Genomic DNA, 115,059 nt, shown 5'->3' with positions numbered 1-115,059 from the left:
CAGGGCCGGTATGGCGATGCAAGCGACAGCCATAGTGCCGCGCCAGAGTTTTTTCCACTTGTTCATGTCGATCGAGCCGTTTTTGTTAGAACCGGTAACTATTCTGGGCCGGCTGCCCCGACGGCGACAAGGGATGTATGCGCATGCGCCATTCCGTTATGGAATAGCGGTGGGCCGCTAGCCGCCCAGGTAGGCCTGCACCGCCTGATTGAGGGCCTGGGCGCGCTCCAGGGTCCAGGCACAGAAGGCATCGGTATAGGGGCCGCCCACATTGGGCCGCGGCCGCATCAAGTAGTAGCCAAACCGCCCTTGGACCGCATCGCCCAGCGGGCGGCACAGCGTGCCGTCGCGCAGCGGCTGCAGCACCATGCACAAGGGCACGATGGCCGCGCCCAGGCCGTGCATGACCGCCGGCAGCAGGACCGAAAACCCTTCGTATTCCGGCGCCGTAACGGACGGCCCCGGCCACAATGGCGCCACATCGGCGCGCCATTCATCCCAGCCGTAGCCGCGCTGCGCGCGCTTGAGCAAAGGCAGGCCGTCCAGATCGTCGACACAGCGCACCGGATGCCGCCGCAGCAGGGCCGGCGCGGCTACCAGAGCCATCTCGCGGCCGCACAAATACTGCGTCGACATGCCCGACACATAGCCCGCATGCAATTGGATCTCGGCATCGAAGCGCTCGGCTTCGCCGCGGCCGTACAGCAGGCGCGGCCTGACATTGACCCGTATGCCCGGATGTTGCTCGAAGAACTCGGCCAGCCCCGGCAGCAGGCAGAACTGCGCGAACGAGGGCGATACGGCCACGTTCAGCGCCACCCGTGAACCCGGCTGCGCCACCAGCGTGTCGGCTTCGTCGATAAGCCGCAGCGCGGCGCCGATGCGCTCGAAGTACAGCGCGCCGGCATAGGTCAGGCGCAGGCCGGTGGGCAGGCGCTGGAACAGGGCCACGCCCAGGCGGCCTTCCAGGGCGCTGATGTGCTTGCTGACCGCGCTCTGGGTCAGGCTGAGTTCCTCGGCGCTGCGGCTGAAATTCAGGCTGCGGGCCGCTGCCAGGAAAATGCGCAGCGAGGTGACGGAATTGCGGGAACCTTTCATCGTGGGCGGGCAAGGCGGCCTGAAAGCCAGGGAGTGGGACATTATCCGCCCCCCCGGCGGCACGGAAAAACATTGCATGCCCTACTTCCCGTCTGGATAATACGACAAATTCTTATTTTCAATTCTTTCCGTGCCAGCCATGCCAGACCACGCCCTGCCCCTTTTGTGCCCCCTTGCCCTTCGCGCCCGCCGCAGCCCCCTGTCGCTGGCGCTGCACGCAGCCCTTTCGGCCGGCGCGCTGGCCTGCACGCCGGCGCTGGCGCAAACCGTGCAAGGCGGCGTCACGACGCTGGAAGCCACCACGGTGACGGGAGAAGCCAGCGTCTCGAACCCCACGCCCATCGAGTTTGCCGGAGGCCAGGTCGCGCGCGGCGGCCAGCTGGGCGTACTGGGCAATATCGACAACATGGACGCGCCCTTCGTGGTGACCAGTTATACGTCCAAGTTGATCGAGGACCAGCAGGCCCGCACGCTGGGCGATGTGGTGAAGAACGACGCATCGGTGGTGGTGGGTAATGGTTTCGGGAACTCGGCCGAGACTTTTTCCATTCGAGGCTTCGCGCTGAACAATGACGACTTGTCGTTCAACGGCCTGTACGGCATCTTGCCGCGCCAGGTGCTGCCCACGCAGATGATCGAACGCGTCGAGATCCTGAAGGGTGCCAATGCCTTCCTGAATGGCGCGGCGCCGGGCGGCTCGGGCTTGGGAGGTTCGATCAATATCCAGCCCAAGCGGGCTGGCGTCGATCCGCTCACGCGCGCCACGGTGGACTACACCAGTGATTCTCAGGTGGGCGGCAGCGTCGACATCGGACGGCGCTGGGGCGACAGCCAGCAATTCGGCATACGCGTGAACGCGGCCCATCGCGATGGCGATACGGTCGTGGATGATGCCGGCCAGCGCATGACCGTAGGCACCGTGGGGCTGGACTATCTGGGCGAGCAATTGCGCGTGTCGCTGGACGTGGGTTATCAGAAATTCCGTTATTCGCAGCCGCGCCCCACCATCGGGCTTACTGGCACCGATGTGCCCTCTCCGCCATCGAACAGCACGAATTATGGGCAACCGTGGACGTATAGCGAACTCGAGAGCACGTTCGGCGTACTGCGAGCGGAATACGACTTCTCTAGCAATTGGATGGGGTACGCGGCTATCGGAGCCAGCCATGACCATGAATCGGGCGATTATGGGCAACCGTCGGTCAATGGAGAAGGCATAGGGACGGTGAATCGACTGACAGTGCCTTACGAAAGGGATGCCGTCAGTGGAGAAATCGGTGTCCGGGGAAAATTTCATACCGGTCCGGTCGGACACACCGTCAATGTCGGCGTGTCGGCACTGCGGGCCGATTCTCGTCAAGCGTTCGAATACGTGACAGGCGGACCGGTCGACATCTCCAATCCCACCGCAATGCCTCGCCCATCCGGTGGCGTGCCAGTAGGAGACATGAGCAATCCCGGCGTTACCGATCGCACGCGCCTGCACAGCGTCGCCCTATCGGACCAATTGGCATTTCTGGATGGCAAGGTGCTGTTCACCGCGGGAGTGCGCCATCAGAGCCTCAGGAACAAAACCTACACACCCACCGGCGAGCAAACCGGTGACTATGACGACTCGGTATGGACGCCCGCGTACGGTCTGGTGGTACGCCCCTGGGAACCGGTGGCTTTTTACGTCAACCATATCGAAGGCCTGACCAAAGGCGACGCGGCGCCGGCCGACGCTGCCAACCCGAGCGCATCATTGGCGCCTTACCGTACCAAGCAGACCGAAGCAGGCGTAAAGCTGGACTTCGGCAACATCGGTGGCAACATCGGCGTCTTTCAAATTGAAAAGCCTCAAGCGTATGTCGACTCCGACAATGTCTTCGGATTGGCAGGCGCGCAGCGCAATCGCGGCCTTGAGCTGAATGTCTACGGCGAACCTGTGCGTGGCGTGCGCCTTCTGGGAGGCGTCACCTTCATGGATCCCGAACTGCGCGGCACCAAAGGGGCCCTTCAGGACGGCAACGATGCCATCGGTGTTCCGCGCTACCAGGTCGTGCTGGGTGCCGAGTGGGACGTGCCTGCGGTAACGGGACTGACACTGCAGGCCTATGCGCAGCGCCGCGGCTCTCAATATGTGAATATCGACAACAGCGCCAAGATTCCCGCCTGGACTCGCATTGACCTGGGTGCGCGCTACGCCACCAAGATCAATGGGCGCAACGTAGTATGGCGCGCCGGCGTGGACAACGTGGCCGACAAAGACTATTGGGCCACGGTGGGCAACGATTTCGGCCAGATCACCCAGGGGTTGGGGCGCGTCTACAAGCTGTCGATGTCTGTGGATTTCTGATCCATGGCCGGGCGGCACATGCCGCCCGCGCCATCCCGGCAATCGTTCTACCCTGCAAAGCGATTTTCCGGCACCCCGCGCACGCCCAGCCCATGCAAGGCAAACAGGCTGCCGCGCGCCACGCCGTCGCCGGGAAAGCGCGGCAGCGGCGGCCGGGCCATCGAGGTGACATACAGCACGTCCAGGTCGGGCCCACCGAACATGACGCTGGTGACTTTCTTCACCGGCATTTCGATCACCCGGTCGACCGAACCATCCGGGGCGTAGCGGACCAGTTTGCCGTCGTACACCAGCGCATTCCACAAATAGCCCTCGGCATCGACGGTGGACCCGTCGGCGCCGCCGCCGCCGCTCATGTCCACGCGTGCATGAGTGCGGCGATTGGAGACCTTGCCGGTTTGCTGGTCGTAGTCGTAGGCCCATACTTCACCCGACCAGGTGTCGTTGAAGTAGAAGGTATTGCCATCGGGGCTCCAGCATGGCCCGTTGGACACCACGATGCCGCGCTCCAGCGTGTGCAGCGACAGGTCCGGGTCCAGCCGGTACAGGGCACCGTTGGGACCGTCTTCATTGGTGTCCATGCTGCCGGCCAGGAAACGCCCCTGGCGATCGACCTTGCCATCATTCAGGCGGTTGGCCGGCTTGTCGGGTTCCGGGTCGACGATGAGGTCCACCTCGCCGGTGCCGAAGTCCAGGAAATGGAAGCCGCGCTCCAGCGACAGCACTGCCCCGCCCTGTTTGCGCAGCGCCATCGAACCGATCTTCTGGGGCAAGTCCCAGGCGCGGACTTCGCGGCCGTCGGCGGTGCAGCGGAAAATGCGGCCATCGGCACTGTCGATCCAGTACAGCCGCTGCTCGTCGACGTCCCACAGCGGGCCTTCGCCCAGGGTGGTCTTCACGTCGACCAGGATTTCGATGTGCATGGATGTCTCCTTCAGAATGCGACCTGGTCGCCACCTTTCAATTGCAGGATGCGGCGGGCGTCGTCGGGCGTGGCGACCTGCATGCCCAGGCCTTCGATCATCTGGCGCACCGAACGCACCTGCTCGGCATTGGACTGGGCCAGCCGGCCCTTGCCGGCCCACAGGCTGTCTTCCAGGCCGACGCGCACATTGCCGCCCATGGCCACCGACTGGGCGGCAATGCGGAACTGGCTGGCGCCGGCGCCCAGCACCGACCAGCGATAGTCGGCCCCGAACAGGCGATCGGCGGTGCGGCGCATGTGGATGACGTCTTCCGGATGGGTGCCGATGCCGCCCAGCAAGCCGAACACCGACTGCACGAAGAACGGCGCCTTGACCAGGCCGCGGTCGGCAAAATGCGCCAGGTTGTACAGGTGCGCGATGTCGTAGCATTCGAACTCGAACCGCGTGCCGTTGTCGTAGCAAGTGGACAGGATGTATTCGATATCCTTGAAGCTGTTGCGAAACACCAGGTCGCGCGTGGCTTCCAGGTGTTCGCGTTCCCAGTCGAACTTGAATTCCTTGTACTTGTTCAGCAAGTGGTACAGGCCGAAGTTGATCGAGCCCATGTTCAGCGACGCCACTTCGGGCTTGAACTGCGCGGCCGGCTTGACGCGTTCTTCTACCCGCATATAGGGGCTGCCGCCCGAGGTGATATTGATCACCGCGTTGGTGCTGCGCTTGACCTCGGGCAGGAAGCGCGCAAAGGCTTCGGGGGTCTGGTCGGGCTTGCCGTTGTCGGGGTCGCGCGCATGCAAATGCAGGATGGCGGCGCCGGCCTCGGCCGCGGCCACCGCTTCGCGCGTGATGTGCTCGGGCGTGATGGGCAGGTGCGGCGACATCGATGGCGTATGGATGGCACCGGTGATCGCGCAGGTAATGATGACTTTGTCTTGGGACATGCTGGGCTCCGGATGGAAGGCGCGTCGGGCGGGCGCGCTCAGGGGGTTTCGTCTGTGCCGCCGGCCTGCTTATGGGCGGCCAGCGCCATCAGTCGGCGGTCGCGCCACAACTGGCGCGCGGCCAGCGCATCGGCGGGCAGATGCTCGCGGCGCTCGGCCTCGATGCGGTCCATCAGCTCGCCGCCCCACGGCACGCGCCGCTGCATCTGCTCGAACAGGCCGGCATACATGGTTTCATAGCGTTCGGCGTAGTCGCGCACGCCGGCCGGCGCATTCAGGTCGATGGTCTCGAACGGCCCCATGAACGACCAGCGCAGCGCCAGGCCTTCGCGCAGGCCGATGTCCACGTCCTCGACGCCCGCATAGCCGTCGGCCACCAGCCGGAAGGCTTCTTGCAGCAGCGCGCCCTGCAAGCGGTTCATGACGAAGCCATCGATCTCGCGGCGCATCATGATGGGCACCTGCCCGGCGTCGGACAGTATCTGGCGCGCCTGTTCCATGGCCTGCGGCGCGGTCCAGGGAGCCGGCACCACTTCGACGGCCGGTACCAGATAAGGCGGATTGATCGGATGCGCCACCAGGCAGCGCTCGCGACCCTGCAAATGGTCGGTAAAGCGCGAAGGCAGCAAGGCAGAGGTGGAACTGGCCAGGATGGCCTCGCGGGGTGCCAGGCGGTCGAGTTCGGCATAGACGCCGCGCTTGCTTTCCAGCACTTCGGGCGTGCTTTCCTGTACGTAGTGGGCGCCAGCCAGCGCCGCCGCGATGTCGGACTCGACCCGCAGGCGGTCCAGCACCTGGGCCGGCGACTGGCCGCGCAACAGGCCCTGGCTGGCCAGGTCGGGCAGCACGGCGGCGGCAAACTCGCGCGCCCGCGCGGCCTGGCCCGGCTGGCTGTCCCACAGGGCGACCTGGTGGCCGCCGCGCGCAAAAACGATGGCCCAGGCGCGGCCGATAAGGCCGGCACCGATGATGGCGATATTCGACATGGCGGCTCCTTTTGGTGAACAGACCTTAGAGCGTTTCGACGTTGCCGTCGACACTGAGCGACTGGCCCGAGATATTGCGGCCGGCCGTGGACAACAGGAAAGCGGTAGACAGCGCCACGTCGTGCGGCGTGACCATGCGGCGCAGCGAAATGCGTTCCAGGTAAGTGGCTTCCATGGTCTCGTAGGGTACGCCCACTTGTTCGGCGCGTGCGCGGATCACGCCTTCCATGCGCGGGCCTTCGACGATGCCGGGCAGGATCGCGTTGACGCGTATGCCCGCCGGGCCGAGTTCCTTGGCCAGGCTTTGGGTCAGGCCGATGACGCCGAACTTGGCCGACGAGTACGGCGTGCGGAACGCATAGCCGTGCCGGCCCGCCGACGAAGACATGTTGACGATGGCGCCGCCCCCGGCCGCCTTCAGCATGGGCACGGCCAGGCGCGTGCACAGGAATTGCCCGGTCAGGCAGATATCGATGCAACGGCGCCATTCCTGCGGGTCCAGCTCTTCCACCGCGCCGGTGGGCCCGGCGATGCCGGCATTGTTGACCAGGGCATCCAGCCCCCCCAGGTGCCGCCCGGCTGCCTGGAACAGGCCCGCCACGTCGTCTTCGCGGGACACGTCGGCACGCGCCGCGCCGACCTGGGGATGGGTTTGCGCCAGTTGCGCCAGCGCGGGCTCGGACACGTCGCAGGTAAACACCCGCGCGCCGCGCGCGGCCAGGTGCGACACAATGGCCAGCCCGATGCCGCCCGCCCCCGCCGTCACCACCACGCGCAACCCTTCCAGCCCGTCCTCTTGACTGCTCATGCTGCCTCCTTGCGCGGCCGCGGGCCGCATACTGTGTTCATTTTTCACGCAAGGCGATGACCGCGCCCAGCACCACCGCGCCATACAGGATGGCCCGCGTGGCGTAAGGCAGGTTGCTGCCCGCCAACAAGGTCTGCAGGGCCGTCAGCAGCAGCACGCCGGCCAGCATGCCCAGATAATGGCCGCGCCCGCCCGTGATCAGGCCGCCGCCCACCACCACCACGGCGATCGAGGGCAACAGGTAATCGTCGCCCATGCCCAGGCTGGCCTGGCCCGAGAAACCGGTCAGCAAGATGCCTACCAGCGCGGCGCACACGCCGGACAGCACGTACACGCCGATCAGCGTGCGGCCGACCGGCACGCCGGCCAGGCGGGCCGCCAGCGGACTGTTGCCCACCGCGTACACGCGCCGGCCGAATGCCGTATGCGACAGCAGCAACACCGCCGCCACTGCGAACGCGGCCACGAACAGCACCACGGGCGTGACGCCGGCCATCTGGCCCGTCATGAAACTGCGCAAGAGCGGCGGCGCGAAACCGGCCGGCGTGCCGCCTGAATACAGCAGGGCCAGGCCCTGCAAGATGCCGTTGACGGCCAGGGTGGCCACGATGGGAGACAGGCCCAGCGCCACGACGGCCAGGCCGTTCACCAGGCCCACCAGGCAACCCAGCAGCAGCACCGCCAGCATGGCGTAGGGCAACGCGACATCGGCCCCCTGGGCAATGCCCGCGAACACAATGCCCGACAAGCCGATGGTCCAGGGTAGCGACAGGTCGAGCCCGCCCGTCAGGATGACCGCGCCCTGCCCCAGCGCCAGGATGGCCAGGAAGCTGGCCAGCACGATCAGTGAATTCCAGTAGCCCCAATGCGCCAGCGACCGGCCCAGCGTCAGTTCGGTGGCCGCCAGCACCAGCACCAGGCACGCCACCGCCGGCAGCGAATAGCGCAGGGTCTGGGCATGGCGCACGGCAAACGACGGCGCAGCGGCCGATGCGGAAGGCGCCGCCGTGGCCACGGCCAGGCGCCGGTCGGCACCGCCGAGCTGGTGCGGCAGCGTGCCGGCCCGCCAGGCCCGCCAGCGCGCAATGGCGGCGCGCAGTTGCCGCACCGGCACCGAATCGCGATTGGCGGCGGCCGCCAGCGCGGCAAGGATCAGGATCACGCCCTCTACCACCGTGGAGTAGTACGCCGACACATTGAGCACCAGCAGGATGTTCACCACGATCATCAATATATAGGCGCCGAACACCGAGCCCATCGGCCCGCCCTTGCCACCGCCCAGGCGCGTGCCGCCCACCACCACGGCGGCAAAGATCGACAGCAGCAGCGGATTGCCTACCAGGGGGTCGCCGGCACCGGTCTGCGCGCTGAGAAACACGCCGGCCAGGCCGTACAGCGCCCCGGCCAGCACATAGGCCAGGAAGCGCACCGCATCGACCCGCACGCCGGCGGCGCGGGCCGAATCGGCGTCGCCGCCCACGGCATACAGCGCCGTGCCGAACGGGGTGCGCTTGAGCCATAGCCACAACAGCGCCAGCACGGCCAGCAGGGCCAGCGGCATGGGCAGCAGCTCGGGCCAGGCATCGCCCATGTAGAACTCGCCCAGCGCTGGCGGCACCAGGCCGCCGGGCTTGTCCATGACCAGCAGCGTCACCCCTTGCAAGATGAACATGGTCGACAGCGTCACCACGATGGGTTGCAGGCGCAGCACCGCAACGAAGAAGCCGTTGAACGCGCCGGCCGCCATGCCGATCGCCACGCCCGTGGCCGTGGCCTGCCATACCGAAGCCTGCGGGCCGCCCAGCACCAGGCCAGCCGCCAGCGCCACGTTGACCAGCGATATCACCGCGCCCACCGACAGGTCGAAACCGCCTGTCAGGATGACGACGGTGGCGCCGATGGCCGCGATGGCCAGCGTGGCGCCGCCGCTGCTCAGGAACGTGATGTCGAAGTAGCTCAGCGTACCGCTGCCCAGCATCACCACCGCGCACAGCATGACGGCGAACACTGCCATGGCCGTGAGCAGGCCGCGATGGGCCGCCAGCGGCGCCGCGCCGGCGCGGCGTGCAAACCTGGCCGCCAGCGGCCGTTCGAGAGGAGGTCGCGCGATCATGCCGCCCTCCGTTGCGCATCGCCGCCCAGCGCGATGCGCATGATGCCCTGCTCGGTCAGCGCCGGCCCGGCCAGTTCGCCCCGTACCTGGCCGCCATAGAGCACCAGCGCGCGATCGCACAGATGGACGATCTCGGGGATTTCGGTGGAATGGAACAGAATGGCGCCTCCCTCGGCCACGTACTGGCGCATCAGGACATACAGCTCGTGCTTGGTGCCGACGTCGATACCGCGCGTGGGGTCGAACAGCAGCAGGATGCGGCTTTGCGCCAGCAGCCATTTGGCGATGGCGATCTTCTGCTGGTTGCCGCCCGAAAACGCGCCGGCCGGCGTCCAGGCGGCGCGGCGATCGACCTGCACGCGTGCGAAGGCGCGTTCGACGGCGGCGTTCTCGGCGGCGGCGCTGATCACGCCGCCGCGCGTGTAGCGCTGCACCACCGGCAGGGTCGCGTTGGCCCGCCCGTCCAGCTTCAGGAACAGCCCTTCTGTCTTGCGGTCTTCCGGCACCATGCCTATGCCGATATTGGGCCGGATGGCGTCCGCCGGCGAACCCAACGCCACGGTGCGCCCGTCGACCTGTATCTGCCCCTGCCTGGGCGGCAGCATGCCGAAGCAGGCATGGAACAGGTCCAGCTGGCCCATGCCTTGCAGCCCCGCCACGCCCAGTATCTCGCCGCGCCGCAAGCTGAAGTCCACGCCTCGCACTTTGCCGGCGTCCAGCCCGCGCGCACCGAGCACTTCGGGGCCGAAGGCGGGCGCGTCGGCCGGACGCGGCGGAAACACGCGCGACACACTGCGGCCCACGATACGCTCGATGACGGCGTCGTCGTCCAGTTCGCCGGCCGGCCCGGTAGAAATATGGCGGCCGTTGCGCAAGATGGTCAGGCGGTCGCAGAAGGCCCGCACTTCGCGCATGCGATGCGAAATGAACACCACCGTGGTGCCCTGCGCTTTCAGGCGCGCGATCAGGCTGCCCAGCCAGTCGACGTCGCGGCCGGCCAGCGTGGACGTGGGCTCGTCCAGCAACAGAATGCGCGGCGCACGCAACACCGCGCGGGCGATCTCGATTTTCTGGCGCACCGCCAGGTCCAATGTGCCGGCTTCGGCATACAGGTCCACGTCGAAATCCAGCTCGTGCAGGTGCTGCGCCACGCGCTCGGCCGCCGCGCGGCGCCGGACCATGCCCAGCAGACCGCGTGGCGCATAGGGCATCAACATATTGTCGAGCACCGGCAGGTCGGCCACCAGGGTCATTTCCTGGAACGCCGTCTGGATGCCCAGGGCATGCGCCGCGCGCGGCGAACGCAGGCGCACCGGCTGGCCATCGACTTCGATATGGCCGCCGCTGGGCTCGATCAGGCCCGACAGCAGTTTGACCACGGTGGACTTGCCCGCGCCGTTCTCGCCCAGCAGGGCATGCACGGTGCCTGGCTGGATCTCGAACGACACGTCGTCCACCGCCACGGTAGGGCCAAAGACCTTGCGCAGGCCGACAGCCCGCACCGCCGCGGCGGCATGATCGGCGATATTCATGGTCATGGCAACTTCCTTGCGGAACGACGACGCGTCAAGGTTCGGGCTGCGACGCCAGCGCCGCGTTCAGGCCCACTTCGGGGGTGTCGGCCGAGAAAATCGAAGCGAACCAGCCGGGATTCTTGACTGCCGAGGGCTTGAACACATTGCAGCCGGCCTTCATCTCGGCCCAACTGCCGGTGTCGCACAGCTTGATGGTCTCGTTGGTGACCAGCGGCAAGGGCAGCGTGACATGCTTGGGCACCTGCTTGCCTTCCAACGCCTGCACGGCCAGCTTCAAGGCCAGCGCCCCCGAATACGGCGGCGACGCATACGACACGCGTGGCGCGCCCATCGGCACGTACGTGCCAGAAGCGCCGTCGGCCTGCGTGCCGGGCGGCAGCATCTGTACCCGCCCGCCATTGGAGCCCTCGCCCGCGCAGGGCAGCAGGTCTTGCGGCTTGCGGCCTGCCTCGACCTGCATGGAATTCGCGGTATAGCAGCCCACCTGCATCCACAGGCCGTCGATGCTATCCCAGCCGCGCGTGGCCAGCAGCTTGGACAGCTCGGTGCGGGCCACCGCCTGGCTCCACATGCCCACGGCCTCGCCCACGACCTTGATATCCGGATATTTGGCGAAGACCTTCTTGGCCGCTGCGGTACGCTGCGTATCGACCGAGGTGCCGGGCACGCCGGTAACCAGCACCACATTGCCCTTGCCGCCCAGCCTGTCGGCCAGCCACTGGGCCGTGACGCGGCCGGCTTCGTCCTGGTCGATGGTGACGTTGTGGGCGCAGGGTTCGGTCACTTCGGCATCGTACGCAAACACCAGCACGTTCTTGGCGCAAGCGTTCTTGATGACGTGGTTCAAGGCCGTGGGCGAGATCGGATACACCACGATGGCCTTGGCACCGGCCTGCACCATGGCATTGATCTGCTGGATCTGCTTTTGCGCGTTCGGGCCGGCCACCTGCACCTGCAGGTCGATCTTGCCGGCCATCGATGGGTGGGCGGCCATGGCCTTGACCATATTGGATGCCTCGGCCTGCCAGTCGTTGCCGACATAGCTCATGCTGAGGAACACTTTGGCTTTCTGCTGTGCCAGGGCCGGCGCGCCATACAGCGCCGGGGCGAGGCCCGCGGCGGCCAGGACGGCGGCCGCAAATCTTCTGTTGCACCGATTCATGCCTGTCTCCGTATCCGTTGAAGGATGGTCTTGTGGATTTTTTGCCGCGCCAGGGTTCTTGTGCCCCGGGTCGGGTTAAGCTTATTGGTGAATCAGATGTATCTGTGATCACAGATCATGAAATGCATAATACGATGGGAATTCCAGCCATGCAACCACCCGCCCTGCCCGCCGCCGCCGACGTAGACGATCGCCTGCCTCCGGCTACCGAACTGCAAGGCAAGATGGAAAAAATCGTCCGGCATACGCTGTCGGACCGGGTCTATGCCGATTTGAAGGAACTGCTGCAATCGGGCGAGATGGAACCCGGGCAACGCTTCACATTGCGCGGTCTGGCCGCCACGGTAGGCACCAGCGCCATGCCGGTGCGCGAAGCCGTGGGCCGCCTGGCCGCCGAGCAGGCGCTGGAAGTGCTGCCCAACCGTGCCATCCGCGTGCCCATCATGACGCGCGGCCGCTTCCTGGAACTGCGCACCATCCGCATCCAGCTCGAGGGCCTGGCCATCGTGCAGGCCGCTCAACACCGCAGTGACGCCGAACTGGCCGAGATCCAGGCCTACGAGCAGGAATTCCGCCTGGCGCGCGAACAAGCGGTGCCCGACGGCCGCCAGGCCGTGCGCGCCAACAAGGGCCTGCACTTCGCCATCTACCGGGCGGCCCGCATGCCCGTGCTGCTGCAGATCATCGAAGGCTTGTGGCTGCAGGTCGGCCCGGTGCTGAACTATGACCTGGCCAGCAGCCCGCGCCGCCTGACGCATGGCGAAGCGCACGCGCATCATGCCAACATGGTTGCTGCCATTGCGCGGCAAGACGGCGAGACCGCCCGCGAGGCGCTGGTGGCCGACCTGACGAGCGCCAGCGAATTCATTCTGGCGCGCGACGTGTTGCCCTGAATCGGCGGGCCGGATTCCGCATGACAGGACGGCGGCGCGCCACTGCGCTTAGAATGCCGCCATCCCTTTACAAGGAATCCAGCAATGAGACTGGGGCCACCGCTGCTGACCCTGCTGATGGTATTGACCGGCTGCGCCACCACGCCGCCTTCGAACCCTGACGATCTCTGCGCCATCTTCCGCGAGAAACCCGATTGGCACGACGCCGCGCTGGACGTGCGCAATAAATGGGGCGTGCCCGTGCAAGTGCCGTTCGCCATGATGTACCAGGAATCCAGCTTCCGGCATGATGCCCTGCCGCCGCGCTATTACTTCCTGGGCTTCATTCCCTGGGGCCGCGTCAGTTCGGCCTATGGCTACGCGCAAGCCAAGGACGAGACCTGGGCGGACTACAAGCGCGAAGCGGGCGGCTGGACCGCCAGCCGCGACAACCTGGCGGATGCGCTGGACTTCATGGGCTGGTACATCAGCAAGACCCAGCGCATCAACGGCGTCTCGAAATGGGATGCCTATGGCCAGTACCTGAACTACCACGAAGGCTGGACGGGCTACCGTAACCGCAGCTACGACCGCAAGGCATGGCTGAAGCGGGTGGCGCAGCAGGTGCAGGGGCGGGCCGAGCGGTTCGGGACGCAGTATCGGGGGTGTGAAAAGGAGCTTACCCGGGGTGGGTTGTTCGGATTGTTTTGAATGACTGCGGGGGTTTGCCAGGTGTCAGGCTCCCGCAGGGTGCCTGACACTATACGACTGAGACAGCTGTGGCACACCATGGTGTCAGGCACCTTCGGAGCCTGACACCTGGCAACAGCCCGGGTAATCACGGCGCATGCTGCGCTATCCTGTTGGCTACGGGAGAGAGGCACCATGTATTTTGATTCGACGCTCTGGGCGATGACGCGCGGTGTGCGGCTGCGCATGCTGGTTTGCGGGCTGCTGGGCTTGCTGGGACTGGCGGCGGGTATCGCGCGCTTTGTCTTGCTGGCCCAGTTCCTGGCACGGCTGTTCGCGGGCGCGGGCGGCAGCGCCTTGTGGTGGCCGCTGGCCGGCGCGGCCGTGGCCATCTTGCTGCGCGGTGCCTTCGAACATGCGCTGAACCTGCTGGCCAACCGCAATGCGGCCCGCATCCAGAACAATCTGCGCGCCCAGCTATACGACAAGATCGTCGAGCTGGGGCCGGCCTGGTTTGGCGGGCAGCGCACCGGCGGCGTGATGCTGGCCGTGATCGACGGCGTCGAGCAACTGCAGAGCTTCTTCGGACGCTATCTGCCGCAGTTGTTCATTGCGGCCTGCGCGCCGCTTGTCATCTTTGCCTTCATCGCCTGGTGGGACTGGCCGGTTGCACTGGTCTTGATGGCGGCCGCGCTGGTCACGCTGATCCTGCCGCTGGTGGCGCATCGCAGCCATCGCGATGCATCGCGGCAGCGTGCCCAGGCCTTCAAGGCTTTCGGCGAAGAGTTCCTGGATGCGATGCAGGGCCTGCCTACGCTGAAGGCGTTCGGCCAAAGCCGCGCATGGGGCGACCGCCTTGCCGATCGCGCGCGGGCACTGTCCGACAATACATTCAAGGTACTGGGCCGCGAAGTATCGGCCCGCTTTGCCACCGACATCGGCATTACGGTGGGTGCGGCGGCCGCGCTGGCGCTGGGTGCGTGGCGCGTATCGCAAGGTGAAATGACCCTGGCCGCGCTGCTGGTCGTACTGATGGCCGGCACCGAGATCTTCCGGCCCCTGCGCGATATGCGGGCCGTACTGCACCAAGGCCTGATGGGTCAATCGGCCGCGGCCAGCGTGCGCGCCCTGCTCGACGCCACCAGTTCCGCGCCACAAGGCGGCAGCCACGCGCCGGCGGCCGCGGCAGCCGGCGGCCTGTCTATCGCCTTCAAGGACGTGGCGTTCTCGTATCCCGGGGGGCGCAGCATTACGCACCAAGGCATGAGCTTCGACATACGGCCCGGCGAACGCGTCGGCATCGTGGGGCCCAGCGGCTCGGGCAAATCCACCCTGGTGCGCCTGCTGCTGCGCCTGCACGACCCGCAGGCCGGCGCCATCGAGATCGACGGCCACGACCTGCGCACGCTGGACCCCGAGACCGTGCGCGCGCGGATATCGCTGGTGGCGCAGGACAGCACCCTGTTCCACGGCACGGTCGAAGAAAACCTGTTGCTGGCGCGGCCCGACGCCACGCCGGATCAACTGCACGCGGCCGCGGCGGCGGCCAATGCGCACACATTCATCATGGCGCTGCCGCAGGGCTACCAGACCATGCTGGGCGAGCGCGGCATGCAGCTATCGGGCGGCCAGCGCCAACGCCTGGCGATCGCGCGGGCGCTGCTGCGCGACACGCCTATCCTGATCCTGGACGAAGCCCTGTCATCGGTGGATGCCGAGAACGAAGCCGAGATCCAGCAGGCGCTGGACCGGCTCAGCCGCGGCCGCACGACCCTGGTGCTGGCGCACCGCCTGTCCAGCGTCATCAACGCCGATCGCATCCTGGTGCTGGATGGCGGCCGTATTGTCGAGGCAGGCACGCACGACGCACTGATAGCGGGCGACACCCTGTACCGGCGCCTGATGGGCGGCCAGCAGGACACTGCAACGGCACACGCCTCGGTGCTGCCGGCCGCGTCCGACGCCATGCCTTCCGGATCCCGCGCCACCGACGGCCGCCCCGTGCCCATGCCGCTGGAAGCCGAAGCACGTCACATCGGCACGCAGCAGGTGCTGCAGACGCTGATGCAGATCATCCGCCCCTGGAAGCGGCAATTCACCATTACCGTGGCCAGCGGCGTCGGGCGCGTGGCCGCCTTCATCGGCGTCTCGGTGCTGGGCGCCCTGGTCATCGCCCGCCTGAAGAACGGCGAGCCGTTCGACGGCTTGCTGGCAGGCCTGTTCGTGGTGGCCGTGGCGGCGGCGGCCTTGCACTGGATCGAATCCTGGCTGGCCCATGCCATTGCCTACGAACTGCTGGCCGAAATGCGCATCGCGCTGTACCAGAAGCTGGAAGCCCTGGCGCCGGCCTATCTGCTGCGCAGGCGTGCGGGCGACCTGGTCGGCCTGGCCACGCAAGACGTGGAGACCATCGAATATTTCTTCGCCCACACGGTAGCGCCGGCTTTCGTGGCGGTGCTGGTGCCGGCAGTGGTGCTGGCCATACTGGGCATCACGGCATGGCCGCTGATGCTGGCGCTGCTGCCCTTCCTGCTGTGGGCAGCTGCCTCGCCGTGGCTGAGCCGCGCGCGCGTGGATGCGCAAGGCAGCCGCGCACGCCAGGCGCTGGGCCTGCTCAGCGCCCATCTTTCGGAAACCATCCAGGGCCTGTCAGACCTGGTGGCGTTCTCGGCCACGGGGCGGCGGCGCGCCGCGTTCCTGGCAATTGCCCACGATTACCAACGCGTGCGGCTGGCATTGCTGGCCGACCTGTCGCGCCAGGGCGCCCTGCTGGAAATCGCCACCGGCCTGGGCGGCCTGGCGGTAGCGGCGGTGGGCGCCTGGTGGGTCGCGCAAGGGGCCCTGGCCGCGGGCCTGCTGCCGCTGCTGGTGCTGCTGTCGGTCGCCGCTTTCCTGCCGGTATCCGAGATCGCCCAGGTCAGCCGGCAACTGGCCGATACCCTGGCTTCGACGCGCCGCTTGCGCGCCATCCATGACGAACCGGTGCAAATTACCGGCGGCACGCTGGCTCCGCCCCTGGATGCCGCCGGCCTGCCGCTGGCCTTCGACGATGTGACGTTCACCTATCCGGGCCGGCAGCATCCGGCGCTGCGCGAGGTGGCACTGGACCTGCCCGCCGGCGCCACCCTGGCCCTGGTCGGCCCGTCAGGCGCCGGCAAGAGCACGCTGGCCAGCCTGCTGCTGCGCTTCTGGGATCCGCAGCAAGGCGCCGTGCGCATCGGCGGCATCAGCCTGCCCGACCTGACACTGGACGCCCTGTATCGCCGCATTGCGCTGGTGGCCCAGGACACCTGGCTGCTCAATGGCACGCTGGAAGACAACATCCGGCTGGCCCGCCCCGACGCCAGCGCCGATGCATTGGACCAGGCCATCGCGCGCGCCGCGCTGGCCGACTTCGTGGCCGACCTGCCAGATGGCTTGCGCACCCGCGTGGGCGAGCGCGGCGTGGCGCTCTCGGGCGGCCAGCGCCAGCGTATCGCCATCGCGCGCGCTTTCCTGCGCGACGCACCGGTATTGATCCTGGACGAGGCGACCTCGCACCTGGATGCCATCAGCGAGGCCCAGGTGCACCAGGCCCTGGCCGAACTGATGCGCCACCGCACCACGCTGATCATCGCGCACCGCCTGTCCACCATCCGCCAGGCCGATACCATCGCGGTGGTCGATGGCGGCCGCATCGTGGAATCGGGCACCCATGATGAGTTGCTGCGGCGCAGAGGCGCCTACGCGCATCTGGTGAACCGGCAGATGACGGCGGCGCGGCAAGTGGCATGACCTGCGAAGCGGCAACTGGGCAGTCGTTGCATTGCAGGCGCTACTTTTCCAGGGCTGCCCGGCCCAGCAGTTCTTCGTTGTCGGCGCCGAGCGGCGGCGCGGGGTGCCGCAACGCGCCCGGGGTGCGTGACATTTTCACCGGAATATCCGTCACTCGTACAGTGCCTTCGGTGGGGTGCTCCATGGTCTTGAAAAAATCCACGGCGGCCAGATGCGGATCGTCCAGCACGTCCTGCAATGTGTTCACGCGCGCGACCGGAATATCTTGTTCGTCCAGCAGGCGCACCCACTCGTCGGTGGTCTTGGTAGCCACGATATCGATCAATTCGCCGTACAGGGCGTCGTAATTGCGGTTGCGTGCCGTGGTGGTGGCGAAAGTCGGATTGCCGATGAGATCCGCGCGATCGGCCATCCTGAAGAATCGGGCCCAATGCGCATCGGTGTAAGGCAGGATGCTGATGTAGCCGTCCTGGGTACGGTAAGGCTTGCGATTGCGGGCAAGGATACGTTCATAACCCATGCCGGCGATGGCCGGCAGGTAGCTTTCGCCGCTTAGATGCTCGATCAGGGTGAACGACACCAGCGTCTCGAACATGGGCACTTCGACTGCCTGGCCCAGGCCCGATTTTTCGCGTTCGTACAAGGCCATGGGAATAGCGTAGGCAATCGTCAAACCCGTCACCTTGTCGGCGATCAGCGTGCGCATGTAGGCCGGCCCGCCCGTGTTGCCGGTGCCCTGCACCGCGGCCAATCCGCTGTAGGCCTGGATAATGTCGTCGAACGCCGGCTTGCCGGCGTACGGCCCGTCTTGGCCGAACCCCACGGCCGAGCAGTAGATCAAGCGCGGGTTCAGCCGGCTTAATGCCTCATAGTCCAAGCCCAGTTTCGCCAAGGCCTGGGGCCGGATATTGGAAATGAAGACGTCGCTTTCCTTGACCAGCTCGAGCAGGGCGCGACGGTCGCTCTCTTGCTTGATGTCCAGGCAGACACTGCGCTTGTTGCGGTTGAAGTTCATGAACGGCGCACCCATGCGCGGCGACCGGGTCGGCAATGCATGGCGGAAGATGTCGCCCTCGGGAGGCTCGACCTTGATGACTTCGGCCCCCATGTCGCCAAAAATCTGAGTGGCATACGGCCCCATGCCTACAGTGGTCAGATCGATGACCTTCACCCCGCTAAGAGGACCGTCGTTGCGCTGCGCTTGCGCGCGATGGTTGGCATCAGTCATGGCTGAGTTTTCCTTGCTTGTGTTCCGGTTCATGCTGTTTCATCAATACCTTGGCCTGGTAGCTCAGAACGATCTCGGCACGCTGGTTGACGACTTCGATGCCCAGCGTCAGCACGCCTCGCCCCGGGTCCCGCGTGGGACGCTTGTCCTGGATATGCACTTCCGCGTGCAAGGTGTCGCCAGGGCGCACCGGCACCTTGAAGACGAACGTATCCATGCCCAGCCCGGCCAGCACATTGGTACCCAACACGCTTTCCAGCATGCCTCCTGACAACGATGCCGTCAGGAAACCGGGCGCGATCGGCGAACCGAACGAGCCGACCCGGCGAGCATGGTCGTGGTCGATGAACAGCGGCATCTGCATACCTGCAAAGGCGGCGAAACCGACCACATGCGCTTCGGTCACTGTCCGGGCGTAGCTGATGTGCACATCGCCCACCCGCAGGTCGTCCAGGAACGGGGCCGCTGGATAGATGCGTCGATTGCGCTTGGCCATTACTTGATACTGAGCGCTTGGGTGACCGTCACAGTGCGGTCGCGCTCGGCGCGCAACTGTTCGCTGAACTCGGCATTGCTGGGGCTGACCGGCTGGGCACCCAGGGAAATCAGGCGCCCGCTGGCTTCTTTGGACGCCATGGCATCGAGCACCAGTTCACGTAAACGCTCGACCACTTGCGGCGGCGTACCCGCTCGCGCCACAAAGCCGTACCACAGCGGCGTCGCCACATAGCCCTTGGGGTTGCCCAGCGCTTCGGGCACCGTCGGCGCCTGCGGCATGGCCTTCGAGCGTTCGTCGGAGAACAGCCCCAACACGCGGATGCGGCCCGAATCAATCTGCGACAGCGCCAGCGGCATGGCGGCAGGATAGATGGCAATGTTGCCGCTCATGACGTCGGTCAGCGCCTGCGACGAACTCTTGTATGGCACCTCGACCATATCGATGCCTGCGACGTCTTTGAAGATCTCCATTTCGATCTGGCTGGGCGTACCGGCCCCTGACGACGCGAAGCTCAGCTTGCCGGGGTTCTGTTTCGCATAGGCCACCAGCTCCTGGACGGTGTTGATGCCCAGCCCGGCGTAAATGGTCAGGGCGATAGGAACCGTGGCCACCTTGGCAATCGGCACGAAGTCCTTCAAGGGATCGTAGGGCAGGTTCTTGTCGGCGCCGGCCGCGATGACGAATGGATTGGCCACCATCAAGATGGTATAGCCGTCGGCGGGAGCACGCGCCACGGCCATCGTGCCGATCACGCCGCTGGCGCCCACCTTATTCTCGATCACCACGGGCTGCCCGGTTTCCTGCCCGATGCGATCGCCCACCGTACGGGCAAACACATCGCTGCCCGTCCCTGGCGAGAACGGCACGATGATCCTGATAGGCTGGCTGGGGAACGCCGCACTCGGCGCGGCAAGCGCGGGAGCCGCGGCAGCGTATAGCAACGCCGCGGCCGCCAGGGCCGAAGCGTGTCGATTGAAACGATGAATGAGGCTCATGTTGTCTCCCTGATTTGTTTTGTAGATAGGTGCCGCCGGCGACGGCTAGAGAGGATCCCAGTCGAAGACATCCTGCGTCCGGTCCAGCGGATAGAAACTCTTGCGCAGCGCCGGCATGGCGTGCGTGGCGATGGTGTCAGCCGTCCAACCAGTCGATTCATGCACCGAACGAAGCGGCCGGCTCTGGCTCATCAGGAAGATTTCATTGGCACGCACGGTAAATATCTGGCCTGTGATGTCCATTGCTGCATCACTGGCCAGGAAGCGCGCCAGGGGAGCGATCTTGCGGGTTTCCATGACCTTCATGCGCTCGACGCGTTCCTGCTGGTCGGGAGTGTCGGTAGGAATACTGCCGATCAGCCGGCTCCAGGCAAAGGGCGAAATGCAATTGGACCGGACGTTGTACTTGTGCATATCCAGCGCCATCGATTTCGACAACGCCAGGATGCCAGCCTTGGCCGCCGAATAATTGGCCTGCCCGAAATTGCCGATCATCCCGGAAGTCGATGTCATGTTGATATAGCTGCCGCCGTTCTGCTTTCTGAAGTGCGGGGCGGCGGCACGCGAACAATAGAAGGACCCGTTCAGGTGCACATCCAGCACGCCGCGCCATTCCTCGATATCCATATTGAAAAAGAAGCGGTCACGCAGAAACCCGGCGTTGTTGACTACTACGTCGACCTGGCCATAATGATCGAGCGCACATTCGACGATGCGGCTGGCCGACGGCCACTCGGCCACGCTGTCGGTGTTGGCCACAGCCTCGCCGCCCAGCTTCCTGATCTCTTCCACCACGGCCTGCGCAGGGTCGGCGCTCTGGCCTTCGCCCTTGGCTGTCGTGCCCAGATCATTGACGACGATGCGTGCGCCGGCCTGAGCCATTTCCAGCGCCATATCGCGCCCGATGCCGTTTCCAGAACCCGTGATCACGACGACCTTGTTATCGAGCTTGGTGTTCAAAAGCCTCTCCTTCGATTAATTTGCCTGCCATATCGGCAAGCAACCTGATCTAGAATCCAGCTTCCAGCCAATGGTTCAATGCATTGCCCGTGAAGCCGTGTGTTTTCCTTTCCTGTAAGACCTGATGACCACAATCAAACGCGTAAAGGCCGCAGATCGCACGCTGGATCTTCTTGAGGCATTTGCCCGCAGCAAGCGCCCGTTGAGCCTGTCGGAAGCCGCCAAAGAGATCGACATGCCAGTCAGCAGCTGCCATGTGCTGCTAAGAACGCTGACCTCGCGCGGCTACCTCACCACCTTCGACCAGCATCGCCTGCATTACCCCAGCAAGCTGCTGTTCGAACTGGCCAGCACGCTGCTGGCCAACAATCCCGTCATTGCGATCATTTCTCCGTTTCTCCAGACCCTTTGCGATCAGTGCGGCGAAACCGTCGTACTGGGCAAGCGCCTGGGCAACCATGTCATCTACCTGGACGTCTACGAAACCTCGCAGACCATCCGCTTCAGCGCCCGCGTCAGCACACTGCGCGACCTGCACTCCAGCGCGCTGGGCAAGGCTTTGCTGGAACAGATGCCAGAAGCAGAGCGCACCGCCTTCGTGTCCCAGTTATCGCTCAAGCCCATCACGGGCCATACCTACACCGACGCATCGGCCCTGCTCGCCAACATCCGCGAAGGGCTCGAGCGCGGCTGGCAGCTTACCCATGGCGAAAGCGTCGATGACGTCATGGCAGTTGCCCGCGGCATTTTGCTTGGCGGCGAACACTATGCCGTGGCCATCGCCGGCCCCTTGTCGCGCATGCAGCCCAGGCTGCAGGCACACGCGCAGGCCTTGTTGGCTACCCTGCGCAACTTGAGCACCGAAGTCGGCTGACGCGGCGCTCAATCCGGCGCGATACCGGCTGTCTTGACAACCTTGCGCCATTTCGACACTTCGCTTTCATGAAAATCCCTCAGCTCTGCGGGGGTGGACGGCGTGATCGTGAAACCCGCTCCAGTCAATACTCGTATAACGTCCGGCATCCGCAATACGCGCTGCAGATCGCGGTTCAACAAGGCGATAGCCGAGTCGGGCGTGCCCGCAGGAGCGAACAAGGCGAACCAGGCACTGACGTCGTAGCCCGGCAGCGTATCCGCCACCAGCCGCACGTCGGGAAATTCCGGAGACCGCTCTGCGCCAGTCAGTGCCAGCAGTTTGACATTGCCAGCCTTCACGTGCCCGGCAGCCGACACCACGGGTTCGATCATGAGATCGATATGGCCGCCCATCAGGTCGACCTGCGCAGGCCCGCTACCCTTATAGGGCACGTGCACCATCTTGATTCCGCTCATCTGCATCAGCAACTCTGTCGCCACATGCTGCGAGCCCCCCACGCCGCCCGTAGCGTAGTTGAGCTTGCCCGGTTTCTGCTTGGCCAGCTCGATCAGCGCTTGTATGGAATCGACCGGCAACGATGGATTGACGATCACGCCGAAGGGAGTCGATCCGATCAGCCCCACCGGCGCGAAGTCTTTCATGGGGTCCCAGGCCAGCCCGGCGTTGACAACCGGATTGATGGCTATCGTGCCGATGGTGCCCAGGCCCAGCGTATAGCCATCGGCTGGTGCGCGCGCCAGCGCTTGCAGGCCGATGGACCCCATGGCGCCAGCCAGGTTCTCGACCACCACGGGTTGGCCCAGTTCGCCTGCCAGCTTGTCGGCGATGACCCGTGCCACCAGGTCGGTAGAACCGGAAGGCGCGTTGGGCACGATCAGCTTCAAGGGCCGCGCGGGGTAGCTTTGCGCCTGCACGCAACCCGCTGCCGCCAGCAACAGGCCGCCCAACAGCCACGCCGCCGCCTGCTTCATGCTTTCTCTCCCGCCGTCGGTTGCGTATCGCGCGTCTTGACCACCAGATGCCAGGTGCTTTCCATGACGTCGTCGCCCTGCTGGTTCACGGCCACCCGCGTCATCACGATGGTGCCCCGGCCCGGCTTCTTGCCCGGGACCTTGTCGGCGATACCCAACCGCACATGAATGGTGTCGCCCAGCTTGCACGGCTTCATGAAGCGGCATTCCAGGTTCTTCAGCCCCAGTATCGAAGGTTCGAGATACTTCATCAGCGGCAGCCGCGTGCACAGCCCCGAACTGATCGACAGCACCAGCAGACCGTGGGCGATCCGTCCGCCATGCATGGTCCGGCCCGCGAATTCGGCATCCACATGCAGAGAGTTGTAATCGGCCGACAGGCCGGCGAAGTTCACCACGTCGGCCTCGGTAATGGTGCGCGCGGAAGTCGTGAAACTGTCGCCCACGGTGAAATCATCGAAGTAGAGGGTGTATCCCTCGGCCAATACGGACAGGCGATCGGACATGCAAGGGTCTCCTTTGATCGGATCGATTTGCGGTGAGAGATTTGTCATGAGGTCCGGGCGAACTAGGCCGGCGGGCTGCCGAAAGCTGAAATACCTAATAGGTCGCGGCCGATGATCAGGGTCTGGATCTCGCTGGTGCCCTCGGGGATGACGGCACCCCGCGTATCGCGAAAGATGCGCTCGATGGGGTATTCCTTGCTGTAGCCCATGCCACCGTGCACTTGCAGCGCCAGATCGGCGACTTCGTGGGCGGCCTGTGCCGCATAGAGTTTGGCCACCGAGCACTCCATGCGAGCCGGCGTGCCGCGGTCCAGCGCGCGGGCGGCCCGCCGGCAAAGCTGGCGCGCCGCGTCGGTTTTCACTTTCATGTCGACCACCATCTTTTGCACCAGTTGGAAGCTGGCGATGGGCTGGCCGAATTGCTTGCGCGTTCGCGCGTAGTCGATCGACAGGTCCAGTGCAGCCTGAGCCGCCCCCACCGCGCCCGCGGCCACCGCCAGACGGCCGAAGTTCAATCCCCGCAAAATAGCCTTGAGTCCTTCCCCCACATTACCCAGCACATTGTCGGCCGGCACCTGGGCATCCTCGAACGACATCTCGGATGTCACTGTCGAGCGCAGGATCATGGTTTCGAGGCGCCGCGAGCGGAATTGAGTCTGCCCGCGGTCTACCAGAAATGCGGTGATGCCACCGGGCTCACCGTCGGCGCCGGGCACGACGCGCGCCATCAAGATGCCCAGTTCAGCAATGGCGCCGTTGGTAATCCACATCTTGCTGCCGTTGATGACGTAGTGGTCGCCTTCACGCCGGGCCCGGGTTTCCAGCCCCGCCACGTTGGAGCCATGGTCCGGCTCGGTGATGCCGATCCAGACTCGCAACTCGCCGGCCAGCAGAGGGGCCAGATAGCGTTCTTTTTGTTGGGGCGTACCAAGCGAATCCAGCAGCAGCACAGCCATGTTCATGGTGTTCAAGGTGGATCGCAGGCTATGCCAGCAATAACCCGCCTCTTCCATCAGCAGCGCGTAGTCCAGGTGGGTCAGATCGAATCCGCCGCGCGCTTGTGGCAGAAAGCCCCCCAAGAGGCCGAAGTCCGCCAGCCGCTTGGGCAAGGTCCAGTCGAACTCGCCTTTTGCCTCGAATGCGGAAACGGCAGGCGTGACCTCGCGCCGCAGATACTGCACCAGGCTATCGCGCAGCGTTCGCTGTTCGTGGGTCAGTTCGTCGTCATCGCGAAACATCGGGCCTCCGGGACCTGGGCAGGGTTATGGGCAGGGTTATGGGCAGGACGGCTTTATTTTTCAGCCAGGTAAAATATTTTCTTCTATAGTAAAAATAATGGATCAATAAGCCCGGGCCCGCCACAGGGGATAACCCTGTGACGCGGCGGTGCGCGAGCACGTTGGCGCGCCTATGTCCATGGGGTGAACCGGCCGATGATGGCGCCCGGCAGGAATACACTGGCTTTTTGCGCCTGCATCCTGGTTGCCCATGCCCGCTTCCGTCGACCTGCCCGGCTACCTGTCCCGCATCGGCCTGCCAACCGCGCCCGCCGCGCCGACGCGCGGGGCGCTGCAAGCCCTGGTGCTGCATCACGTGCAGGCCATCCCCTTCGAGAACCTGAACCCGTTTGCCGGGCTGCCGGTCAGCCTGGCCCTGGACGATATCCAGCGCAAACTGGTGCGGGAAAACCGCGGCGGCTATTGCTATGAGCACAATCTGCTGTTCGGTGCCGTGCTGCGCAGGCTGGGTTTCCAGGTCGAGGACCTGTCGGCGCGCGTGCTCTGGAACCGCCCGGAAGATGCGATTACCCCGCGTTCCCACATGCTGCTGGCGGTGCTGCTGGATGAAGGCCCGTGCATCGTGGACGTGGGCTTCGGCGGCCAGACGCCCACCGGCGTGCTGCGGCTGCAGGCCGGCATCGCGCAGGACACGCCGCATGGCCCGTTCCGGCTGGAACATCACGCCGGCACGTGGCGCCTGCAAAGCCTGGTGCAGGACACCTGGCGCACGCTGTACCGCTTCGACCTGCAACCGGCCTACCAGGCCGACTACGAAGTCAGCAACTATTACCTGTCCACCAACCCTGCTTCACATTTCGTAACGAATCTGGTGGCGGCCCGGCCCATCGTCCACGGCCGGCTGGCGCTGCAAAACCGCGATTTCACCGAGCACCGGCCGGGCGGCCCCAGCATCAAGCGCCGGTTGGCCAGCACTGCCGCGATCCGCGCGGTGCTGCAAGACGAATTCGGGCTGTCGCTGCCCGATACGCCAGCGCTGGACCACCGGCTCGATGCCCTGCCCTGAGCCGCCTTGCGCCGTCGCCGCGGGAACTTTGACGGGCCATTCAAGTCTTATATAAGATATAAGACATTCGGACTTAGGTGATCTTGTCTCACATACAATGACAAGCGCGCCAAAACGCCAGAAAATGGCAGCTTTACGCGGACCCAAACCCACGGAGTCTTCATCATGCCGCACAACACGTACAACACCCTCCAGAATTTCAAGATCGGCAATAAATCCTGTCAGTTTTATTCCCTGCCTGCCCTGGGCAAGGCCCTGGGGGTGGACGTGCAGCGTCTGCCTGTGTCGGTTCGCATCGTGCTCGAATCGGTGCTGCGCAATTGCGATGGCCAGAAAGTCACCGAAGAACACATCAAGCAGTTGGCCGGCTGGCAAGCCAACGCCAAGCGCGAAGATGAAATCCCGTTCGTCGTGGCGCGCGTCGTGCTGCAAGACTTCACCGGCGTTCCCCTGCTGGCCGATATCGCGGCCATGCGCTCGGTAGCCGGCAAGATGGGCAAGGACCCCAAGCGCATCGAACCCCTGGTGCCGGTCGACCTGGTTGTCGACCACTCGGTCATGATCGACTACTTCGGCACCAAGAACGCGCTGGACCTGAACATGAAGCTGGAATTCAAGCGCAACCAAGAGCGCTACCAATTCATGAAATGGGGCATGCAGGCCTTCGATACTTTCCGCGTGGTGCCTCCGGGCTTCGGCATCGTGCACCAGGTCAACCTGGAATACCTGGCGCGCGGCGTGCACCAGAAAGACAACATCTATTACCCCGATTCGCTGGTGGGCACCGATAGCCATACCACCATGATCAACGGCATCGGCGTGGTGGGATGGGGCGTGGGCGGCATCGAGGCCGAAGCCGGCATGCTGGGCCAGCCCGTGTACTTCCTGACCCCCGACGTGGTGGGTGTCGAACTGAAAGGCAAGCTGCGCGGCGGCGTCACCGCCACCGACCTGGTGCTGACCATTACCGAAATGCTGCGCCGTGAAAAAGTGGTGGGCAAGTTCGTCGAATTCTGTGGCGAAGGCACTGCCAGCCTGTCGGTGGCCGAACGCGCCACCATCGGCAACATGGCGCCCGAATATGGCGCCACCATGGGCTTCTTCCCGGTCGACGGGCACACCATCGATTACTTCCACGGCACCGGCCGCACCCCCGAGGAAATCGCCGCCTTCGAGGCCTACTTCAAGGCCCAGAAGATGTTCGGCGTGCCCAAGGCCAAAGACATCGACTACACCAAGCTGCTGACGCTGGACCTGTCCACCGTGGCGCCTTCGCTGGCCGGCCCCAAGCGCCCGCAAGATCGCATCGAAATCGGCAACGTCAAGAATACCTTCATCGACCTGTATTCCAAGGCGACGGCGGAAAACGGCTTCAACCAGCCTGCCGACAAGCTGCAGCAAACCTTCACCACCAGCGCGGGCACCAAGGTCAAGAACGGCGACATCCTGATTGCCGCCATCACCTCATGCACCAACACGTCCAACCCCAGCGTGCTGCTGGCGGCCGGGCTGCTGGCCAAGAAGGCCGTGGAAGCCGGCCTGACCGTGCCCAAGCACATCAAGACCTCGCTGGCCCCCGGGTCGCGCGTGGTCACCGAATACCTGACCAAGACCGGCCTGCTGCCCTACCTGGAAAAACTGGGCTTCGATGTGGCGGCCTATGGCTGCACCACCTGCATCGGCAATGCCGGCGACCTGACCCCCGACTTGAACGAGGCCATCCTGGGCAATGACCTGGTCTGCTCCGCCGTGCTGTCGGGCAACCGCAACTTCGAGGCGCGCATCCACCCGAACATCAAGGCCAACTTCCTGGCTTCGCCGCCGCTGGTGGTGGCCTATGCGCTGGCCGGCACCATCACGCGCGACCTGATGACCGAGCCCGTGGGGCGCGGCAAGAAGGGCGACGTGTGGCTGGGCGACATCTGGCCGACCACCGAAGAAGTGCAGGCGCTGATCAAGCACGCGCTCGATCCCAAGGCGTTCCAGGCCAACTACGGCCAGGTCAAGAGCAACCCCGGCAAGCTGTGGGAAAACATCAAGGGCGTCACGGGCGAAACCTACAACTGGCCCGAGTCCACCTACATTGCCGAACCGCCTTTCTTCGAAGGCTTCGGCATGGAACCGGCCGCCATGCCCGCCATCAGCGGTGCGCGGGCGCTGGGCATCTTCGGCGACTCGGTAACCACCGACCACATCTCGCCAGCCGGCTCCATCAAGGAAACCTCGCCCGCCGGCAAGTGGCTGAAGGAAAACGGCGTGATGAAGGCCGATTTCAACAGCTACGGTTCGCGCCGCGGCAACCATGAAATCATGATGCGCGGCACCTTTGCCAACGTGCGCATCAAGAACCTGATGATCCCCGCACTGCCCGACGGCAGCCGCTTCGAAGGTGGCGACACCCTGTTGCAGCCCACCGGCGAGCAAATGTCGATCTACGACGCCGCCATGAAATACGTGGCCGAGGGCACGCCCACCGTGGTGTTCGGCGGTGAAGAATACGGCACCGGCTCGTCGCGCGACTGGGCGGCCAAGGGTACGCAGCTACTGGGCGTGAAGGCCGTGGTGGCGCTCAGCTTCGAACGCATCCACCGCAGCAACCTGGTGGGCATGGGTGTACTGCCGCTGCAGTTCAAGGGCGGCGACAGTGTCGAATCGCTGGGCATCACGGGGCATGAAGTCTACGATGTGTCCGGCCTGGAAAACGGCATCAAGCCCATGCAGGACGTCACCCTGACCATCCGCCGCCCGGACGGCTCCAGGCAAGACGTGCAGGTGCTGCTGCGCATCGATACGCCGATCGAGGTCGAGTACTACCAGCACGGCGGTATCCTGCCTTTCGTGCTGCGGCAGTTGCTGGAGTGAAGGGCCCACCCCCGAGCGCTGCGCGCATCCACCTCGCGGCTGGCAGGCCGCTCGGATTCGCCAGGTATGGAACAGTCCTCAAGCACTGTTCCATGTCCGGGCTCATCCCCCTCGAGGGGGCGACGCCTGCGGACCGGCGGAGCCGGCGCCGCGGCGTCCCCGGTCGAGTTGCAGCTGTTTCATGCGACGAGGGTGGCCTAAACTGACACCGCGCCCCGCCTGGGGCGCGGCCGAAAGCAGCCGGCGTTAAACTAGTGGGTTCCGCCCCCTTACTTTGGACCCGCGACAAAACAATGGCCCGAGCCCGCAGCCCCTCTTCTTCCCGCCTGAGCCGCGACGCGTCGCGCCTGGCGGCGCTTGCCCAGTCGCTGAACCGGTCCGGCAGCCGGACCGAAGACCAATACTGGGAAAGCCTGCTTGCCGAAGCCATTCCCAAGCTATTGCGCGGCGGCCAGGATGCCCCGCTCGAATCCGCGCTGGACCACCTGGCGCAGCGCGACCCGGGCGCCTACGAGGTACTGGTCGAACAGGCCGAGACCCTGTCCGAATCGATGCAGATCGACAAGAACGGCCAGCGCTACGACGTGCTGCTGATCGTGGCACCGGTGGTGGCCTGGACCCGCTATTCGATTCCTACCGGCCCGATTGCGGCACCGGCCCAGCAGGCTCTGCTGGCCCAGCTTCATGGCCACGTGCTGGCCGAAGGCACGCGCGCAGCCCTGATGCCCTGGCTGGTCAGCATCGACCAGATGCCGCGCACGTTCTCTGAAACCTGGCAATGGCTGCAGCGCCTGGGCAGCCAGGCCCTGGGCGCCGAGACCGCCAAGCCCATCCTGAACGAAGAGACCGAAACCGCCAATATGCTGGCCGACACGCGCTATGTGGTGGCCGCCGTGGCGGTGCCCGAACGGGCGCCGGTATTCCGTTGGCAAGAACAGCCTGGCGACGCGGGCCACAGCCGCGATACCTGCCTGGCGCAATGGATCGAACAGGCCCAGCCCACCCTGGCCGCCCTGCTGCCCGGCTGCGGCATCGACTGCCTGCTGCCCGACGCCTATTACATCAGCAACCGTGAAGCCGATCGCCGCGTTCGGCCGCTGTCGCTGCGTGCCGCGGTGAACTGGCTGGAAGGCACCGTCAACCTGGCGCCTTCCGAATTGCGCGCCGTGGTGGCCGGCTGCGGCGACGTACGTATCGACGAATACCGCATCGGCTTTACCGCCCGCAACAGCAACGACGTCTACTACGGCTGCGTCTGGCCGCTGTACGGCCGCGAAGAAGACCAGCCTGACGACGAAGACTTGCCCGACACGGTCGACGAAATCGCTGCGCTGCTCAAGGAATACGGTGTGCACGACGTGCGCCGCATTCCCGGCGTGCTGCCGGCCGACTACTGCGAAGACTGCGGCGCGCCGCAATTTCCGAACCCGCTGGGCGAACTGGTGCACGCCGAACTGCCCGAAGACGCCGATACCGCGCCAGCCCAGTTCCACTAGGGCACCACCGTGCGGGCCGATATCTTCTGCCGCGTCGTCGACAACTACGGTGACATCGGCGTTTGCTGGCGCCTGGCGCGGCGCCTGGCCCAGGGGCACGGCTGGCAGGTGCGCCTGTGGGTCGACGACCTGCATGCTTTTGCCCGCATCCAGCCCGGCATCGCGCCCGGCGCCGCACGGCAAGTGCATACCGGCATCGATGTCGTGCACTGGACCGACACACCGCCCGACCTGGCGCCCGGGGACGTGGTCATCGAGGCCTTTGCCTGCGATCCTCCGGCCCGCTTCATCGACGCGATGCACGCCCGGCCACCCGTATGGATCAACCTGGAATACCTCAGCGCCGAACCGTGGGTGGAAAGCTGCCACGGCCTGCCGTCGCAGCGGCCCGACGGGCTGGTCAAGCATTTTTTCTTTCCCGGATTCACCGCCGCCACCGGTGGGCTGCTGCGCGAACCGGAGCTGACTGCCGAACGCGACGCGTTCCAGGCTTCGCGCGGCCGGCAGGAAAGCTTCTTGCGCGGCCTGGGCCTGGCCGATGGCCAGCTGGCGCACTGGCAGGCGGGCGGCCGCCTGGCCACCCTGTTCTGCTACCCGCACGCGCCCAGCGCCGCGCTGGCGCAGACCCTGGCCCACCAGGCGCGCCCCACCCTGCTGCTGGTACCCGCAGGCATCGCGCCCGGCCTGCAAGACAGCGCCGGCGGCCAACTGCGCATCGCCCGCGCGCCCTTCGTGGCGCAGCCCGATTTCGACCGCCTGCTGTGGTGCGCCGACCTGAACTTCGTGCGTGGCGAAGACTCGTTCGTGCGGGCGGCCTGGGCGGCGCGCCCCCTGGTCTGGCAGATCTACCCGCAGCAAGACGACATACACCTGGACAAGCTCGATGCCTGGCTGGCTCGTTATCCGTGCCCACCGCAGGCCCAGGCCCTGATCCGTGCCTGGAACAGGCCATCCGAGGCTGCCGCCGCAACCGCCGCGGCCCTGCCGGCCGCCTTGGCGGCCCCCGCGTGGGCGGACTGGGCGGCGGCGGCACGGGCCTGGGATGCCAGCCAGGCGGCCCGCCCGGATTTAGGGGACACCTTGGCTGATTTTTGCGCAGAAATGTCCAGGAAACGCTAGAATAGAGAGTTTTCCGAGTTCCTTTGGCCGCGCATGTCGCGTCGAGCCAGGCCTCGACTTGACAGCCCTCCCGGGGCACGCGGGCCGCCAGCCGGTACCTGCGCGCAAGCACGGCGAGCGCGCTATATCACCCGGAGTTTTTAATCGATGAAAACCGCTCAGGAATTGCGAGTCGGCAACGTGATCATGGTCGGCAAGGATCCCCTCGTGGTCCAGAAGGCCGAATACAACAAGTCCGGCCGCAATGCCGCCGTCGTCAAGCTGAAGTTCAAGAACCTGCTCACCGGTTCGGGCAGCGAATCGGTCTACAAGGCCGACGAGAAATTCGACGTCGTGGTGCTTGACCGCAAGGAATGCACCTATTCGTATTTTGGCGATCCCATGTATGTCTTCATGGACGAAGAGTACAACCAGTACGAAATCGAAGCCGAAAGCATGGGCGACGCGCTGAACTACCTGGAAGAAGCCATGCCCGTGGAAGTCGTCTTCTACGACGGCCGCGCCATCTCGGTCGAACTGCCCACCATCCTGGTTCGAGAAATCACCTATACCGAGCCCGCCGTGCGCGGCGATACCTCGGGCAAGGTGCTCAAGCCCGCCAAGATCAACACCGGCTACGAACTGAGCGTGCCGCTGTTCTGCGCCATCGGCGACAAGATCGAGATCGACACGCGCACCAACGAATACCGCAGCCGCGTGAACTGATCCGGGTTCCGCACGGGAATGGCGCTCAAAGTATTCGACCTGCAGTGCGACCAGGGCCATCTTTTCGAAGGCTGGTTCGGCTCGCATGACGACTACGATACGCAACAGGCGCGTGGCCTGGTCACGTGCCCGGTCTGCGCGTCGGCCCAGGTCGCCAAGCGCCTGTCGGCGCCGCACCTGAACGTGGGTCACCTGCACGCGCCCGCCGCGGCACCAGCATCGGCCCCCGGCGCGCAGCAGGCCAAGTCACCGGCCGACGCGGCTGACATGGCCCGCCTGCAGGCGGCCGTGCTGCGCCAGATACGCGATATGGTCCGCAAGACCGAAAACGTGGGGCCGCGCTTTGCCGAAGAAGCGCGCCGCATCCACGCCGGCGATGCCGACGAACGCCCGATCCGCGGCACGGCCACGACCGAAGAACGCCTGGCCCTGAACGAAGACGGCATCGACGTCATGACCCTGCCCGACATCCTGGACGACGATCGCCTGCAATAGCCGGCCGATCTTGCCCCTGCGCGCCTGCGCGCCACGCATCAAAAAAATGGGCCCGGACTGTGAACCGGGCCCGTTTTTCTTGCCGACCACGCTGGTTTTATTTGCGGCTTTGCTTGCGTGCCGGCGCGGGATTTTCGCGTGCGAGCGCCAACTCGGACTGCTGGGCTTCCAGGGCATCGATCTGGTTCTGCATCGAATTCAGCTCTGCGCGCAATTGCTGCTGCTGTTGCGACAGCGCGGCGGCTTGCTGGCGCGCCTGTTCCTGGCGGGCCGCCACCTGTTGTTCCTGCTGGCGACGCAATGACTGGTCGGCCTGCAGCGTGGCCAGTTGGCCGCTGCGCTCGGCCAGGATGCGTTCGGAACGCGCATACTCGGCCTGCAGCTTGATACGCTTGATATCCACTTCGGCCAGGTCGGCCGATTGCTGGGCAAAGGCGCGATAAGTGGTTTCGGCCTGCTTGTCGGATTGCGTTTGCACCACGCGCCAGAAATCTTTCTGCTGGAACAGCGCGACGTAGTAGGTCAGGTCGTCGGACTTGAACAACAGGCTGGCGCCGTAGGTGCCGTTGTACGTGGTGCGCAGCTCCGACACCTGGCGGCCCTGGATCAGCGACTGCAGCTCGGCCACCGTGGAATTGGGCGCGGGCGCCGCGGGGGCCGGCGGCGTCACGGGCGTGTCGCCGGCCTGCTTGCTTTCCACCTGCTGCACTGCCGGGCGAACCGCTTCAGACTGGGCACTGGCGCAGGCCGCCAGGCCGGACAACGCCACGCCCAGTGCCGCCACCCGCAAGGCGGTGTGAAGTTGATGGACTTTCATGCCTTCCCCAGAAAAAGTTGCAGAACTATACCAATTAATTAAGAATTTCAGGAGGCTTGTTTTCCCTTGCCGCCTACAAGGGTTCGGCCAGGCCTTCGGCCAATTCGCCCTGGTTATTGCCCAGCCGCAGCTTGCGCATTTTTTCCCACAACACCTTGCGGCTGATGCCCAGGTAATGGGCGGTGTCTTGCCGCCGCCAGCCATGGGATTCCAGGGCCGCCAGAATGCGATTGCGTTCGGTGCGTTCGGCATCCGACCACGCATCGTCTGTGTCCGCGGCCAGCACCATGGCAGCCTTGGCCGGCGTGGCCGCCAGCCGGTCGAATATCTGCTCGATGCGCGGCCTGTCCCAGGCCTGGAACTGGCGGCGCACGATGGCCACGCGCTCAACCACGTTCGACAATTCGCGCACATTGCCGGCATAGGCCGTATTGGCCACGCGTTCCAGCAGCCAGCCGGGCGGCATTTCGCCTGCGCCTGCGCCATGGCGCTGGAGCAGCGTGCGAAAGATGGCCATTTTTTCTTCCGGGCCCCGCTCTTGCAGGCTGGGGATGTACAGCTCGATGACGGCCAGGCGGTAGTACAGGTCGGACCGGAACTCGTCCTGCGCGCACAGTTCGCGCAAATCTTTATTGGTTGCCGCCACCAGGCGGAAATCCACAGGTACCGCGACGGTCGAGCCCAGCCGCGTGACGGTACTCTGTTCCAGCACGCGCAGCAGCTTCACTTGCTGGTAGAGCGGCAGGTCGCCGATTTCGTCCAGGAACAGCGTGCCGCCATCGGCCTGCTCGAAATATCCTTTGTGGGCGCCGACCGCGCCGGTGAAAGCGCCCTTGGCATGGCCGAAGAAATGCGCCTCGAACAAGCCTTCGGGGATGGCGCCGCAGTTGACGGCCACGAACGGCCCTTCGGCCCAGGCAGCGCGATCGTGCAACAGCCGCGCCACCCGCTCTTTGCCCACCCCGGTCTGCCCATGGATCAATACATTGTTGCGGCAGTCGGCGAACATCTGCGCCTCGGCCAGCAAGGCCCGCATGGATTCGGACACGGCCACGAACGGCTGTTCGCGGCGTTCGACCTGGCGGTCGGCACGATCCAGCGAGCCCAGCAGGTCAAAGAGCTGCTTGCGCAGTTCCGGCGCGGTGAACATCAGCGGCAGCGTATGCGAATACGCGGGCGGATAAAAGCGCGGATCATGGCCGCGCACTTCGGCCGCCACCCAGATGACGGGCATGCCCTGCGATGCCAGCCAGTCATGGCCGCTGAAACGCTTGTCGCCCATGACCGAAACCGAGACCAGCGCAACCGCCGTACGCGTGACGTCGCGCGGCGGCGGGAAGGCCGTGCCGGCATCGGCGCGCATCACCGTGATGTCCATGCCGGCCAGACAGCGCTCGGCGCGCGCCGCGATATCCGAGGAACCTTCCCAGACGTAGAGATCGAAATCGTCGCGAATTGCAGGCTTGGACATCCCTTCTGAGTTTCCTTACTTTTCTTGTCAATACACCAGGCTGACCTGGCCGCAATCGATCGAATGCAATTGCACATCGACCGGCCCCAGGTTCAGGCCCAGCGTGTTCAGCAACGACGACAGCGCGCCGCCGACGCCATCCAGCGCGGGGGCAACCAACTTCAGCAATTCGACGATCGGCTTCAGGATCGTCTGCAACAGCCCATTGGCGCCATCGCCGGTTCCCAGCAGCAGGCCCACGATCGGATCCAGGATGCAACTCAACAGGCCGCATTGATTGGGAGATTGCAGCGAAGACACCAGCCTGCCGCGCACGCAGTCCCGGCCATAGGTACTGCCTGACCGGCACGAGGCCACCTTGGCGACCCATTCTTCGGGCATCGTGACGGAAGTCAGCCCCAGCAAGCCGCCCGGGCGCTTCCAGACCAGCCCGTCTGTATCCATCCAGTTCTTGATCCGGCTGATTTCGGTGCCGGTAATGCTTGGACCGATTCGATTCAGGTAATTGTCGGCCAGGGTCTGGGCCGTATCGGCCGGCAACGGGTCGACCTTGGTCTGCGTCCCGCCGCTGAGCGATCCGCTGAGCAGTTCGTCAAGCAGGCCCGAGATGGTGGCGCCCAGGGCAAGCGGATTGGCCGAAGTCGAGACGGGAGGGCCGTCTTCGGCCACGATGACTTCCTCTGCCGGCGCGGGCAATATCGATAGCGGCGCCACCTTGCCATGCAGCAGCGATACCCCCAGCAAGCGGACGAATTCCGTGTCCGCGCTCATGTTGGTCGCGCACATGTCTTTTTTCGAGAACGCATCGGCCATGGAAATCGGTTTGCCCAGGCAGGCGCCCAGCACCGCCGACTTGACCTCGACGGCCGCTTTGCGCGGACGCTCCGAACACATGGTTTCGGTGAGTTCGCCCTGCGCGTTCACCACATCCACGAAAATGGGCAGCGTGATCGACGTGCCCAACGCGCCCAGCAGCCCGCCCAGGCCGGACGAACTGGTGCCGATATTCAGGTTGAGGCGGATCTGCGACGTATAGGCCCTGGCGCCCGGTATTGCGCCATGGCGCGCCTGCCCGATACCAATGGACGGTGGCTCGACCACCGCAGCCTTGACACTGAGATCCAGCCCCAGCGCGCTCAAGAGGCCCGAGGCCGGGATATCGATGGCAGCCGCGTTGCCGGCCGTGGCCACGCCGATCGCGCTGGTGATCAGGCCCAGGGCATCGAGCTTGATGCCCAGCGCCTCTTGCGCCGTGGTCGGCGCCGTGATGGCGGCAAACAGGCCGCGCATCGCGCCCTCTGCCGCTTCCGTGCCGAGCTGGACGTTCAGGCTGTCCATGTTCAGGCTGGCGCCGATGGCATTGAGCACCGCCGCATTCAAGCCCAGCAGTTCATCATGGCCCGCCAGGTTCACCACGGCATCGAGCAGTTGGCCCACGCTGACCTGATTGGCGGCGAGCAGTGCATTGAGATCGCCCACATTCAGGTCGGCCGTGACCGGTATGCCCAATTCGCGCAAGAGCCCGGCAGGGGTGATCGTGGCGCCGACCAGCCCTTCGTACCCGACCAGGCTGAGATCCGGATCGACCCCCACCACGCGCAGCAGGCTCATCAGCGCACCCGTCGACTCCGTGCCGAGCAGTTTCGATCCCACGCTGAAGGCGGCGGTCGGCTTGGAAGCCGCGGCGACGGCCACGACGCTGGCTTGCGTTCCGCCTATCCAACCGCCGACCACGCTGGGGATCAAGGCACCCAGCGCCTTGTCGATGCGTACCCGCACGGCATTGAGGCGCTCGCCCTTGGACGGATCCGGATCGAATAGATACATGCCGCCGGCATCCGGCCGGTTGGGGTCCCACAACTTGCAGTCGACGGTGACATCGCTGGCCGCGATGGTGTCGACGATGCCCGCCACGTTCTTGACGGCGGCGCCCTTGGCCGCCAGGAGGGTCGGGGAGGCCCCGGCGGCGCAGGCATCGTCGCCCGCGACCAGCACCTGCGCCGCCGACAGGGCCGCCAGGTCGGCCGCTTTCTGCAGCTCGCGCTTCATGTAGAACAGGTAGCCCACCTGTACCGACAACAGCACCACCAGGCCGATCAACACGGCGAACGCCGCCGACACGGCAATCGAGCCGCGCTGGCGGGCGCGTACGGGCGAATGATGCGGCAAAGGGCTCATGACTGGCCGGTATCGGTAAGAACGCAACTATTTGCTGTCCGTCTTGACTCTTTCGGTGAACCATTGCGGGATCGGCTGGCGGAAGCTTTCCAGGTAGCGGTCCCAGGACGCGGTGGACACGGGCCCCAGAATGGGCAGCGCCCCGCCGGCACGCCGCCCGTCGGCCTGGGCAGCAAGCAGGCCACGCGTGACATCGCCCATCGCGTCGCTGCGCTCGGGGGTGCTGGCGGCCGGCGTGCTGGCGGCAACGGCCGGTGCCGGTGCGGCAACCGCCGGCATCGGCGTTTGCATCTGCCGTACCACGGGGCGGTCGGGCATGGCCTGCGTGGCCGCGGCGGCGGGTTGCGCGGCCGCCGCTCCCGTCAAGGGGGGATTCACCTGCGCGCACGCCGCCCAGGGCAGAGCCACGGCCAGGACCAGCGCATGACGAAGAAAGTATCGGGACATGGTTGTCTCTATCAAGTTCGAAAATCCGGGGGCCACGCGGCCAGCGCCGCCCTACTGCACCATGGGCGGGTTGATCATGCGGTCCATCACGGGCTGCAACATGGGCATGACCACGTCGCGTCCGCTGGACACCTGCGTTACCTGGCGCACCGCGCCCGTGGCGTGCGACGCACTTGCCGGCTGCGCCGGGCCCTGCGCCTGCCACTGCATCTGGCTGGCCAACTGGAATATCTGGCTGCGCGCTTCCTGCCCCAGATTGGCGCGGTCCATCAGTTGCTGGGCCTGCATCGCGTTGCCCTCGACCACCAGCAGCAAAGCCATATTGGCCAGCACCTTGGTATTGGATGGGTCGAGTTCGGCGGCCTTGCCCAGCGGCACGCGCGCAGCGGCGCTATCGCCGGCGCGCAGCCGCGCATAGCCCAGGTCGCCCAGCATCTGCGCATCCGTGGGGGATAGCTGCGCGGCACGCTCCAGGTCTTGCGCCGCCTGGGAAAAATCGCCACGCGCGCCGGCCAGCAGGCCCAGGCCGTGCCAGCCTTGCGCGGCCTGCGCGCCGCCCAGCAGCTTGCGGTAGGCCGCCTCGCTCTGCTCTTCCTGGCCTGTGCGCCGCAGGGCGTCGGCCTGCAATGTGGCCAGTTGGTCGCTGGCGCCGAAGCGCTGCCGGTAGGCATCGATGTAGGCCAGCGAAGCAAAATAGCGCCCCTGGGCCTGGGTTTCGCGAATCAGCGCCAGCATCAGCTGCGGCTCGGTGGGCTGCTTGCCAAGGTCCACGTCGTTTTCGGCCTGCCGCATCAGGGCCTGCTCTTGTTGCTGCTGCTGGATCAGTTCCCAGGCGGATTCCATCTTGTTGCCCTGGCAACCCGCCAGCAAGACGGCACCCAGCACGGCAGCCAGCGCACCATACGGTCGCGACAAGCGTCCCATTACATTCCTCCTGCAATACGCGACAGCCCGCGCAGCACCGACAAGATGCCCATGCCGCCTGTCACGATCAGCAGCGCGGGCAGCAGGGTCAGGATCATTACGCCGGTCATCTTGACGGTCAGCCGACCGATTTTTTCCTTGAGCTCGAAGCGCCGCTTGTCGCGGATGCGCTGTGCAAAACGGTTCAAGGGCTCTTGCACGGCACCGCCGTGGCGGTCCACCTGCACCAGCAGCCGGCAGATGGCCGCGAGATCGTCGTTGTCGAACCCCTGCGCCAATCTTGCCAGCGATTGTTCGCGCGTGCGTCCACGTGCATACACGGCAGTGGCGGCGCCCAGCTCGTGGCCCAGTACCGGCAACACCGCCTTGAAATCGTTGACGATCACGCTCAGGCTCTGATCCACCGACAGGCCCACGCCCTGCAGCAGCCGCAACAGGTCTACCAGCAGCGGCAGTTCCTTGGCGGCCTGTCGCTTGCGCGCCTTCACGCGCCGCGCAAGCAGCCATTTGGGCAGCATGTAGCCCACCGCGAAGCCGATCAACAAGGTGAACACCATGACCATCAGCGAACCCGGGCCCAGCCACGCCCTGCGCAGCAGCACCGCCGCCACCGGCAAGGCCAGCGCCAGGCCGAAGCGCACTGCGGCATAGCGTGCGCGGGCATGGGCCACATTCGCATAACCGGCCAGCTCGATCAGCTTGTTGTCTTCTTCGGGCAACAACGATTCGGCCAGACGGCCTTCGCCCAGGCGCTTGCCCAACGCATCCGTGCTTTGCGCCAGGGTAGCCAGGCGGCCGATCGGCTGGGGTGGGCTGGCAGGTGCGGCGGCGGACGTGGGGCTGCGCCCCGCCAGCGCCTGCTCGACCACCTGCATGCTGCGCGTCTGCCCGCGCAGCCGCAAGGCCATGCCCACGGCGGCGATCAACAGCGCCAAGGCCACCAGCAGGACACCGGCGGCCAGCAAGCCCGAGTAGGCAGGAGCGGTCAGGAAATCCATGTCGGCCCCGTCATATGGACTTGGTCATGCGGTACAACCAATATGAGCCGGCCACCTGCAGGCCCAGCGCCGCCATCAACATCTTGAAGCCCAGCGCGTCGTCCCACATATCCATGAACATCGCGTTATTGGTCAGCATGATGTAGCAGGCAATGCCCAGCGGCATCAGCGCAAGCACCCAGGCCGACAAGCGGATCTCGGCCGAGGCCGCGACCAGTTCGCCGCGCGCCTGCGCCACATCGCGCATGAAGGCGGCAATGCGTTCCAGCACGACATCGCTGCGGCCGCCGAACTTCTGCGACACGCGCACCACCGCCGCCAGCAGGCGCAGTTCCTCGAACCCGTATTGGCGGGCCACATGCGCCAGGGCCGCATCGAGCTCTTGTGTCGAACGGCTGAGATGCGCCGCCTTTTCGACCACTTCGCGCAACGGCTCATTGGTGTTGGCCGCGGCCGCCTGGAAGGCCGCCGCCATGCTGTTGCCTATGGTGATCATGCGCACCATGGTGTCCAGCATTTCGGGCAGCTGGTCGAACATGCGTCCGCGCCGCCGGTCGGCCCGCAGCCAGATATAGAAATACATGGCAATCAACAACATGGCGCCAGCCACGACGGCCGACACCGGGCCGCCGAATATGGCCGCCAGCAGGATGCCCAGCGACAGGATGCCCGCCATGCCGATATACAGGCCGGGCGTCTGCGGGATGCCGGCACAGCGCAGCAGGATGTCCCAGTGTTCGACGCCGCTGCGCAGCGCGGTCTGGCGCGCGTCGCCGTCGTCGTCGCGCGCACTCTGCCGGCCCTGGCTGAGTTGGCGCTCCAGGAATACCGAGGTCGCTTCGCGCCGTTGGCCTTGCCCGGCAGCACGCCACAACAGCGCCGCCCCCAGCATCATGGCCAGCGCCAGGCCAGCGAATATCCATGCAGCCGCCATCAGCGCCTCCGCCCCCAGAAGCCGCCGCCGGAAGGGTCTTCCTGCGCCGCCGCGCTGGCGCGCAGCTCGTCGCGCAGCTTGGCCAGCTTGGGCGTGTGCGGATGCACGCCCAGCCAGGTCCAGGTGTCTTTCTCTTCGCCTTCCGGAGTCAGGAAGACTTCGTGCCGATACAGTTCCTGCGTGGCGATAACGCTATCGCCCATACCTGTGACTTCGGTCACCGACAACACGCGCCGCTTGCCGTTGGGCAGGCGGCCGATCTGCACGATGAAGTCCAGCGCGCTGGCGATCTGCCGGCGCAGGCTGTCTTCGCTGCCCTGGAAACCGGCGAAACCGGCCAGCATCTCGATACGGTACAGGCATTCGCGCGGCGAATTGGCATGGATGGTGGCCATCGAACCTTCGTGGCCGGTGTTCATGGCCTGCAGCATGTCCATCACTTCGGCGCCGCGCACTTCGCCCACCACGACACGATCGGGCCGCATGCGCAGGCTGTTGCGGATCAGGTCCCGGATCGTGACCAGGCCGTTGCCGTCGAAGCCGCCCTGGCGCGATTCCAGCCGCACCACGTGCGGGTGGTTCAACGACAGCTCGGCCGTGTCTTCGACGGTGACAACGCGTTCGTTGGCGGGAACGAAAAATGCCAGCGCATTGAGCAGCGACGTCTTGCCCGAGCTGGTGCCGCCAGACACCAGGATATTGCAGCGATTGGCCACCGCCATGTTCAGCAGGCGGTGGATTTCTTCATTGAATGTACCCAGCGTCAGCAGGTCGGCCGGCTTCAGCGGATCTTTGCGGAACTTGCGGATCGACACCATGGGGCCGTCGACTGCCAGCGGCTCGATCACGACGTTCAGGCGGCCGCCGTCGGGCAGGCGCGCATCCACCATGGGGCTGGACTCATCCAGCCGCCGTCCGATGGGCGCCAGGATGCGCCGCACGATGCGCAGCACGTGCTGGTTATCGGAAAACCCCAGCGATTCGCGCGACAGCACGCCGCCGCGCGACACGAAGACATTGTCATAGCCGTTGATCAGGATGTCCTCCACCGCCGGATCGGCCAGCAAGTCTTCCAGCGGCCCCAGGCCGGCCAGTTCTTTGGTCAGCGCCTCGGCAATGTGCCGCATCTCGCCTTCATTGATGGCCATGCGCCGGGTGCGCGCGAAGCTGGCCACTTCGATATCGACGAAGTCCTGGATGGCGTCGCGGGCCCAGCGGCCGAACTCGGCGCCCAGCTCTTCGATGCGCGAGAGCAGGTGCTCGTAGGCTGCCGACTTCACTTCCTGGTAGCGGGCAGATCCCACAAAACTCTTGTCGCCCTCGGGGCCGAATTGAATCGTGGCTGTCATGATCATGTCGGGTCCTGTTCAATACCTATGCGTACCCTGGGCCACTACTCGGCAATCAGCATGCGCCGGTGCACGCCGGGCAGCCAGGTTGCCAGCCAACTGCCGCGTCCGGCAGCATGCAATGTTTCATTGCACAATTTCTCGGCCAGCGCCTGCACCCCGCGCACATACACGTCGCGCTCGGCGTCCTGGTGCAGCAGGCGGCCCTGGTTGGTGCACACCATCAATGCCAGGGCCCGGTCGGGCAGCGTGCCCACCAGTTCCAGCTGGAACCGCTCGGCGATTTGCTGGGCAGTCATGCCGTAGCGCTCGTCATAGCGGTTGACCACCAGGCCCAGCGAACTGCGCTCTACATGGCGCCGTTCCAGGTCCTGCAGCACACCGGACAACGCCACCAGCGAACTTACGCTCTGGTCGGTGACGATCCAGTTGGTGTGCGAACTGCGCGCCAGGCCCGCCACGAAATCCATATTGGAAAACCCGCCGGTGTCGGTCACCATCAGGCCGAAGTGCTGGCGCATCCGCTCGAACACCAGCAGCGAATCGGACTGCGACATGTGGTTCATCTGCGCCGGATCGCGCGGCAGCGCCATCACGCTGAGCCCGTCGCGGGTATGCGCCATGGCGGAACCCAGCAGGGTGGCATCGAGCCGCTGCAGGTTGCGCGCGGCCTCGGCAAGATCAAAATCGCCAGCCACGTTCACGTACAACTGCGCGTCGCCGATGGGCCAACCCAGGTCCAGCAAGGCCACGCGCGAGCCCAACGGCAACATGGCGGCGCTGTCGGCCGGCTTGCGCGCGCCATTGGCATCGGATTGCGCCAGCACGTAACGGTCCTGGACGATGCCGGACAGATGGGCAGCCAGCGTGCTGGTGCCGACCCCGCCCCGCGCGCCGATCAGCAGCACATCGCGGCGCGAACCGCCCTCGCCGCCGCCGAAGGCGGGCATGTCCAGCAAGCGCTGCACTACCTCGCGCACTTCCTGCGGTGCCACCGACGGATCGACAAAATCGGTCACCCCGGCGCGCAGCGCGGCGATCGCCCCTTCGGGTTGGCCCAGCAAGCCCACGGCCACCCGTGGAATGTTGGGCGCCACGCGCGCCAGAGTGCGGGCCAGGTCGGCCGAACGCAGCAGCTTGCCAGGGTCGCTGCTCGCCAGCGTGAAATCCAGGAAGATGATCTTGGGATCGATATCGGCCAGCCTGCGTCCCAGTTGCTCGACCGACGGGGACTCTTGCGTCAACACCCCCATGGGCCCCAGCGCCTCGACCAGTTGTGCGGCCACGCCATCGCCTTGCGAGCAAAAGAGAAACCGGATACCGCTTTGCAGCCCCGCCAGTTCTGTGGAATACGCCTTCATGTGCTTCACCGCGAAAAGCCCGGCACTTGCTGGCCGCCGGCCGGCCCCATCAAGTAATAGCCCCAGGCGTTGGTCAGCGAGTCGGGTCGTTCCTGGCGGTCGCCAGGCAGGGGCAGCGCCACGCCGCGCGCGATCGGCCGCACCAGGCGTGGCGTCACCACAATGACCAGTTCGCGCTCTTCTTGCGAATATTCGATACCGCGGAAGAACGCACCGATGATGGGCAATTCGCCCAGGAACGGCACTTTGTTCACCGACGCCTTGGTCTGGCGCGAGACCAGGCCGCTGATGATGAAGCTTTCACCATCACCCAGCTCGACCATGGTGTCGGCGCGGCGCGTGCGCAACGCCGGGATCAGCGTGGCGGTCTCGCCGTTCAGGATAGGGATGCCGTTGACGTAATCCAGTTCGCTGGCCTCGGGCGCCACCTTCAACGCGATGCGATCGCGCGACAATACCGTGGGCGTCACCGTCAGCCCGATACCGAAGGGCTTGAACACCACGTTCTGCGTGCCCAGGCCGCCCGACTCGGGAATGGGAATCTCGCCGCCCGCCAGGAAGCTGGCGCTTTGGCCGCTCAGCGCCACCAGCGTGGGCTCGGCCAGTATCCGGGCCATGCCGTTGGTTTGCAGCAGGCGCAGCGTGGCGCCGAAATTATTGGAATCGAACAACAGGTTGAAACCGTCGCTGAGCAAGCCGCGGCCGGCAAGAGAGCCGGGAATGGAAAACCCATCCGGCGAGGTTCTTGCCCCGAACCCCCAGCCGCCGGCGCTGCCCGCCATCGACAGGCCGACCTGCTTCATCACCGAACGCGACAGTTCGACGACCTTGACTTCGACCTGCACCACGCCGCCGGTGCCGGCCGTGGCCACGTCGATCACCTTGTCCTTGCCCACGGTGGCCGCTGCGGCCGCCACCGAGTTCTGGTGCGACAACGCCGAAGACGCCTGGCCCGACACCAAGGCATGGGAGCCGGCCACGTCCACCTCGGCACCACCGGCCTGGCCGCGGCGGGCCAGTTCGGCCGGCACCGCACCTATTACGCGCACTGTCCAGGTCATGGGGGTGCGGCTATCGCGGGCCCAGACCTGCACCTGGGTCGTACCGGCCTGCTTGCCGATCAACATGACGGCAGCCGGACGGCCGGCCGCCGCGGGCAGTATCTTCACATCGGCCACGTCGGGGTCGCCGACGGCGATGCGGGTAGGAGTGCCGGGCAAAGGCAGCAATTGCTGCCCCTTGGCCGGCAAGGAAATTTCCTGGACGGCGGCTGGCGCGGCAGCCACCGGCGCAGGCTGGGCGGGCCGTGCCTGGCCTGCCGCGGGTGCGCCGTAGAAAGCGCCGGCCACGGCCAGCGCAGAGCAGATCAGGAAGGCGCGCATACGGGTTTTCATCCGAGTCGACATAGAAGATTGATAGCCGGGTGATATCGGGGCAGGCATCGTCAATAAGGCACGCGCTGTGCGCTGTCGCCACGCAGGACTTCGATGGAACGGCCGCCGCCCGGACCCGATCCGCCGCCACCAGAGCGCCTGACCGGCTGCGGCGCAGGGCCATCCAGTTGTGCCAGGCTGTCGCCGGCAAAAGCGCGGTTGGGGCCGTCCGCGAGCGCGGCACGCTGCTCGGCGCTCAAGCCGGCACGGGCTGCCATGACCGGTTGCCGTGGCGCGAACAGGTTGCGATCCGGCAAGGTTTCGTCATCGGGTGCTCGCAGCGCCAATTGCAGGCGGCCGGAGCGGCTGGCCAGCAGCAATTCGTTGACGCGGTCCACCGGCACCGCCAACAGCGCCGAACGCGCCGGCGGCGTCGCCGCCGGGCGCTGCACCGCGGGCTTGTCGGCCTCGACCGGCGGGCCGTCGATCGATTGCGCGCCATAGGCCAGCACGCGCACGCGCGACTGCAGCAGGCGCACCTGGCTGCCCTGCACTTCCTGGCCCTTTTCAAGGGAGAAGAACACATCCACCAGGTCGCCCGGCGTGACGCGATTGCCCGCCCCCACGATTTCGTCGACGGGAACGGCCACCGCGCGCTCGCCGGCGTGCAACTGGCGCGCCAGGCCTTGCGCCAGCATCTGGTTGGTGACCGGCTCGCCGGCCGCAATGTCCAGCCGCACCACCTCGCCCACCAAGTCTTCCGGCTTGGCGTAGCCCTGGCTCAATGCCAGCGGCCATTGCTGCACTTTCAGCATGTCGGCGTCCAGGCGCGTGCCGGCCTGAAGCGCCTTGGAGGCCAGCACGACCGGATAGCTGGCCTGCGGCACGGCGGGTTCCACGGGTGCCGGCGCGACGGCAACCGGCGCGGCAGCGGGCTGCGGCGCGGGCCGGCTGGCCAGGTAGTAGGCCAGCGCTGCCAGGACAATACCTGCCACCAGCAAGACGGCGGCGAGAATCTTACTTACGCCGGTCATAGCGGCTCCTGTGTGATTTGAATGGTGGCACGGGACCTCAGCGTCGACGGGACCAGGCGGTCGCCTTTTGCACCACTGACCCACCCGAGCAAGTTCTGGAAGGATTGCAGCAAGGGCCACTGCGCCACGTCATAGCGCAGCACCACATCCATGCACCCCACTGCCGCACCGTCTGCACCTGTCCATGTGCAAGGGGTCAGCGTGCCGGTGCGGTTGCATTCGACTTTGGTGCCCGGGCCGAACACACTCACGGCCGCATCGCACGCCACCGCCTGTATATCGGCCTGGCCCGCGTACCGGGCCTGCAACCCGGCGCGCGCGCCTTCACCGGCGGCGGCCGAGAGTTGTTGTTGCGCCCAGAAGATGGCGCCATAGCCCACGATGGCCAGCAAGATCAGCAGCAACACCGTGAGCACCATCGCGAACTCGATGGCCGCCACGCCGCGCTGGCGCTGGACGCTGCCGTTCAACTTTGAAGACTGCCTGCCTGCCATGTCATGCTCCCCCGTTGACAGCCAGGTCGCTCAAGCGCACAGAGGCCCGGGCCTGCAATTGGGCGGGCACCATGGCGCCATCGATCAAGGGAAGGCTGGGAATCAACGGGAATGCCCCGTACGGATAGCTGACGATGACCTCGATCTGGTCGTTCGCCAGCGTCTGGCCGCTGCACGCGGCTCCTTCGGTGACACTCAAGGGGCCGGAACTGCCGCACACCGCCACACCCAGCTGGGCGCCGGATACATTCGTGATCCAGTCGGCTTGCTGCAGCGCGACGCCGCGAGCGGCATCGGCACGCAACTGCATATGATTGGCGCCCACTTGCCATTGCAGCGCCTTGCGGGCGGCATCCTGCGCAGCCAGGTTCAAAGACTGCTGCGCGGTAAAAATCATTCCAAACATCATGATGCCGTACAGCACGATGAAGAACGCTACGAAGACCATCGCGAACTCAAGAGCGTATACGCCACGCTGAGTGCGCCCATGGCCAGATAGGCGGCGTACGGGACCTTGCGCAGTTTTGCGGAAGGAACCCACCAGTGCGCGACGATCCAGTACAACGCCGCATGCATGCCCGCCAGCAGGCTGCCCACCGCCAAGACCAAGGCCAGGCGGACCGGCCCGAAGGCCAGGCCATAGACCGCAATGACCTTGACGTCGCCCGCACCCATTGCACGGCACATCCACAGCGGCACGAACAACAGCGCCACCAGGAAACCCAGCAACGCCATGCCCCATCCCGGCCAGAGCGGAGAGTATTGCCATCCCATGCCCGCTGCCGCGGCGATCGCCCACAAAACCTGCAGGCAAGCGGCAGCGGCCACCAACACATTGGGAATCCGCCGGTGCCGCCAATCGGCGAGCACCAGCATCAGACTCCACAGGATGAACAACACCCACCACAACGATTCCCCTAGGGACAACACACCCACCTTTGTGCAATAGCGGTATCAGCCTTCAGCGCCGCCGCCAGCGAGACCATTCAATTTGGTGGTGATGGTGTCGAAAAAGCCTTCCAGCCCGGTCGTCAACGACACAACAACTGCTCCCAAACCCGCCACCAGCAGCGCCGCCAGAATCGCGTACTCGAGCGTGGTCACGCCCTCTTCATCGTTCCAGAACCGCAAAAGTTGCTCTTTCATTTCTCTCTCTCCATGCACTTGCATGTCCATACCACCCCGGCGGACGCCGCACCATTGCGGCGGCTCGCCACCCGCCCCGGCACCGCCGGGGTTCTACCCACGCCCCAGCGTTCCCGTGGATGTATCGCCCACGGGAACGGCTGCGGCGTTGGATCCGATCAGCGCATCGACGCGCCGCGCCAACTTCTGGCGAAAGCGCAGCGATGAGCGGTGCAATTGCCAGCGCAGCAGCACCAGCGTGGCAATCGACAGGCCGAACACCAGGTACGGCAGCGAGGCGCCGCCGATCTGCAGGCCGGTGAAGCCACGCGGCGTGGTGCACACCATGGCGCCCGCGGCGGCCGCGGTGTAGTGCATGCCACAGACGGCCACGGCCATGACGGTGGCCGCCAGCGCACGCTGCCAAGTGGTCTGCACATGAAAGGCCAGCCACAGCGCCGCGGTGGCTGCCACCACGGCGATCAATACGGACAGCACGATCAGCGGCAGGCTCCACTGGAACAAGGCCGGGATGCGCATGGCCGCGATGCCTACGTAATGCATGGCGGCGATGCCCAGGCCGGCCACCACGCCTGCGGCGATGCAGCGCCCCACTGAAAAGCGGGCGCGGGCCACATACCACAGGGCCGCGCCGGAACACAGCACGGCCAGCAAGAAGCTCAGCAAGGTCAGCCACACCTGGTAGCCGGCCTCGAACGGCATCGACTGCGCCTGCATGCCGATGAAGTGCATGCTCCAGATGCCTATCCCACCCAGCGATACCGCCGCAATACCCACATAAGGCAGCCAGGACTGGCCGTCGGCCACGGCCGCGCGGATATGCGCTGCTGCCGTCAAGGCCACATAGGCGCCGTAAGCCGCGATCAGAAAAGACAAGATCACCAAGCCGGCGCCAAACGACAAGGGGACGATTTCACCTGGGGTCATGAACGCTTCCGCTCAACAGCTACGCTGGCAAGGAGCCCCGCGATCGCAGTCTCATAAAAATAGTCAGGAAACCAACTCAATCAAATTGTTTGCACAACGTGCAAAATAGTCTCAACTAATAACAACAAAATAGCATTAGGGTTATTACGTAATTTATTTTTATATTTCCGACTATCCTAACTTATCTGCACAATAAGTCCACATAGTGACTAAAAACACCAACAAAATGCAGCATAAACGTTACATTTCGGCAAAATTTGCGCATATGAACTATATGGATGTCTAGTTTTTGTATATTTTTATTACTACACTAGCCGCAAATATTTAGCCGTATGGCAACATAAAGAACTTTTAGTATTTATTTTGTTTCATTTGGCGGACACCGGCACTGTTACGCGGGCGCCACACTCTGCTGATAGCGGCCTATGACAGTTTCCCTGCGCACCGGTGTTTTCGTCTCTTTTTCGCTGCTGGCCGCCCTGGCTGCGCCCAGCAGTCGGGCCGAAGGGCCGTTACGCGGCAACCCGGTGGACGCCCTGCCCCGCATCCAGACGCCCGCCAACACAGGCGCCCCGCAGCCACAACCGACCTTGCAGGCGCCCACGCCCGAGCAGCAGGCCGTTCAGGCACGCCTGGCACAGCGCATCGTGCCGCGAAACTTCGATGTGTCGGGCGTGCGCACGCTGCCCTTTGACGAGGTGTCGGCCCTGCTGGCGCCGCTGGCAGGCAAGGAAACCACGGTCGGCGAATTGGCGGCCGAAGTGAACAAGATCACGGCGCTGTACCGTGATCGTGGCTACCCGCTGTCGTTCGCGCTGCTGCAGAACCAGTCGTTCGCCAACGGGCTGGTCGCCGTCACCGTGGTCGAGGGTTACATCGGCAACGTACGGATCGATGGCGATATCGGCAACGCCCGCGACCGCCTGGAAAGCCTGGCCGCCCCGCTGACCGAAGAAAAGCCGCTGACGCAGCCGACCCTGGAACGCGTGTTGAACCTGATGCGCACCGTGCCGGGCGTACAGTTCCAGCCCAGCCTGGATTTGCCGCGCCGCGCCGATGGCGCCACGGAACTGGTGCTGGCTGCCACGCGGCGTCCGGTCACGGCCAATGGCGGCGTGGCCGACCTGGGCACTGGCATGCAGCCATTGGTGAACGTGGCCAGCAACAGCCTGACGCCCCTGGGCGAACAGGTGAAGCTGACCAGCAGCATTCCCCTGAACAGCGACGACGTGCGCTATATCGCCGCCGAGATCACCGTGCCGCTGGGCTCGGACGGTCTGGCACTGCATGTCGATGCCCACCATTACCAGTCACGGCCCCAGGACGATGCGGTCGAGCGCCTGGGCTATGACCGCGAAGTCACCAATAACCGCGTGGCCGTGGGCCTGAGCTACCCGCTGCTGCTGAACAACCGGCGCTCGCTGACGGCCACGGCGGGCGTATATGCCGTCAATGCCAAAGACCGCTATGAAGGGCGCAGCAACAACTACTGGCTGCAACAAGACGTGGATGTGCGCGCGGCGACAGCCGAATTGCGCTATCGCGACGTGCTGCCCAGCCGTTCCACCGAAATCGGCCTGGGTGTCTCGCAGGGTTTCAACGCCGCGGGCGCGGACAAGACGGTCGACACCAACTACGGCTACACGGGCGTACCCGACGTCAGCCTGAATTTCACCCGCTACAACCTGGACTTGCGGCAGACTTTTTCCCTGCCCGCGCAGTTCGGGCTGGTGCTCAGCGGCGCCGGGCAATACACCGACGATGTGCTGCCCAGTTCCGAACAGGTTTCGTACGGCAGTTGGCGCTTCGGGATGGGCTATCCGCAAGGCGAAAAAAGCGGCGACAAGGGTGTGGGCGTGTCGGCCGAGATCAACCGCAGATTCGGCGTCGGCTGGAAATACCTGAACAGCGTGCAGCCATATGCCATCGTCGACTATGCGCGCACCTGGTACAACAACCGGACTGTGCAGGACAATAATCCGGGACACCTTTCCTCGGTGGGTCTGGGCATGCGCTTCACGGACGACAAGTTCTACTTGTTCGACGTGAATGTGGCCAAGCCCGTGGGTTCGCGCACCGTCGACGACGGCAACCGCGACCTGCGCTTCAACGCCAACTATTCACTGTTCTACGACTTGTTCTAAGTTGCGCGAGGCCGCCGCAACGTTACGTAACATCGCCCGTAACGTAACGCTGATACCCATGAAACCGTAACATTCGCACGATGGGCAACGTCCCAAATTTAAGATCTTCCCGTTAACGGAAAGTCCTCAACTTTGCTTTCAGGCACTGATTTATAAAACAAAATTCATAAAGAAGCGGCTTATTTTCCAGCGGTTTCCAGGTGCTTCAAAAAGTTGGCATGGATTGTGCTTCAAGGGGCATAACCGGCGCATATGACGCCGACTCGTCCCCCACAGGAGTGCAATCATGGCTGCGAATTATTCCAATGTACGTCGCGTTCAACGCGTCCTGGTCAGAACGGCCGTCACGGCCGCGCTGGCCGCGGCCCTTGCCGCTTGCGGCGGCGGCGGTGGTTCCAAGCACGCCTCGAATAACCCTGGCGGCAATCCCGGCGGTGGCGGTGGCGGTGGCGGCGACAACAACCCGCCGCCGTCGCCCCTGCCGGCTGGCCTGCTTGAAACCACGCTGGGCAATACGGGCTCGGCAGTCGACAACGTGGCGCCGCTGGACCTGGGCGGCGCGCTGGGCGGCATCGGCAAGGCGCTCGACCCGACCCTGGCGCCGGTAGTCGACACGGCCACGGGCCTGACTCAACAAGTTGGCGCGGCTACCGGCCTGGGTGCGCCGGTTGACGGCGTGTTGACGCAAGTCGGCGGCGCGGTCAGCAATCTGGGCGACACCGTGTCGGGCACCGGCCTGCCCGGCGGCCTGGGTACCGGCGTCGGCGGCCTGGTCAGCGGCCTGGGCGACACGGTCGCCAGCGCGGGCGGCCTGCTCAACGCCAACCCCGACAATCCCCAACCCTTGACCACCGTGCTGGGCAATGCCACCAATGCGGTTGGCGCGCTGACCGGTGCGTTGGGCGGCGAAGGCGGCCTGCTCAATCCGGTGACTGGCGTACTGGGCGGCCTGACCGCTGGCCTGGGTGGGGGCAACACCCAGCCCATCCTGGAGCCGACCCTGGCCAACGTGGGCTCGACCGTGGACAACGTACTGCCGCTGGGCCTGAATCCCGCTCTGGGCGGCGTGGGCAAGAGCCTGGACGGCGTGGTCAGCCCGGTCGCGGGCCAGGTTACCAACCTGACGCAGCAAGTCGGCGCGGCCACCGGCCTGGGCGCGCCCGTTGCCGGCCTGCTGACCAGCGTCGGCGGCACGCTGGCCGGCGTGAACGGCCAATTGCCCGATGGCACCCCGCTCAACGGCGTGCTCAGCAACCTGGGCAACGCGGTTGCCAGCCTGGGGGGTGTCGTGCATGCCACTTCCGGCAACCCGAATCCGTTGGGCGCCACGCTGGGTAGCGCCACGGCGGCGGTCGCGTCGCTGACCGGCGGCTTGGGCGGCCTGGGCGGCCTGGGCGGCACGGGTGGCGAAGGCGGCCTGCTGTCTCCCGTAACCGGCTTGCTGGGTGGCCTGGGTGGCGGAACCGGTGCCAATGGCGGCCTGCTGGCCCCGGTAACGGGCCTGGTCAACGGCCTGACGGGCGGCTTGGGCGGCGGCGGCTCGGGCAATGGCGGCAGCGGTGGCGCCAACGGCGGCCTGCTGGCCCCGGTGACGGGCTTGCTGGCCGGCGTGACCGGCGGGCTGGGCGGTGGTGCCGACAATAGCGCCGGCGGCCCGCTCGCTCCTGTCACGGGCCTGCTTACCGGCCTGACAGGCGGACTGGGCGGTGCGGGCGCGGGCGGTGGCTCGGGCGGCGGCAGCACCGGTGGCGCCAATGGCGGCCTGCTCGGTGGCTTGCTGGGCGGCCTGACCGGCGGCCTGGGCGGCGTTGCCAAGTAAACCCGATAGGCGGACAACGGAGCGTGAACCCATGTTGCACCTGGATTCTGCGATGCACCTTCGCCGCCCTCCTGCATCAGTTTCCGAAAGCGATGAGACGCGGCCTGGCATGATAGATGACATCGCACTGATGCTCGGGCGGCAATTCGCTGCCTACACGGCAGCCTGCCAGGCCGCCTTGTCCGAAAAGATGGGAATTGCGCTGGTCGACCTCAAGGCGCTGGACTTGGTACTCGAGTTCGACTCTTTGCCCACCGGCCAGCTGGCGCAATTGATGGGCATCAGCCCGGGCGGCGCCACCGCGCTCATCAACCGGCTGGAAGCAGCCGGCTATGTCGAGCGCGGCCGCCATCCGCTGGACCGCCGAATCATCGTGATCCGGCCGGTCGATGAGCAGTGCCGTGCACTGCTGGTTGAACGCCATGCCATCGCGCGCGAAGTCACGCTGTTGTCGCGCAACTTCGACACGTCGCAATTGGAGACCGTGCATAGTTTCCTGGCCCAATGCCTGAAGGCCTTGCGGCACGACACTCGGGTATGGCTGGAAACCCGTCACGTGCAAGGGCTGGACGATTGAGCCTGGCGGTGCGCCGAGGCAGCTCAGCGCACCGGCCCGAACGCCAGCCGGGGTACCGCCGCCAGCAGGCGGCGGGTCATTTCGTGCCGCGGCGCATGCAGCACGGCATCGGCCTCGCCATCTTCGACAATACGCCCGTCGTGCATGATCGCGATGCGATCTGCCAGGTATTCCACCACGCCGAAATTGTGCGTGATGAACAGATACGCAATACCCAGTTCGGCCTGCAGCTCACGCAGCAGGTCGAGAATCTGTGCCTGCACGGATACGTCCAGCGCCGAGGTGGGCTCGTCGCACACCAACACCTTGGGCTCTACTGCCAGGGCGCGCGCAATGGCAATGCGCTGGCGCTGGCCGCCGGAAAACTCATGCGGATAGCGGCTGATGGTGTCTTCGGGCAGGCCGACCCGCTGCAGCAGGTAGCGGGTGCGATCGCGCCTGGCGGCTTCGCCCAGGTCGGGCCGCAGCGAGGCGATGCCTTCGTCCAGGATGTCGCCCACCCGCATGCGGGGATTCAGCGACGCGTACGGATCCTGGAACACGATCTGGATATCTTGCCGAAGGCGGCGCAATTCACGGCGGCCGGCACCCAGCAAGTCTTGGCCATGCAGTTGCGCGCGCCCCCGCACCTTGGCGCCCTCTACCAGCCGCAGCAGGGCCTTGCCGGTGGTGGTCTTGCCGCAGCCCGATTCACCCAGCAAGGCCAGTGTCTCGCCCGCGCGCAAGGAAAAAGTCACGCCGTTGACGGCCTGCACCCATGAATCGATGCGCCGCAGCAGGCCCTTGCGCACCGGGTAGTGAACCAGCAAATCCTGTACGTCCAGCACGACTTCGCCTGGCGGCACGGGCACGACCGGCGCCGCAGCCGGAGCGGCCGCCGCCGCCGCCGCGGCCTGGCCGCCAGCCAAGGGCCGGCCACGCTTCCCGTAGGTGGGAATGGCGTCGAACAACTGGCGCGCATAGGGATGGCGCGGCGTTTCGAAAAACACATCGGCCGGCGCGCTTTCCACGATTTCGCCGCCGCGCATCAAGGCCACATGCCTGGCCACGTTGCGCACCACGGCCAGGTCGTGGGTGATCAGCAAGATAGCCATGCCCATCTCGCGCTGGATATCGGCCAGCAGGTCCAGCACCTGCGCCTGCACCGTCACATCCAGCGCGGTGGTGGGCTCGTCGGCGATCAGCAAGGCCGGTTCGGCGGCCAGCGCGATGGCGATCATGACCCGCTGCTTCTGGCCGCCCGAAAACTGGAATGGATAGTCGTCGATGCGCCGCTCGGGCTCGGGTATGCCCACGCGGCGCAGCCAGTCGATGGCCCGCGCACGCGCGGCGGCGCCGCGCAGCGGGGTATGCGCGGTCAGGGTTTCCAGGATCTGGGCGCCCACCCGCATGACCGGATTGAGGCTGGTGGCAGGTTCCTGGAAGATGATGCCGATACGGCCGCCGCGCACGCCGCGCATCGCGCTTTCGGGCAACAGGTTCAAGTCCTGGCCGTCCAGCGCGATCTGGCCGCCCACGATGCGGCCGGCGTCGGGCAGCAAGCGCAGCAAGGCCAGGGCCGTCATGCTCTTGCCGCAGCCCGACTCGCCCACCAGCGCGAAGGTTTCGCCGCGCTCGATGGCCAGTTGCAGGCGCTTGACCGCGTGGGTCAGGCCGGTATCGCCGGCAATGGCCACATCCAGGCCATCCACCCTTAACAGCGCATGATCGGAGCGGCTCATCGCGGGGCTCCGGTCTCGGCCGTGGCAGGCGCCACGCCTTCGGCCAGCCGGCCGGGCCGGTAGTGACGCGCACGCGGATCGAAGGCCTCGCGCACCGCGTCGGCAAACAGGTTGGCCGCCAGCACCAGGGCCAGCATGAACACGAAGGCGGTCAGCAGGTTCCACCACACCATCGGGTCGCGCGACATTTCCAGGCGTGCGCTGTCGATCATGGAGCCGAACGAATTCATGCTGGGATCGACGCCAATGCCCAGATAGGACAGCACCGCCTCGTAGAGCACCAGCCCGGAAAATTCCAGCACGGCGGTAATCAGCACGATGTGCATCACATTGGGCAGCAAGTGGCGGCGCATGATGTGCCAGTTCGATACGCCGAAGGCGCGCGCGGCTTGCACGTATTCGAGCTCGCGCAGTTTCAGGGTTTCGGCGCGCAGCAACCGGCACAGGCCGGACCAGCCGGTCAGGCCCAGGATCATGCACAGCAGGAACAAGCGCAAGTCGGCGCGCGCGGCCGACGTGTCGAACAGGTCTGGATGGGTGTCGATATACACCTGCATCATCAGCGCGCAGGCCGCCACCAGCAGCACGCCGGGAATCGAGGTAAGCGTGGTGTACAGGTACTGGATGGCGTCGTCGACCCTGCCCTTGAAATAGCCGGCCGCGATGCCGAAGCCGATGGCCGGCGGCAGCATGGCCACGGTGGTCAGGCTGCCGATGACCAGCGCCGTGCGCACGCTTTTCAGGGCTTGCCACAGGACATCGTTGCCGGTGCGGTCGGTGCCGAACACGTGGTAGCCGCTGGCCAGGCCGGCCACCGCCCCCACGGTCAGGCACAGCAAGGCATAGGTAATCCATATGGCGCGCCAGGGCACATCGGTACGCCTGCGCGCCACATCTGACAGCGCGCGCCGCCAGCCGCCGCGCGCGCGCGCCTGCGCGGCGCACAGCAGCACCCCGCCCGCCAGCGCGGCGGCGGCACCGCCGGCCAGCCCCCAGGCCAGGCGCTGCAACACGTCGCCCAGCAATTGGGTGTCGGGCTCATCCAGATGGGCGCCGCCGCTGCGCAAGCGGGGAAAATCGCGCACGGGATGGCCCTCGATGAGCTCGGTTTCCTTGGTGAACTGGCGCGCGGCCAATGGCGCGGAATAGGTTTTCTCGGGGCTGGCCAGCACCGAGCCGGCCAGCAGGCTGTCCAGGGCCGACTGAACCGCCGGGGCATAGATGGGCGGCGCGTCGGCCGCCGCGCCAGGCGCGGGCGGCAATTGCGGCCGGAAGTGGATCGAATCCAGCAGCCCCACCGCCACGAACGCGGCCAGCACGACGGCCGAACACATGGCCGGCGCATCGCGGCCCACCCGGCCCCAGGTGACGCGCAAGGTGGGGCTTGCGCGCACGCGCCAGATGTAGCCCAGTACCGCTGCCACCAGCAGGAACAGCGCGATATCCGTCCACAAGAATACGAACTTGGGCATGGCGGTTACTCGAAGCGCACGCGGGGGTCAGCCAGCGTGTATGAAATATCGGCCAGGATCAGCCCCACGATATACAGGGCCGACCCCAGGAACACCATGGCGCGCACGATGGAGAAATCTTGCGAGTTGATGGCATCGATGGTGTAGCTGCCCAGCCCGGGAATGCCGAAGAACGATTCGGCGATCAGGCTGCCCATGAACAACAGCGGCAGGGCCGAGACCGTGCCGGTAAGGATGGGCAGCATGGCATTGCGCAGCACGTGGCGAAACAGCACGACACGCTCGGCCAGCCCCTTGGCGCGCGCCGTGCGCACGTAGTCTTTGCCGACCTCTTCCAGGAACAGCGCCCGATAGAACCGGGCTTCGGGCCCCAGGCGCGACACGATCGCCACCAGCACCGGCAGCGCCAGGAACTTGACGGCGTCCAGGCCGCCCGCAAAGCCCGAATAGGGCACCAGCCGCAGCACCTTGGAGAACAGCCACTGGCCCGCGATGATGTAGAACAGGCTGGATATCGACAGCAATATCACGCACAGCACCACGCCCCAGAAGTCGAGCCGGGTAGCCCGGAAATACACCAGCAGCAGCGAGAACGCCACGCTGGCGAACAGGCCCAGGAAGAACGTGGGAATGGCCAGCGCCAGGCTGGGGCCCATGCGCATGCGGATCTCGCGGCCGATGTCGTGCCCGGCATCCGAAGACCCGAATTCCAGCGCCAGCAAAGGCACCGAACGCTGGTAGAACACCGTCTCGGTCAGCCGCTGCGTGCCCTGGGCCTGAGTATTGAGGAACAGCGGCTTATCGTAGCCATGTTCGACTTTCCAGCGTTCGATGGCTTCCGGGCTGACCCGCTGCCCGCCGATCGCCAGGCGCGCCATGTCGTCAGGCGTGTTGACGGCAAAAAACAGGATGAAAGTGAACAGATTCACGCCGATCAGGATCAGCACCCCGTACAGTAGGCGACGGATGACGTAGCCGGTCATGGCTGTTCCTTTTTGGGCGGCGCGGCCCGGACGCTGGCGCCGAAGGCGGTTTGCCGCTCACGCCGTTTCAGCGCCACATACGACGGCCAGATCGCCAGCGCCAGCACGATGGCCAGCAGCACCAGCGGCCACCACCGCGGTGTGTTCCATTCATGCACCTTGCTGACCCGCAGGCCAGGGTCGATCTTCACATACTGCAAGGTGTTGCGCACCATCTGGGTAGGCTTGGCATTGCCCACCCACTGCTGGTAGGCACCGCCCGACATGGGAAAGTAGCCGAACATCCAGGGGGCATCGCGCTGCACGATGGCCACCATGCGGGCGATGACGGCTTCTTTCTCGGGGCCGTCATCCAGGAACTTCATCTGTTCGAACAAGCGGTCGAACTCGGGGTTGTCGTAGTTGGCGGCATTCTCGCCACCCTGCTTGGCCTTGCCATTGGGGCCGTACAGCAAGAACAGGAAGTTCTCGGCATCGGGATAATCGGCCACCCAGCCCCAATAGAAGATTTGCGCGGTACCGCGGCGCATCTTGTCCTGGAAGCGGCTGTAGTCGGTAGAGCGCACATCCATCTGGATGCCGATCTTGGCCAACTGGCGGCGCATCCAGTCGAACTGCGGATTCGAGCCGCCGCCGGTCATGGCGTCGTAGTACAGCACCAGGGGCGCGCCGGTCTCGGCATTGCGCCCATTGGGATAGCCGGCCTCGGCCAGCAATTGCCGGGCAATATCGAGCGACTTGCGCCGGGGCTGCCCATCGACCAGGTCGTACACCACCGGGTTCATGCCCGCGGGCGGCTCGCGATAGCCCAGCACGCCCGGCGGCACCGGACCATGCGCCACCATGGCCTGGCTGTTCTCGAACACGGCCACGTATTCTTCCCAATTGAAGGCAATGCTGATGGCCTGGCGCAGCTTGCGGTTCTTTTCCTGCTGCTCGGGGGTATCGCCGCGGCCCACCACCGGGTCCAGCCAGTTGAAACCCATGTACCAGCTCGAGGTTTCGACGGCAGTGGGCAACTGGATGCCGTGGTCGCGGTAGAGCTCGGCCTTGTCGGCGGAATCGCCGGCCGCCACCAGCATGGCCACGCCATATTCGCCGCGCTCGACCTGCGGCACGTCGTAATAGCCCTGCATGAACTTGCCGGTCAGGGGCACGGCCTCTTTCTCGACGCTGAACACCACGCGGTCGACGAAGGGCGTGGGCTTGCCGCAGTCTTGCAGCAGGCCCGCGGCACGGTCGGCCGGCTCGCCTTCGCAGGGATACGGTTCGCCGCGGAAGTTGGGGTTGCGCGCCAGCACATGCCGGCTGTTCTGCAGCGATTCGGCCAGCATGTAGGGGCCGGTGCCCACCGGCCAGGTGTTCAGCGACAAATCGTGGCCCGCCATGCCGGCCTGGCTGTAGAAGCGGTCCGCTTCCCAGGGTATGGGCGCGGTGAACGTCATGGCCAGCCAGTACTTGAACTGCGGGTACTTGCCCTTGATGCGGATGCGCAAGGTATGCGGGTCCAGCGCCTGTACGCCGTCGAAGCCGTCGTCTTCGCGCAGGTCCAGCCAGGGCAGGTCGCGCTGGCCGAACGGCAGGCCGCGCCGCAGTTCGGCATCGCGCTCGAGCAGGCGCTTGCCGTAGTCCTGCATGCCCACGACATAGTCGGCCATCAGCGAATAAATGGGCGAGGCCACGCGCGGGCTGGCCAGGCGGCGCAGGGCATAAACGTAATCGTCTGCCGTCAGTTCGCGCGTGCCCGTCTTGGGAAAGTCGGGCACGTAGAACTTGTCGTCGAGTTCACCGGGTCGCAGCGGAAAGTAGCTGTAGCCGCCATCGGCCTCGCGTGCAAAGGCCGGATGCGGCTGGAACAGGATGCCGGGGCGGATCGGGATGTCGTAGACACTTTCGGCGATCTGTTCGCCGGGCGTGTCCGGGGGCAGTTCGTTGCCCTGCGCGTCAAGGTAGCGCGGCTGCGAGATAGCGGCCGCGGCGCGCGGGATCAGCTCGTACGGCCGCTTCAGGTACTGGTAGCCGTACAGCGGCTCGTAGATGTTGTAGGTGTACGGGGTTTCGTCGGTGGAATACGAGCGCGCCGGGTCCAGGTACTTGGGCGAACGCTTGACGAAAGCCGTATACAGCGTGTTTTCGGCCAGGGCGCCGGTCTCGTAGGGACTGTTGATGGGGTCCCGGGTACAGCCGGCCAGCGCCAGCGCCGACACCAGCACCGCCATCGAGATCCGCCGCAGCCATGCACCCATAAAGCCGTTTCCGTGTAGTTATCCCGCATCGAGCCCGCCGCACAGCATAGCAAAGGCCGCGTACCCCATTCAGCCTGCCGGGCCGGGGGACCCGCGTTGGACAGGCCGCTAGCAGCGCTGGTTCCGCCAGCATTCGTAACGCCACTTCCAGGGCTCGGTGGCGCCGGCCTGCCCCCACAGGCCGCTGCCGGCCTGGCGGGCCTGCCGCTGCAGCTCGGGCATGGCCTTGTCGCGCAGGTAATCGCCGCGCCGCGCGGTATAGGCCCAGGCATAGCCGGCCGCCACCTGGGCCCGGTTGGCCGAACTGCCGTCGGGCAGGATCAGCGCACATACCTCGCGCTGGAATTGATCTTGCTCGTAGCATTGCGCGGTCAGCGTCTTGCCGCCAACCAGCTGCTCGAGGTACCGCTGGGAGGCCTGGGCATAGGGCTGGCCGGGCTCTTGCGCACTGTGGCCGGCCTCGGGGGCATCGATGCTGTCCAGGCGGATGCGGTGCTGGCCCCCGCCCACGCGCAAGGTCACGGTATCGCCGTCGGCCACTTTGGTCACTGTCCCGGCCAGGGTGTAGCGGCCGGCGGGCACGCCATCGGGGGCCCGGGTGGCGGCCGGTGCCGAGGGGCTGGCCGGCGGAGCCGCCGGCGGCGCGTCGCGCCCGCCCTGGAACCAGTGCACCAGCGCGGCGGCCAGGGCCACGCCCAGCACACCGCCCAGCCTGCGGCCAAGACGGCCGAACGAAATCTGCCTGCGCAAGATAGTGTCCCGGAAGAGGAAATTGGCGTGCAGTGTGCCACAGCCAGGGCGGTGCCTACAGCCAGCCCGCCTTGCGAAAGCGCCAGTACAGCACTCCGCACACCGTGGCGATACAGGCCAGCGTGGCCGGATAGCCCCAGTGGGTTTTCAGTTCGGGCATGAATTCGAAGTTCATGCCATAAATACCCGCCACCGCGGTGGGCACCGCCAGGATGGCTGCCCAGGCCGCCAGCCGGCGGGTGATGTCGTTCTGCTGCGACTGCGAGATCATCAGGCTGGCTTCAAAGGCAAACGCCAGGGCTTCGCGCAAGCCGCTGATCAGTTCGTCCACACGCAGCACGCGGTCGGCCACCACCGAAAAGTAGGGGCGCGCGTCGGCATCGACCGATGACATATCCATGGTGGCCAGCCGGCGGCAGATCTCGGCCAGCGGCGCGATCACCGTATGAATGCGCAGCAGGTCGCGGCGCCGCCGGTACAGCTTGCGGATATCGGAATCCTTGGCACCGCGGATCAACAGTTTTTGTTCGGCCGATTCCACCACGCTTTCCAGGTGGCCGGCGGCTGCCACGTAATGGTCGATCAGCAGGTCGAGCAATTCCGAGGCCACGTAGTCGCTTCCGCGCCTGAGCAGGTCGGGCGCGGATTCCAGGCGCTCACGCAGCACGCTGTAATTGGTCGTGGCGCCGCGCCGCACCGTCAGCAGGAAACCGCGGCCGATCAGGATCTGGGTTTCACCGAAAGACGGCCGGCCCTGGTCGATTTCGACGGTAATGGCCACCACCAGCACGCAATGGCCGAAGTCGATGATCTTGGGCCGGCGGTGCGGCTCGAGCATTTCGTCGCGGGTCTTGGGCCGGATGCCCAGGTCGTCGGCCACCTGCTGCAGCAGTTCGCTGCGGGGGTTGCGCAGCCCGATCCACAACAGGTTTTCGTCTTGGCAGGTGTATGACTTGATGTCTTCAAGAGGCACGTCATGCGACCGCCTGCCCTGCACATACGCCACCGACGCCACCACCTCGCTTTCCGGCTGCGGCGGGACGGGTTGATCTTGCGGCATGCATGCCTCCGCTCATGTCGCGCCCGGCGCGGGGCGCCGGGCGATCGGGGCATGATAGCTCATCAGTTGGTTTCGATCAGCCGGTTGATGCGCAGCGCCAGCAAGGTGCAGACGGCACCTGAAATCAAGTAGACGCTGGTGGCGATCAGGCCGAATTTCATGGACAGCCCCAGCGCGACCAAGGGTGCGAATGCCGCGCCGAACAACCAGGCCATGTCGGTGGTCAGCGCGGCCCCGGTGTAGCGGAAGTGCATCGAAAAATTCGACGTCACGGTGCCCGAGGCCTGGCCGTACGACAGGCCCAGCAGCACGAACCCGCACAGGATAAAGGTATTTTCGCCCAGCGCACCGCCGGCCAGCAGCCACGGCGCGCAAAGCGCGAACAGGCCGATCAGCACTGCCAGCGCGGCCAATGTCCTGCGGCGCCCGAAATGGTCGGCGATCCAGCCGGAAACGATAGTGGCCACGAAGCTGATGGCGGCGCCCACGATCTGCACACTTAATATGCTGACCAGCGAACGCTCGCCGTGCAGGCTGATCCACGACAGCGGGAAAATGCTTACCAGGTGGAACAGCGCATAGCTTGCCAGGGCCGCGAAAGCGCCGATGAAGACGTTGTAGGCCTGTTGGTCGATGACCTCGGAAACGGGGATGGGCGAGAGCTCGCGCTCGTCCAGCAGCCGGGTGTATTCCTCGGTAAGCACCAGCCGCAGCCGCGCAAACAGCGCCACCACGTTGATCGCGAACGCCACGAAGAACGGATAGCGCCAGCCCCATTCCAGCAGGTCCTGGTTGCTGAGCGTGCTGAGCAGGTACAGGAAGATCGCGCTGGCCAGCATGAAGCCCACCGGCGCGCCCAGTTGCCCCAACATCGCATACCAGCCGCGCCGGTCCGGCGGCGCGTTCAGCGCCAGCAGCGAAGGCAAGCCATCCCACGAGCCCCCCAGGGCGATGCCCTGCAGGCAGCGGAACACCGACAGCAGCCCGATCGCCATGGGCCCGATCGCCTCGTAGCCGGGCAGGAACGCCATGCCCACGGTAGAGGTGCCCAGCAAGAACAAGGCCACCGTCAATTTGGTTCCCCTGCCCCAACGGCGTTGCACCGCCATGAAAATAGCGGTGCCGAACGGCCGGCAGATGAATGCAAAGGAAAAAATCGTGAACGACCACAAGGTGCCGTACAGCGGCGACTCGAACGGAAAGAAGACGTGTGGGAAAACGACCACGCAAGCGATGCCGAAGACGAAGAAGTCGAAATATTCGGACGCCCGCCCAATGACCACGCCTACCGCGATTTCTCCCGGTGCGATGCTGGCATGGCCAGGCTTTTGGGCAGATGGGGGATACTGCATCGCGGTACTGGACATACGATGACTCGCTCCGTCTGTGGTGGGAAACAGACTACCCCGATCAGGCGACTACGGGGCTGCTGACCGCTCCACGAATCGAACTGACTTCCCTTTTTACTCTAGATTTTTCAAAGCTTCCAGAGTAGGGTTGCAAATATTCTTTGAGGATGGGCCATAATCCTTAGGGGGTTGCATGTCCGTGCCGTTTTTCAGAATGCCAAAAGCCGCACTGATCCTGCCCGTACTCGGGGTACTCGGCGCACTCGGCGGCTGCAGCAAGGCTGTACTGCTGTCGCCCTCTGGCGACGTCGCGTGGCAGTTGCGCGACATCATCCTCGTTTCCACCGGCCTGATGCTGCTGATCATCGTGCCGGTCATCGCCGCCACGCTATGGTTTGCCTGGCGCTACCGCGAAACCAACGCCGAAGCCACGTATTCTCCCGACTGGGACCACTCCACCATACTCGAGCTGCTGATATGGGCGGCGCCTCTGCTGATCATCATCGCGCTCAGCGCGCTGACCTGGGTCAGCACCCACCAACTGGACCCCTATCGCCCGCTGTCCCGCATCGATGCCGATCGCCCCGTGCCCGCCGGCGTCAAGCCGCTCGAGGTGCAGGTGGTGGCGCTGGATTGGAAATGGCTGTTCCTGTACCCCGGGCAAGGCATTGCCACGGTCAACGAGCTGGCCGCGCCGGTCGACCGCCCTATCGAGTTCAAGATCACGTCATCCAGCGTGATGAACTCGTTCTACATCCCCGCGCTGGCCGGCCAGATCTACGCCATGCCGGGCATGCAGACCCGCCTGCATGCCGTCATCAACCATCCCGGCGAATACGACGGATTTTCGGCCAACTACAGCGGCGCGGGTTTTTCGCAGATGCGCTTCAAGTTCCACGGCCTGTCGCAGGCCGACTTCGACCAATGGGTGCAAACCGGCAAGGCATCCGGCAACGCACTGGACCGCGCCGCCTACCTGCAGCTCGAGCAACCCAGCGTGGCCGCGCCTGTGCAGCGCTTCGGCAACGTAGAGCCGAGCCTGTACGACGCGATCCTGAACCGCTGCGTGCAACCCGGTACTGATTGCGCGCGCGGCATGGCTGGCGCGATCTGCCGGGCGCCCAGGCAGGCCACCCTGGAATTGCCGTCCCTGGAATTGCCGTCCCTGGCCGCGCGTCCCGCCATGTAGCCTGCCAGGCCGCCGCCTTACCCAAGCCCCAGCTCGACGAACAATCTTGCAGGAACACCGAAAATGCCAGACCATCCCGCCACCGAAAGCCTGTTGTTCGGACGCCTGAGCTGGGACGCCCTTCCCTTGCACGAACCCATCCTGGTGGTCACGTTCATCGGCGTCGCGCTCGGCGCGGCCGCGGTGCTGGGTGCCATTACCTACTTCCGCCTGTGGGGCTACCTGTGGCGCGAATGGTTCACCAGCATCGACCACAAGAAAATCGGCATCATGTACGTGGTGCTGGGCCTGATCATGCTGCTGCGCGGCTTCGCCGATGCCCTGATGATGCGCACCCAGCAGGCCATTGCCTTCGGCGAAAGCGCGGGCTACCTGCCGCCGCACCACTACGACCAGATCTTCACCGCCCATGGCGTGATCATGATCTTCTTCGTGGCCATGCCGCTGGTCACCGGCCTGATGAACTATGTCGTGCCGCTGCAGATCGGCGCGCGCGACGTGGCCTTTCCGTTCCTGAACAACTTCAGCTTCTGGATGACCGTCGTCGGCGCCGTGCTGGTGATGATGTCGCTGTTCGTGGGCGAATTCGCGCGCACCGGCTGGCTGGCGTATCCACCGCTATCGGGCATCTTGAACAGTCCGGATGTAGGCGTGGACTATTACATATGGGCATTGCAGATCGCAGGGGTGGGCACACTGCTGTCGGGCGTGAACCTGCTGGTGACCATCGTCAAGATGCGCGCTCCGGGCATGAACATGATGCGCATGCCGATTTTCACCTGGACCGCGCTGTGCACCAACGTCCTGATCGTCGTCTCGTTCCCGGTGCTGACCGTCGCGCTGGCGCTGCTTGCCATGGACCGCTACCTGGGCACCAATTTTTTCACGGCCGACGGCGGCGGCAACGCCATGATGTACGTGAACCTGATCTGGATCTGGGGCCACCCCGAGGTCTATATCCTGGTGCTGCCGGTCTTCGGCATATTCTCTGAAGTCGTGCCCACCTTCTGCCGCAAGCGGCTGTTCGGCTATGCGTCCATGGTGTATGCCACGGTGGTGATCACCGTGCTGTCTTACCTGGTGTGGCTGCACCATTTCTTCACGATGGGGTCCGGCGCCAGCGTCAATTCGTTCTTCGGCATTACCACCATGATCATCTCGATTCCCACCGGGGCCAAGGTGTTCAACTGGCTGTTCACCATGTTCCGCGGACGCATCCGCTTCGAGGTGCCGATGCTCTGGACAGTCGGCTTCATGGTGACCTTCGTGATAGGCGGCATGACCGGCGTGCTGCTGGCGGTGCCGCCCGCGGACTTCGCCCTGCACAACAGCCTGTTCCTGATCGCGCATTTCCACAACGTCATCATCGGCGGCGTGATATTCGGCCTGTTCGCCGGCATCACTTACTGGTTTCCCAAGGCCTTCGGCTACCGCCTGGATCCGTTCTGGGGCAAATGGTCGTTCTGGCTGTGGCTGGTGGGCTTCTACGTGGCCTTCATGCCGCTGTACGTGCTGGGGCTGCTGGGGGTCACGCGGCGCATGAACCATTTCGACGACGCCTCGCTGCAGATCTGGTTCCAGATCGCCGCCGTGGGCGCCCTGCTGATCGCCGGCGGCATCGCGTGCTTCCTGATCCAGCTGTACGTCAGCTTCAAGCGGCGCGAGGCATTGCGCGACCACACCGGCGACCCCTGGGGCGCCCGCACCCTGGAATGGTCCACCTCGTCGCCGCCGCCGGCCTACAACTATGCCTTCACGCCGCTGGTGCACGACCGCGACGCCTGGTGGCAAATGAAGCAGCTGGGCTACACGCGGCCGCACGGCGGCTTCATTCCCATCCATATGCCGGCCAATACCTGGGCGGGCATCGTGCTGGCGGGCATTTCGATGGTGATGGGCTTCGCGCTGATCTGGCGCATATGGCCGCTGGCAATCCTGAGTTTCGCCGCCGTGATCGGCGTCGCGATTTTCCACACTTTCAACTACAACCGCGATTACTACCTGCCGGCCGACGACGTCGCCCGCTGCGAGGCCGATCGCACCCGACTGCTGGCCGGCCATGCCTGAACACACCGCTACCCTGCCGGGCGACGCCACGCCCCAGTTCTACCTGGCGGAAGAACACCATGTGAAGAACGGCACCTTGCTGGGCTTCTGGGTGTACGTGATGAGCGACTGCCTGATCTTCGCCTGCCTGTTCGCCACCTACGCAGTGCTGGGCCGCAACTACGACGGCGGCCCGACCGGCGCCGATCTCTTCGACCTGCCGCTGGTGGCACTGAGCACGTCGCTGCTGCTGCTCTCGTCCATCACCTATGGCTTTGCGCTGCTGCAGGGCCGCAAGGGCCGGATCGGCTCGCTGCTGGGCTGGCTGGCGGTCACCGGCCTGCTGGGCGCGGGCTTCCTGGGCCTGGAAATCTACGAGTTCACCCACTTGATCGCCGAAGGGGCGGGCCCGCAGCGCAGCGCCTTCCTGTCGGCCTTCTTCGCGCTGGTCGGCACCCACGGGCTGCATGTCACGTTCGGCATCGTCTGGCTGGTGGTGCTGATGGTGCAGATCGGCATGCACGGCCTGATCATCCCGAACAAGCGCCGCCTGATGTGCCTGTCCATGTTCTGGCATTTCCTGGACGTGGTCTGGATCGGCGTCTTCACTGTGGTCTACCTGATGGGAGTCCTGCCATGAACACCCCGGCAACCGCCAACAATGGCCACGACCATGATCATGGCCACGAAGAAGACCCCCTGGCCCACGCCTCGCTGCATGGCTATTTGCTGGGCTTCGTTCTGGCGGCCATCCTGACGGCCATTCCCTTCTTCATCGTCATGGCCAATGTCTTTTCCAGCTCGCGGGTGACCGGCCTGGTGATCCTGGCCATCGCCATCGTCCAGATCGTGGTCCACGTCATCTACTTCCTGCATGTCGACTTCCAGGCCGAAGAGGGGTGGAACATGCTTTCGATCGTGTTCACACTGGTGCTGGTGGTCATCGCGCTCAGCGGCTCGATCTGGATCATGTACCATCTGGATCACAATATGATGCCCATGTCGCCGCACGACATGCGAAACATGCCTTGACCCCCCCGCCGCCTGCACAACCCCTGCCCCCGCCGCGCCGCACCGCCAGGATCGTTTTCCTGTCCGTGCTGGCGCTCGTCTTGTTTGCCGTGTTCTGCTCTCTGGGCGTGTGGCAGGTGCAGCGCCGCGCCTGGAAGCTCGAGCTGATTTCGCAGGTAGACCAGCGCGTGCACCTGCCCGCCGCCCAGGCCCCCGGGCCGGCCCAATGGCCGTCGCTGAGCCGCGGCGACGACGAATACCGGCATGTGCAGGCCACCGGCACGCCGCGCTACGACCAGGAAACCCTGGTGCAGGCCACCACCGATTATGGCAGCGGCTACTGGGTGATGACGCCGCTGCAATTGCGCGATGGCGGCACCGTGCTGATCAACCGCGGCTTCGTGCTGCCGGCCTGGCGCAAGCGGCCGAACCCGGACCATCCGGCCGGCGAAATCAGCGTGGCCGGCCTGTTGCGGATGTCCGAACCCGATCTGCGCTTCCTGCGCACCAACGACCCGGCCCGCAATATCTGGTATTCGCGCGATACCGGCGCCATCGCGGCGGCGCACGGCCTGGGCCAGATCGCCCCCTACTTCATCGATGTGGAAAAAGGGCCTGGCCAGGCGCATGCCCCGGCCGTGGCGCCGGTGCCGGGCCTGACCGTGACCGACTTTCCGAACAATCACCTTTCATACGCCATCACCTGGTTCGCCCTGGCGGCGATGGTGATCGTGGGCGCGGTCATCGCGGTTCGCGTCGAACGGCGCGAACGCGAGGACGCACAGGGCTAGGAAAACAGCTTGCGTACCCGCTGCGCCACGTCGATGCGCGGCGCCGATTCGGCCAGCGGCCGGCCGCGCCCGAACGGCAATTCGGGCGGCTTGGGCAGCGATTCGAACAAGGGCAGCAGCGCATCGGGAATGAAGCGCGTGCGCGAGCCGTACACATGGCGGTCGCCCAGGCCGGTCTGCTGATGCACATAGAAGCGCTGCGGCACGACCAGTTGCAGGCGTTCCTTGGCGCGTGTCATGGCCACGTACAGCAGCCGCCGCTCTTCTTCGATTTCCTCGGCCGTGCCGGTGCTCATGTCCGAGGGAATGCAGCCGTCGACCGCATTCAGCACATACACCGCCTTCCATTCCTGGCCCTTGGCCGAATGGATGGTGGACAGGATCATGTAGTCTTCGTCGCGCAGCGGCGGACCCGATTCGGCGCTGGTGGCATCGGGCGGGTCGAGCGTCAGTTCGGTCAGGAAGCGTTCGCGGCTGGCGTACCCGGCGGCGATGCGTGCCAGCTGGTCCAGGTCGGCCTTGCGCACGCGCGCGTCTTCATACAAGCGTTCGAGCTGCGGCGCATACCAGCGCAGCGCCAGGTCCAGGTCGGCCGGCCATTGCAGGCCTGGCGTGCGCAGAGCGGCATAGGTTTGCGCAAAAGCGTCCCAGTCGGCCTTGGCGGCCGCACCGGGCTTGAATTCGGCGAGCGCGGCCAGCGGCTCGGCCGCCTCGGACAGCGTATCCATCAACCGGCCGGCGATGGCCGGCCCGATGCCCGGCAGCAATTGCGCCGCCCGGAATCCGGCCAGCCGCCCGCGCGGATTCTCGGCCCAGCGCAGCAACGACAGCACGTCTTTGATATGGGCGGCTTCCAGGAAGCGCAACCCGCCGAATTTCACGAAGGGAATATTGCGGCGGGTCAGTTCGAGTTCCAGCGCCGCGCTGTGGTTCGACACGCGAAACAGCGCCGCCTGCGACTTCAGGGTGGCGCCCTCTTCGCGCCGGGCCAGTACCTGGTCGGCCACCCAGCGCGCCTGCCCGGCCTCGTCGCTGACAGTAACCAGCGCGGGCAGGCTGGACGATGCGCGGTCGGTCCAGAGATTCTTGGTGTAGCGTTCGCTGGCCAGTTCGATGACGGCGTTGGATGCGTCCAGGATGGGCTGGGTCGAACGGTAATTGCGTTCCAGCGTGATCACCTGGGCAGGCTGCGCGAACTGCGCCGGGAAATCAAGAATGTTGCGCACCGTGGCCGCGCGGAACGAATAAATGGACTGCGCGTCGTCGCCCACCACGGTCAGGCCGCGGCCATCGGGCTTCATGCCCAGCAGGATGGCCGATTGCAGGCGATTGGTGTCCTGGTATTCGTCGACCAGTACATGATCGAAACGCGCGCCCACGTCATGGGCCAGGACGTCGTCCTGCATCATCTCGGACCAATACAGCAGCAGGTCATCGTAGTCGAGCACCTGCTGGTCTTGCTTGGCCTGCACATAAGCGGCGAACAGCCCCTTGAGCGCCTCTTCCCACTGCGCACACCAGGGAAACGCCTGCTTCAGCACATCGGCCACCGGCGCCTGGCTGTTGATGACGCGCGAATAAATGGCCAGGCACGTGCCCTTGAGCGGAAAGCGCTCGGCGGTGGCGGACAGGCCGCGCTCGTGCCGCACCATGCCCATCAGGTCTTCGGCGTCGCCCCGGTCGTGGATAGTGAAGCTTTCGGACAGGCCAATGCGGCCGGCACAATCGCGCAACAACCGCGCGCCGATGCTGTGGAAGGTGCCGGCCCACGGCAACGCGGGGGCCTGCTGGGTGGCGTGCAGCTTCATCACGCGGCGCAGCACCATGCCCACGCGGCGCTCCATTTCCTGGGCGGCGCGGCGCGAGAACGTCAGCAGCAGCATGCGCTGCGGGTCGGCGCCGTTCAAGATCAGGTGAGCCACGCGATGCGCCAGCGTGCTGGTCTTGCCCGACCCTGCCCCGGCGATGACCAGCAAGGCGGGCGCATCCGGCTGGCCCGCACCGAACTCGGCAGCCGCCCGCTGGGCAGGGTTCAAGTCGGACAGGTAATCGGCAGGATCAGCGGAATCGGGCGTGGCGGACATGCGTGGCGAACGTTGGAGGGACAAGGGCAGAGGCAGAGGCAGAGGCAGAGGCAAGGGCAAAATACTGTATATTCATACAGACTATAACGGAACTGGCCCACCGCTGTCGCCCGCCTTGTGCGCCGCCGGACCGGCCTGCCCGCCATGCATATCCTCACCGGCACCGCCTCCTGGACCGACCCCACCCTGCTGGCCTGCGGCCGCTTCTACCCGCCGCAGGTGCGCACCCCCGAGGCGCGCCTGCGCCATTACGCCAACCGGTTCGGCCTGGCCGAAGTCGATGCCACCTACTACGGCATGCCCAGCGGCCACATGGCGCACTTGTGGGCCAGCCGCACGCCGGCCGGCTTCACCTTCAATATCAAGGCATTCCGCCTGTTCACCGGCCACCCGGCGCCGCTGCGGGCCCTGCCGTCCGATATCCGGCGCGAGCTGGGCGGCGCCAGCCACGACCGGGACGACTGGGACGGCCAAGGCGGGCAGCCTGTGCAAGAGGGCCCGTACCCCGCACATCGGCCGGCCCGGCCGGATGCGGCACTGTTCTACAACCAATTGCCGGCCGACTTGCAGGACGAATTATGGCGCCGCTTCCTGATCGCGCTGGAACCGCTGCGCATGGCAGGCAAGCTGGGCGCGGTGCATTTCCAGTTCGCCCCCTGGGTGCAATGCAATGCACGCGGCCAGGCCCTGGTCGGCGAATGCGCCCGCCATATGGACGAACACCTGATGTCGGTGGAATTCCGCCATCGCAGCTGGTTCGGCACGCCTGCCGCCAGCGTGTCGACCCTGGCCTTCGAACGCGAGCTGGGCGCAGTGCACACGGTGGTAGACGCCCCGCAGGGCTTCGACAATACGGTCCCCGCCGTCTGGGAAACCACCCACCCCGACCTGGCGGTGCTGCGCCTGCACGGCCGCAATGCCGCGGCCTGGAACAATCAGTCGGGCGCGTCGTCGGGGCGCTTTCAATATGAATACACGCCGGCCGAACTGGCCGAGCTGGCCGAGCGCCTGAAACGGCTGGCCGAACAGGTACGCAAGGCCCATGCGGTGCTCAATACCAATTACCAGGACCAGGGCATGCAGAATGCCACGCGCCTGGCGGCCGCGCTTGCGTCCGCCAGGGTCTCAGGCACCCGCTAGCGCCCGGGCGATCCTGGCCGCACCGCTATGCCCGCCGCCGCGCCACCGCCGCCAGGCTGTCCAGCACCACCTCGAACTTGCGCGCGATCTCGCTTTCCGGCACACAGGCATACCCCAGCAGCAGCCCTGGCCGGTTGTCCGTGCCGGTAGCGTAATACCGCGATAACGGCCGGGTCAGCACGCCCCGGGCACGGGCCTCTTCGACCACGCGCGCGTCGTCCATGTCGGCGGGCAAGTTCAGCACCAGGTGCAGCCCGGCATCGCTGGAATCGCGGTGCAGCCACTCGGCCCCCAGCCGACGCTCGATCAAGTTGACCAGCATGGCGCGCCGCCGCGCATACAGCATGCGCATGCGGCGGATGTGCGCGGCGTAGTGGCCTTCAGCAATGAAAGTGGCCAATGCCGCGTGCGTCATCAAGTGGCCCTCGCGGTACAGCTCGGCATGCGCGGCCTGGAATGCGCGGGTCAAGGTCTTGGGCAGCACCAGGTAGCCGACCCGCAGGCCCGGGTACAGCGTCTTGCTGAACGTGCCCAGGTAGATGACCGGCGCATCGGGCTCCAGTCCTTGCAGCGAAGCAATCGGGCGCCCCGAGAAGCGGAATTCGCTGTCGTAGTCGTCTTCGATGATCCAGCTGCCCCAGCCGCGCGCCATGGCCAGCAGTTGGCGCCGGCGCGCCAGCGACATCACCGAGCCCAGCGGGTACTGGTGCGACGGAGTCACGAAAATGAAGCGCGGCGGCGTGCCCTCGGCCTGTGCGGGCAGTTGCATGCCTTCGTCGTCCACCGGCTGGTGCACGATGCGGATGCCGTTGGCGGCCAGCACCGTGCGAGCGCCCCAATAGCCCGGGTTTTCCACCCATGCCACATCGCCGGTGTCGCCCAGGATACGCGTGGCCAGGTCGATGGCCTGGTGCGATCCTTCCACGATGATGAGCTGGTCGGGCTCGCAATCGATCGAGCGCGTCACGGCAAGATGCTGGGCCAGCGCCTCGCGCAGGGCCGGCAGTCCGCCGCCGTACGAATAGCTCAGCATGGCCGGGGTGGGATTGCGCCACAGCGCGTTGACGATGCGGCCGAACTTCTTGTGCGGGAACTCGGTCACGTCGGGCACGCCGGGCATGAAGGCGCCCCATTGGTACGGCGACGCCGAGGCCTCGTCGACAATCAGCGCCCCGCGCGCCGACAGGGCCGCGCCCGGTGGCGCAGCCGCCACATGGCGCCGGCTGCGGCCGCTGGCCAGGTACGTGTCGGGTACAGAGTCGGTCACGAACGTGCCGTTGCCCTGGCGGCTATAGGTATAGCCCTCGGCCAACAACTGGCCATACACGTGCACCACCGTATTGCGCGCGATGCCCAGCTCGGCCGCCAGGTCGCGCGTGGCGGGCAGCCGCGTGCCGGCGGGAATGGCGCCATCCAGGATGGCCTCGCGGATGCCGCGGTACAGGCGCTTGTTCATCGGCCCGTCGGCGGGCTCGCCCAGCCGCAACTGTAATAGATCGCCGGCAAGGGTACGCAATTGGTTCTACCAGTTTTGCCAAAGTGGTTCTTATTAGTGGAGCCATCTTAGCATTAAATAAACCCATCGCAGGTGCCGCTTTGGCGGCACCGGGGCTTCCCGCCGCATATGCGGCATTCATCGATTGCCATCGAGGCTGAAATGCAGAACCGAGACTTGAACACCCGCCGTTCGCTGGCCACGCCGCGCGGCGTGGGCGTGATGTGCGACTTCTATGCCGTACGCGCGGAAAACGCCACGCTGTGGGACAGCACCGGCAAGGAATACATCGATTTCGCCGGCGGCATCGCCGTGCTGAACACCGGCCACCGCCACCCCAAGGTGAAGGCGGCCGTCGCCGAACAGCTCGAGGCCTTCACGCACACGGCCTACCAGATCGTGCCGTACGAAAGCTATGTGGCGCTGGCCGAGCGCGTCAATGCGCTGGCCCCCATCAACGGCCTGAAAAAGACGGCCTTCTTCACCACCGGCGTCGAAGCGGTCGAAAACGCCGTGAAAATCGCGCGCGCCCACACGGGCCGTTCGGGCGTGGTGGCGTTCAGCGGCTCGTTCCATGGTCGCACCATGCTGGGCATGGCACTGACGGGCAAGGTGGCTCCCTACAAGCTGGCGTTCGGCCCCATGCCCGGCGACATCTACCACGTGCCCTTCCCCAACGGCACGCAAGACATCAGCGTGGCCGATTCGCTCAAGGCGCTGGACCTGCTGTTCAAGTCCGACATCGATCCGCGCCGCGTGGCGGCCATCATCATCGAACCGGTACAAGGCGAAGGCGGCTTCAACATCACGCCGCCCGAATTGATGACGGCCCTGCGCAAGGTCTGCGACGAGCACGGCATCATGCTGATCGCCGATGAAGTGCAGACCGGCTTCGCGCGTACCGGCAAGCTGTTCGCCATGCAGCACCACGACGTCCAGGCCGACCTGATCACCATGGCCAAGAGCCTGGGCGGCGGCTTCCCGATCTCGGGCGTGGTGGGCCGCGCCGAGGTCATGGACGGCCCGGCCCCCGGCGGCCTGGGCGGCACCTATGCCGGCAACCCGCTGGCCGTGGCCGCCGCGCATGCGGTGCTGGATGTCATCGAAGAAGAAAAACTGTGCGCGCGCGCCACCGAACTGGGCCAGCGCCTGCAAGAGCGCCTGAACAGCCTGCGCCCGCGCTGCCCGGCCATTGCCGACGTGCGCGGCCTGGGCTCCATGGTGGCACTGGAACTGCGCGACCCCGCCACCGGCCAGCCCGACGCGGCTGCCGTCAAGCGCGTGCAGGATGAGGCAATCCAGCGCGGCCTGATTTTGCTAAGCTGCGGTGTGTACGGAAACGTCTTGCGCTTCCTGTATCCCTTGACCATCCCGGACGACCAGTTCGCCAAGGCCATGGACATCCTTGACGATATCCTGACCGCCTAGCACTGCATTCCGGCAAGATTTCCGGCCGCGCGCGCCCATTGCGGTGCGTACGCGGCCGGTGGCCATTTCGCGCTTTCACCATCAAGGAGTCTTCATGTCGCAATTGCCCCAATCGCTCAAGCGCGCCGAACTGCTGCGTGACGCGTGCTACATCGACGGCAAATGGGTGGGCGCCGGCAACGGCGCCAGCATTCCCGTCGACAACCCCTCCACCGGCAAGACCATCGTGTCGGTGCCCAAGCTGGGCCGCAAGGAAACCGAACAAGCCATCGCCAGCGCCGAGGCTGCCCTGCCCGCCTGGGCCGCCAAGACCGGCAAGGAACGTGCCGCCATCCTGCTGAAATGGGCCCAGTTGATGATGGCCAACCAGCAAGACCTGGCCACCATCATGACGTCCGAACAGGGCAAGCCCATTACCGAGGCTGCCGGCGAAATCGCCTACGCCGCCTCGTTCCTGGAATGGTTCTCCGAAGAAGCCAAGCGCATTGACGGCGATGTGCTGCAAAGCCCCAAGGCCGGCCAGCGCCTGATGGTGCTCAAGCAGCCCATCGGTGTCACTGCCGCCATCACGCCCTGGAATTTCCCGGCGGCCATGATCACCCGCAAGGTCGGCCCGGCGCTGGCGGCAGGCTGCACCATGGTGGTCAAGCCGGCCCAGCAGACACCGCTGACCGCACTGGCCCTGGCCGTGCTGGCCGAAGAAGCGGGCGTGCCGGCCGGCGTGTTCCATGTCATTACCGGCAGTTCGCGCGAGATCGGCGCGGCGCTGTGCGAAAGCGACGTGGTGCGCAAGCTGAGCTTCACCGGATCGACCGAAGTCGGCCGCACGCTGATGGAACAGTGCGCCCCCACCATCAAGAAGCTGTCGCTGGAACTGGGCGGCAACGCGCCGTTCATCGTGTTCGACGATGCCGACCTCGATCGCGCGGTCGATGGCATCCTGGCCTCGAAGTATCGCAATGCCGGCCAGACCTGCGTGTGCGCCAACCGCATCTATATCCAGGCGGGCGTCTACGAAGACCTGGTCAAGCGCCTGACCGCCAAGGTCGAGGCCATGAAAGTGGGCGACGGCTTTGCCGACGGCGTGGTGCAGGGCCCGCTGATCGACAGCAACGCCGTGGCCAAGGTACAGGAACACATTGCCGACGCCACCGAGCATGGCGCCAAGGTCGTCATCGGCGGCAAGCCGCATGCGCTGGGCGGCACATTCTTCCAGCCCACCATCGTGCGCGACGTTACCGCCTCGATGCGGTTCGCCATCGAAGAAACCTTCGGCCCGGTGGCGCCGCTGTTCAAGTTCGACACCGAAGAAGAAGTGCTCAAGCAGGCCAACAACACCATCTTCGGGCTGGCCGCGTACTTCTACACGCGCGACTATGCGCGCGTATGGCGCGTGTCGGAAGCGCTGGAATACGGCATCGTGGGCATCAACACCGGCATCATCTCGAACGAAGTCGGCCCGTTCGGCGGCGTGAAGCAATCGGGCCTGGGCCGCGAAGGCTCGAAATACGGCATCGAGGAATACCTGGAACTGAAGTACCTGTGCGTGGATCTGGGCGCGTAAACCAACAATCCGGCAGGTGTCAGGCGCCCTCTTGGGGTGCCTGACACACAATCATGCTAGATTTGCGACTCTTCCCGAAGAGCCCGGCATGACCAAGTCCTATACCCGCGAAGACACGCGCCGCATTGCCGCGATCCTGGCCGAAGCTGCCCAGGTTGAAGTCATGCCGCGCTTTCGCCGGCTGTCGGCCGACGCCGTACACACCAAGAGTTCACCCCGCGACCTCGTCACCGACGCCGACGAGGCCGCCGAACGCTATATCGCGGCGCGCCTGGCCAAGCTGCATCCCGGCGCCATCATGGTGGGCGAAGAAGCATCGGCGCGTAACCCGGCGCTGCTGAACATGCTGGTCGATGCCGACCTGGCCTTCCTGATCGATCCCATCGACGGCACCCGCAACTTCGTGGCGGGGCTGCCGCTGTTCGGCATGATGGTCGCGGTGTGCCATCGCGGCGACGTGCTGGCCGGCATCATCTACGACCCCATCGCGCACGACTGGGCCATGGCGGTGCGCGGCGAAGGGGCCTGGTCCGAAGCTGGCGATGGCACGCAAACGCCGCTGAAAGTGGCGCAGCCCGCGCCGCCCCACGAAATGGACGGCCTGATCGCTACCGGCTTCCTGCCCGAGCCGCTGCGCGCCACCGTCAACGGCAACCTGGCTGCGCTGGGGGCCACCGCATCGCTACGCTGTGCGGCGCACGAATACCGCATGGCGGCCAGCGGCCATTGCCACGTCATGCTGTACAACAAGCTCGATCCCTGGGACCACGCAGCCGGCTGGCTGCTGCACCGAGAAGCCGGCGGCTTCTCGGCCCACTTCGATGCCAGCCCCTACAAGCCCACCCACCGTAGCGGCGGCCTGCTGTACGCCCCCGATGTGGGCAGTTGGCATGCCACCCGCCGGGCCCTGATGGGCGACGACTTTCCTGCCCCCTGACTGCCCGGCTTATCCCCAGTTTCTGTGGACAACCCTATGGAAAGCTTGGGGCCATCCGCAAAAAAACCAATCGCGCCAAGCACTTGCCTAGAACGATCACGGTAGCGCGACAAAAGGACCATACAGCGCATCCAGTGCCTCAGCACAGGGCCGGGACACCTTCAGGCTGAACAAGTCGTCGGCGCGGGTGCGGCCCAGGTTCAGGGCCGCGATGGGCAGCCCGTCTTCGGATGCGGCCCGCACATAGCGGTAGCCCGAATGCACCATCAGCGACGAGCCCACCACCAGCACCGCATCGGCCTGGGCGAGCGCGGCGCGCGCGCGCACGCCGCGCTCGGGAGGAATGCTTTCGCCGAAGAACACCACGTCAGGCTTGACGATGCCGCCGCAGCGCGGACAGGCGGGCACCACGAAGCTGGCGAAATCCACACCTTCCAGATCGGCATCGCCATCCGGCGCATCGGCGGCATCCAGCGCCGCCCAGCCGGGGTTGCGACCATCCAGCTCGGCCTGCCAGGCCGCCCGCGGGCCGCGCCAATCGCAGCGCATGCAACGGACTTCGTCCAGCCGGCCATGCAGGTCCAGCACATTGCCCGTGCCGGCGGCCTGGTGCAGGCCATCGACATTCTGTGTCACCAGCAAGACCAAGCGGCCCTGCGCCTCAAGCGCGGCCAACGCGCGGTGCGCGGCGTTCGGGCGCACATGGCCGAAACGGCGCCAGCCCACGGTGCTGCGCGCCCAGTAGCGCGCACGCATATGGGCATGCCCCATGAAGGCCTGGAAATCGATGGGCGGGCTGCGCTTCCACTGGCCGTCGGCATCGCGGTAATCGGGAATGCCCGAACCGGTGCTGCAGCCCGCGCCCGTCAGGACGAACAGGCGCGAGTGGCGATCGATGAAATCGCCCAGCGCCTGCAGGTCCGGGGCGACCGGCACCCGGGCCGGCCGGGCAGCGGGTACGCCTGCCGAGGAGTCCATGGGACGCGCGCCTGCTACGCGCCGCCCAGGCCGCAATCGGGTGTGTCGCTGACCAGGCTGGCCTGGGTCACGTTGCTTTCGGGAGGCACGTTGCGCGTCAGCCAGACATTGCCGCCTATGGTCGAGCCATGGCCGATGATGACGCGCCCCAGGATGGTGGCACCGGCATAGATCACCACGTCGTCTTCGATGATGGGGTGGCGCGGCAGGCCCTTCTTCAATTCGCCGTTCTGGCCGGGCGGGAAGCGCTTGGCCCCCAGCGTCACCATCTGGTACAGGCGCACGCGGTCGCCGATGATGGCGGTTTCGCCGATAACCACGCCGGTACCGTGATCGATGAAGAAACTCTTGCCAATGGTGGCGCCCGGATGGATATCGATGCCGGTGTCGGCATGCGCGATCTCGGCCACGATGCGCGCCAGCATGGGCACGCCCAGCTTGTACAGCACGCTGGCCAGGCGATGGTGGATCATGGCGCTGACGCCCGGATAGCACAGCAGCACTTCGTCCACGCTGTGCGCGGCCGGATCGCCCTGGTAGGCGGCGGTGACGTCCAGGTCGAGCGCGCGCCGCACGTGCGGCAGCGCGGCGCCGAATTGGCGCACGATCTGCACGCCGCGCGCGCGCAGGCTGGCCTCGGGTTCGGCTTCGGGCGCATTGCGGCCCATATGGTGCAATTCCAGGCAGACCTGGTGCAGCAAGGCATCGAGCGCCGAGCCTATGGTGTGCCCCACGTAGAAGTCTTCGACTTCCTCGCGCAGGTCGATGGGGCCCAGGCGCATGGGAAACAGCGCCCCGCACAGTTGCCGCACGATGACGCGCAGGCTTTCCTGCGACGGAAACTCGCGATCGCCGGCATCTTCACGCAGGCGGCCGCGCGGGCCGCGCCAGTCGACGCGAGCCGACCGCAGCCCCGATACGATGCTATCCAGGTTCCAGTGCGCTGGCGGCAGGTGGGAAGAGTCATTCATGGCAGCAACCCCGCGGCCGCGGCCGCCCCTGTGTATTCGGACATGGCAAACCTCTGCAAATAAGCTGCGCCGCATTTCGCCGCAGCGCAATATTCCTGAACTGTAACCGTTCGGCCACGGTTTGCCGTGCCCAACCCGGCTCGCATTGGGGTTTTGGCCACCGTTACCCAGTTGCCGCAATCACCCCCTGGGTACGTGTCTTATAGGGTTAATGCGGGCTGGCACGAAAAAGATGCCTGCCTATAATTCTACTCAAACGAACGTTTGAATGAATCCAGGCCATGAACGAACTCAGTTCCCCCTCCACTCGCGAAATCATCCTGGACACGGCCGAGGCGCTGTTCGCCCGCCAGGGCCATGACGGCACGTCGATGCGGCAGATCACCAGCGAAGCCGGCGTCAACCTGGCGGCGGTGAACTACCACTTCGGCTCCAAGGAAGCCCTGGTGCAGGCCGTGCTGAAGCGCCGGCTGGCCATCCTGAATCAAGAACGCCTGCGCCTGCTCGATGAACTCGAGGCCCAGGCCGACGGCCAGGCGCTCAAGGCCTCGCAGATCGTCGACGGGTTCTTCGGCACGCTGCTGCGCCTGGCTGCCAGCCCCGATCATGCCGGCAAGAATTTCCTGCCCCTGCTCGAACGCACCATGACGGACCCCACGGGCTTCATCCGCGCCGTGGTGGCCGAGGAATATGCCGACGTCATGGAACGCTACCAGGCTGCGCTATTCAAGGCCTTGCCCGATGTGCCGCGCGCCGAAGTCATCTGGCGCTTCCAGTTCATGCTGGGCGCCACCTCGTACGCCATCGTCGGCACCGAGGTGCTGCGCCTGGCCATGGGCTGGAGCCTGGACGACCCTGAACAGGCGCACGACCCCGAACGGCTGCTGCCGCGCCTGATGAGCTTCCTGCTGGGAGGCCTGCGGGCACCGCTGCCCCAGCATCCAGAACCCTGACCTTGTCACCCTCGCACTACGGAGACCCAACAACATGAGTGGCTTCTTGCTTACCGCGGGCATTGTGGCGGCCCTGATCGCCGTGCTGCTGGGCGTGCGGCCGGTGCGGCGCGCGCTGCTGTCGCGGCCGCTGTTCAATGCCTACCGCAAGGTGCTGCCACCAATGTCGGACACCGAGCGCGACGCGCTGCAAGCCGGCACGGTCTGGTGGGAAGGCGAACTGTTCCGCGGCCGCCCCGACTGGGCCCGCCTGCTGGCCCTGCCCCGGCCGCGCCTGACCGACGCCGAACAGCGCTTCCTGGACGACCAGGTCGAACAAGCCTGCCGCCTGGTCGACGACTGGGATGTCACCCAGAAGCGCTACGACCTGTCCGCCGAAACCTGGGAATACCTGAAGCGCAACGGCTTCCTGGGCATGATCATTCCCCGCCAGTACGGCGGCCTGGGCTTCTCGGCTTACGCGCATTCGCAGATCGTCACCCGCCTGTCGACCCGTTCGTCGGCGCTGGCCGTATCGGTAATGGTGCCCAACTCGCTGGGGCCGGCCGAACTGCTGCTGCACTACGGCACCGACGAGCAGAAGAACCACTACCTGCCCCGCCTGGCGCGCGGCGAAGAAGTGCCGGCCTTCGCGCTGACCAGTCCGTGGGCGGGCTCCGATGCGGCCGCCATTCCCGACCGCGGCATCGTCTGCAAGGGCATGTGGCAAGGCCGCGAAGTGCTGGGCATGCGAGTCACCTGGGACAAGCGCTACATCACGCTGGCGCCGGTGTGCACCCTGCTGGGCCTGGCGTTCCGCCTGTACGACCCGGACGGCTTGCTGGGTGGCGCGGCCGACCTGGGCATTACCTGCGCCCTGGTGCCGCACGACCATCCCGGCGTGGAAACGGGCCGGCGCCATTTCCCGCTGAACGCCATGTTCATGAACGGCCCCACGCGCGGCACCGATGTCTTCATGCCGCTCGATTTCATCATCGGCGGCCCCGCCATGGCGGGCCAGGGCTGGCGCATGCTGATGGAATGCCTGGCCGCGGGACGCTCGATCTCGCTGCCGGCATCGAACACCGGCATGTCGCAGCTGACGGCGCGCGCAGTGGGCGCCTATGCGCGCGTGCGCAGCCAGTTCCGCACGCCGGTGGGCCGCTTCGAGGGCGTGGAAGAAGCACTGGCGCGCATCGGCGGCCACACTTACCTGATGGACGCCGCGCGCGTCATGACTTCGGGCGCCATCGACCTGGGTGAAAAACCTTCGGTGGTATCGGCCATCGTGAAGTACCACATCACCGAGCGCGCGCGCCAGGTGGTCAACGACGGCATGGACGTCATTGGCGGCAAGGGCATCTGCCTGGGCCCGTCGAACTTCCTCGGCCGCGCCTACCAGCAAGTGCCGGTGGGGATCACGGTGGAAGGTGCCAACATCCTGACGCGCAGCCTGATCATCTTCGGCCAGGGCGCGATCCGCTGCCATCCGTACGTGCTGGCCGAAATGCAGGCCGCCGGCGACAGCGATGCCCAGCGCGGGCTGCGGGCCTTCGACCAGGCTTTCTGGCGCCACGTGGGCTTCGTGGCCGGCAACGGCATGCGCGCCCTGGGGCACGCGCTGACCGGCGCGCGCCTGGTGCGGGCTCCGGCGGGCGCTGCACCCGCCATGCATCGCTATTACCGCCAACTGTCCCGCTACGCCTGCGCCTTTGCCCTGCTGGCCGATCTGTCGATGGCGTTGCTGGGCGGCAGCCTGAAGCGCCGCGAGCGGCTGTCGGCGCGGCTGGGCGATATCCTGTCGCAAATGTACCTGGCCTCGGCGGTGCTCAAGCGCTTCGAAGACGAAGGACGGCAAGCCGCCGATGCCCCGCTGGCGCACTGGTCGCTGCAAGATGCGCTGCAGCGGCTGCAAGAAGCTTTCAACGGCGTGCTGGACAACCTGCCCCAGCGTTCTGTAGGCTGGGGACTACGCCGCCTGCTTTTCCCTTGGGGACCGCCGCAACATGCACCTTGCGATCTGCTTGGCCAACAGGTTGCCCGGCTGCTTACCGAGCCTGGCGCCGCACGCGACCGTCTTACCGCCAGTTGCCATTTGCCGGCCACGGCCGACGAACCCGTCGGCGCACTGGAACTTGCCCTGGCCGCGACGCTGGCGGCTGAAGCAGCCGATGCCCGCCTGCGTGCCTACGAGAAAACCGGCGCCCTGGCAGGCGACCCGCAAGCCAATGTGCGCGACCTGGCAGACGCGGCCTATGCCGCCGGCGGTCTGGATCGCCACGACTACGAACAGATCAAGCGCCGCGATGCGCTGCGCGACCAGGTGATCCGGGTCGATGATTTTCCGTTCGACTACGGCGTAACCGGCGCCGTGCAGCCCGGCGCGCAGCGCAAAGCCGCACAGGAAACCCTCATGCCGTCCGGCATCCCAGGCTAAGGAAACACCATGGCACACGCCCCCATCTATGTCGTGGACGGTGCGCGCAGCCCCTTCCTGAAGGCGCGCAACGCGCCGGGGCCGTTCTCGGCGGCCGACCTGGCCGTACAGGCGGGCCGCGCCCTGCTGCTGCGCCAGCCCTTCGCCCCAGGCGACCTGGACGAGGTCATCGTCGGATGCGCCGCGCCGTCACCCGAAGAAGTCAATATCGGCCGGGTCATCGCCTTGCGGCTGGGCTGCGGCCATCGCGTACCGGGCTGGACCGTCATGCGCAACTGCGCTTCGGGCATGCAGGCGCTGGACTCCGCCATCGCCAATATTCATACCGGCCGCGCCTCGCTGGTGCTGGCCGGCGGCGTCGACGCCCTGTCGCGCGCGCCCCTGCTCGTGTCCGACGACATGACGCGCTGGCTGGCACGCTGGAGCACCACCCGTGGCGCGGGCGCCCGGCTGGCCGCGCTACGCGGCTTCCCGTGGCGCGGCCTGGCGCCCGTCATCGGATTGCTCAAAGGGCTGACTGATCCAGTCGTGGGCCTGTCGATGGGGCAGACGGCGGAAAACCTGGCCACCCGTTTCGGCATCAGCCGCAGCGCGATGGATGCCTATGCCGCGCGCAGCCACACACGCGTGCTGGCGGCCCGCGTCGCGGGCGCGCTGCACGAGATCGTGCCGCTGATCGACGCGCGCGGCACGCTGTACCCCGTCGATGACGGGGTACGCGACGACTCCACACCCGAGCGCCTGGCCAAGCTGCGCCCGGTATTCGACAAACCATGGGGCAATATCACGGCCGGCAACAGTTCGCAGGTCACCGATGGTGCCGCCCTGCTGCTGCTTGCGTCCGAAGACGCCGTGCGGCGCTGGAAGCTGCGCCCGCTGGGGCGCATCGTCGATTCGCAGTGGGCCGGCCTGGATCCTGCGCAGATGGGCCTGGGGCCGGTGCACGCGGCCACGCCCATCCTGCAGCGGCACGGGCTGGCGCTGAACGATCTGGACTTGTGGGAGATCAACGAGGCCTTTGCCGCGCAGGTACTTGGCTGTCTGGCCGCATGGGAAGATGAATCTTATTGCCGCGAACACCTGGGCTCCGGCGCCTGGGGCCCCCTGGACCAGAACCGCCTCAATGTCGATGGCGGTGCCATCGCGCTGGGCCACCCGGTAGGCGCATCCGGTGCACGCATCGTGCTGCATTTGCTGCAGGCATTGCGGGCCCGCGGCTTGCAACGTGGCATGGCGGCCATCTGCATCGGCGGAGGACAAGGCGGCGCGATGCTGGTCGAGACGGAGACCAACCCATGAACACCCCAACGCCCTCCGCCTGGCGCCATTGGCAGCTTGAACGCCAGCCCGACGGCCTGGCCTGGCTGACGCTCGATCGGGCCGGCAGCTCTGTCAATGCGCTATCGGCCGACGTCATGGCCGAACTGGCCGGCGTACTCGACGCCTTGCAGGCCGATCCCCCCGCGGGTCTGGTCATCCGTTCCGGCAAGGCCGCCGGCTTCATTGCCGGGGCCGACGTCGACGAATTCGCCCAGCTTGCCACGCCGCAGCAGGCGCAGGCGCTGGTCGAACGGGGCTGGCATCTGCTGAACCGGCTGGCCGCCGTCTCTTACCCCACCCTGGCCTTGATCCGGGGCCACTGCCTGGGCGGAGGCCTGGAACTGGCCCTGGCCTGCCGCTACCGGCTGGCCATAGACGAACCCGGCACCTCGCTGGCGCTGCCCGAAGTGATGCTGGGCATCTTTCCCGGCTGGGGCGGCATGCGCCGGCTGCCCGCCCTGATCGGCGCACCCGCGGCACTGGACATGATGCTTACCGGCCGTCCCGCCAATGCGCGCCGGGCCGCGGCCCTGGGCCTGGTCGACGCGCGCGTGCCATCGCGCCTGGCCGATGCCGCGGCACGCCAGCACGTGGGCAGCGGCAAGCCGCCGCGCCGCGCGCGCGGCGTGGCGGGCTGGTTGAATCGCTGGCCCCTGAAGCTGCTGGTCGCGCGGCGCGCGCACCGGCAGATCGCCGCCAAGGATCCGCAAGGACACTATCCGGCCGCACCGGCCATTGTCACGCTGTGGGCCCGGCACGACGGCAATGCCTTGCGCGCCCCCGAGGTCGTGCAGCGCATCCTTACGTCGGACACCGCTCGCAATCTGCTGCGCGTCTTCCGCCTGCAGGAACGCCTGAAGGCCAATGGCAAGCCGGCCACCGGCATGGCGCCGGTCGGCCGCGTACATGTCGTGGGCGCCGGTACCATGGGTGGCGATATCGCCGCATGGTGCGCGTTGAAAGGCATGACCGTCACCCTGCAAGACCAGGACGCGGCCCGCATTGCGCCCGCCATCGGGCGCGCCGCCGACCTGTACGCACGCAAGCTGAAAGACCGGCGCGTCGCGCGTGCCGCCGCCGACCGTCTCATCCCCGACCCGGATGGCGCGGGCGTGGCGCTTGCCGATGTGGTCATCGAAGCCATCACCGAGCAGGTCGAGGCCAAGCAGGCGCTGTACCGCGCGCTGCAGCCGCGCATGAAAACGGGCGCGCTGCTGGCCACCAACACGTCCAGCCTGTCGCTGGCCACGCTGCGCAACGGGCTGGCGCAGCCGGGACAGCTGATCGGCATCCACTTCTTCAACCCCGTGGCCAGGATGCCGCTGGTCGAAGTCGTGCAGGCCGGGCCCGACGAACTCGGCGCGCAGGCGCGCGCCTGCGCGTTCGTGGGCCAGCTTGGCAAGCTGCCCCTGCCGGTGCGCGACGCGCCGGGATTCCTGGTCAACGCGGTACTGGCGCCCTACCTGCTCGAGGCCATGCGCTGCGTCGACGAAGGCCTGGCGCCCGAAACCATCGACCGCGCCATGACCGACTTCGGCATGCCCATGGGCCCGCTGGAACTGGCCGACACCGTCGGCCTGGACATTGCCATGGCGGCCGGCCGCCAGCTTGCCGCCCAGGCCGAGCCGCCGCGCTGCCTGGCCGACCGCATCGCGCGCGACGAACTGGGCCGCAAGACAGGCCGCGGCTTTTACACCTGGCAAGACGGCAAGGCACGCAAGAACACCGCCGGCACGCCGCCGCCAGGCCTGGCGCAACGGCTGGTGCAACCGCTGGTGGACCGCACCCGGCAGCAAGTCGACGACGGCGTGGTGGCCGATGCCGACCTGGCCGACGCCGGCGTGGTCTTCGGCACCGGCTTCGCCCCCTTTACCGGCGGGCCGCTGCACTACTACGCCACGGCCAGTCCGTCCGCCGTACATCCCGGCGCTGCCGCAGCCCCAGATAATCCATAACGACCATCGCAGCGACACCCGTTTTTCCCGCCTCTGGAGGAGACACGCATGAACAAAGCATCGTTGGCATTGACCACACTATCGGCCACCATCGCGGCCGGCGTCGCGGGCACCGCGCACGCGGCGGGATTCCAGCTACTAGAGCAAAACGCCAGCGGCCTGGGCAACGCGTATGCGGGCTCGGCGGCCGTGGCGGAAAACGCCAGCACCATCTACTTCAACCCGGCGGGCATGACCTACCTGCCGGGGCTCAATGTATCGGCGGGTGTCAATGCGATCCTGCCCTCGTTCAAGTTCCGCGACAACGGCAACAGCCGCAATCCCACCGCCCTGGGCGGCGGCGCCCCCCTGGGCGGCAGTGGCGGCGATGCGGGCAACCTGGGCGTGGTGCCCAATGCCTATTTCTCGTGGCAACTGAACGAACAATGGTTCGTCGGCTTGGGCGTGGGCGCCCCGTTCGGCCTGATGACCGAATACGACGACAACTGGGTGGGCCAATACCATTCCACCAAGTTCGACATCAAGACCGTCAACATCAATCCCTCGGTGGCATACAAGGTCAACGACCAGTTCTCGATGGGCTTTGGCCTGAACTACCAATACATCGATGCGCAGTACACCAAGAAAGTGGTGGTGCCGATCTCGCCGATGGGGCCGTTCCTGCCGGGCGATGCCGACCTCAACCTGGATGGCGACGCCTGGGGCTGGAATGCGGGCGTCATGCTGCAACCCACTGAAGACACCCGCATCGGCCTGTCGTACCGGTCCAAGATCAAGCACACCGCCAAGGGTGACACCAAGATCGACGGCTTCGCCCCGGGCCAGTCGCTGTCGTACGACGCCAAGGCCTCGGTAGACCTGCCCGACACACTCATTCTCAGCGGCCTGCACCGGCTGAACGAACGCTGGGAACTGCTGGGCGATATCTCCTGGACAGGCTGGAGCAGCATTCCGGAACTGAAGATCAAGAACAACGGCGGCCCCACCGACACGCTGCCGCTCGAATTCCGCGACAGCTGGCGCGTGGCGCTGGGCGCCAACTACCAATTCGCACCCAAATGGAAATGGCGCTTCGGCGTGGCCTGGGACCAATCCCCGGTGCACAACCCGTCCGATCGCCCCACCGCGCTGCCCGACACCGATCGCTGGTGGTTCTCGACGGGGGTACAGTATCAGGCAAGCAAAGACACGCGCATCGACGTCGGCTATACCTATCTGTACTTGCGCGATGCCGACATCGACACCGATTCGGGCAACGCCCTGACCAAGGGGCGTGTATCGGGCGACTACAGCAGCAAGGGAAACATCCTGGGCATCCAGGTGTCCACCCGGTTCTGACCGCATCAGCGCGCCAGACCTGCGGCGCCCATCCGCGGCCCCACCCGGGCCGCGGACCGCGCCGCCCACACAGGAGACCGCTTTGAGCAGCAAGTTCAACGTCAAACACGCCGCCGTGCTGGGCGCCGGCGTCATGGGCGCGCAGATCGCCGCCCACCTGGCCAACGCCGGCGTGCCGGTGATCCTGTTCGACCTTACCGCCAAGGAAGGCGACCGCAATGGCATCGCCGGCAAGGCTTTGGCCGGCCTGAAGAAGCTCGAGCCTGCCCCGCTGGCCAGCCCATCGCGCCTGGCGCTGATCACGCCCGCCAACTACGACGACCACCTGGAACGCCTGGCCGGCTGCGACCTGGTCATCGAGGCCATCGCCGAGCGCATGGACTGGAAAACCGCGCTGTACGAGCGCATTGCGCCGCACGTGGCCCCCGGCGCCATCCTGGCCTCGAACACCTCGGGCCTGTCGATCGGCGAACTGGCCGATGCGCTGCCCCAGGCCTTGCGCGCGCGCTTCTGCGGCGTGCATTTCTTCAATCCACCGCGCTATATGCGGCTGGTCGAACTCATCGCGACGCGGCATACGCAGGCCGACGTGCTCGATCACCTGGAAAGCTGGCTGACCACGCGGCTGGGCAAGGGCGTCATCCGCGCGCTGGACACGCCCAACTTCATCGCCAACCGCATCGGCGTGTTCTCCATTCTGGCGGCCCTGCACCATACCGAACGGCTGGGCCTGGGCTTCGACGAGGTCGATGCCCTGACCGGCCCGAAGATCGGCCGGCCCAAGAGCGCCACGTATCGTACGGCCGACGTGGTGGGCCTGGATACGCTGGCCCATGTAGTCGGCACGATGCGCGACAAACTGCCCCAGGACCCCTGGCATGCGCACTTCCAGTTGCCGGCCTGGCTAGACACCCTGATCGAGCGCGGCGCGCTGGGGCAGAAAAACGGTGCCGGCGTGTACCGTAAAGTGGGCAAGGAAATCCGGGTACTGGACCCTGCCGCGGGCGACTACCGGCCCGCTGCCGGCGCCGTGGCCGGCGAAGTCGATGCCATCCTGAAGCAGCGCGACGCCGCCCAGCGCTTTGCCGCATTGCGCGCCAGCCAGCACCCCCAGGCCCAATTCCTGTGGAGCCTGTTCCGCGACATCTTCCACTACAGCGCATTCCAGCTGGAACACATTGCGGATAATGCGCGCGACGCCGACCTGGCGATGCGCTGGGGCTTCGGCTGGGCACAAGGCCCGTTCGAAACCTGGCAAGCGGCCGGCTGGCAGGCCATCGCGGCCGCCGTGGCCGAAGACATCGCCGCCGGCCAGGCCATGAGCCAGGCGCCGCTGCCGGCCTGGGCACTGGAAAGCGGCCGCACGGGCGTGCACGATGCGCAAGGCTCGTACTCCGCGCGCAACCAGGGCCAGCAGCCGCGTTCCGCCCTGCCCGTCTATGCGCGCCAATTGTTCCCCGAACGCCTGGTGGGCGAACCGCCCGCAGCCCGCGGCACCACCCTGTGGGAAAACGAAGGCGTACGGCTGTGGCATCTGCCCGAGGTCGATGGCGGCATCGGCATCCTGTCGTTCACCTCGAAGATGCACACCATCGGCAGCGAAGTGCTCGATGGCGTCATGCAGGCGGTTCAACATAGCGAACAGGCGCTCGATGCCCTGGTGCTGTGGCACGAACCGCCGTTTGCGGTGGGCGCCAACCTGGCACAGGTGGCGCAGGCCTGCGCGGCCGGCCAGTTCGACCTTCTGGAAGCCACGGTAGAAAAATTCCAGCGCGCCTCGCTGGCGCTGCGCTATGCCCGCGTGCCCACCGTGGCCGCGGTGCAGGGCATGGCGCTGGGCGGTGGCTGCGAATTCCTGATGCATTGCAGCCATCGCGTGCTGGCCCTGGAAAGCTATATCGGCCTGGTCGAGGCCGGTGTGGGCCTGGTGCCGGCCGGCGGCGGCAGCAAGGCGCTGGCCGTGCGCGCCGCCACCCTGGCGGCCGCCACCGCAACACCCGCCGAAGTCTTCCCGTACCTGCAGCCGGTATTCCAGAACATCGCCACCGCACAGGTCGCCAAGAGCGCGCTGCATGCCATCGACATGGGCTACGCGCAGGCCACCGACGCGGTGGTGTTCCACCCCGATGAACTACTGTGGGTGGCTTTGCACCAGGCCCGCGCGGCGGCCGATATCGGCCACGTGCCACCCGCCCGGCCGCAAGGCATACCGGTGGCGGGCCGCACCGGCATCGCCAATTGCGAGATGGTGCTGGTCAACATGCGCGAAGGCGGCATGATCAGCGCGCACGACTACCAGGTGGCGCGCAGCGCCGCCGTGGCGCTGTGCGGGGGCGAGGTCGAAGCGGGCACCCGGGTCGACGAGGAATGGCTGCTGGCCGTGGAACGCCGCGAGTTCGTGGCGCTGCTGCGCACGCCCGAAACCCAGGCGCGCATCCGCCACACGCTTGAAACCGGCAAACCGCTGCGCAATTGAGAAGGAATCGCCATGAGCAAACAGATCCAGGACGCCTATATCGTGGCCGCCACCCGCCTGCCGGTGGGCAAGCGCAACGGCATCTATATCAGCACGCGGCCCGACGACATGCTGGCCGCCGCGCTGCGCGCCGCGCTGGCGCAGGTGCCGGCGCTGGACCCGGCGCGCGTGGAAGACGTGATCGCCGGCTGCGCCATGCCCGAGGCCGAGCAAGGCATGAACGTGGCGCGCATGAGCCTGCTGCTGGCCGGCCTGCCCGACAATGTGCCGGGCGTGACGGTCAACCGCTTCTGCGCGTCGGGCCTGCAAGCGGTGGCCGATGCCGCCGCCCGCATCCGCCTGGGCGCGGCCGACGTAATCATCGCCGCCGGCACCGAGTCCATGAGCGCCATGCCCCAGATCATGGGCAACAAGGTCGCCATCAACCCCGAGATCTTCGCGCACGACGAGAACCTGGGCATGGCCTTCGGCATGGGCCTGACCGGCGAGAAAGTCGCCGAGCAATGGAAGGTGTCGCGCGAAGACCAGGACGCCTTCGCGCTGGCCTCGCACCAGAAGGCCTGCGTAGCCATAGCCGCCGGACACTTCGATGCGGAAATCACGCCCTACCAGGTCGTCAACCATCTGCCTGGCGAGGCCGGCGCGGTGCGTGCCGTCGAACGGCTGTCCGAGCACGACGAAGGGCCGCGCCCGGACACCAGCGCCGAAGCGCTGGCCAAGCTCAGGCCGGTGTTCGCCGCGCGCGGCTCGGTCACCGCGGGCAACAGTTCGCAGATGTCCGATGGCGCGGCTGCGGTCATTCTGGTGTCCGAGCGCGTGCTGCGCGAACTGAACCTGGTGCCGCTGGCGCGCTTTGTCGGCTTCTCGGTGGCCGGCGTGCCGCCGCAGATCATGGGCATCGGCCCGAAGATGGCCATACCCAAGGCCCTGGCCGCGGCTGGCATCGCCCAGCACGAGCTCGACTGGATCGAACTGAACGAAGCCTTCGCGGCGCAATCGCTGGCCGTGATGCGCGACCTGGGCCTGGACCCCGCCCGCGTCAACCCCCTGGGCGGCGCTATCGCACTGGGCCATCCGCTGGGCGCCACCGGCGCCATCCGCACTGCCACGCTGGTACACGGCCTGCGCCGCACCGGCGGCAAATACGGCATGGTCACCATGTGCGTGGGCACGGGCATGGGCGCGGCCGGCATCTTCGAGGCGCTGTAGCGCCCGCGCCGTGAAGCCGTACTGGTTCAAGAACCTGCCGCCGGCGTGGCGGGCCCGGTTGATGAGGATGGGTTTCAACCTGCACCCCGCCTTCCGGGCCACCGGCGGGCGGGTCACGCACCTGTCGCCCGACTTCCTGCACCTGCGCATCCGGTTGCCGCTAGTCAGGCGCACGCGCAACATCGTCGGGTCGATGTACGGCGGATCGCTGTTTGCCGTTACCGATGGCGCCCACCCCACCCTGTTGATGTCGGCCTTGGGGGCCGATACCATCGTGTGGGACAAGGCGGCCACCATCCGCTACCGCAAGCCGGCCTACGGAACGCTGTACGCCGACTTCCGCATCGACCGCGCCGATATCGCGGCCATCCGGGCCGAGCTGGCGCGCCAGCATGAAACCATCCGGGTGTATGTGGTGGAACTCAAGGACGACAATGGCGTGGTGTACGCCGTGGTCGAGCGCACGGTGTATATCGCCGACAAGCAGTTCTACAAAACCAAGGCCCGCGGCAGCGTGCCGGACGATGCCCGTGCAGATGGCGGCGCAACGCCCGACGCCTGAACGGGCCAGCGTGGACGACGATATGGAACGCATCTGGCTCGACAGCTATCCCCCCGGCATCCCGGCCGACATCGATATTTCGCCCTACAGCTCGCTGCTGGATGTCCTTGACGATAGTTGCCGGCGCTTCGCCGACCGGCCGGCCTACACCAGCCTGGGCACCACCATCACCTATGCGCAATTGGACCGCCTGTCGCGCGACTTCGCGGCCTGGCTGCAATCGCGCGGCCTGCGGCAAGGCGACAGGGTCGCGCTGATGCTGCCCAACTTGCTGCAGTACCCGGTGTGCCTGTTCGGCGCCTTGCGCGCCGGCTGCGCGGTGGTCAGCTGCAATCCGCTCTACACCGCGCACGAACTGGCCCACCAGTTGGCCGATTCGGGTGCGCAGGCCATCGTCATCGCCGAGAACTTCGCCCATACCCTGCAGCGGGCCCTGCCGCGCACGGCGCTGCGGCATATCGTGGCCACCTCGGTGGGCGAACTGCTGGGGCCGCTGAAAGGGCGTGCCATCGATTTCGCGGTACGCCATGTGAAGCGCAAGGTGCCGGCCTGGTCGCTGCCCGGCTCGGTGCGCCTGCGCCATGCACTGGATACGGGCCATGGCATGCCGCTGCAGGCGCCCGCGCTGACGCGCGCCGACCCGGCCTTCCTGCAGTACACCGGTGGCACCACCGGCGTTGCCAAGGCCGCGGTGCTGACGCACGGCAACATGCTCGCCAACCTGTGCCAGGCGCACGCCTGGGTGCGCGGGCTGGTGCGCGAAGGCGAAGAATGCGTGGTCACCGCGCTGCCGCTTTATCATGTGTTCGCCCTGACCGCCAATTGCCTGACCTTCCTGAAGCTGGGCGCGCGCAACCTGCTGATTCTCGATCCACGCGACCTGCCTGCCTTCATCAAGGCCATGCGCAAGACACCCTTCAGCGCCATCACGGGCGTGAATACGCTGTTCTGCGCCCTGCTCAACCATCCCGACTTCGCCAAGCTGGATTTTTCCCGGCTGCGCCTGACCATGGGCGGCGGCATGGCAGTGCAGCGTGCCGTCGCGCAGCGCTGGCGCGAGGTCACCGGCATAGCGCTGGCGCAGGCCTACGGGCTGACCGAAACCGCGCCGGCGGTCACCATCAATCCCCTGGATGTCGAGACGTTCACCGGGTCGATCGGCCTGCCCGTGCCATCGACCGATCTATCGGTACGCGACGATGACGGCCGCGAGCTGCCCCTGGGCGAAACAGGCGAACTTTGTGTACGCGGCCCGCAAGTGATGTCGGGCTACTGGAACCGGCCCGATGAAACGGCGCTGGTGTTCCACCCCGACGGCTTCCTGCGCACCGGCGACATGGGCTACGTGGACGAACGCGGCTATGTGTTCCTGGTAGACCGCAAGAAAGACCTGATCCTGGTGTCCGGCTTCAACGTCTACCCCAACGAAGTCGAAGATGCCGCCGCCCTGCACCCGGGGGTGCGCGAGGTGGCGGCGATAGGCGTACCCGACGAGCGGTCCGGCGAAGCCGTGAAGCTGTTCGTCATACGCCGCGACCCCACCCTGGATGCCCAGACCCTGATCGCCCATTGCCGCCAGCACCTGACCGGATACAAAGTGCCCCGCCACGTGGAATTCCGGGAAGACCTGCCCCGTACGCCGGTCGGCAAGATCCTGCGCCGCGAACTCAGAACCCCGCCGGCATCCTGAGGCGCGCAAGGGTCCTGGCTAGGATGCACCTTCGCGGCTTAATATGCTTATTCCCCCCTCGCTGTCTCGCAGATGAAACGCGTCCCCGTCCCCCTGAATCCGCTGCGAGCCTTCGAGGCTTCTGCGCGGCTGCTCAGCTTTACGCTGGCCGCCGAAGAACTCAGTGTCACGCAGGTTGCGATCAGCCGCCAGGTCCGCGTGCTGGAAGACTACCTGGGCGTCGAACTGTTCGCGCGCGGGCCACGCTCTATCCAGCTGACCGACGCGGGCGCGCGGCTATATCCGTCGGTGGGCCGCGCCTTCGATGAAATATCGCATGCCGCCGCGCTGGTCAGCCGGCGCAATCGCCCCGACGTGCTGGCCATCCAGGCCTACACCACCTTCGCGCAGCATGGCCTGATCCCGCTGTTGTCGCACTTTCATGAAAAATACCCCGGTATCGAGGTGCGCCTGTCGGCTTCGACCCAGGCCGTGGACTTCGACCACCAAGACCTGGATGCCGCCATTCGTTCGGGCGCCGGCCGCTGGCCCGATTATGAAAGCGACTTCCTGGCACCCATCGAATTGCTGCCGGTGATCAGCCCGCGCCTGCTGAAATCGGCGGGTGGCCTGCGCCGTGCCGGCGACCTGCGCCGCATCACCCTGCTGCATTCGCTGGCCCGGCCCGACGACTGGGCCGCCTGGCTGTATGCGGCCGGGCATGACGATACCGTGGGCTTGCGAGTGCTGAAGTTCGAGAACTCCGCCATGGCCTACGAGGCTGCCATCCAGGGCGTGGGCTGTGCCATCGGCATCCGCGCGCTGGTGGGACGCTACCTGGCATCGGGCGCCCTGGTGGCGCCTTTCGCGCTGACTCACACCCTGCAGGACGGCTATTACCTGGTGCGCCCCAAGGGCCGTCCCGAATCGCCGGCCTTGCGCATCTTCCGCGCGTGGCTGCTGGACATTTTGTCCCACCCGACGGTCGATGCCCAACAATAAGTTGGGCTAGGGTGGATAAATTGTTGATTGTCCGTCCTGGCCCCGCTGTCCCACAATTTCGCTGCAGTTCCACCTTTGAGATGGAACCCAACGAGAAAACCGGAGACAGCCATCATGTCCGCTTCATCTATCCTGGCGCATGCCCGCGCCGCACGCAGCCTGTTGACGCTGGGGCTGGCCGCCGCGCTGGCCATGGGGGCCGCGCCCGCCCACGCCGCTTTCCCCGAACGGCCGGTGACGCTGGTCGTGCCCTTTGCCCCCGGCGGCGGCACTGACAACATTGCACGCACGCTGGCCGAAGGCATGGGCAAAGACCTGGGCCAGACCGTCATCGTCGAGAACCGCCCGGGTGCCGGCACCGTCATCGGCACGCAGTTCGTGGCCCGCAGCGAGCCCGACGGCTACACCCTGGTCATGGCCACCTTCGCGCATGCCGTGAACCCGTCGCTGCACAAAGACCTGCCGTTCGACACCAAGCGCGCGTTCGCCCCGGTAGCCCTGGTGGCGCATTCGCCCAATGTGCTGGTGGTCAACCCCAAGACGCCTTTCAAGAACGTCCAGCAACTGCTGGACTACGCGCGCGCCAATCCGGGCAAGCTGAACTATGGCTCGTTCGGCAACGGCACCTCGGCGCATCTGGCGGGCGAACTGTTCAAGTCCCTGGCCAAGGTCGACCTGGTGCATGTGCCCTACAAAGGCAGCGCGCCGGCACTGAACGACCTGATCGGCGGCCAGATCGACCTGATGTTCACCACCGTGGCCAGTGTTGCGTCGCACATCAAGAACGGCACGCTGCGCGCCCTGGCGGTAACGTCGGCCACGCGCTCGCCGGCCTTTCCCGATCTGCCCACCGTGGCCGAAGCCGGCGTGCCGGGCTACCAGGCAGAAAGCTGGTACGGCCTGTATGCGCCGGCCAATACCCCGGACGCGGTCGTGCAGCGCCTGAACGCATCGGTGGCCAAGGCCGTGCAATCGCCCGCTTTCCAGCAGCGGGTGGCCGACGAGGGCCTGATGGTCGACGTGGGCCAGCCCGACCAACTTGCGCGCTACGTCGATGCCGAAGAAAAGCGCTGGAGCCAGGTCGTGCGCGACGCCCACCTGCAGCAGAACTGAAACCCTTGTTGCCCCTTACCTGCCATCGACCATGACATCGACTGATACTTCCTCTTTGCCCACCGCCATCCTGCTTGACGTGCAAGATGGTATCGGCGTGCTGACGTTGAACCGCCCCGCCGTGCGCAACGCCATCGACGACGCCATGCGCACCGAATTGCTGGATGCGCTGGACCGCGCCGCGCGCGACCCCGCCATACGCGCCCTGGTCGTCACGGGCGCCGGCAAGGCCTTCTGCGCCGGCGGCGATATCAAGGGCATGAAAGCCCGCCTGGACGCGCCGGCGGGCGATGTAGCGTTCAATGGCTGGACCCGCCAGCAACGCACCCATCATGCGCTCACCGCGCTGTTCAAGCTGCCCAAGCCCACCATCGCCGCGGTCAACGGCGCGGCGGCCGGCCTGGGTTGCGACATGGCGCTGTCGTGCGACTTTGTCATCGCCGCCGATAACGCGCCATTGTCGATGACCTACATCCATCGCGGCCTGATCCCGGATGGCGGCGGCATGTATTTCCTGCCGCGCCGCGTAGGCCTGGCGCGCGCCAAGGAACTGATCTTCTCGGGCCGCCGCGTGGCGGCCGACGAAGCCTTGGCGATAGGCATGATCGACCGCGTCGCCGCACCCGAGGCCCTGCTGGTGCAGGCGCGCGCCTGGGCGGCGGAACTGTCGCATGGATCGGCCGCCGCGCTGGCATTGGCCAAGACCCAGTTGAACCAGACCTACGAACTCAGCGCCGAACAGTCGTTCGCCATGAGCAGCCAGGCCCAGGCCATGTGCTACAGCACGGCGGAACACCGCGCCTCGGTGGCGGCGTTCCTGGCCAAGACCGCGTCCAAGGGGTAGCACATGCGCCAGCTCGATCGCCTGCTGCGCCCGCGCAGCGTTGCCGTCATTGGCGCCTCGTCCGATGCGGCCAAGACCGCCGGCCGCCCTATCGCCTACCTGCAGAAGCACGGCTACACCGGCCGCATCTATCCGGTGAACCCGCGCAATGACACCATCGCCGGGCTGCCCTGTTATTCCGATATCGCCGCGCTGCCGGATGCGCCGGATGTGGGCCTGGTGCTGCTGGGCGCCAGCCGCGCCGTGCAGGCGGTCGGCGAGCTCGCGCAGCGCGGCGCGGGCGCCGCCATCGTGCTGGCCAGCGGCTTCCAGGAAACCGGCGCCGCGGGGGCGGGCCGCCAGCAGGCCTTGCGCGAGGCGGCTGGCAGCATGCCTTTGCTGGGGCCCAATACCATCGGCCTGGTCAACCTGACCGACGGCATCACCCTGTCGGCCACCGGCGCGCTGGAAATGGATGACCTGCGCACCGGCTCGATCGCCGTGGTGTCGCAAAGCGGAGGCGTGCTGGGCGCCATGCTGTCGCGCGCCGCCAGCCGCGGCATCGGTTTCTCGAAGCTGGTGTCCACCGGCAATGAAGCCGACCTGGACGTGGCGGATTTCATCGACATCCTGCTCGACGATCCCGCGACGTCGGTCATCGCGCTGTACATTGAAGGCTTGCGCAAGCCGGCCGCCTTCCGCGCGGCCGCGCAGCGCGCCGCGCAGCTGGGCAAGCCGCTGGTGGCGTTCAAGGTGGGCCGTTCAGAATCGGGCGCACGCTCGGCGGTATCGCACACCGGAGCCCTGGCGGGCGCCGACCGGCTGTACGACGCGCTGTTTGCCCAGTGCGGCGTCATCCGCGCACAAACCTTTGCCGACCTGCTCGATATCCCGGCCGCGCTGTGCACCGGCCGGCGCCTGGCCGGCAAGCGCATCGCCATCCTGACCTCGACCGGCGGCGCGGGTACGCTGGTGGCCGATAGCTGCGGCCTGGCCGGGCTGGACACGCCCGCCCCCGATGCCGATACGGCCGCGCGCCTGGATGCGCTGCAAAGCGGCGACGAGGCCGTGCTGAGCCGCAACCCCATCGACCTGACCCTGGCGGGCCTGAAGCCCGACCTGCTGCGCGGCGCCATCGACACGCTGCTGGCCAGCCCATCTTATGACGGCGCCGTGGTGGTTGCCGGTTCTTCGTCATTGCAGCATCCCACCCTGGTCTCTTCCGCGGTGGGCGATTGCCTGAAAAAGAGCGGCAAGCCCGTGCTGGTGTATGTCAGCCCGCACGCGCCGCACATTCTGGCCGACCTGAATCGCCAGGGCATACCCGCCTTCGCCGCTCCCGAAAGCTGCGCGGCGGCCTTCTCGGCCATGCTGGCGCAGGAAGCAGCAGCCCAGGCGCAACCCGCCGCCACGCCCCAGGCCGTACGCGACGACGCGCGCGCCTTGCCGGCCGGCCCCTTGAACGAAGCCGACAGCAAGGCCTTGTTCGCGTCGTTCGGCATCGCCTCGGTGCGCGAGACCGTGGCGGCCACCTCCGCTGCGGCCGCCGCAGCCGCGCCCGCGCTGGGCGACAGGGTCGTGCTGAAGGTACTGTCGCGGCACCTGGCGCACAAGAGCGACATCGGCGGCGTGGCGGTCGGCGTGCCGGCGGCCGACGTGGCCGCGCGCGGCCAGGCCATGCTGCAAACCGTGCAGGCCGCCACCGCTGCGCCGCTTGAAGGCCTGCTGGTACAAGAAATGGTGGCCGGCGGCACCGAAATGATCCTGGGCTTTCACCGCGACCCGCAACTGGGCCCATCCATACTGCTGGGCATGGGGGGCGTGGCGGCGGAGTTGTTCAACGATACGGAACTGCGCCTGCTGCCGCTGACCCGCGCCGATGCCGAAGACATGGTACGCAGCCTGAAGACCTGGCCCCTGCTCGACGGCTACCGCGGGCGGCCACGGGCCGACGTCCCCGCGCTGGTCGACGCCATCATGGCCTTTGCCACGATGGCGGCCGAACTGGACGCGCAACTGGACGAAGCCGAGATCAACCCGTTGTTCGTGATGCCGGCGGGGCAAGGGGTGAAGGCGGCTGATGGGGTGGTGATAGTGCGGTAGCCGTGCGTAAATCGTTTGCCAGGTGGGCGTGGGCCTTACCACTGCCCGAAATAAATCCCCGCCCGCTTGTGCGCATGGGTGGACCGTTCCACCTGCTCATCCGACATGGTGGTGCGCCGCTTGGCGCGCAATGACCACTCCAGTAAATGCTGCCGCATCTCGGCCCGCACCGCCGCGTGGGCATCGCTGGTGCCCAGGTCCTGGAATTCATCGGGGTCGTCGGCCAGGTCGAACAACTGCTCGGGTTCGTCGCCCCAGCACACATAGCGCCACCGCCCGGTGCGCACGGACCACGCGCGGCATTGCTGCGGCGTCTTGCCCAGCGCCAGCCGCGCCTGGCGGAAGCTGTAGTCCAGTTCCGACACCGCCGCATCGCGCCAAGGCGTGCCGGCCGCCTCGCCATGCAGCAAGGGCTGCAAGGCGCGGCCTTCCAGCCGATGGCTGGCCTGCGGCACGGCCAGTGCCTGCAGGATGGTCGGCACGATATCCACACTTTCGACCAGTTGCTGCCGCACCTGGCCGCGCGTGGCATCGGCGGCGGCGCTGGGGTCCATCACGATCAGCGGCACCCGCTGCACGGCGTCGTAGAACAGCTCTTTCTCGCCCAGCCAATGATCGCCCAGGAAATCGCCGTGGTCGGACGTGAACACGACCAGCGTGTTGCGCATCAGCCCGGCACCTTCCATGTAGTCGAACAAGCGGCCCAGGTGCGTATCCAGCTGGCTGATCAAGCCCTGGTACACGGGCCGCACGGTGCGCACGCATTCTTCGCGCGCGAAGCTCTGGCTTTCCTCGTGCTGGCGATAGGCCCGCAGTACCGGATGCGCGCCGGCCAGCTCTTGCTGGTTACGCACCACCGGCAGGCACTGGTCGCTGCGATACATGCGATGGTAGGGATCGGGCGCCATGTAGGGCCAATGCGGCTTTACATAGCTCAGGTGCAGCGCCCAGGGCTGCGAGCCGCGCTTGCGCATGAAATCCAGGGCGCAGTCAGTGGTGTACGCCGTTTCGGAATGCGGCTCGCGCACGCGCGACGGCAGGTGCGTATTGCGCATCTGCCATCCGCTGACCACCTGTCCGCTGGCGTCCACCGCCGAGATCACGTAGTCGGACCACGGGTCGGCCGAATCGTAGCCATGGCGGCGCAAGAATGCCGGATACCCGCTTTCGTCGCCCGGTTCGTGATGGCCGTCGTAGCGCTCGGCCTCGCGAAAACTGCCGCGTGCCAGCAGCGTACCCAGTTCCGATTCGCCGTCGATGGCCAACCGCTGCAGGCCGGCCTGGTCGGGGATGACATGACTCTTGCCGACCAGCACCAGGTCGCGATCGCGGCCCGCCAGGTATTCGCCCAGCGTCACCTCGCCCACCGACAGCGGCACGCGGTTCCAGGTGGTGCCATGGCTGGACGGATAGCGCCCGGTGTAATAGCTCATGCGCGACGGCCCGCACACGCCGGAGTTCACGAATGCCCGCTCGAAGCGCACGCCGCGCGAGGCCAGCGCATCCAGGTTGGGCGTGCGCAGATAGGGATGTCCATAGCTGCCCAGATGGTCGGCCCGCAGTTGGTCGGCCATGATGAACAGCACGTTCTGGATCTGGCTCATGATATGCCGCTCCGTGCTATTGGGTTGCCTTGAAACCGGATTCGCGCACCACGGGTTCCCATTGTTTGCGATAGGCCGCCAGGGCCTGCGCCGTTTGCGCCGCATCGGCCGACACCGGTTCCAGGCTGGCCGCACGCACCGCCTCTTGCATGGCGGGCTCGCGCATCACCGCGGCGATGTCGCGCGCCAGGCGCTCTACCTTGTCTTGCGGCATGGCCGCCGGCGCAAAGAATGCGTTCCAGCCATCGGCCGCCAGGTCGATACCGGCTTCGCGGAAAGTCGGCACATCGGCCAGCGTCGCTTCACGTTCGGTGCCCGAGGTGGCCAGGATGCGCACACGCCCGCCCTGGTGCTGCGGCAACAAGGTGTCCAGCGTATCGATCGCCTGCGGCAGGATGCCGCCGATCAGTTCGCTGATCAGCGGCCCTGAACCGCGATATCCCACCACTTCGGCCTGCTGGCCGATTTCGTCGCCCAGCATCAACGCAAAGAAGTGCGGCAGGCTGCCGGTGGCCGGCACGCCTACGGTGAAACGGTCGGGATTGTCCTTCAGCCAGGCCCGCAGCGCTTTCATGTCCTTGCGGGGCGAATCGGCCGATACGGCCAGGGCGAACTTGTAGTTGCTGACCAGCGACACCGGCTTGAAATCGCGCTGAGCGTCGTAGCCAGGGTCGGCGTAGACCAGCGGGGCTACTACCATCACCGCGGGGTTGCCCAGCAACAGCACATTCTGGCCCGCCTCGGCATTGCGCAGCAACTGCGCGGAAATACGGCCGCCGGCACCGGTCTTGTTCTCGACGATCACCGAGACGCCCACCCGGTCTTTCAGACGCTCGGCCACCAGCCGGGCGATACGGTCCGAGCTGCCGCCAGGCGGATAGCCCACCACGATCGTCAAGGGGCCGTCCAGCGGCGCGGCCGCCCAGGCCGTAGCGGCCACCACGCATGCCGCCAAGGCGGCCGATATCCGTTTGATCATGTCGTCCTCTCCTGTCCTGAGTTTTCTACTGAGTTGTTGGCTAGGTAAAAGACTGTAGCAATGGAGCGATTTGTTGATCTAATCCAATATCGGCATAAACAAACGCACAGAACCCAGGCAGGAGACCCCGATGCCCCGCATGCCCGCACCACCTCCCGCCCACCTGGCGGATATGCCCATGTATTGCCTGTACCAGGCCTGGTCGCAGGCCAGCCCGGTATTCGTGCGGCTGTGCGAAGGACGATTCGGCATTACCCGGCGCGAATGGCGCGTGCTGGCCGCCGCGGTCGAGTACGGCCCGCTGACCTCGGCCGAACTGGCGGCAACGGCCCGGCTGGACCTGGTGCGCACCTCGCGTGCCCTGGGCACGCTGTGCGAAAAAGGCTGGGCCGAACGGGTGCGCGATGCGGACGACAAACGCATCATGAATGTCATGGCCACCCCGGCCGGGCAGGCGTTGTACCAGGCCATGCTGCCGGAAATCGCGCGCCTGAATGACTTGCTGATGACCGACCTGACCCCGGACGAAGGACGCCAGCTGCTGCGCCTGCTGCAAGTGGTGGCGCAGCGCGGCGCACGCATGGCCACCGAAAATGTCGTGGTCGACAAGGCCAGCAGGCGCCAGGGCGGCACACGCCGGCAGCCGCCCAGGCCGCCGCAGGCCTAGCGCCGGGGCGCCATTCGCCCCTGGCAGGCCGTGGGCAAGCCGCCGTTACGCAACGGCCTGCCACGACGCTGCGTCATCCCCTATAATTCGCGACTTGATCAAGAATCGTTCTTATTCTTGAAACCAAAGTCATCATCTTCTACCGTCGCGGGGATTTCTTGAAAACTCGTTTGCGCGCAGTGTCCGCCCGCAAGGCGCCAACTCTTACCCTGGCCATGCTGGCCGCCAGCCTGGCCGCCTGCGGCGCCCGCGCGCAGGACGCCACGGCCGACACCGCTGCCACCTTGCCTGCCGTGCAGGTCACCGGCAGCCAGGAAACCGCCACCAGCCCGGTCACGGGCTATGTGGCCCGACGCAGCGCCACCGGTACCAAGACCGACACTGCGCTGCGCGAGACCCCGCAGGCCATTACGGTGATCCCGCGCGAACAGATCGTCGACCAGGGCGCGCAGAATGTGCAGGACGCGCTGAATTATGCGGCCGGCGTGCGCCCCAATGCCTACGGCGTGGACAACCGCGCCGACTACGTGCGCGTGCGCGGCGTCGAGCCGGTGCAATACCTGGACGGCCTGCGCCAGTTCTTCAGCTACAACAATCCGCGCACCGACATCTATGCGCTGGAACGCATCGAGGTGCTGCGCGGGCCCTCTTCCATGCTGTACGGCCAGGGCAGTACCGGCGGCGTGCTCAACCTGGTCAGCAAGCGTCCGCAGCCCGAGGCACAGCACGAAATCGGCGTGATCGTGGGCAACAACAACCGCAAGGAAGTACAGGCCGACCTGACCGGACCGGTGACCGAAGACGGCCAGTGGCTATACCGCGTGGTGGCGGTGGCCCGCGACAGCGATACGCAGGTGCAATATGCGCCCGACGACCGCCTGATGCTGGCGCCGTCGCTGACCTGGCAGCCCAGCGCCGCCACGTCGCTGACCCTGCAGGGCTATTTCCAGAAAGACAAGGCCGGCACCACTCAATCATTCTTGCCATGGAACGGCTCGGTCAGCTACAACCCCAACGGCCGGGTGCCCACGCGCCGCTTCGTCAGCGAGCCGGGCTTCGATGCCTATGACACGGAACAATTCAGCCTGGGCTGGCTGTTCGAGCACAAGTTCAACGATCGCTGGACGGTGCGCCAGAATTTCCGCAATACCATCAGCAAGGTCGACTACAAGTCGATGTACCCTGATGCGTACTCGGACACCGAGAATCCGTATATCGATCCCGAACAGACCACGCTCAACCGTTACTGGTATGTCCACAAGCCGCGCATGCGCACGCTGCTGGCCGACCAGAACCTGGAAGGCAAGCTGAACTGGGGCGCCACCGAGCACACCGTGCTGTTCGGGGCCGACTACAGCCGCTACCGCGAAACCGGCGAGGAAGGCTCCGGCATGGGCAGCCCGCTGAACGTCTACCATCCTGTCTACGGCAATATTCCCGACTACGAGACCAGCGATACGCCCAAGACCACGCAGCAGCAGCTGGGCTTTTATGCCCAGGACCAGATCCGCTATCGCAACTGGATCTTCCTGGCAGGCATCCGCCACGACCGTGCCCAGACTGATGTGCAAGGCAGCGACCGCGAAACCGACAACGCCACCACCAAGCGCTTCGGCCTGCTGTATGCCGCCGATAACGGCCTGTCGCCCTACCTGAGCTACAGCGAATCGTTCACCCCCATCGCCGGCACCGATGTGTACAGCAGCCGCTGGAAACCCATGCGCGGCAAGCAATGGGAACTGGGCCTGAAATACATGCCGCCCAACCAGGACCTGGAATTCACCGCGGCCGTGTACGACCTGCGCGAGAAGAACCGCCAGACTCCGGACCCGTCCAACCCCAATAACCAGGTGCAGGCCGGCAAGACCGAGACGCGCGGTGTAGAACTGGAGTTCCGCGGCCGCGTGACCAAGCAGATCGACGTGATCGCCAACTACATCTACACCGACATCGACCCTGCCCTGGAAGGCGTGCCCAAGCACATGGCTTCGCTATGGGGCAAGTACCGCTACGCCGTGGCCGGGATGCAGGGCTTCTCGGCTGGCGCCGGCGTGCGCTACCTGGGCGCCTTTACCGACGGCGGCGCGCCCGAGACGCCTGCGGTCACGCTGTTCGATGCCATGCTGGCCTACGACAGCGGCACCTGGCGCTATGCGCTGAACGTCAACAACATTGCCGACAAGACCTACGAGGTCACGTGCCTGCGGCGCGGCGATTGCTTCTACGGCCAGCGCCGCACCGTGATGCTGAGCGCGGCGTACCGGTTCTGAAGCAACAGAAAAACGATGCCCGGCCGCGGGGCCGGGCACGCCAGGGCGCGGCTTCAGTTCAGAAAGCTCCATACCATCAAGACATGGCAGGCCGTGCCACCCAGCACGAACAGATGCCAGATGCCGTGGGCGTGCGCCCAGCGGCCTGTCTGGCGATAGAACACCAGCCCGACGCTATAGCACAGGGCACCCGCGACCAGCCACGCCAGGCTCGCCGGCGCAAGGCTATCGGCAATTGGCACCGCGGCCGCCAACCCCAGCCATCCCATGGCGACATACAGCGGCACGGCGGGCCGGGTTGGACGGCGCCAGCCCACGATTTCTCGTGCTATTCCCGCCAGTGCCAATGTCCACGCCGCAGCCGTGAGGGGCCATCCCCACTCCTGCCTGAGCGGTATCAGGCCCAGCGACGTGTAGGTCGCTGCGATCAGCAGGTAGATCATGCAATGGTCCAGTTTTTCCCAGACCGCCTTGCCGGGGCCGCGCGCGCAGTGATACGCCACCGAGGTGGCGTAGACGCATACGACGGCCACCGTGAAAATCGCGCAACTGACAATATGCCAGCCGTCGTCCGAGCGGGCGACGACATGAGGTATCAGCAGGCTGGCGCTGGCAAGCGCCAATACCAAGCCTGCCAAATGACTCGTGCTGTTGAATCGCTCGCCGTAGTACATCGTGCAGTTCGTCCGTAGAGGCCCAACTGCAGGTTGTAGACGATATATGTGATGCAAAGATGTCACTGCGGGCGCGCCGCCCGCGCGGCCAGGCCAGTTGCGGCCCGGACCGGCGCCCTACCCCAGCCGCAGGCCCGTGGCCTTGATGATCTTGCCCCACTTCTCCATCTCGGCCCGGATGAACAAGCCGAAGGCCTGCGGCGTGTCGCCCACCAGTTTCACCCCCACTTCATCGAAGCGCCGGACCACGGCCGGATCGGCCAGCACCTGGCGCACCGCGGCGTTCAGGTCGCGCACCACCTCGTCGGGCGTGCCGGCCGGCGCCACCAGTCCGAACCAGGCTTCTGACTCGAACCCCGGCACCGTCTCGGCAATGGCGGGAATGCCTTTCATGCTGTCGACCCGTTGGGCCGATGCCACGCCCAGGGCCCGCATCGTGCCGGCCTGCACCTGCGGATACGTGGTGGGCGAGTTGTCGAACATGACCTGGATCTGTCCGCCGATCAGGTCGGTGGCCGCCGGCGCGCTGCCGCGATAGGGAATGTGCTGCAGGTCGATGCCGGCTTCCAGCTTGAGCAGTTCCATCGTCAGGTGGCTGGTGGTGCCGCTGCCTTGCGAGCCGTATGCGATGCCGCCCGGATGTTGTTTGGCATAGTCGATCAGTTCCGCCACCGAGCCAAAAGGCGCCTTCGGATTGGCCGCCAGCATGATGGGCACCGACGCCAAAAGCGACACGGGAGCGAAATCGCGGATGGGATCGTAGCCAGGATCGGCATACAACTGCTGGTTGATGCTGAGCGGGCCCGCGCTGGATACCAGCAAGGTATAGCCGTCGGGCTTGGCGCGCGCCACGTAGGCCGCGCCGATGTTGCCCCCGGCCCCCTGCCGGTTCTCGACGATGACCGATTGCTTGAATAGGGCCGACAGTTTTTCCGCCAGCACGCGAGCCACCACATCGGTGGTGCCACCCGGCGGGAACGGCACGATGATCGTCACCGCGCGCTCGGGATAAGCCGCGGCCTGCGCCGCAACGGGCACGATGCTGGCCAGCAATAGGCCGGCCAGCGCGCGCAAGGCTTGCTTGTACATGGTTTGTCTCCGTGTTTTCCTGCTTCTGGTTATGGTTATGGCTGTTGTATGGAGCCGATGGCTCGCTGGAACCCGTACAGCGCTGCCGGGTTGTCCACCAGCAACTTTTGCTGCACGGCCGGGTCGGGCACCCACAAGGGAATCAGGTCGACCAGGTCGCCATCGTTGGGCATGGAAACATCGCAAATGGGGTGCGGCCAGTTGCTGCCCCAGATAATGCGGTCGGGCCAGCCTGCGGCCACGCGATGGATCATGGGCAGCATGTCGGCATGCGGGTATGGCTGCGCCGAAAGCCGGTACAGGCTGGCCAGCTTGACCCAGGCCCGGCCCGTGTCCATCAGCCGCGCCAGCGCGGCGAACGGCGGGCTGTCCACCCCTTCATCGCCGCGTATGCGCGCCATGTGGTCCAGCACGATATCGACAGGCAGCGCCTGCAGGCGGGGCAGCAGCGCCACCAGTTCATCGGCATGCTTGAAGTGCAGCACCAGGTGCCAACCCAGTTCTTGCGCCTCGGCAGCCAGCGCCTCTAGCTGGTCGAAGCCGACGCCGCCGCCCACCACGGTAGACAGGCGGTAGCCGCGCATGCCCAGCGCATGCATATGCTGGCGCTCGGCCCGCGGGCGGCCCGGCGGCATGACCGCCACCCCGCGGGCGCGCGCGCCCATGCGCTGCAGTGCGTCCAGCGTGGCGGCGTTGTCAGTGCCATGGGCGCCGCCATGCACGATGACGGCGCGGTCGATGCCCAGCGTGGCCAGCAGTTGCACGTAATCGTCCACCGTGCAGTCTTGCGGCGTATAGCTGCGTTCGGGCGAATAGGGGAACCGCGCCTGGGGCCCGAAAATGTGCGCGTGGCAATCGCAGGCGCCGGCAGGCATGCGAAAGCGCGGCGGGCGGGTATGGCGGTCGGGGCCGGGGCACGCGTGCATGGCGGCGCCTCAGCTGTCTTGCGCTTCGCGTTCGGCGATGCGGGCCAGCACATCGGCGCCGCGGTTCGCGGCCGACACGCCGCGAAACAGATACGCCATGCTGATCACCGCCTGCATCTCTTCCCAGCTGGCGCCGGCCCGGCGCGCGGCGATGCCGTGAATGACCGCCGCGTCGCTCAGTTCGACCATGAGCATGCCGAAGATCATCAACTGCGCCGTCTTGGCATCGAAGCACGACGGATTCATCGCATGCGCGCGCACTTGTTCCTGCATTTCCACCAAGGCGGGATCGAGCGCGCCGGTGACCAGCAAGCGGGCCTCGACCCGCGGCGGCAGATAGCCCAGCAACTGGCGATAGCTGTCGGCCTGGCGTTGCAGGGCGGCGGTGTCGCGCGGCGTGCCCATGGCCTGGGCGGCAACGCCGGCATCAATGCGGGATGCGGACATGCGGGATTCCTTCTTCAAGTCGCACCGCGCCGGCGAAATGCCGCGCAGCCTGCGTATGGTTGACGAAGCAGTTCGTAAAGTCAATAAAAAATCGATTTTATGGTTTGTAATCGATTATTTAGGCCAGGCGCTACAATACGCCGCATGAAAAACACCCCGGCTTCTTCCGGCGCGCCCAAGCCCCCGGCCAGCCCGTCCCTGACGGCATCGGTCGCCATCCAGATCCGGGCCGCGATCCTGGACGGCACCTATCCGCCCGGCACGCGCCTGCGCCTGGATGAGCTGCGCCGCGCCTACGATGTCAGCCTCAGCCCGCTGCGCGAAGCGCTGACGCGGCTGGCGGCCGAAGACCTGGTGCAGATCACCGACCAGCGCGGCTACCAGGTCACGCCGGTGTCGGCCGAAAACCTGCGCGAAGTCACGGTGCTGCGCACCCAGCTGGAAATCACCGCGCTGAAAGAATCGCTGCGGCGCGGCGACGATGCCTGGGAAGACGCCCTGGTGGCGGCCTACCACCGGCTGCATCGCCTGGAAAGCGATGGGCAGCGCGCCGAAGGCTGGGAAAAAGCCCACCGGGCCTTTCACCTGACATTGTTCTCGGCCTGCGACATGCCGCTGCTGCTGCGCTTCTGCGGCAGCCTGCATGACCTGAGCGACCGCTACCGCCGCCTGTTCCTGGCGCGCCATGCGCCCGACGCCAACGTGCCCGCCGAACACCAGGCCATCTTCGAGGCCGCCATGGCACGCGACGAGACGCTGGCCGCCCAGATACTGACCCGCCACCTCGAGCGCACCGGCCGTAACGTCATGACCGTGCTGGCCAAGGCGCCCGCCGGCTGACATTCAGTCCGGCACGCCCCGTCGCCGCATGCTGCCGCTCCGGTGGCTGCCGGCTGGCACCAGGCTGCCCGCTCCCCTGCTTCTACTGAGCAAAGCCCCTTCGGCCCCCTGCGCGGGGCTATATGCCGCGGGCCGCCCCACCGCTCCGATCCCCTCGCCAATCCACGTCTTGCCTGCAATCGCGCCCACGCGTCGATCCGCGCCGGTGCGTTCGCATGCGGGTTATCCCGGATTGAGTCAAACTGTACACAGAATATTATTCACTACATGATGCACTTCTGACTGGAGCCTGGAACTGATGAATACCGTAGAAGCCCCGCCTGCCCCCCTGGCGCAATCACCGCTGACCGATCAATTGAAAGACCCGGAACTGCTGCGCGCCGGCGGCTTCATCGACGGGCAGTGGGAATGCCCTGACGCGGGCCCTCTCTTGCATGTGGCCGACCCTGCTACGGGCGAACGGCTGACCAGCCTGGCCGCCACGTCCGGGCCGGGGGTGCGGAAAGCGGTACAGGCCGCCAGCCGGGCACAGCCGGCCTGGGCCGCCCTGCCCGCCAAGGAACGCGCGACGCGCCTGATGGCCTGGCACGCCCAGATCCTGGCCCACGTCGATGACCTGGCTTTGCTGATGACACGCGAGCAAGGCAAGCCCTTGGCCGAGGCGCGCGGCGAGGTGCTGTTCGGCGCCAGCTTCGTGGCCTGGTATGCGGAAGAAGCCAAGCGCATTCACGGCGAAGTCCTGCAAACCTACAGTGCCGACCGGCGCGTACTGACCTTGCGCCAGCCGGTGGGAGTGGTGGTCGCCATTACGCCGTGGAACTTTCCCAGCGCCATGATCACGCGCAAGTGCGCGCCCGCATTGGCAGCCGGCTGCAGCATCGTGCTCAAGCCTTCTGAAGAAACCCCGTTGTCGGCCATCGCCCTGTGCGTGCTTGCCCAGCGGGCCGGCATACCTGATGGCGTGATCAACCTGGTGCTGTGCACGCGTGACAACGTGGCCGACACAGGCCGTGCGCTGCTGGCGGACAGCCGTGTGCGGAAACTGTCGTTCACCGGCTCCACCAGCACCGGCAAGCAACTGATGAGGCTTGCGGCGGACAACGTGCTGAAAGTCAGCCTGGAGCTGGGCGGCAACGCGCCGTTGATCGTGTTCGAAGACGCCGACCTGGACCGGGCCGCCGATGGCGCCCTGGCCAGCAAATTCCGCAACATGGGCCAGACTTGCACCTGCGCGAACCGCATCCTGGTGCAACGCACCGTGTACGACGCCTTCGCGGCCAAGTTGATCGAGCGGGTACGCAGCCTGCAGGTCGGGCCGGGCCTGCAGCCGGACGTAACGCAGGGGCCGCTGATCAACAGCAAGGCCGTCGACAAAGTATCCGAGCATGTGGCCGACGCCCTGGCCAAGGGCGCGCGCGCAGTGGTGGGCGGCGCACCGGACGAGCGCGGCGGGCTGTTCTTCCAGCCCACGGTACTGCTGGATGTGAAGCCGCACATGCGCATCTGCCACGAAGAAACCTTCGGCCCGGTCGCGCCGCTGCTGGCGTTCGACACCGAAGAGGAAGCATTGGCGCTGGCCAATGATTCCAGCTACGGACTGGCGGGATATTTTTATACGCGGGACCTGGCCCGGGCGCTGCGCATGGCAGAACGCCTGGAACTGGGCGCGGTAGGCATCAATGAAGCCGTCATCTCATCCGAGGCGGTACCCATCGGCGGCGTGAAACAGTCCGGCATCGGGCGCGAAGGCGCACACCACGGCATCGATGAATTCCTGGAAACCAAGCAGATCACCATCGGGGCTTTATAGGCGGCCAGATCCACACGGCTGCAGCCCTTTCACCCCTCTTTTTCAAGGACGCTTGTCATGTTGACCGCTGAACAAATCCACTTCTACGACGAAAACGGCTTTCTGGTACTGCGCGACTTGTTCACACCCGCCGAACTGGGCGCCCTGCAGGAAGACGCACTGATCCTGCACAGCGACCAGCGCGGCCATCCCGAAGCGAACGTGCTGGAGAAAGACGGCACCACCGTGCGGGCCGCCTGGGCCGTCGAGCTCGACTCCGAGGCCTGCGGGCGCGCTTATCGGCTGCCCCGCCTGCTGGGCGCCATCCAGCAACTGCTTGGGCCCACCTACCTGCACCAGTCGCGCCTGAACTACAAGGCTGCCGGCAAGGGCGACATCTTCCAGTGGCACCAGGACTACGCGAGCTGGGTGCACGATGGCCTGCCGTACGGCGGACACCGCGACATGTTGACCGCGCTGATCACCCTGGACGACTCGACGCCCGACAACGGCCCGCTGCGCTTCGTGCCCGGTTCGCACAAGCATGGGCTGATCCAGGCCTTCTACGACACCACCACCACCAGCTATCCGCTGCACATCGTGCCGGACGAATACATGGAAGCGCATTTTGCGCAGACTCCGGTCTACGAATGCACTTTCCCGGCCGGCACGGTGGTGCTGTTCTGCGGCAACCTGGTGCACAGCTCCAAGGAAAACCATTCCACGCAAGGGCGGCGCAACCTTTATTTCGCTTACAGTCGCGACGGCAATCGTCCCTCCGGCAAGGCCACCCGGCAGCACAAGAACGCCTACATCATGAACCCGGCGCCCTACCTGCTGCAGGAAATCAACGACAACAGCCTGGCCGATTATGCGCGCGGCCTGTTGCCCGCCTGAAAGCATCGTCACGACCAGAACCTGGGGAAAACATGGAAACGCTGGCAGGCAGTCTGAACAATCGGCCCGCAGAGGGCGAACGCGCGGGAGAAATGCGCAAGGTCATCTGGGGCGCCTCGCTGGGCACCGCCTTCGAGTGGTACGACTTCTTCATCTATGGCGCGCTGGCGGCCGTGCTGGCGCCCCTGTTCTTTCCGCCCAGCATGGGCCAGACGGCGGCGTTCCTGGCCAGCCTGGCCACCTTTGGGGTTGGACTGGTACTTCGGCCGTTCGGCTCGCTGGTGTTCGGCAGGCTGGGCGACCTGGTAGGCCGCAAGTACACCTTCCTGATCACCATTGTGATGATGGGCATTTCCACCATCGGGGTGGGGCTGCTGCCCACCTACGCTACCGCCGGCGCCTGGGCCCCCGCCTTGCTGGTGCTGTTGCGCTGCATACAAGGCCTGGCACTGGGAGGCGAATATGGCGGAGCGGCCACCTACGTGGCCGAGCATGCCGAGGACAGCAAGCGCGGCCTGTACACCAGCTGGATCCAGCTCACCGCGACGGCGGGCTTCCTGCTGTCGCTGCTGGTGGTGACGCTGACCCGCAGCGCCACCACGCCCGAACAATTCACCGACTGGGGCTGGCGCCTTCCCTTCCTGTTCTCGGTGTTCTTGCTGGGCGTCTCGATCTACATTCGCGCCAAGCTGAATGAATCCCCGGTCTTCCTGCAGATGAAAGCCGAAGGCAAGACGTCGCGGCAACCCATCCGCGACGCGTTCGGCAATTGGGCCAACCTGAAGTTCGTGCTGCTGGCCCTGTTCGGTACGGTCGCCGGCGTTACCGTGCTCTGGTACACGGGCCAGTTCTTCGCGCTCATTTTCCTGATGAAGTGGCTGAAGGTCGATCCGACCACCGCCTACACCCTGGTGGCGCTGGCCTTGCTGCTGGGCGCCCCGTTCTTCGTGGTGGCGGGCTGGATGTCGGATCGCTGGGGCCGCAAGCGCGTGATCATCGGCGGCTTCATCGTAGGCGTGCTGGCCGTGATGCCGATATTCAAAGGCCTGACGCACTTCGCCAACCCCGCGCTGGACCGGGCCATCGCCGCCGCCCCCGTCACCCTGGTTTCGTCGGAATGCCGCCTGCGCATGTTCTCGGCGCCCGACAACGCCTGCGAACGAGCCCGCGAACAACTGAACACGGCCGGCGTGCCCTATACACTGGTGCCTGCATCGGCGCCAGGCGCCACGGTCCAGGCCGCGGGCGCCGGCGTCGATGGTGCCGACCCGGCCGCCATCACCCGCCTCTTGCGTGAAGCCGGCTACCCGGCGAAGGCGGACGAGGCCGAGATCAACCGCCCCATGGTGGTGGTGCTGATCTGGCTGCTGGTGGTGATAGGGTGCGTGGTGTACGGGCCGAACGGCGCCTACCTGGTCGAACTGTTTCCCACCCGGGTGCGCTATTCCAGCATGTCGATGGCCTACCATATCGGCACCGGCTATTTCGGCGGCTTCGCGCTGTACTTCGCCACGCTGATTTCCACGACTACCGGCGATATCTACGCCGGCCTGTACTACCCTATCGTCGTGGCAGTCATCTCGATTCTGGTAACCGCCTTCCTGTTGCCCGAGACCCGGGGTTGGAAACTCGACCGATAAAGCCTTGCGGCGCCGCGCGGCCCGGCCCCTGCCGGCGGGTACCTGAAGGGCCTGGATATAATACAGTTCGGTATACACATTATCGGACTCACAATGACCCAGGCAGGTACCCGCGCCGCGCTCGCCCCCGACGACGCACTCGATCCCGACGCGCCGGCGCCGCGCAAGCGCACCTCGCTCAGTTCGTCGGCCATCTATGAACGCATCAAGAACATGGCTGCCACCTATGAGTTCAAGCCGGGCGAGCGCATCAACGAGATCGAATTGTCCAAGCGGCTGGAAGTCAGCCGCACACCGCTGCGCGAAGTGCTGAACCAACTCATGGTCGAGGGCTTCCTGGAACGTACCGCCAACAAGGGCTTCACCAGCCGCCCCCTGGATGCCAAGCAGGTGTTCGACCTGTACGAGTACAGGCTGGGATTGGAGACCGCCATTGCACGCCTGGCCTGCAAGCGCGCCACCGACGCAGAAATCAACGACCTCGAGGCGATCACGCTGCGCGATACCTCGATCCCCGACGATTCCGATTCGGCCGAACTGCTGGCGCTGGACGAAGATTTCCACATGCGGCTGGCACGCCTTGGCCGCAACGAAGAATTCGTGCGTGCGCTGGCCAATGTGAATGCGCGCATCCAGTACGTGCGCTGGATCGACATGCGCAATGGCAGGCGGCCCTACACCCAGGCCGAGCACATCAGCATCATCGAGGCACTGAAAGCGCGCGATGAAGCCGCGCTGGTCACCTTGCTGGAATCGCATATCGCGCGCCGCCAGGACCAGATCACCGAAGTCATCAAGCTGGGATATTCCGAAATCTACACCCGCAGCAAGCTGTGAGAACCCCATGATCGATATCGAGGCCACGGTTTCCTGGTCGCGCCAGGCACACGAAACCTTCACCGACCAGCGCTACAGCCGCGCGCATACCTGGCATTTCGACGGCGGCGCCGACGTGGCGGCGTCATCTTCGCCCCATATCGTGCCGCTGCCGTACTCGGTGGCCGCGCATGTCGATCCGGAAGAAGCCTACGTGGCCTCGTTGTCCAGTTGCCACATGCTGGTCTTCCTGTTCATAGCGGCCAAGCGCGGCTACGCGGTCGACAGCTACCGCGACCGCGCACAAGGGCTGATGGAAAAAAACCAGCAGGGCCAGCTATACATCAGCCGCGTCACCCTGCATCCGCGCGTGGCCTATCGCGACACCGCGCCGGACGCCGCCACCGAGCAGGCATTGCACCACGAAGCGCACGCGCAGTGCTTTATCGCCAACTCGGTGCGCACGGTCATCGACACTGTCATCGAACCCTGAACGCCAAGCCGCGGCGCCCGGGCATTCAGGCCGCGGCCAGCGTATTCGGCACCGCCTCGCCCGCCAGCCAGGCCAGCAGGTTGCGCTGCACACCCATCGCGAATTCGCGATACACCGGCGCGCTGACAAAGCCATAGTGCGGCGTCAGCAATACATTGGGCAACGACAGCAGGGCGTGCCCGGCAGGCAGTGGCTCGGTGTCGTACACATCAAAAGCCCCGAAGCCCGGGCGCCCTGCCCGCAGCGCCTGCACGACGGCGTCCATGTCGACCAGTTCGGCGCGCGAAGTATTCACCAGCAGGCTGTCGGCGCGCATCAGCGCCAGGCGCTCGCGGTCGAGCAGGCCGCGCGTGCCGTCGGCCGGCACCAGGTGCAGGCTGACCACGCGCGAGGTGGACAGCAGCTCGTCCAAAGCCACGGCCTGCACGCCATGCTGGGCGGCCCGCTCCATGGTCATGTGCGGGCTCCAGGCCACGACTTCCATTCCCAGCGCCTTGCCCACCGCCGCCACGCGCGCACCGATCTGGCCCAGCCCGATCAGGCCCAGGCGCTCGCCCTGCAGCACGGCGGGCAGCAGCGGCGTGGCGCCGGCATCGCGCCACAGCGTGCGCGCCGGCGTCAGCGCGATCGACGGCAGATGCCGCACCGCCGCCAGGATCAGGGCCCAGGTCATCTCGCAAGTGCTGGCCTTGGACGGCCCCCAGTCGGTATGACTGACCTGGATGCCCAGGTCGGCCGCCGTCTGCAGGTCGAGCTTCTTGTTGCGCGTGCCGGTGAACACGATATGGCGCAGGCCGGGCAACTGCCGCATCAACTCGCCCGTCATGGGCGTGCGGTCGCGCATCAGCACCACGCAGGTGGCCGGGCGCAGCGCGGCCAGCAAGTCCGCGCCCGTCAGCGCCCGGGCATGGATATCGAGCTCGGCCTGCAGGCCGATGGCGGACCAGTCCACCAGCGTGCGCAGGCCGTTCTCCCAATCGTCGAGCACGACGATGCGCGGCTTGCCGCTCATGCCGCGTCGCCCGCGCGGGCCAGCCTGGCCACCAGGCCGGCGTCGGCGGCCTGGCCCAGTTGCCAGCAAGCGGCGATCAGCTGCCGGGCCTGGTCGGCACCCAGGATGGCATCGGCCATGCCGCGGAACTTGGCCTCAAGGTCGGCATCGGTCATGGGGTGCTGCAGCGAACCGATGGCGTGCTCGACATGCACCCGCACGGTACGGCCATCGGTCAGTATCGCCTCGGCGATCACGCTGGCCTCGCCGATGGTGTCATCGATGGTGGCCTGCACTTTGCTGCGGACTTCGACCACGTCGGGACGGTTGACGATGTCGTCGGCGTATTCATCTTCGGACGCGCGCCCGAAAATCAGGCCGGCGGCGCAGCCGTGGTAGACGCTGAACTTGCCCTGCAGGCCGTCTGCCGGCTCTTTCTTGCCGGTCAGTTCCAGCACCAGCGAATGCACCTTCAGGTCGATGCGTTCCAGGTTCTGCGGCGTGACGCCCTGCTGGCGCAGTTGCACGCATGCGTCGATGCTGGGATGGATGACAATGCCGCAGGCAAACGGCTTGTAGGCGTTGAACGAGATCTCGAAACGCTGGCCCAGCTCGTCGGTGATTTCGTTCCAGTCGTACTTGGTCGAAACCACCTGGGCGAAGCCGCGCGGCGCTTCGATGGCGCGCGGGCTGGCGGTGAAGCCGGCACGCGCCAGCAAGGCCGACATCAGGCCGGCCTGGGCCGCCGCGCCCGGGTGGAACGGCTTGGTCATGGTGCCGAACTGTTCGCGCAGGCCCACCGGCTGCGATGCCGCGATGCCCAGCGCCATGGTGGTCTGCTGCACATCCAGGCCCAGCAGCCGCGCGCACGCGGCCGCCGCGCCCAGCCCGCCGGTGGTGCCGGTGATATGCCAGCCGCGATCGTAGTGATGGGGATAGATCGTGTTGCCCACGCGGCATGACACATCGATGCCCAGCACGATGGCATCGATGATCTGGCGGCCGCTGGCGCCGGTGTGTTCGGCCAGGGCCAGCACGGCCGAGCACACCGGGCCGGCCGGATGGATGATGGTTTTCAGGTGGGTATCGTCGAAATCGAAGGTATGCGACGTGATGCCGTTGACCAGCGCCGCGCTGCCGATGTCCACGCGTTCGGCCCGGCCCAGTACCGTGGCCTGGGGCGCCGGCTGCAGCACCTGCACGGCCTGCAGCGCGGCATCGGCGGCTTCGTGGCGCGCCGCGCCCACGGCGCAACCCAGCCAGTTCATGAAAGTACGGTGAGCCTCGTGTTCGACCTCGTCGCTCCAGCCGCGGGACGGATGGTTGACGACGTATTCGGCCAGGATGCGGGTGACGGGCGGTGCATTGCGGTCGGCATCGACCTGAGTATTCAAAGCCATGAGTGTTTCTGCGTCTCAAAGAAAGTGAAAGGAATGGAATCAGGCATCCAGCTTGATGCCTTGCTCTTTCGCCAGGCGGGCCCAGCGCTCGAAATCGCGCTTGGCATAGTCGGCGAACTGGGCGGGGCTCATCGGCATGGGATCGATGGCCTCGATGTCCAGCTGCTTGCGCAGTTCGGGCCGCGCCAGCGCCTTGTTCAAGCTGTCGTTCAGCACCTGCACCACGCCGGCATCCACGCCGGCCGGGCCCGACACGCCATACCATTGCAGTACGTCATCGAAGCCGGACACGCCCAGCTCCTTGAAGGTGGGCACGTCCGGGAAGCCCGGATTGCGGTGCTCGCCAGTCAGCGCCAGGGCGCGCACGGTGCCCGAACGCAAGTGCGGTACCGCCGCCGCCAGGCCCGGAAACATGGCCTGGGTCTGCTGGGCGATCAGGTCCGTGAACGCGGGCGAGATGCCTTTATATGCAATGTGCACCATCTTCGTGCCAGCGTGCTGCTGCATCAGCTCCATCAACAAATGGGTCAGCGAACCGGCGCCGGCCGATCCGTAGTTCATGGCGTCGCCTCGCTGCTTGGCATAGGCCACGAATTCCTGGAAATTCTTTACCGGCAATTTGGCGTTGACCACCAGCACATTGGGCGTGCCGCCTATCATGCCGACCTGCGTGAAGTCGCGCACCGGGTCATAGGGCACTTTGCGCGTGGCCGGGCTGGTGGCCAGCGTGGCCACATAGCCCTGCATCAGCGTGTAGCCGTCGGGGTCGGCGCGCATGGCGCGCTGGCAGGCAATGACGCCGCCGCCACCGCCCTGGTTCTCGACGATGAACTGCGTGCCCAGCACATCGGCCCAGGCATTGGTCACGGTGCGGCCCACGTAGTCGCTGCCGCCGCCCGGCGCCACGGGAACAATGTATGTGATGGGGCGCTGCGGATAACCCGCACGCGCGTACGACATGGAAGGCAGGGCAATGGCGGTTGCGCCCGCCCCCAGCAGGAATGAACGGCGATGCATGGTTGTCTCCTCCGTTGAACGGATGTGATGAAAAACCGTGGCGCCAGGGGCCACGCGATAAGCAACGGGGCTGGGCCAAGGTTTCGTGCCGCCCCATTCGTATAATTGTATACGAT

The 115,059-nt window shown here is 66.1% G+C and carries 97 protein-coding genes (1 of these 97 running past the window's edge); 45 read left to right on the top strand and 52 right to left on the bottom strand.

The features are described from left to right. Both KW845_RS27220 and KW845_RS27215 read right to left on the bottom strand, forming a co-directional pair. A protein-coding gene (locus KW845_RS27220; protein WP_218372521.1) for a tripartite tricarboxylate transporter substrate binding protein crosses the window boundary here: on the bottom strand, nucleotides 1-66 show its 5' portion. 909 nt of this gene lie to the left of the window's left edge; the window shows 66 of its 975 coding nt (coding positions 1-66); it begins with the start codon at nucleotides 64-66; the stop codon falls past the left edge of the window. Nucleotides 67-177: 111 nt separating this feature from the next. Continuing rightward, nucleotides 178-1,098, bottom strand: coding sequence for a LysR substrate-binding domain-containing protein (locus KW845_RS27215; protein WP_218372520.1), 921 nt, complete (start codon nucleotides 1,096-1,098; stop codon nucleotides 178-180). Between the two features lie 139 nt (nucleotides 1,099-1,237). Here KW845_RS27215 and KW845_RS27210 point away from each other — a divergent pair, with 139 nt between their 5' ends. Continuing rightward, nucleotides 1,238-3,436 carry a TonB-dependent siderophore receptor gene (locus tag KW845_RS27210; protein ID WP_218372519.1) on the top strand — a complete coding sequence of 733 codons (2,199 nt, stop codon included), beginning with the start codon at nucleotides 1,238-1,240 and terminating at the stop codon, nucleotides 3,434-3,436. A 47-nt stretch (nucleotides 3,437-3,483) separates the two neighbouring features. Here the strand turns inward: KW845_RS27210 and KW845_RS27205 are convergent, their stop codons facing one another. Genes KW845_RS27205 through KW845_RS27175 form a run of 7 tightly spaced genes read right to left on the bottom strand, consistent with a single transcriptional unit; the run spans nucleotide 3,484 to nucleotide 11,904 of the window. Next, nucleotides 3,484-4,359 (bottom strand): SMP-30/gluconolactonase/LRE family protein, encoded by an 876-nt coding sequence (locus KW845_RS27205; protein WP_218372518.1) that lies wholly within the window; start codon nucleotides 4,357-4,359, stop codon nucleotides 3,484-3,486. A gap of 11 nt (nucleotides 4,360-4,370) precedes the next feature. Next, complete coding sequence (locus KW845_RS27200; protein ID WP_218372517.1) at nucleotides 4,371-5,300, bottom strand: 3-keto-5-aminohexanoate cleavage protein; 930 nt, start codon at nucleotides 5,298-5,300, stop codon at nucleotides 4,371-4,373. A 38-nt stretch (nucleotides 5,301-5,338) separates the two neighbouring features. Further along, nucleotides 5,339-6,286: a 3-hydroxyacyl-CoA dehydrogenase gene (locus tag KW845_RS27195; RefSeq protein ID WP_218372516.1), complete on the bottom strand. Its 948-nt coding sequence runs from the start codon at nucleotides 6,284-6,286 to the stop codon at nucleotides 5,339-5,341. A gap of 25 nt (nucleotides 6,287-6,311) precedes the next feature. Next, nucleotides 6,312-7,094, bottom strand: coding sequence for an SDR family oxidoreductase (locus KW845_RS27190; protein ID WP_218372515.1), 783 nt, complete (start codon nucleotides 7,092-7,094; stop codon nucleotides 6,312-6,314). Nucleotides 7,095-7,131: 37 nt separating this feature from the next. After that, the gene (locus KW845_RS27185) at nucleotides 7,132-9,207 is read right to left on the bottom strand and encodes an ABC transporter permease (RefSeq protein WP_218372514.1); all 2,076 of its coding nucleotides are present in this window, start codon (nucleotides 9,205-9,207) and stop codon (nucleotides 7,132-7,134) included. Continuing rightward, nucleotides 9,204-10,745 (bottom strand): sugar ABC transporter ATP-binding protein, encoded by a 1,542-nt coding sequence (locus KW845_RS27180; protein WP_255592974.1) that lies wholly within the window; start codon nucleotides 10,743-10,745, stop codon nucleotides 9,204-9,206. Before KW845_RS27180 ends, KW845_RS27185 begins: the two co-directional genes overlap by 4 nt. Nucleotides 10,746-10,773: 28 nt before the next feature. Then, nucleotides 10,774-11,904, bottom strand: a complete 1,131-nt coding sequence (locus tag KW845_RS27175; RefSeq protein ID WP_218372513.1) for a sugar ABC transporter substrate-binding protein — start codon at nucleotides 11,902-11,904, stop codon at nucleotides 10,774-10,776. Between the two features lie 149 nt (nucleotides 11,905-12,053). Here KW845_RS27175 and KW845_RS27170 point away from each other — a divergent pair, with 149 nt between their 5' ends. From KW845_RS27170 to KW845_RS27160, 3 genes are all read left to right on the top strand, one after another. Further along, nucleotides 12,054-12,797 (top strand): GntR family transcriptional regulator, encoded by a 744-nt coding sequence (locus KW845_RS27170; protein WP_255592973.1) that lies wholly within the window; start codon nucleotides 12,054-12,056, stop codon nucleotides 12,795-12,797. A gap of 84 nt (nucleotides 12,798-12,881) precedes the next feature. After that, entirely contained in the window at nucleotides 12,882-13,487 is a 606-nt protein-coding gene (locus KW845_RS27165) for a hypothetical protein (RefSeq protein WP_218372512.1), read from the top strand. Nucleotides 13,488-13,661: 174 nt separating this feature from the next. Beyond that, nucleotides 13,662-17,240: an ABC transporter ATP-binding protein gene (locus KW845_RS27160; RefSeq protein ID WP_218372511.1), complete on the top strand. Its 3,579-nt coding sequence runs from the start codon at nucleotides 13,662-13,664 to the stop codon at nucleotides 17,238-17,240. Between the two features lie 40 nt (nucleotides 17,241-17,280). Here KW845_RS27160 and KW845_RS27155 read toward each other — a convergent pair whose 3' ends face one another. The 4 genes from KW845_RS27155 to KW845_RS27140 are packed head-to-tail and all read right to left on the bottom strand — an operon-like array spanning nucleotide 17,281 to nucleotide 20,922. Further along, a complete protein-coding gene (locus tag KW845_RS27155) occupies nucleotides 17,281-18,468 on the bottom strand; it encodes a CaiB/BaiF CoA-transferase family protein (RefSeq protein ID WP_218372510.1) in 1,188 nt (395 codons plus the stop codon). After that, nucleotides 18,461-18,964 carry a MaoC/PaaZ C-terminal domain-containing protein gene (locus tag KW845_RS27150; RefSeq protein WP_218372509.1) on the bottom strand — a complete coding sequence of 168 codons (504 nt, stop codon included), beginning with the start codon at nucleotides 18,962-18,964 and terminating at the stop codon, nucleotides 18,461-18,463. Before KW845_RS27150 ends, KW845_RS27155 begins: the two co-directional genes overlap by 8 nt. Beyond that, a complete protein-coding gene (locus KW845_RS27145; protein WP_218372508.1) occupies nucleotides 18,964-19,962 on the bottom strand; it encodes a tripartite tricarboxylate transporter substrate binding protein in 999 nt (332 codons plus the stop codon). The genes KW845_RS27150 and KW845_RS27145 overlap by 1 nt, the downstream gene beginning before the upstream one ends. A gap of 45 nt (nucleotides 19,963-20,007) precedes the next feature. After that, nucleotides 20,008-20,922 (bottom strand): SDR family NAD(P)-dependent oxidoreductase, encoded by a 915-nt coding sequence (locus KW845_RS27140; protein WP_218372507.1) that lies wholly within the window; start codon nucleotides 20,920-20,922, stop codon nucleotides 20,008-20,010. 124 nt (nucleotides 20,923-21,046) lie between these two features. On the opposite strand from KW845_RS27140, the gene KW845_RS27135 reads away from it, so the two are divergent. Next, nucleotides 21,047-21,796: an IclR family transcriptional regulator gene (locus tag KW845_RS27135; protein WP_218372506.1), complete on the top strand. Its 750-nt coding sequence runs from the start codon at nucleotides 21,047-21,049 to the stop codon at nucleotides 21,794-21,796. Nucleotides 21,797-21,804: 8 nt separating this feature from the next. On the opposite strand, the gene KW845_RS27130 is transcribed toward KW845_RS27135, so the two are convergent. From KW845_RS27130 to KW845_RS27120, 3 genes are all read right to left on the bottom strand, one after another. Beyond that, nucleotides 21,805-22,770: a tripartite tricarboxylate transporter substrate binding protein gene (locus tag KW845_RS27130; RefSeq protein ID WP_218372505.1), complete on the bottom strand. Its 966-nt coding sequence runs from the start codon at nucleotides 22,768-22,770 to the stop codon at nucleotides 21,805-21,807. Next, the gene (locus tag KW845_RS27125) at nucleotides 22,767-23,276 is read right to left on the bottom strand and encodes a MaoC/PaaZ C-terminal domain-containing protein (RefSeq protein WP_218372504.1); all 510 of its coding nucleotides are present in this window, start codon (nucleotides 23,274-23,276) and stop codon (nucleotides 22,767-22,769) included. Before KW845_RS27125 ends, KW845_RS27130 begins: the two co-directional genes overlap by 4 nt. Before the next feature lie 62 nt (nucleotides 23,277-23,338). Next, nucleotides 23,339-24,514: an acyl-CoA dehydrogenase family protein gene (locus KW845_RS27120; RefSeq protein WP_218372503.1), complete on the bottom strand. Its 1,176-nt coding sequence runs from the start codon at nucleotides 24,512-24,514 to the stop codon at nucleotides 23,339-23,341. 250 nt (nucleotides 24,515-24,764) lie between these two features. Here KW845_RS27120 and KW845_RS27115 point away from each other — a divergent pair, with 250 nt between their 5' ends. The 6 genes from KW845_RS27115 to KW845_RS27090 all read left to right on the top strand — a co-directional run bounded on the left by KW845_RS27115 (nucleotide 24,765) and on the right by KW845_RS27090 (nucleotide 32,257). After that, the gene (locus tag KW845_RS27115; protein ID WP_218372502.1) at nucleotides 24,765-25,580 is read left to right on the top strand and encodes an arylamine N-acetyltransferase; all 816 of its coding nucleotides are present in this window, start codon (nucleotides 24,765-24,767) and stop codon (nucleotides 25,578-25,580) included. Nucleotides 25,581-25,745: 165 nt separating this feature from the next. After that, nucleotides 25,746-28,442, top strand: coding sequence for an aconitate hydratase AcnA (gene acnA, locus KW845_RS27110; protein ID WP_218372501.1), 2,697 nt, complete (start codon nucleotides 25,746-25,748; stop codon nucleotides 28,440-28,442). 293 nt (nucleotides 28,443-28,735) lie between these two features. After that, the gene (locus KW845_RS27105) at nucleotides 28,736-29,938 is read left to right on the top strand and encodes a DUF2863 family protein (RefSeq protein WP_218372500.1); all 1,203 of its coding nucleotides are present in this window, start codon (nucleotides 28,736-28,738) and stop codon (nucleotides 29,936-29,938) included. 9 nt (nucleotides 29,939-29,947) lie between these two features. Next, complete coding sequence (gene earP / locus KW845_RS27100) at nucleotides 29,948-31,057, top strand: elongation factor P maturation arginine rhamnosyltransferase EarP (RefSeq protein WP_218372499.1); 1,110 nt, start codon at nucleotides 29,948-29,950, stop codon at nucleotides 31,055-31,057. Between the two features lie 147 nt (nucleotides 31,058-31,204). After that, nucleotides 31,205-31,762 (top strand): elongation factor P, encoded by a 558-nt coding sequence (gene efp, locus KW845_RS27095; protein ID WP_218372498.1) that lies wholly within the window; start codon nucleotides 31,205-31,207, stop codon nucleotides 31,760-31,762. Nucleotides 31,763-31,780: 18 nt separating this feature from the next. Then, nucleotides 31,781-32,257, top strand: a complete 477-nt coding sequence (locus tag KW845_RS27090; protein WP_218372497.1) for a DUF1178 family protein — start codon at nucleotides 31,781-31,783, stop codon at nucleotides 32,255-32,257. A 97-nt stretch (nucleotides 32,258-32,354) separates the two neighbouring features. Here KW845_RS27090 and KW845_RS27085 read toward each other — a convergent pair whose 3' ends face one another. From KW845_RS27085 to KW845_RS27015, 16 genes are all read right to left on the bottom strand, one after another. Then, nucleotides 32,355-33,074 (bottom strand): DUF2968 domain-containing protein, encoded by a 720-nt coding sequence (locus KW845_RS27085; RefSeq protein WP_218372496.1) that lies wholly within the window; start codon nucleotides 33,072-33,074, stop codon nucleotides 32,355-32,357. Between the two features lie 73 nt (nucleotides 33,075-33,147). Beyond that, nucleotides 33,148-34,545, bottom strand: coding sequence for a sigma 54-interacting transcriptional regulator (locus KW845_RS27080; protein WP_218372495.1), 1,398 nt, complete (start codon nucleotides 34,543-34,545; stop codon nucleotides 33,148-33,150). 27 nt (nucleotides 34,546-34,572) lie between these two features. Continuing rightward, on the bottom strand, nucleotides 34,573-36,723 hold the full coding sequence (locus tag KW845_RS27075) for a pilus assembly protein TadG-related protein (RefSeq protein WP_218372494.1): 2,151 nt from the start codon (nucleotides 36,721-36,723) through the stop codon (nucleotides 34,573-34,575). Nucleotides 36,724-36,750: 27 nt separating this feature from the next. Next, on the bottom strand, nucleotides 36,751-37,170 hold the full coding sequence (locus KW845_RS27070; protein WP_218372493.1) for a DUF3613 domain-containing protein: 420 nt from the start codon (nucleotides 37,168-37,170) through the stop codon (nucleotides 36,751-36,753). A gap of 51 nt (nucleotides 37,171-37,221) precedes the next feature. After that, a complete protein-coding gene (locus KW845_RS27065) occupies nucleotides 37,222-38,094 on the bottom strand; it encodes a hypothetical protein (protein ID WP_218372492.1) in 873 nt (290 codons plus the stop codon). Continuing rightward, nucleotides 38,094-39,092 carry a type II secretion system F family protein gene (locus tag KW845_RS27060; protein ID WP_218372491.1) on the bottom strand — a complete coding sequence of 333 codons (999 nt, stop codon included), beginning with the start codon at nucleotides 39,090-39,092 and terminating at the stop codon, nucleotides 38,094-38,096. The genes KW845_RS27065 and KW845_RS27060 overlap by 1 nt, the downstream gene beginning before the upstream one ends. Nucleotides 39,093-39,102: 10 nt before the next feature. Then, nucleotides 39,103-40,026 (bottom strand): type II secretion system F family protein, encoded by a 924-nt coding sequence (locus KW845_RS27055; protein WP_218372490.1) that lies wholly within the window; start codon nucleotides 40,024-40,026, stop codon nucleotides 39,103-39,105. Next, the gene (locus KW845_RS27050; RefSeq protein ID WP_218372489.1) at nucleotides 40,026-41,381 is read right to left on the bottom strand and encodes a CpaF family protein; all 1,356 of its coding nucleotides are present in this window, start codon (nucleotides 41,379-41,381) and stop codon (nucleotides 40,026-40,028) included. The genes KW845_RS27055 and KW845_RS27050 overlap by 1 nt, the downstream gene beginning before the upstream one ends. 38 nt (nucleotides 41,382-41,419) lie before the next feature. Beyond that, complete coding sequence (locus tag KW845_RS27045) at nucleotides 41,420-42,745, bottom strand: pilus assembly protein CpaE (RefSeq protein WP_218372488.1); 1,326 nt, start codon at nucleotides 42,743-42,745, stop codon at nucleotides 41,420-41,422. After that, nucleotides 42,742-44,118: a type II and III secretion system protein family protein gene (locus KW845_RS27040; RefSeq protein WP_255592970.1), complete on the bottom strand. Its 1,377-nt coding sequence runs from the start codon at nucleotides 44,116-44,118 to the stop codon at nucleotides 42,742-42,744. Before KW845_RS27040 ends, KW845_RS27045 begins: the two co-directional genes overlap by 4 nt. A 62-nt stretch (nucleotides 44,119-44,180) precedes the next feature. Further along, complete coding sequence (gene cpaB / locus KW845_RS27035) at nucleotides 44,181-45,143, bottom strand: Flp pilus assembly protein CpaB (protein ID WP_218372486.1); 963 nt, start codon at nucleotides 45,141-45,143, stop codon at nucleotides 44,181-44,183. Further along, complete coding sequence (locus tag KW845_RS27030; RefSeq protein WP_218372485.1) at nucleotides 45,140-45,637, bottom strand: TadE/TadG family type IV pilus assembly protein; 498 nt, start codon at nucleotides 45,635-45,637, stop codon at nucleotides 45,140-45,142. The genes cpaB and KW845_RS27030 overlap by 4 nt, the downstream gene beginning before the upstream one ends. A 1-nt stretch (nucleotide 45,638) precedes the next feature. Continuing rightward, the gene (locus tag KW845_RS29570; protein ID WP_255592969.1) at nucleotides 45,639-46,085 is read right to left on the bottom strand and encodes a TadE/TadG family type IV pilus assembly protein; all 447 of its coding nucleotides are present in this window, start codon (nucleotides 46,083-46,085) and stop codon (nucleotides 45,639-45,641) included. Further along, nucleotides 46,073-46,564 carry a prepilin peptidase gene (locus KW845_RS29565; RefSeq protein ID WP_255592968.1) on the bottom strand — a complete coding sequence of 164 codons (492 nt, stop codon included), beginning with the start codon at nucleotides 46,562-46,564 and terminating at the stop codon, nucleotides 46,073-46,075. The genes KW845_RS29570 and KW845_RS29565 overlap by 13 nt, the downstream gene beginning before the upstream one ends. 27 nt (nucleotides 46,565-46,591) lie before the next feature. After that, nucleotides 46,592-46,783 carry a Flp family type IVb pilin gene (locus KW845_RS27020; protein ID WP_218372484.1) on the bottom strand — a complete coding sequence of 64 codons (192 nt, stop codon included), beginning with the start codon at nucleotides 46,781-46,783 and terminating at the stop codon, nucleotides 46,592-46,594. 93 nt (nucleotides 46,784-46,876) lie between these two features. After that, nucleotides 46,877-47,710, bottom strand: a complete 834-nt coding sequence (locus KW845_RS27015) for an MHYT domain-containing protein (protein ID WP_218372483.1) — start codon at nucleotides 47,708-47,710, stop codon at nucleotides 46,877-46,879. Nucleotides 47,711-48,135: 425 nt separating this feature from the next. On the opposite strand from KW845_RS27015, the gene KW845_RS27010 reads away from it, so the two are divergent. The 3 genes from KW845_RS27010 (at nucleotide 48,136) to KW845_RS27000 (ending at nucleotide 52,250) form a co-directional block, all read left to right on the top strand. Then, the gene (locus KW845_RS27010) at nucleotides 48,136-49,854 is read left to right on the top strand and encodes a ShlB/FhaC/HecB family hemolysin secretion/activation protein (protein WP_218372482.1); all 1,719 of its coding nucleotides are present in this window, start codon (nucleotides 48,136-48,138) and stop codon (nucleotides 49,852-49,854) included. 286 nt (nucleotides 49,855-50,140) lie between these two features. Beyond that, on the top strand, nucleotides 50,141-51,673 hold the full coding sequence (locus KW845_RS27005; RefSeq protein WP_218372481.1) for a collagen-like triple helix repeat-containing protein: 1,533 nt from the start codon (nucleotides 50,141-50,143) through the stop codon (nucleotides 51,671-51,673). A gap of 31 nt (nucleotides 51,674-51,704) precedes the next feature. After that, the gene (locus KW845_RS27000) at nucleotides 51,705-52,250 is read left to right on the top strand and encodes a MarR family transcriptional regulator (protein WP_218372480.1); all 546 of its coding nucleotides are present in this window, start codon (nucleotides 51,705-51,707) and stop codon (nucleotides 52,248-52,250) included. A gap of 23 nt (nucleotides 52,251-52,273) precedes the next feature. Here the strand turns inward: KW845_RS27000 and KW845_RS26995 are convergent, their stop codons facing one another. The 7 genes from KW845_RS26995 to KW845_RS26965 form a co-directional block, all read right to left on the bottom strand. Then, nucleotides 52,274-53,971: an ABC transporter ATP-binding protein gene (locus KW845_RS26995; protein WP_218372479.1), complete on the bottom strand. Its 1,698-nt coding sequence runs from the start codon at nucleotides 53,969-53,971 to the stop codon at nucleotides 52,274-52,276. Next, nucleotides 53,968-55,443: an ABC transporter permease gene (locus KW845_RS26990; protein WP_218372478.1), complete on the bottom strand. Its 1,476-nt coding sequence runs from the start codon at nucleotides 55,441-55,443 to the stop codon at nucleotides 53,968-53,970. Before KW845_RS26990 ends, KW845_RS26995 begins: the two co-directional genes overlap by 4 nt. Before the next feature lie 5 nt (nucleotides 55,444-55,448). Then, a complete protein-coding gene (locus tag KW845_RS26985) occupies nucleotides 55,449-56,426 on the bottom strand; it encodes an ABC transporter permease (RefSeq protein WP_218372477.1) in 978 nt (325 codons plus the stop codon). Then, nucleotides 56,423-58,672, bottom strand: a complete 2,250-nt coding sequence (locus tag KW845_RS26980) for an ABC transporter substrate-binding protein (protein ID WP_218372476.1) — start codon at nucleotides 58,670-58,672, stop codon at nucleotides 56,423-56,425. The genes KW845_RS26985 and KW845_RS26980 overlap by 4 nt, the downstream gene beginning before the upstream one ends. Before the next feature lie 108 nt (nucleotides 58,673-58,780). Next, entirely contained in the window at nucleotides 58,781-59,425 is a 645-nt protein-coding gene (locus KW845_RS26975) for a thermonuclease family protein (RefSeq protein ID WP_218372563.1), read from the bottom strand. Between the two features lie 52 nt (nucleotides 59,426-59,477). Next, nucleotides 59,478-60,482, bottom strand: a complete 1,005-nt coding sequence (locus KW845_RS26970) for a magnesium and cobalt transport protein CorA (RefSeq protein WP_218372475.1) — start codon at nucleotides 60,480-60,482, stop codon at nucleotides 59,478-59,480. A gap of 62 nt (nucleotides 60,483-60,544) precedes the next feature. Beyond that, nucleotides 60,545-61,849 (bottom strand): MFS transporter, encoded by a 1,305-nt coding sequence (locus KW845_RS26965; RefSeq protein ID WP_218372474.1) that lies wholly within the window; start codon nucleotides 61,847-61,849, stop codon nucleotides 60,545-60,547. Nucleotides 61,850-62,045: 196 nt separating this feature from the next. Here KW845_RS26965 and cyoA point away from each other — a divergent pair, with 196 nt between their 5' ends. The 5 genes from cyoA (at nucleotide 62,046) to KW845_RS26940 (ending at nucleotide 66,868) form a co-directional block, all read left to right on the top strand. Continuing rightward, nucleotides 62,046-63,020, top strand: a complete 975-nt coding sequence (cyoA, locus tag KW845_RS26960; protein WP_255592965.1) for a ubiquinol oxidase subunit II — start codon at nucleotides 62,046-62,048, stop codon at nucleotides 63,018-63,020. 63 nt (nucleotides 63,021-63,083) lie between these two features. After that, nucleotides 63,084-65,087 (top strand): cytochrome o ubiquinol oxidase subunit I, encoded by a 2,004-nt coding sequence (cyoB, locus tag KW845_RS26955; protein WP_218372472.1) that lies wholly within the window; start codon nucleotides 63,084-63,086, stop codon nucleotides 65,085-65,087. Next, on the top strand, nucleotides 65,080-65,706 hold the full coding sequence (gene cyoC / locus KW845_RS26950) for a cytochrome o ubiquinol oxidase subunit III (protein ID WP_218372471.1): 627 nt from the start codon (nucleotides 65,080-65,082) through the stop codon (nucleotides 65,704-65,706). Before cyoB ends, cyoC begins: the two co-directional genes overlap by 8 nt. Beyond that, complete coding sequence (gene cyoD / locus KW845_RS26945; protein WP_218372470.1) at nucleotides 65,703-66,098, top strand: cytochrome o ubiquinol oxidase subunit IV; 396 nt, start codon at nucleotides 65,703-65,705, stop codon at nucleotides 66,096-66,098. Before cyoC ends, cyoD begins: the two co-directional genes overlap by 4 nt. After that, entirely contained in the window at nucleotides 66,095-66,868 is a 774-nt protein-coding gene (locus KW845_RS26940) for an SURF1 family protein (RefSeq protein WP_218372469.1), read from the top strand. The genes cyoD and KW845_RS26940 overlap by 4 nt, the downstream gene beginning before the upstream one ends. Here the strand turns inward: KW845_RS26940 and KW845_RS26935 are convergent. Continuing rightward, the gene (locus tag KW845_RS26935) at nucleotides 66,865-68,952 is read right to left on the bottom strand and encodes an ATP-dependent helicase (protein ID WP_218372468.1); all 2,088 of its coding nucleotides are present in this window, start codon (nucleotides 68,950-68,952) and stop codon (nucleotides 66,865-66,867) included. The genes KW845_RS26940 and KW845_RS26935 overlap by 4 nt on opposite strands. Before the next feature lie 144 nt (nucleotides 68,953-69,096). Here KW845_RS26935 and KW845_RS26930 point away from each other — a divergent pair, with 144 nt between their 5' ends. Further along, nucleotides 69,097-70,092: a DUF72 domain-containing protein gene (locus KW845_RS26930; protein ID WP_218372467.1), complete on the top strand. Its 996-nt coding sequence runs from the start codon at nucleotides 69,097-69,099 to the stop codon at nucleotides 70,090-70,092. Between the two features lie 25 nt (nucleotides 70,093-70,117). On the opposite strand, the gene KW845_RS26925 is transcribed toward KW845_RS26930, so the two are convergent. Continuing rightward, nucleotides 70,118-71,608, bottom strand: coding sequence for a PLP-dependent aminotransferase family protein (locus tag KW845_RS26925; protein WP_370628300.1), 1,491 nt, complete (start codon nucleotides 71,606-71,608; stop codon nucleotides 70,118-70,120). Between the two features lie 141 nt (nucleotides 71,609-71,749). Here KW845_RS26925 and KW845_RS26920 point away from each other — a divergent pair, with 141 nt between their 5' ends. The 3 genes from KW845_RS26920 (at nucleotide 71,750) to KW845_RS26910 (ending at nucleotide 75,516) form a co-directional block, all read left to right on the top strand. After that, complete coding sequence (locus tag KW845_RS26920) at nucleotides 71,750-73,015, top strand: 4-aminobutyrate--2-oxoglutarate transaminase (protein WP_218372466.1); 1,266 nt, start codon at nucleotides 71,750-71,752, stop codon at nucleotides 73,013-73,015. A 94-nt stretch (nucleotides 73,016-73,109) separates the two neighbouring features. Next, a complete protein-coding gene (locus KW845_RS26915; RefSeq protein WP_218372465.1) occupies nucleotides 73,110-74,579 on the top strand; it encodes an NAD-dependent succinate-semialdehyde dehydrogenase in 1,470 nt (489 codons plus the stop codon). Nucleotides 74,580-74,667: 88 nt separating this feature from the next. After that, nucleotides 74,668-75,516 carry an inositol monophosphatase family protein gene (locus KW845_RS26910; protein WP_218372464.1) on the top strand — a complete coding sequence of 283 codons (849 nt, stop codon included), beginning with the start codon at nucleotides 74,668-74,670 and terminating at the stop codon, nucleotides 75,514-75,516. 96 nt (nucleotides 75,517-75,612) lie between these two features. Here KW845_RS26910 and KW845_RS26905 read toward each other — a convergent pair whose 3' ends face one another. Together KW845_RS26905 and epsC are read right to left on the bottom strand one after the other, a co-directional pair. Next, nucleotides 75,613-76,494, bottom strand: a complete 882-nt coding sequence (locus tag KW845_RS26905; protein ID WP_218372463.1) for an NAD-dependent protein deacetylase — start codon at nucleotides 76,492-76,494, stop codon at nucleotides 75,613-75,615. Between the two features lie 14 nt (nucleotides 76,495-76,508). Then, nucleotides 76,509-77,465 (bottom strand): serine O-acetyltransferase EpsC, encoded by a 957-nt coding sequence (gene epsC, locus KW845_RS26900; RefSeq protein ID WP_218372462.1) that lies wholly within the window; start codon nucleotides 77,463-77,465, stop codon nucleotides 76,509-76,511. Between the two features lie 281 nt (nucleotides 77,466-77,746). Here epsC and KW845_RS26895 point away from each other — a divergent pair, with 281 nt between their 5' ends. The 13 genes from KW845_RS26895 (at nucleotide 77,747) to KW845_RS26835 (ending at nucleotide 96,404) form a co-directional block, all read left to right on the top strand. Further along, the gene (locus KW845_RS26895) at nucleotides 77,747-78,418 is read left to right on the top strand and encodes a TetR/AcrR family transcriptional regulator (RefSeq protein ID WP_218372461.1); all 672 of its coding nucleotides are present in this window, start codon (nucleotides 77,747-77,749) and stop codon (nucleotides 78,416-78,418) included. Nucleotides 78,419-78,452: 34 nt separating this feature from the next. Further along, a complete protein-coding gene (locus KW845_RS26890; RefSeq protein ID WP_218372460.1) occupies nucleotides 78,453-80,834 on the top strand; it encodes an acyl-CoA dehydrogenase in 2,382 nt (793 codons plus the stop codon). Between the two features lie 9 nt (nucleotides 80,835-80,843). After that, on the top strand, nucleotides 80,844-82,133 hold the full coding sequence (locus tag KW845_RS26885; protein ID WP_218372459.1) for an acetyl-CoA C-acetyltransferase: 1,290 nt from the start codon (nucleotides 80,844-80,846) through the stop codon (nucleotides 82,131-82,133). Continuing rightward, nucleotides 82,130-84,109 (top strand): 3-hydroxyacyl-CoA dehydrogenase NAD-binding domain-containing protein, encoded by a 1,980-nt coding sequence (locus KW845_RS26880; RefSeq protein WP_218372458.1) that lies wholly within the window; start codon nucleotides 82,130-82,132, stop codon nucleotides 84,107-84,109. Before KW845_RS26885 ends, KW845_RS26880 begins: the two co-directional genes overlap by 4 nt. A gap of 48 nt (nucleotides 84,110-84,157) precedes the next feature. Further along, the gene (locus tag KW845_RS26875) at nucleotides 84,158-85,447 is read left to right on the top strand and encodes an OmpP1/FadL family transporter (RefSeq protein WP_218372457.1); all 1,290 of its coding nucleotides are present in this window, start codon (nucleotides 84,158-84,160) and stop codon (nucleotides 85,445-85,447) included. Between the two features lie 82 nt (nucleotides 85,448-85,529). Continuing rightward, entirely contained in the window at nucleotides 85,530-87,923 is a 2,394-nt protein-coding gene (locus KW845_RS26870) for a 3-hydroxyacyl-CoA dehydrogenase NAD-binding domain-containing protein (RefSeq protein ID WP_218372456.1), read from the top strand. Nucleotides 87,924-87,935: 12 nt separating this feature from the next. Next, complete coding sequence (locus KW845_RS26865; protein WP_218372455.1) at nucleotides 87,936-89,132, top strand: acetyl-CoA C-acyltransferase; 1,197 nt, start codon at nucleotides 87,936-87,938, stop codon at nucleotides 89,130-89,132. A 61-nt stretch (nucleotides 89,133-89,193) separates the two neighbouring features. After that, nucleotides 89,194-89,694, top strand: a complete 501-nt coding sequence (locus KW845_RS26860) for a DUF4442 domain-containing protein (RefSeq protein ID WP_255592995.1) — start codon at nucleotides 89,194-89,196, stop codon at nucleotides 89,692-89,694. A gap of 22 nt (nucleotides 89,695-89,716) precedes the next feature. Beyond that, the gene (locus tag KW845_RS26855; protein ID WP_218372453.1) at nucleotides 89,717-91,384 is read left to right on the top strand and encodes an AMP-binding protein; all 1,668 of its coding nucleotides are present in this window, start codon (nucleotides 89,717-89,719) and stop codon (nucleotides 91,382-91,384) included. 72 nt (nucleotides 91,385-91,456) lie between these two features. Next, complete coding sequence (locus tag KW845_RS26850) at nucleotides 91,457-92,365, top strand: LysR substrate-binding domain-containing protein (RefSeq protein WP_218372452.1); 909 nt, start codon at nucleotides 91,457-91,459, stop codon at nucleotides 92,363-92,365. 114 nt (nucleotides 92,366-92,479) lie between these two features. Continuing rightward, nucleotides 92,480-93,478: a tripartite tricarboxylate transporter substrate binding protein gene (locus KW845_RS26845; RefSeq protein ID WP_218372451.1), complete on the top strand. Its 999-nt coding sequence runs from the start codon at nucleotides 92,480-92,482 to the stop codon at nucleotides 93,476-93,478. Between the two features lie 31 nt (nucleotides 93,479-93,509). Then, a complete protein-coding gene (locus KW845_RS26840; protein ID WP_218372450.1) occupies nucleotides 93,510-94,322 on the top strand; it encodes an enoyl-CoA hydratase/isomerase family protein in 813 nt (270 codons plus the stop codon). Between the two features lie 3 nt (nucleotides 94,323-94,325). Continuing rightward, on the top strand, nucleotides 94,326-96,404 hold the full coding sequence (locus KW845_RS26835; protein ID WP_218372449.1) for an acetate--CoA ligase family protein: 2,079 nt from the start codon (nucleotides 94,326-94,328) through the stop codon (nucleotides 96,402-96,404). A 35-nt stretch (nucleotides 96,405-96,439) separates the two neighbouring features. Here the strand turns inward: KW845_RS26835 and KW845_RS26830 are convergent, their stop codons facing one another. Continuing rightward, nucleotides 96,440-98,008 carry a sulfatase-like hydrolase/transferase gene (locus tag KW845_RS26830; protein WP_218372448.1) on the bottom strand — a complete coding sequence of 523 codons (1,569 nt, stop codon included), beginning with the start codon at nucleotides 98,006-98,008 and terminating at the stop codon, nucleotides 96,440-96,442. Nucleotides 98,009-98,024: 16 nt separating this feature from the next. Further along, nucleotides 98,025-98,987, bottom strand: coding sequence for a Bug family tripartite tricarboxylate transporter substrate binding protein (locus tag KW845_RS26825; protein ID WP_218372447.1), 963 nt, complete (start codon nucleotides 98,985-98,987; stop codon nucleotides 98,025-98,027). Nucleotides 98,988-99,117: 130 nt separating this feature from the next. Here KW845_RS26825 and KW845_RS26820 point away from each other — a divergent pair, with 130 nt between their 5' ends. Next, a complete protein-coding gene (locus KW845_RS26820) occupies nucleotides 99,118-99,654 on the top strand; it encodes a MarR family winged helix-turn-helix transcriptional regulator (protein WP_218372446.1) in 537 nt (178 codons plus the stop codon). Between the two features lie 215 nt (nucleotides 99,655-99,869). Continuing rightward, nucleotides 99,870-101,924: a TonB-dependent siderophore receptor gene (locus KW845_RS26815; RefSeq protein ID WP_218372561.1), complete on the top strand. Its 2,055-nt coding sequence runs from the start codon at nucleotides 99,870-99,872 to the stop codon at nucleotides 101,922-101,924. 53 nt (nucleotides 101,925-101,977) lie between these two features. Here KW845_RS26815 and KW845_RS26810 read toward each other — a convergent pair whose 3' ends face one another. The 4 genes from KW845_RS26810 to KW845_RS26795 form a co-directional block, all read right to left on the bottom strand. Beyond that, nucleotides 101,978-102,598, bottom strand: a complete 621-nt coding sequence (locus KW845_RS26810; protein WP_218372445.1) for a hemolysin III family protein — start codon at nucleotides 102,596-102,598, stop codon at nucleotides 101,978-101,980. Nucleotides 102,599-102,715: 117 nt separating this feature from the next. Next, nucleotides 102,716-103,687 carry a tripartite tricarboxylate transporter substrate binding protein gene (locus KW845_RS26805; protein ID WP_218372444.1) on the bottom strand — a complete coding sequence of 324 codons (972 nt, stop codon included), beginning with the start codon at nucleotides 103,685-103,687 and terminating at the stop codon, nucleotides 102,716-102,718. Nucleotides 103,688-103,722: 35 nt separating this feature from the next. Further along, nucleotides 103,723-104,613 (bottom strand): amidohydrolase family protein, encoded by an 891-nt coding sequence (locus KW845_RS26800; protein ID WP_218372443.1) that lies wholly within the window; start codon nucleotides 104,611-104,613, stop codon nucleotides 103,723-103,725. Between the two features lie 9 nt (nucleotides 104,614-104,622). Continuing rightward, nucleotides 104,623-105,060: a carboxymuconolactone decarboxylase family protein gene (locus KW845_RS26795; RefSeq protein ID WP_218372442.1), complete on the bottom strand. Its 438-nt coding sequence runs from the start codon at nucleotides 105,058-105,060 to the stop codon at nucleotides 104,623-104,625. Here KW845_RS26795 and KW845_RS26790 point away from each other — a divergent pair. From KW845_RS26790 to KW845_RS26760, 7 genes are all read left to right on the top strand, one after another. Next, on the top strand, nucleotides 105,059-105,208 hold the full coding sequence (locus KW845_RS26790; protein WP_218372441.1) for a hypothetical protein: 150 nt from the start codon (nucleotides 105,059-105,061) through the stop codon (nucleotides 105,206-105,208). The genes KW845_RS26795 and KW845_RS26790 overlap by 2 nt on opposite strands. Beyond that, nucleotides 105,205-105,900, top strand: coding sequence for a GntR family transcriptional regulator (locus KW845_RS26785; protein WP_218372440.1), 696 nt, complete (start codon nucleotides 105,205-105,207; stop codon nucleotides 105,898-105,900). The genes KW845_RS26790 and KW845_RS26785 overlap by 4 nt, the downstream gene beginning before the upstream one ends. Before the next feature lie 298 nt (nucleotides 105,901-106,198). Continuing rightward, complete coding sequence (locus KW845_RS26780) at nucleotides 106,199-107,710, top strand: NAD-dependent succinate-semialdehyde dehydrogenase (protein WP_218372439.1); 1,512 nt, start codon at nucleotides 106,199-106,201, stop codon at nucleotides 107,708-107,710. A gap of 57 nt (nucleotides 107,711-107,767) precedes the next feature. Continuing rightward, on the top strand, nucleotides 107,768-108,586 hold the full coding sequence (locus KW845_RS26775) for a phytanoyl-CoA dioxygenase family protein (protein ID WP_218372438.1): 819 nt from the start codon (nucleotides 107,768-107,770) through the stop codon (nucleotides 108,584-108,586). Nucleotides 108,587-108,618: 32 nt separating this feature from the next. Continuing rightward, nucleotides 108,619-110,226, top strand: a complete 1,608-nt coding sequence (locus KW845_RS26770; protein WP_218372437.1) for an MFS transporter — start codon at nucleotides 108,619-108,621, stop codon at nucleotides 110,224-110,226. A 93-nt stretch (nucleotides 110,227-110,319) separates the two neighbouring features. Then, nucleotides 110,320-111,063 carry a GntR family transcriptional regulator gene (locus tag KW845_RS26765; protein ID WP_218372436.1) on the top strand — a complete coding sequence of 248 codons (744 nt, stop codon included), beginning with the start codon at nucleotides 110,320-110,322 and terminating at the stop codon, nucleotides 111,061-111,063. A 7-nt stretch (nucleotides 111,064-111,070) separates the two neighbouring features. Then, nucleotides 111,071-111,535, top strand: a complete 465-nt coding sequence (locus KW845_RS26760; protein WP_218372435.1) for an OsmC family protein — start codon at nucleotides 111,071-111,073, stop codon at nucleotides 111,533-111,535. 25 nt (nucleotides 111,536-111,560) lie between these two features. On the opposite strand, the gene KW845_RS26755 is transcribed toward KW845_RS26760, so the two are convergent. The 3 genes from KW845_RS26755 to KW845_RS26745 are packed head-to-tail and all read right to left on the bottom strand — an operon-like array spanning nucleotide 111,561 to nucleotide 114,943. Continuing rightward, the gene (locus KW845_RS26755; protein WP_218372434.1) at nucleotides 111,561-112,547 is read right to left on the bottom strand and encodes a D-2-hydroxyacid dehydrogenase family protein; all 987 of its coding nucleotides are present in this window, start codon (nucleotides 112,545-112,547) and stop codon (nucleotides 111,561-111,563) included. Then, nucleotides 112,544-113,926 carry an MmgE/PrpD family protein gene (locus KW845_RS26750; RefSeq protein WP_218372433.1) on the bottom strand — a complete coding sequence of 461 codons (1,383 nt, stop codon included), beginning with the start codon at nucleotides 113,924-113,926 and terminating at the stop codon, nucleotides 112,544-112,546. The genes KW845_RS26755 and KW845_RS26750 overlap by 4 nt, the downstream gene beginning before the upstream one ends. 39 nt (nucleotides 113,927-113,965) lie before the next feature. After that, complete coding sequence (locus KW845_RS26745; RefSeq protein ID WP_218372432.1) at nucleotides 113,966-114,943, bottom strand: tripartite tricarboxylate transporter substrate binding protein; 978 nt, start codon at nucleotides 114,941-114,943, stop codon at nucleotides 113,966-113,968. Nucleotides 114,944-115,059: the final 116 nt, after the last annotated feature.

This window comes from Bordetella sp. BOR01 (genome assembly GCF_019218885.1).
GTDB lineage: Bacteria > Pseudomonadota > Gammaproteobacteria > Burkholderiales > Burkholderiaceae_B > Bordetella_A.
The sequence above is the reverse complement of the archived record's forward strand: the minus strand, read 5'-3'. Positions and strand labels throughout refer to the sequence as shown.

What these genes read in the sequence shown, in the direction of transcription:
- KW845_RS27175 (WP_218372513.1), bottom strand. Translation starts at nt 11,904, where the DNA reads ATGAATCGGTGCAACAGAAGATTTGCGGCCGCCGTCCTGGCCGCCGCG.
- KW845_RS27130 (WP_218372505.1), bottom strand. Translation starts at nt 22,770, where the DNA reads ATGAAGCAGGCGGCGGCGTGGCTGTTGGGCGGCCTGTTGCTGGCGGCA.
- KW845_RS26815 (WP_218372561.1), top strand. Translation starts at nt 99,870, where the DNA reads ATGCTGGCCGCCAGCCTGGCCGCCTGCGGCGCCCGCGCGCAGGACGCC.
- KW845_RS27195 (WP_218372516.1), bottom strand. Translation starts at nt 6,286, where the DNA reads ATGTCGAATATCGCCATCATCGGTGCCGGCCTTATCGGCCGCGCCTGG.
- KW845_RS26750 (WP_218372433.1), bottom strand. Translation starts at nt 113,926, where the DNA reads ATGGCTTTGAATACTCAGGTCGATGCCGACCGCAATGCACCGCCCGTC.
- KW845_RS26830 (WP_218372448.1), bottom strand. Translation starts at nt 98,008, where the DNA reads ATGAGCCAGATCCAGAACGTGCTGTTCATCATGGCCGACCAACTGCGG.
- KW845_RS26840 (WP_218372450.1), top strand. Translation starts at nt 93,510, where the DNA reads ATGACATCGACTGATACTTCCTCTTTGCCCACCGCCATCCTGCTTGAC.
- KW845_RS26930 (WP_218372467.1), top strand. Translation starts at nt 69,097, where the DNA reads ATGCATATCCTCACCGGCACCGCCTCCTGGACCGACCCCACCCTGCTG.
- KW845_RS27080 (WP_218372495.1), bottom strand. Translation starts at nt 34,545, where the DNA reads ATGTCCAAGCCTGCAATTCGCGACGATTTCGATCTCTACGTCTGGGAA.
- KW845_RS27185 (WP_218372514.1), bottom strand. Translation starts at nt 9,207, where the DNA reads ATGATCGCGCGACCTCCTCTCGAACGGCCGCTGGCGGCCAGGTTTGCA.
- KW845_RS26895 (WP_218372461.1), top strand. Translation starts at nt 77,747, where the DNA reads ATGAACGAACTCAGTTCCCCCTCCACTCGCGAAATCATCCTGGACACG.
- KW845_RS26825 (WP_218372447.1), bottom strand. Translation starts at nt 98,987, where the DNA reads ATGATCAAACGGATATCGGCCGCCTTGGCGGCATGCGTGGTGGCCGCT.
- acnA (WP_218372501.1), top strand. Translation starts at nt 25,746, where the DNA reads ATGCCGCACAACACGTACAACACCCTCCAGAATTTCAAGATCGGCAAT.
- KW845_RS26780 (WP_218372439.1), top strand. Translation starts at nt 106,199, where the DNA reads ATGAATACCGTAGAAGCCCCGCCTGCCCCCCTGGCGCAATCACCGCTG.
- KW845_RS27015 (WP_218372483.1), bottom strand. Translation starts at nt 47,710, where the DNA reads ATGACCCCAGGTGAAATCGTCCCCTTGTCGTTTGGCGCCGGCTTGGTG.
- KW845_RS27090 (WP_218372497.1), top strand. Translation starts at nt 31,781, where the DNA reads ATGGCGCTCAAAGTATTCGACCTGCAGTGCGACCAGGGCCATCTTTTC.
- KW845_RS26885 (WP_218372459.1), top strand. Translation starts at nt 80,844, where the DNA reads ATGGCACACGCCCCCATCTATGTCGTGGACGGTGCGCGCAGCCCCTTC.
- KW845_RS26835 (WP_218372449.1), top strand. Translation starts at nt 94,326, where the DNA reads ATGCGCCAGCTCGATCGCCTGCTGCGCCCGCGCAGCGTTGCCGTCATT.
- epsC (WP_218372462.1), bottom strand. Translation starts at nt 77,465, where the DNA reads ATGAATGACTCTTCCCACCTGCCGCCAGCGCACTGGAACCTGGATAGC.
- KW845_RS26935 (WP_218372468.1), bottom strand. Translation starts at nt 68,952, where the DNA reads ATGTCCGCCACGCCCGATTCCGCTGATCCTGCCGATTACCTGTCCGAC.
- KW845_RS27030 (WP_218372485.1), bottom strand. Translation starts at nt 45,637, where the DNA reads ATGGCAGGCAGGCAGTCTTCAAAGTTGAACGGCAGCGTCCAGCGCCAG.
- KW845_RS27050 (WP_218372489.1), bottom strand. Translation starts at nt 41,381, where the DNA reads ATGATCATGACAGCCACGATTCAATTCGGCCCCGAGGGCGACAAGAGT.
- KW845_RS26890 (WP_218372460.1), top strand. Translation starts at nt 78,453, where the DNA reads ATGAGTGGCTTCTTGCTTACCGCGGGCATTGTGGCGGCCCTGATCGCC.
- KW845_RS26880 (WP_218372458.1), top strand. Translation starts at nt 82,130, where the DNA reads ATGAACACCCCAACGCCCTCCGCCTGGCGCCATTGGCAGCTTGAACGC.
- KW845_RS27115 (WP_218372502.1), top strand. Translation starts at nt 24,765, where the DNA reads ATGCCCGCTTCCGTCGACCTGCCCGGCTACCTGTCCCGCATCGGCCTG.
- KW845_RS26805 (WP_218372444.1), bottom strand. Translation starts at nt 103,687, where the DNA reads ATGTACAAGCAAGCCTTGCGCGCGCTGGCCGGCCTATTGCTGGCCAGC.
- KW845_RS27005 (WP_218372481.1), top strand. Translation starts at nt 50,141, where the DNA reads ATGGCTGCGAATTATTCCAATGTACGTCGCGTTCAACGCGTCCTGGTC.
- KW845_RS26795 (WP_218372442.1), bottom strand. Translation starts at nt 105,060, where the DNA reads ATGTCCGCATCCCGCATTGATGCCGGCGTTGCCGCCCAGGCCATGGGC.
- KW845_RS27020 (WP_218372484.1), bottom strand. Translation starts at nt 46,783, where the DNA reads ATGAAAGAGCAACTTTTGCGGTTCTGGAACGATGAAGAGGGCGTGACC.
- KW845_RS26855 (WP_218372453.1), top strand. Translation starts at nt 89,717, where the DNA reads ATGGAACGCATCTGGCTCGACAGCTATCCCCCCGGCATCCCGGCCGAC.
- KW845_RS27205 (WP_218372518.1), bottom strand. Translation starts at nt 4,359, where the DNA reads ATGCACATCGAAATCCTGGTCGACGTGAAGACCACCCTGGGCGAAGGC.
- KW845_RS27055 (WP_218372490.1), bottom strand. Translation starts at nt 40,026, where the DNA reads ATGGCGGCTGCATGGATATTCGCTGGCCTGGCGCTGGCCATGATGCTG.
- KW845_RS26865 (WP_218372455.1), top strand. Translation starts at nt 87,936, where the DNA reads ATGAGCAAACAGATCCAGGACGCCTATATCGTGGCCGCCACCCGCCTG.
- KW845_RS27085 (WP_218372496.1), bottom strand. Translation starts at nt 33,074, where the DNA reads ATGAAAGTCCATCAACTTCACACCGCCTTGCGGGTGGCGGCACTGGGC.
- KW845_RS26910 (WP_218372464.1), top strand. Translation starts at nt 74,668, where the DNA reads ATGACCAAGTCCTATACCCGCGAAGACACGCGCCGCATTGCCGCGATC.
- KW845_RS27180 (WP_255592974.1), bottom strand. Translation starts at nt 10,745, where the DNA reads ATGACCATGAATATCGCCGATCATGCCGCCGCGGCGGTGCGGGCTGTC.
- KW845_RS26970 (WP_218372475.1), bottom strand. Translation starts at nt 60,482, where the DNA reads ATGCCGCAAGATCAACCCGTCCCGCCGCAGCCGGAAAGCGAGGTGGTG.
- KW845_RS26820 (WP_218372446.1), top strand. Translation starts at nt 99,118, where the DNA reads ATGCCCCGCATGCCCGCACCACCTCCCGCCCACCTGGCGGATATGCCC.
- KW845_RS26850 (WP_218372452.1), top strand. Translation starts at nt 91,457, where the DNA reads ATGAAACGCGTCCCCGTCCCCCTGAATCCGCTGCGAGCCTTCGAGGCT.
- KW845_RS26915 (WP_218372465.1), top strand. Translation starts at nt 73,110, where the DNA reads ATGTCGCAATTGCCCCAATCGCTCAAGCGCGCCGAACTGCTGCGTGAC.
- cyoA (WP_255592965.1), top strand. Translation starts at nt 62,046, where the DNA reads ATGCCAAAAGCCGCACTGATCCTGCCCGTACTCGGGGTACTCGGCGCA.
- KW845_RS26985 (WP_218372477.1), bottom strand. Translation starts at nt 56,426, where the DNA reads ATGACCGGCTACGTCATCCGTCGCCTACTGTACGGGGTGCTGATCCTG.
- KW845_RS27065 (WP_218372492.1), bottom strand. Translation starts at nt 38,094, where the DNA reads ATGGGACGCTTGTCGCGACCGTATGGTGCGCTGGCTGCCGTGCTGGGT.
- KW845_RS26775 (WP_218372438.1), top strand. Translation starts at nt 107,768, where the DNA reads ATGTTGACCGCTGAACAAATCCACTTCTACGACGAAAACGGCTTTCTG.
- KW845_RS26785 (WP_218372440.1), top strand. Translation starts at nt 105,205, where the DNA reads ATGAAAAACACCCCGGCTTCTTCCGGCGCGCCCAAGCCCCCGGCCAGC.
- KW845_RS27060 (WP_218372491.1), bottom strand. Translation starts at nt 39,092, where the DNA reads ATGGATTTCCTGACCGCTCCTGCCTACTCGGGCTTGCTGGCCGCCGGT.
- KW845_RS26860 (WP_255592995.1), top strand. Translation starts at nt 89,194, where the DNA reads ATGAGGATGGGTTTCAACCTGCACCCCGCCTTCCGGGCCACCGGCGGG.
- KW845_RS27190 (WP_218372515.1), bottom strand. Translation starts at nt 7,094, where the DNA reads ATGAGCAGTCAAGAGGACGGGCTGGAAGGGTTGCGCGTGGTGGTGACG.
- KW845_RS26800 (WP_218372443.1), bottom strand. Translation starts at nt 104,613, where the DNA reads ATGCACGCGTGCCCCGGCCCCGACCGCCATACCCGCCCGCCGCGCTTT.
- KW845_RS26755 (WP_218372434.1), bottom strand. Translation starts at nt 112,547, where the DNA reads ATGAGCGGCAAGCCGCGCATCGTCGTGCTCGACGATTGGGAGAACGGC.
- KW845_RS26905 (WP_218372463.1), bottom strand. Translation starts at nt 76,494, where the DNA reads ATGGACTCCTCGGCAGGCGTACCCGCTGCCCGGCCGGCCCGGGTGCCG.
- KW845_RS27000 (WP_218372480.1), top strand. Translation starts at nt 51,705, where the DNA reads ATGTTGCACCTGGATTCTGCGATGCACCTTCGCCGCCCTCCTGCATCA.
- KW845_RS27070 (WP_218372493.1), bottom strand. Translation starts at nt 37,170, where the DNA reads ATGTCCCGATACTTTCTTCGTCATGCGCTGGTCCTGGCCGTGGCTCTG.
- KW845_RS27165 (WP_218372512.1), top strand. Translation starts at nt 12,882, where the DNA reads ATGAGACTGGGGCCACCGCTGCTGACCCTGCTGATGGTATTGACCGGC.
- KW845_RS26765 (WP_218372436.1), top strand. Translation starts at nt 110,320, where the DNA reads ATGACCCAGGCAGGTACCCGCGCCGCGCTCGCCCCCGACGACGCACTC.
- KW845_RS27135 (WP_218372506.1), top strand. Translation starts at nt 21,047, where the DNA reads ATGACCACAATCAAACGCGTAAAGGCCGCAGATCGCACGCTGGATCTT.
- KW845_RS26980 (WP_218372476.1), bottom strand. Translation starts at nt 58,672, where the DNA reads ATGGGTGCATGGCTGCGGCGGATCTCGATGGCGGTGCTGGTGTCGGCG.
- KW845_RS27215 (WP_218372520.1), bottom strand. Translation starts at nt 1,098, where the DNA reads ATGAAAGGTTCCCGCAATTCCGTCACCTCGCTGCGCATTTTCCTGGCA.
- KW845_RS27200 (WP_218372517.1), bottom strand. Translation starts at nt 5,300, where the DNA reads ATGTCCCAAGACAAAGTCATCATTACCTGCGCGATCACCGGTGCCATC.
- KW845_RS26745 (WP_218372432.1), bottom strand. Translation starts at nt 114,943, where the DNA reads ATGCATCGCCGTTCATTCCTGCTGGGGGCGGGCGCAACCGCCATTGCC.
- KW845_RS27160 (WP_218372511.1), top strand. Translation starts at nt 13,662, where the DNA reads ATGTATTTTGATTCGACGCTCTGGGCGATGACGCGCGGTGTGCGGCTG.
- KW845_RS27170 (WP_255592973.1), top strand. Translation starts at nt 12,054, where the DNA reads ATGCAACCACCCGCCCTGCCCGCCGCCGCCGACGTAGACGATCGCCTG.
- KW845_RS26875 (WP_218372457.1), top strand. Translation starts at nt 84,158, where the DNA reads ATGAACAAAGCATCGTTGGCATTGACCACACTATCGGCCACCATCGCG.
- efp (WP_218372498.1), top strand. Translation starts at nt 31,205, where the DNA reads ATGAAAACCGCTCAGGAATTGCGAGTCGGCAACGTGATCATGGTCGGC.
- KW845_RS27010 (WP_218372482.1), top strand. Translation starts at nt 48,136, where the DNA reads ATGACAGTTTCCCTGCGCACCGGTGTTTTCGTCTCTTTTTCGCTGCTG.
- cpaB (WP_218372486.1), bottom strand. Translation starts at nt 45,143, where the DNA reads ATGACCGGCGTAAGTAAGATTCTCGCCGCCGTCTTGCTGGTGGCAGGT.
- KW845_RS26990 (WP_218372478.1), bottom strand. Translation starts at nt 55,443, where the DNA reads ATGCCCAAGTTCGTATTCTTGTGGACGGATATCGCGCTGTTCCTGCTG.
- KW845_RS27210 (WP_218372519.1), top strand. Translation starts at nt 1,238, where the DNA reads ATGCCAGACCACGCCCTGCCCCTTTTGTGCCCCCTTGCCCTTCGCGCC.
- KW845_RS26995 (WP_218372479.1), bottom strand. Translation starts at nt 53,971, where the DNA reads ATGAGCCGCTCCGATCATGCGCTGTTAAGGGTGGATGGCCTGGATGTG.
- KW845_RS27120 (WP_218372503.1), bottom strand. Translation starts at nt 24,514, where the DNA reads ATGTTTCGCGATGACGACGAACTGACCCACGAACAGCGAACGCTGCGC.
- cyoD (WP_218372470.1), top strand. Translation starts at nt 65,703, where the DNA reads ATGAACACCCCGGCAACCGCCAACAATGGCCACGACCATGATCATGGC.
- KW845_RS27155 (WP_218372510.1), bottom strand. Translation starts at nt 18,468, where the DNA reads ATGACTGATGCCAACCATCGCGCGCAAGCGCAGCGCAACGACGGTCCT.
- KW845_RS27040 (WP_255592970.1), bottom strand. Translation starts at nt 44,118, where the DNA reads ATGCGCGCCTTCCTGATCTGCTCTGCGCTGGCCGTGGCCGGCGCTTTC.
- KW845_RS26810 (WP_218372445.1), bottom strand. Translation starts at nt 102,598, where the DNA reads ATGTACTACGGCGAGCGATTCAACAGCACGAGTCATTTGGCAGGCTTG.
- KW845_RS29570 (WP_255592969.1), bottom strand. Translation starts at nt 46,085, where the DNA reads ATGGTCTTCGTAGCGTTCTTCATCGTGCTGTACGGCATCATGATGTTT.
- KW845_RS27105 (WP_218372500.1), top strand. Translation starts at nt 28,736, where the DNA reads ATGGCCCGAGCCCGCAGCCCCTCTTCTTCCCGCCTGAGCCGCGACGCG.
- KW845_RS26920 (WP_218372466.1), top strand. Translation starts at nt 71,750, where the DNA reads ATGCAGAACCGAGACTTGAACACCCGCCGTTCGCTGGCCACGCCGCGC.
- KW845_RS26770 (WP_218372437.1), top strand. Translation starts at nt 108,619, where the DNA reads ATGGAAACGCTGGCAGGCAGTCTGAACAATCGGCCCGCAGAGGGCGAA.
- cyoB (WP_218372472.1), top strand. Translation starts at nt 63,084, where the DNA reads ATGCCAGACCATCCCGCCACCGAAAGCCTGTTGTTCGGACGCCTGAGC.
- KW845_RS27145 (WP_218372508.1), bottom strand. Translation starts at nt 19,962, where the DNA reads ATGAGCCTCATTCATCGTTTCAATCGACACGCTTCGGCCCTGGCGGCC.
- KW845_RS27125 (WP_218372504.1), bottom strand. Translation starts at nt 23,276, where the DNA reads ATGTCCGATCGCCTGTCCGTATTGGCCGAGGGATACACCCTCTACTTC.
- KW845_RS26790 (WP_218372441.1), top strand. Translation starts at nt 105,059, where the DNA reads ATGCGGGATTCCTTCTTCAAGTCGCACCGCGCCGGCGAAATGCCGCGC.
- KW845_RS26760 (WP_218372435.1), top strand. Translation starts at nt 111,071, where the DNA reads ATGATCGATATCGAGGCCACGGTTTCCTGGTCGCGCCAGGCACACGAA.
- KW845_RS26965 (WP_218372474.1), bottom strand. Translation starts at nt 61,849, where the DNA reads ATGTCCAGTACCGCGATGCAGTATCCCCCATCTGCCCAAAAGCCTGGC.
- KW845_RS27075 (WP_218372494.1), bottom strand. Translation starts at nt 36,723, where the DNA reads ATGAGCCCTTTGCCGCATCATTCGCCCGTACGCGCCCGCCAGCGCGGC.
- KW845_RS26845 (WP_218372451.1), top strand. Translation starts at nt 92,480, where the DNA reads ATGTCCGCTTCATCTATCCTGGCGCATGCCCGCGCCGCACGCAGCCTG.
- cyoC (WP_218372471.1), top strand. Translation starts at nt 65,080, where the DNA reads ATGCCTGAACACACCGCTACCCTGCCGGGCGACGCCACGCCCCAGTTC.
- KW845_RS27150 (WP_218372509.1), bottom strand. Translation starts at nt 18,964, where the DNA reads ATGGCCAAGCGCAATCGACGCATCTATCCAGCGGCCCCGTTCCTGGAC.